Source organism: Pseudomonas sp. LS-2 (assembly GCF_003605735.1).
Classification (GTDB): Bacteria; Pseudomonadota; Gammaproteobacteria; order Pseudomonadales; family Pseudomonadaceae; genus Aquipseudomonas.
This window is the reverse complement of the sequence record NZ_QXTJ01000045.1, coordinates 313,113-425,021: the sequence shown is the minus strand read 5'-3', so window position 1 is coordinate 425,021 and position 111,909 is coordinate 313,113. Positions and strand designations below refer to the sequence as shown.

The window sequence follows — 111,909 nt, the reverse complement described above, 5'->3', positions numbered from 1 at the left end:
GGACTGGCCGCTACGGTTCATGTAGGTGGTGGGGATCAGCAGACGAACGTCTTGGCCCTGATGACTGAATTTAGCCGTCAGGCCGAAATATTTGCGGTCAGCGGTCAGATTGACACGCTGTGCGCTGGCAATGCGCTCAACGAAAAGAGCCCCTGCGTTATGCCGGGTCTGTTCGTATTCGGGGCCGGGGTTTCCCAGGCCGACGATCAGTTGAATGGCGGTCACGTCAGGGGCTCTTCCTTGGGTCGAGTGTGATGGTGCAGGGCACCATCACGGGTTCAACCGGCTAGCGAGTAAAAATTACTCTGCTTCGCCTTCTGCGGTGCCTTCTTCTTCCTGAACGACGCGAGGGGCGTGGACGTTAGCGATGTCCAGGTCCTTGCCGTGCGCCAGAGCGACGAATTCAACACCCTTAGGTGCTTTAACGTCGGACAGGTGAACGTTGTCGCCGATTTCCAGCGCGCCCAGATCAACTTCGATGAACTCAGGCAGATCTTTAGGCAGGCAGCTCACTTCCAGCTCAGTGGTAGTGTGCGAGATCTCGCCGCCTTTCTTGATCGGTGCTTCTTCGTTGATGAAGTGCACAGGAACGGTAGCGGTCAGCTTCTGGCCAGCGACGACGCGGATGAAGTCGGCGTGCATGATGAACTGCTTGGCAGGGTGACGTTGCATCGCTTTAACGATCACGTTCTGCTTGGCGCCATCAACGTTCAGTTCGATAACGTGGCTGAAAGCAGCTTCGTTTTCGAACAGTTTGGCCATTTCCTTGGCTTCGATGGTGATCGAAGCAGCGTCTTTGTTACCACCGTAAACAACGGCTGGAACTTGTTTCGCGTGACGCAGGCGGCGGCTCGCACCTTTCCCCAGGTCAGTACGCGCTTGGGCGTTCAGAGTAAAGTCAGTCATTTTGTATCTCCAAAATAGCCATCACCGAGCGGCGTTTGCGACCAGCGCCAGACACGGTATGGGCAAAAAAGCCCCGCCCCAACATGAGTGTTGGGGCGGGGCGCTTTTCGTCAACGGATGATTCGAGAGGGCAGGGCCCTTAACGGAACATCGCGCTGATCGATTCTTCATTGCTGATGCGACGCATCGCTTCAGCGACTACCGGTGCGATATCCAGTTGACGGATACGGTCACAGGCTTGTGCTGCGGCGGACAACGGAATGGTGTTGGTCACCACCAGTTCGTCCAGAACGGAATTTTCGATGTTTTCGATCGCACGACCCGACAGCACAGGGTGTGTGCAGTAGGCAAAGACCTTGGCAGCGCCATGTTCTTTCAGGGCTTTGGCCGCATGACACAGAGTGCCGGCGGTATCGACCATGTCGTCGACCAGAATACAGGTACGACCTTCGACGTCGCCGATGATATGCATCACTTCGGAGTGATTGGCTTTCTCACGGCGCTTGTCGATGATCCCGAGATCCACACCCAGGGATTTGGCAACGGCACGTGCGCGCACGACGCCACCGATATCCGGGGAAACGATCATCAGGTTTTCGAAGCGTTGGTCTTCGATGTCATCCACCAGAACCGGGGAGCCGTAGATGTTATCTACCGGAATATCGAAGAAGCCTTGAATCTGGTCAGCGTGCAGGTCGACAGTCAGCACACGGTCGATACCAACGACGGTGAGCATGTCCGCAACCACTTTAGCGCTGATAGCCACACGAGCGGAGCGCGGACGGCGATCCTGGCGGGCATAACCAAAGTAAGGAATAACAGCTGTGATACGAGTAGCCGAGGAGCGGCGGAAGGCATCAGCCATCACGACGAGTTCCATCAGGTTATCGTTGGTCGGAGCGCAGGTCGGCTGAATAATAAAGACGTCTTTACCGCGAACGTTTTCATTGATCTCAGCGGTAATCTCGCCGTCGGAGAACTTACCGACAGAGATGTCACCGAGAGGGATATGCAGCTGACGTACGACACGCCGAGCCAGATCGGGGTTGGCGTTCCCCGTAAAGACCATCATCTTGGACACGCGCAGTACCTGGAGGCTTAGGGTATGCCTGGATGACTATAGGAAAATGGCAGGGGCGGCTGGATTCGAACCAACGCATGGCAGGATCAAAACCTGCTGCCTTACCGCTTGGCGACGCCCCTGTATCTGTTGCACGAGTGCCTGGCACTCGGTTCTCTTAGAGCAGTGTCTGTAACTTTCGGTGCAACATCGAGATGTTGCTGCCTTTTGCTACAAACCCTGTAAGGGTCTCTGTAAGAAGGGCCGAGACTTTATCAGCTTCAGCTTTGTTTGGGAAGGCCCCAAACACACAACTTCCAGTTCCGGTTAACTTTGCTTCGGTAAAATTACCTAGCAAATTCAAAGCGTTACGAACATCTGGATAACGCCTTGCTACAACCGGTAAGCAGTCATTTCGACTGTTTCCCTTGGGAACGGGGCGCACTTTAATGGGAGGAGTGTCACGTGTCAACAGTGGATCTGAAAAAATTTCTGCTGTACTTACAGATACTTGCGGCACAAGCACCACATACCACGGTTCTTCGGGGGTTACAGGGGTGAGGATTTCGCCTACGCCCTCGGCAAAAGCGGCGTGTCCACGCACGAAAACCGGGACGTCAGCCCCCAGCTTGAGCCCTAGCGCCGCGAGTCGGTCCTCGTCCCAGTCCAGTTGCCAGAGATGATTGAGACCCAGCAGCGTGGTGGCGGCATCCGAACTTCCTCCGCCGATTCCACCGCCCATGGGCAACACTTTGTTAAGCCAGATATCGACGCCCAGTACACAACCGGATTGTTCCTTGAGTGCACGTGCTGCCTTCACGATCAGATTACTGTCGTGGGGAACATCCGGGATGTGCGTCTGCAGCCGAACTTCGCCGTCTTCGCGAAGGGCGAAACTCAGCTCATCGCCGTAATCGAGAAACTGAAAGATCGTCTGCAGCTCGTGATAACCGTCCGCACGACGACCGAGAATGTGCAGCATCAGGTTGAGCTTGGCCGGAGCGGGGAGGGTCAGGCGTGGCGAGTCTTGATGGGGCAGCGACATGATCATTGCCCCAGCTTGCGCGGTTGCCAGTCCTTGATGACCAGCGTGACGTCCAGATCCTGACCGTGCAGCTTCATGCGCTCGGGCAGCGTGTAGCCGTTCTGTTCGGTGTAGCTCAGGTATTCGATCTGCCAGCCATCCTGTTCGAGATTCGACAGGCGGCTGTCGCCGTCCAGGGTCAGGCTGCTTTTGCTGTCGGGCGCGGGCAGGCCACGAACCCACCAGACCAGATGCGAAACGGGCAGCTTCCAGCCCAACTGATCCTTGAGCAGTGTTTCCGGGTCCGGCGCGTCATAACGCCCCTGATTGGCGACTTCCAGCGACACGGCGCCGGGGCGGCCGGTCAAGCGAGCGGCGCCGCGACCCAGCGGGCCGGACAGGCGAATGTCGTAGTAGTCCTGGCGTTGCAGCCAGAACAATGTACCGCTGCCGGAATCCTTGGGTGCACGGATACCGACCTTGCCGTTGATCTGCCAGCCGTCGAGGCTCGCCAGTTGTTCTTTGTTGACCCGCCATTTGCTGGCGTCACCCTTGCCCTGAACGGCTTCATGGGGCGTGATGCCGGCACAGCCGGCGAGCAGGGCGATGAGGCCGAATGCAAGTACGTGGCGCAATAACATAAATCAGAGAGTCTCGGAGCCGGTCAGGCGTTTCAAGGTGCTGCGCAGGACCGGGCTGTCAGGTTGTTGTTCGAGGGCTTTGCCCCACACTTTGCGTGCTTCACGCTGTTCGCCCTTGGCCCACAGCACTTCGCCCAGGTGCGCGGCGACTTCGTGATCGGGGTAACGCTCCAGCGCTTCGCGCAGCAGGCGTTCGGCCTCGTCAAGATTGCCCAGTCGGTAATTGACCCAGCCCAGGCTGTCGAGCACGGCCGGATCTTCCGGGTTGAGCTGATGCGCGCGTTCGATCAATTCCTTGGCTTCGGCATATCGGGTGGTGCGGTCGGAAAGGGTATAACCCAGCGCATTCAGCGCCATGGCGTTGTCCGGTTCGCGCTTGAGAATCGCCCGCAGGTCGGTCTCCATCTGTTTCAGATCGTCACGCTTTTCGGCCAGCATGGCGCGGGTATAAAGCAGGTTCAGATCGTCCGGGTATTGCTTGAGCGCCTGACTCAACACCTGCCAGCCGCGATCGCTCTGGTTGTTGTTGGTCAGGGTTTCGGCCTCGATCAGGTAGAGCTGAATGGTGTAATCCGGCTGGTCGGCCCGGGCTTGAGCCAGGCGCTTTGAAGCCTCGGCGGTGCTGCCGTTGCTCATCAGGATATCGGCCTGACGCAACTGCGCAGGCAGGTAATCGTTGCCGGGCCCGACCTGGCCATATTCGTTCAGCGCGTTTTGCGGATCGTTGCGCTCTTCGTAGATGCGGCCGAGGTTTACATGGGCCGAATCGACATGGCTGCCACGGGCGACCAGGTCTTCCAGATACCCCTGTGCTTCGTCCCATGCCTTGTTTTCGAGGCAGACCAACGCCAGCGAATAGCGCAACTCATCGTCATCCGGGTACTGCTGAACGAGGCTTGAGAACTGTACCTTCGCGTCTTCCATGCGGTTCTGTTCGACCAGCATGCGTGCATAAGTCAGGCGCAGGCGCTTGTCGTCCGGGTATTTCTTGATGCTTTTTTCAAGGAGCGGCAGCGCTTCGGTGCCCCGATTCATGCTTTGCAGCAAGCGAGCACGCAACAGGATCGGAGCAACTTCGCCCTCGCCCGGCGGATTGTCCTCAAGCAGCTTCAACGAGGCGGCGCTGTCGCCTTCCTGTTGCAGCAGCAAGGCCTTGCCGAAAATCAGCTGGCCGTTTTTCGGGTACTTGGCCAGCAGCCGATCAAAGCTGGCGAGCAGGCCCTTGCGGGTGTTGGAGTCGGTTTCCGCCGCTGACAGCGCGAGGAAGTCGAAATGGGTGTCGCCCTGACCCTGCAGCACCTTTTCCATATAACGCATGGAGTCGTCGTAGCGTCCGGCGCGTGCCAGCTGAATCGCGGCAGCACGCTGCGCTTCGAGATTGGCCGGGTCGTTTTTCGCCCAGATCATCGAGGTATCCAGGGCAGCCTGGTCGGCGCCCAGGTACTCGGCGATGCGGAACGCGCGCTCTGAAATCCCCGGATCCTGGGTCTGGATCGCCTGGGTCACGTAGTTGTCCAGCGCAATGTCGAAGCGGTTGCGTTGCCCGGCAAGCTCGGCGGTCAGCAGGCTGACGACTGTTTCCTGGGTAAACGAACCATATACCTGCGGCTTGGCCTCAGGTGCGGGCGTCGCTTCTTTCGCCGGAGCAGCAGGCTCCGTTGAAACAGGGGCCGTAGACTGACAGCCACCAAGAACGACAAGGGCAAGGAACAACGCGGAGGATTTATTCATATAGAAGAGAGGGCGGCTTACCTGCGGTTTGAAAGCATCATGACACAAGGCAGGGAGCAAACCCACAGCCCGCGAAAATTCTACAGACCCTTAATCTACGGCCCGCGCTTGGACAATTTGTCGCAGGCGCATCGCTGCAAAGCGGATCTCTATAGGGACAATAGACTGTTCAGGTCGTTCTGAATGTATTGCGGTGGTTGTCCTGAATCTATTGAAGTAGGACAATTGCCGGCTTCACGTCACCATCAGCGACCTTGAATGGCCTTTCTTGCTCTGGGTATCAACCATAAGACTGCATCAGTGGATGTCCGCGAACGCGTGGCATTTACGCCTGAGCAGCTGGTTGAAGCGTTACAGCAGCTGTGTCGCCTGACCCAGAGTCGCGAAGCCGCGATTCTTTCGACCTGCAATCGCAGCGAGCTTTATATAGAGCAGGATCAGCTCACCGCCGACGTGGTGCTGACCTGGCTGGCCGAATATCACCATCTCAACATCGAAGAGTTGCGCGCCAGCGCCTATGTGCATGAAGAAGACGCGGCCGTGCGTCACATGATGCGCGTGGCATCGGGGCTGGATTCGCTGGTGCTGGGCGAGCCGCAGATTCTCGGTCAGATGAAGTCAGCTTATGCCGTAGCCCGCGAGGCGGGGACCATCGGCCCTTTGCTCGGGCGTCTGTTTCAGGCCACGTTCAGCGCTGCCAAACAGGTGCGTACCGATACGGCCATCGGTGAAAACCCGGTCTCGGTCGCCTTTGCGGCGGTCAGTCTCGCCAAACAGATTTTCAGCGACCTGCAACGCAGCCAGGCATTACTGATTGGCGCCGGCGAGACCATCACGCTGGTCGCCCGGCACCTGCACGATCTTGGGGTCAAGCGTATCGTTGTCGCCAACCGGACGCTGGAACGCGCGAGCATTCTGGCCGAAGAGTTCGGCGCGCATGCGGTATTGCTGGCCGATATCCCGGCCGAACTGGTCAACAGCGACATCGTCATCAGCTCCACCGCCAGCCAGTTGCCGATTCTGGGCAAGGGCGCGGTGGAGAGTGCGCTGAAGCTGCGCAAGCACAAGCCGATTTTCATGGTGGACATCGCTGTCCCGCGCGACATAGAACCCGAAGTCGGCGAACTCGACGACGTTTATCTGTACACCGTGGACGATCTGCACGAAGTCGTCGCCGAAAACCTCAAGAGTCGTCAGGGCGCAGCCCAGGCTGCAGAGGAGCTGGTCAGTCTGGGCGTCGACGATTTCATGTCGCGTCTGCGCGAACTGGCGGCAGTCGATGTGCTCAAGGCATATCGTCAACAAAGCGAGCGTCTGCGTGACGAGGAGCTGCAAAAGGCTCAACGCATGCTCGCCAACGGCAGCAATGCCGAAGATGTATTGATGGCGCTGGCACGAGGCCTGACCAATAAATTGATGCATGCGCCGAGCGTGCAACTCAAAAAGCTGTCTGCCGAGGGCCGCGTCGATGCGCTGGCCATGGCCCAGGAACTCTTTGCCCTCAACGAGGGCTCCACGGATAAACCCCCGCAATGAAAGCTTCACTGCTCAATAAGCTGGACGTGCTCAGCGACCGTTTCGAGGAATTGACCGCGCTGCTGGGTGATGCCGAGGTCATTTCCGACCAGACCAAATTCCGCGCCTACTCGCGTGAATACGCTGAAGTCGAGCCTGTGATCCAGACCTACAAGCAGCTGCAGAAGGTGCAGAGTGACCTGGAAGGTGCTCAGGCGCTGCTCAAGGACAGCGATCCGGACATGCGCGAAATGGCCGTCGAGGAAGTGCGCGAGGCCAAGGAACAGCTGGAAGTCCTGGAAAGCGATCTGCAGAAAATGCTGCTGCCCAAGGACCCGAATGACGGTCGCAACGTGTTTCTGGAAATCCGTGCCGGTACGGGTGGTGACGAAGCGGCGATTTTCTCCGGCGACCTTTTTCGCATGTATTCGCGTTATGCGGAGCGTCGGGGCTGGCGGGTCGAGATTTTGTCCGAGAATGAGGGCGAGCACGGCGGCTTCAAGGAAGTCATCGCGCGGGTCGAGGGCGAGAATGTCTACGGCAAGCTCAAGTTCGAATCCGGCGCCCATCGGGTGCAGCGTGTGCCCGAGACCGAATCCCAGGGCCGTATTCATACCTCGGCCTGTACGGTTGCGGTATTGCCGGAACCGGACGAGCAGCAGACCATCGAGATCAACCCGGCGGATTTGCGTGTCGACACCTACCGCTCCTCCGGTGCCGGTGGTCAGCACGTCAACAAGACCGATTCGGCGATTCGCATCACGCACTTGCCGACCGGTATCGTCGTCGAGTGCCATGAAGAGCGTTCCCAGCACAAGAACCGCGCCCGGGCCATGGCCTGGCTGTCGGCCAAACTCAACGACCAGCAGACCGCCGCTGCCGCCAACGCGATTGCCAGCGAGCGTAAATTGCTGGTGGGCTCAGGCGATCGTTCCGAGCGTATTCGCACGTACAACTTTCCACAGGGGCGAGTGACGGATCACCGCGTCAACCTGACGCTTTATTCGCTGGATGAAGTTTTGGCGGGTGGGGTCGATGCAGTGATAGAACCGTTGCTTGCCGAGTATCAGGCAGATCAACTTGCGGCACTGGGTGAGTAAATGACCATCATCGCCAGCTTGTTAAGAAACGCTGAACTGCCGGACTCTCCGACAGCCCGTCTGGATGTGGAACTGCTGTTGGCGGCTGCCTTGGGCAAACCGCGCAGCTTTTTGCACACCTGGCCGGAGCGTATCGTCAGTACCGAAGCCGCGCAGACGTTCGAGGGCTATCTGAAACGCCGTCGCACCGGGGAGCCAGTGGCATACATCCTCGGGCAGCAGGGTTTCTGGAACATCGACCTTGAAGTCGCCACGCACACGCTGATCCCGCGTCCGGAAACCGAAATGCTGGTGGAAACGGCATTGGAGTTGCTGCCGGGCGCGATTCCTCATCGTCTGCTTGATCTGGGCACCGGGACCGGGGCCATTGCCTTGTCTCTGGCCAAGGATCGTCCACAGTGGGCGGTGACCGCGGTGGATCGCGTGGAGGAGGCGGTCGATCTGGCAGAGCGCAACCGCCTGCGTCTGCACCTGGACAACGCTCAAGTGCTGCGCAGCCACTGGTTCAGCGCCGTCCAGGATAAGCGTTTCGACCTGATCCTGAGCAACCCTCCTTATATCGCCTCCAACGATCCGCATCTGGCCGAAGGCGACGTGCGATTCGAGCCGAGCAGTGCGCTGGTTTCGGGTTCGGACGGTCTGGACGATCTGCGCCTTATCGTTTCACAAGCCCCCGAGCATCTGGAAGCCGGTGGCTGGCTGCTGTTGGAGCATGGCTACGATCAAGGTCCGGCGGTGCGTGAATTGCTCAACCTTCACGGCTTCGAGCAAATCCAGACTCGCCGCGATCTGGGCGATCACGAGCGCATCACCTTCGGACGCGTGCCGTGCTGACTGACGGAGAGCTGCTGCGTTACAGCCGGCAGATTCTTCTCCAGCAAGTCGATATCGACGGCCAGTTGCGCCTCAAGCAGAGTCGCGCGCTGATCGTCGGCGTCGGCGGGCTCGGATCTCCAGTGGCGCTCTACCTGGCTGCCGCTGGCATTGGCGAGTTACATCTGGCGGACTTCGACACCGTCGACCTGACCAACCTGCAACGCCAGATCATTCATGACACTCAAAGTGTTGGCCAGAGCAAAGTCGACTCGGCCCTCTCGCGGCTGACAGCGATCAATCCCGAAATCAAGCTGGTTCCTCATCGGGCTGCGCTGGATGAGGATTCGCTGGCAGCCGCCGTCGAGGCAGTGGATCTGGTGCTCGATTGTTCCGACAATTTCACGACCCGCGAGGCGGTCAACGCGGCCTGCGTGGCGGCTGGAAAACCCTTGGTCAGCGGCGCCGCAATTCGTCTTGAAGGGCAGTTGTCGGTATTCGATCCGCGCCGCGCCGAGAGTCCTTGCTACCACTGCTTATACGGGCATGGCAGCGAGACCGAGCTGACGTGCAGTGAAGCCGGTGTCATCGGTCCGCTGGTCGGGCTGGTGGGAAGTCTGCAAGCGCTGGAAGCGCTGAAGGTGTTGGCCGGATTCGGTGAGCCAATGGTGGGGCGTCTGTTGCTGATCGATGCGTTGGGCACGCGATTCCGCGAACTGAAAGTCAAACGTGATCCGGGGTGCACGGTGTGCGGCGCGGGGCATGCATAAAGTCATGAACAAAACGGTCAAGCATGGCTAGAGACAACGACGCGCCAGTTGGGGTGTTCGATTCCGGCGTCGGCGGATTGTCGGTGCTGGGCGAAATCAGCCAGTTGCTGCCGCGCGAATCTCTGCTTTACGTAGCCGACTGCGGCAACATCCCCTACGGCGAAAAGACCCCAGAGTTCATTCGCCAGCGTTGCGCGGCCATTGCCGAATTTTTCCATGAAAGAGGCGCCAAGGCTCTGGTTCTGGCGTGCAATACCGCCACTGTCGCGGGCGTTGCGGACCTGCGCGAGCGTTATCCGGATTGGCCCATCGTCGGCATGGAGCCTGCCGTGAAACCGGCTGCGGCAGCGACTCAAAGTGGGGTGGTCGGGGTGCTGGCAACCACGGGCACCTTGCAGAGCGCCAAGTTCGCCGCATTGCTTGATCGCTTTGCCGCCGATGTCCAGGTGGTGACACAACCCTGCCCGGGGCTGGTCGAACTGATCGAAACGGGCGATCTGATCAGCCCGGCCATTCGCCAGTTGCTTCGGGGGTATGTCGAACCTCTTCTGGCAGCGGGATGCGACACGATCATCCTCGGTTGCACCCACTATCCCTTCCTCAAACCGCTGCTCAAGGAAATGCTTCCTGCGTCGATCTCGCTGATCGACACCGGTGCTGCGGTCGCGCGACAACTGCAGCGTTTACTCAGCCAGCGCGATCTTCTCGCAAGCGGTCATCCCCAGGCTGCGCAATTCTGGACCAGCGGCGATCCGGAAAATTTCAGAAACATCCTACCTTTGCTCTGGAAAAAATCTGACAGTGTGCGAAGCTTCCGTTCGTGAAAAAAACGTGAATAGCGCCGCTTTTTGACTGAACTATTGTTCGCTAACAGATTTCTACAGGACGTCTGTTGATATAAAAAATTTTCTAACTGCATTCGAAAATGGGAAGTTTCAGATGAAGCGACTGTTTTGTTTGGCTGCGATTGCGGCCGCGTTAACGGGGCAAAGTGCAATTGCGCAGGCGGATGGCGTCGAGTTCTCAGTGGGGCACACTGGTGAATCGACGATGACCTATCGTCTGGGCGCGCAATTTGATTGGGATAAAAGCTGGTGGCAAACCAGCGTAGGTCGCCTGACCGGCTACTGGAGCGGCGCTTACACCTACTGGGAAGGTGACAAGAATTCCAGCAACAACAGCCTTTCGTTCTCTCCGGTCTTCGTTTACGAGTTCTCCGGCGACAGCGTCAAGCCTTACATTGAAGCCGGCATCGGTGCCGCTGTATTCCAGCGCACGGAAGTCGAAGGCAACAAACTGGGCAGTGCATTCCAGTTCGAAGACCGCCTGGGCTTCGGTCTGCGTTTTGCCGGTGGACATGAAGTCGGTCTGCGCGCCACGCATTACTCGAACGGCGGCATGACCACCAACAACGACGGTATCGAAAGCTACGCCATTCATTACACGATGCCGTTCTAAGCGATCATCCGCTATCAGCATCTGTAGCAGGCCGGCTTGGCGGTGGTGGCAATCTGGAGAATGTCACCGCCGGCGAGCCGTGCTGCTACAGCGCGGCGTGTCAGGCCTACAGATAAGCCGTCGCAATCCCTTCCCGCTCGGTGATGCACTCAGGTGCACCCATCTCGAACTCACGGCAGATCAACGGTCGCTTCTCGTAGATCGTGCACATCATCGTGTCGCGATCCAGTGCCGCGCACCAGCCATCATCCAGGCGCAGCATCACCTCCCCGCCCCAGTCGTCGGTATCGATGAAACGTTCAGGTACACCTGTGTCGGTGATCAGCATCACTTCCAGTTGGCAGCAGCACGCTGCGCAAGTGGAGCAGGTGACGGCAGGTTCATCGGGAAGTTGGAGCAAGGGGATGACAGTCATGGGCGGCAGTGTAAAGCAGTGGGGGGAAGGCAGGTGGCCGTTCTGACGGACGCCGCTTCATACGGAGACCTGGTCAGTGCGGCCTTCGCGGAAGTAATGGGTCAGCCAATGCAGTAATGGGAAGACCGCAGCCCATATCGCACCGAGAATCAACACGCTGGGCCACAGGCCCAAAGGCAGCTGGACATAGGTCATATGCGATCCTGCGATGTAGGAAGCGGGCCCGCCGATGGCCCCTAGTATGCTGGCCAGCCACCAGGGTTTGGCTGACCATGCCAGGCAATGACCCAGCGTGGTCGCCAGTAGCGGCCAGAGTAACGCCAGCCACAACGGGATCACGCGCCCGACTTCGCCGAAGTCGAACACGCCAAGCTTGATCAGCGCGCTGTCGAGCACACAGCCCAAGGCAAAGACGGTCATCAAGAGCTTGCCTTCGGCACGCCAGGATCCGATCAGGCGAAGGTGCACAGCAAAAATCGCGAACGTGACCAGTAACCAGCCGCTGTTGCCCCCCAGCACACAGGTGAACCAGCCGATCTGGAACAGCACGGCGTTCGCCAGATTTTTAAGCATCGAACCGCCCGAGCAGTGGCTGAGGCAGCGCCTTGGGTTTTGCCAGCAACAACTGCGCCGTACCGATCGTGCGCTCCAGAAAGCCGCCCTCGCAGTAGCACAGATAGAACTCCCACAACCGCAGGAAATAGTCGTCATAACCCAGTTCGGTCAGATAGCCGGCAGCATGGCGGAAGTTGTCGTGCCACAGCCGCAACGTCTTTGCGTAATGCAGCCCGAAGTCTTCCATGTGCAGCAGGTTCATGTCGGTGTTGTCGCTCACGATCTCCAGCATGCGAGTGACCGAAGGCAATGCCCCCCCTGGAAAGATATAACGCTGAATGAAATCGACGCTGCGACGCGCCTGTTCGTAGCGCTGCTCGCGAATGGTGATTGCCTGCAGCAGCATCAGCCCGTCGTCCTTGAGCAAGCGCGTGCACTGTTTGAAATAGGTCGGCAGGAAGCGATGGCCGACCGCTTCGATCATTTCGATGGAAACGAGTTTGTCGTAATGGCCAGTCAGGTCGCGATAGTCGCTTAGCAACAGCGTGACACGGTCTTGCAGACCCAGCTGGGCGATACGCTTCTCGGTGTAAGCGTACTGTTCTCTGGAAAGCGTTGTGGTGGTGACCTTGCAGCCGTAATGCTGCGCGGCATAGATCGCCATGCTGCCCCAGCCGGTACCGATCTCCAGCAAGTGGTCGGTGGGTTTGAGCGACAGCTTCTGACAGATCCGCTCCAGCTTGTTCAGCTGTGCCTGTTCCAGGGTGTCCTCGGGACTCAGAAACTGCGCCGCTGAATACATCATGGTCGGATCGAGAAATTGCTCGAACAGATCATTGCCCAGGTCGTAGTGAGCGGCGATGTTTTTCTGCGAACCTTGGCGCGTATTTCGATTGAGCCAGTGCAGTCCTTGCACGAACGGTCGGCCGAGGCGCGCCAGGCCACCTTCAAGCGCGTCGAGCACTTCAAGGTTGCTGACGAAGACACGGATGACCGCCGTCAGGTCCGGGCTGGTCCAGTAGCCATGAATGAACGCTTCGCCTGCGCCAATCGAACCATTGCTGGCGACGAGGCCCCAGACCGACGCGTCCAGGACGTGGATTTCTCCCTGGATCGATGAGCCCGCTGCGCCAAATACATGCCGATCATCACCTTCATAAACCACCAGTTGGCCATGGCGCAGATGTGCTAACTGTCGCAGTACACCGCGTCGCAGCAGATTGGAGGTGAGGCTGTTGGCGCTCAAGCTCACAGTCAGGCTATTGCTTTTCATGGCGTCGATCCTTGGGTTGAACGGCGGCGATGCGCGACGAGCCTTCAGCGGCCTGGTGGGAAAAAATCGGTATGCGTTTGGCGAAAAGGCGCAGCGCCTGCCAGTAAATCGCAAGGCATGTCTTGGCGGTCATCCACGGAAAACTCAGCAGATGGCGATGCAGGGCAGGGCGACTGAGTGGCTGACGTTGCAGGTTCAGGGTGGCATCGAACACTTTGCGTTCGCCCTGCCAATCGGCCATGTGAACGCCGAGCCGGTCGCCGGGCTGGCTGAAACTCATGCGGTATTCCAGATCGCGGGGTAAAAACGGCGAGACGTGAAAAGCCTTGGCGACGGCAAAATGCTGGTGACCTTCGGCGCTGGCGGGCAGCACGTAGTGATAGCGCTCGCGCCACGGGGTGTTGGTCACTTCGCAGACAATGGCGGCCAGAGAGCCATCTCGCTCGAAGCAATAAAAGAAACTCACCGGGTTGAACGATAAACCCCAGCTGCGCGCCTGCGTCAGCAGACAAATCCGGCCCAGCGGTGCGCGTCCCAATGCGTTGCGGACAATCTCGCGCACGGCGCCAATCAGAGAAATCCCGCGTCCTGTGTACTCGCGCAGGTAGTCGCCCTGACGAAACGAAAACGGCGACAGGCGGCTGGCGCCTGCAAAGGGCGAGAGCTTCATCACCGTGTCTTGCTCATCGAGGTCCAGATACAGCATGCCAATGCGATAGGTGAACGCGTGGCCTCGGGGCGAGAACCGCCGATGGCTCACCCAGCCGCTGTACAAGGCGCTGTTCACAGTGACTCCCCAAACGCGGACGCAACGCGCAGCGCGCTGACCACGCCGTCTTCGTGAAAACCGTTGGCCCAGTATGCGCCGCAGTAATAGGTGTGTTGTGCACCGAATACTTCTTGCCAGCGGGCTTGCGCCGCGACGCCTTGAAGGCAGTATTGCGGATGGGAGTAGCGGTAGCGCGCGAGGATTTTGTTCGGGTCAATGGCAGGTGTCTGATTCAGGCTGACGCAGAAGGTGGTATCGCTTTCGATCCCTTGCAAAATGTTCATCGCATAGGTAACGGCCGCCGACTGGTCCCTCCCGCCACCCAGCCGGTAGTTCCAGCTGGCCCAGGCCAAAGGGCGTCTGGGCAGCAGACTCGTGTCGGTATGAAGGACCACGTCATTGTCGGCGTAGGGCAGGGCACCGAGGATTTCCCGCTCGTTGGCGCTGGGCTCGGCCAGCATTGCAAGGGCCTGATCGCTGTGACAGGCAAAAATCACCTTGTCGAAACGCTCGCTGCCAGCGGCGCTGTGAAGGGTTACGCCATCCTTGTCACGCTCGACCCGGCTGACAGGGCACTGCACGCGGATCCTGTCGCGAAACGGGGCGCACAGAGGTTCGATATAGCGGCTCGATCCGCCTTCGATCACGCACCACTGTGGCCGGTTGCTGACCGAGAGCAGGCCATGGTTCTTGAAGAACCGCACGAAAAACTGCAAGGGAAAGCCCAGCATGTCATTCAGCGACATCGACCAGATCGCTGCGCCCATTGGCACGATGTAATGCTCGGTGAAGCGCCGCCCGTAACCCTCGGATTTCAGATAGGCACCCAGGGTCGTGTCGGCGGCGATGCGCTGGCTTTGCAGGTCGATCAGCGCCTGTTTGTTGAAGCGCAGGATGTCCCGCAGCATCCCCCAGAAGGTCGGTGAAAGCAGGTTGCTGCGCTGGGCGAACAGGCTGTTGAGGTTGTTGCCGTTGTACTCGGTGCGGGTTTGCGGGTCACAAACCGAAAAGCTCATTTCAGTGGGTTTGAAGGCGACCCCCAGCTTGCCGAGCAGCTTGATGAAGTTGGGGTAGGTCCAGTCGTTGAAGACGATGAAGCCGGTGTCGATGGCGTGGCTTTTGCCATTCACTTCGACGTTGACGGTGTGGGTGTGGCCGCCGATCCAGCTATCGGCCTCGAACACCGTCACATCGTGCACGCGGTTGAGCATCCAGGCGCTGGTCAGGCCGGAAATGCCGCTGCCGATGATGGCGATTTTCATTGCCCGCCCTCGCTCTGGCTGGCAGAGCGGACCATGCGCTTACCCAGCGCCAGTTGGGCGCGTTCGGGCAGCAGTGCGAGGAGTTTGAGCGTCAAAATGAACGGCCGCGGAAATGAGATTTCCAGAGGGCGACGTGGCGCCTCAAGCCGTTTGGCGATGTAGGCAGCGGCCTTCGGGGCGGGCCAGCGCATCGGCATCGGGAAATCGTTTTTGGCGGTCAGGGGGGTGTCGACAAAACCCGGGCTGACCACCGTGACATCAATGCCCTCTTGTGCCAGATCGATGCGCAAAGACTGGAACAGATAACGCAGGCCTGCTTTCGAGGCACCATAGGCTTCAGATCGGGTCAGCGGTAGAAACGCCACCGAACTGGCAACGCCGACCAGATGCGGACGCTGGCCCAGACGCAGCAGGACCAGCGCTTCCTGTACGCAATAGGACGTGGCGATCAGGTTGGTTTTCACCACGCGTTCCACCAAGCGAGCATCGAACTGCCTGGCGTCGATGTATTCGCAGGTGCCTGCATTGAGGATCACCGTATCGACGGCACCCCAGACCTGCGCGATTCGCTCGCCGATCGCCGTTACTTGGTCCAGGTCCATGACATCGCCGGGCGCTAGCAGTACCTGATGCGGAAAACGCCGATCAAGCGCCTCCAGCGGTTCGAGGCTGCGGGCTGTCAGCGCGACCTGATGCCCGGCGCCGAGCAACTCTTCAGCCAGCGCCAGGCCGATCCCGCTGCTGGCGCCGGTCAGCCAGATACGTCGCTTCATGTCAGTCGCCTCTTGAGCCAGCCAATCATCCTGCCCATGACCGGCAGGTGTTCGTACAGCAGGGCTCCGGCGTCGAAGAAGTCGCGGTGCTGGAACACCTTGTTTTCCGTCCACAGCAGATGCGAGCACCCTTGCACTGCGATCGGTTCGCCCTGGTTCAGACGTGGGTGCCGGTAGGTCATGGTCCAGCGCAGGTAGCCCTTGCCCTCGCGAACCTGATCGAAGGCATGAAACTCGAATTGCAGATCCGTGACGTTGGCGTACAGGTCTGCGAAGTATTTACGCAGGTCGGGCAGGCCATGGACTTCATTCAGCGGATCGGCGAAGGCGATGTCGTCGCTGTAAAGCCCGCCGAGCAGGTGCAGGTTGTCCTTGTCGAGTTCGGCGAAGCGTCGGGCGTAGTCGCGCAGGAATTCACTCATGGTCTTGAGTCTCTGCTTGTCGATGGGGCAAAGACTTGAAGGCAGTCAGCGCGCGTTCGCGGCTGGACTTCAAATCGACGATGGGCGCTGGATAACCCTGAACGCCGAACAGACCGCCAAGCGCCGACGGGTTATGGATGTCGCGCTTGTTCAGGTCGGCAAGCTCGGGAATCCAGGTCTTGATGAAGCGACCGTCGGGATCGAAGCGCTCTGACTGGCTATGAGGATTGAAAATACGGAAGTAGGGCGACGAGTCGGTGCCGGTGGACGAGCTCCACTGCCAGCCGCCATTGTTCGCCGATAGATCGCCGTCGATCAGGTGCTGCATGAAAAAGCGTTCGCCCTCGCGCCAGTCCAGCAGCAGGTTTTTGCTGAAGTACATCGCCACGACCATGCGCAGGCGGTTGTGCATCCAGCCGGTCTCCAACAGTTGGCGCATGGCAGCGTCTACGATAGGCACGCCCGTTTTACCCTGCTGCCAGGCTTCGAGGTCCTTGGGGGCATGCCGCCATTTCAGTGCTTCGGTTTCCGGGCGGAAGGCACGGTGACGGGAAACCCGTGGGAAGCCCACCAGCACATGCTTGTAGAACTCGCGCCAGAGCAGCTCGTTGATCCAGGTCACTGAGCCGGCGTTCCCCGTTTCGAACTCGCCGTGATTGCTGCGCAAGGCCGCATGCAGGCATTGGCGGGGAGAAATCACGCCACAGGCCAGGTAGGCCGAAAGCTGGCTGGTGCCGGGTTTGGCCGGAAAATCGCGCTCATCCAGATAATAATGAACCTGCTCGTCGGTGAACGCTTCCAGACGCCGACGTGCTTCGTCTTCGCCCGCCGGCCACAGCTTGCGCAGGTCCTCGGAAGGCGTCGCAAAACCCTTCACATGCGCTGGTACATCGTCACTGTTGATGTGCAACGGCGATTGCTTCTTCGGCGGACGTACCAGGGCGGGCACCGAGTGGTGCAGTCGGGCATAACATACCTTGCGAAACTGGGTGTAGACCTTGAAATAGCCTCCGCTTTTGGTCAGCACACTGCCTGGTCGAAAGAACAACTGGTCCAGATGACGGCAGAAACCCATGCCCTGTTTGTCCAGCGCTGCCGCCACCTCTGTGTCGCGATTGTCCTCGTTGACGCCGTATTCCTCGTTGACATGCACCTGCTCGACGCCATGGGTCTTGCACAGGTTCAGCAACGCCTTGGGCGCTTGGTCCCAGGTATCGGCGTGCACGATCAACAGCGGCACGTTCAGTGCTTCCAGTTCGGTTTTCAATGCGCACAGGTTGCGCAGCCAGAAATCGACTTTGCACGGTGCGTCGTCATGGCTGTGCCACTGCTCGGGGCTGATCATGTACACCGCCAGCGTCGGTCCCTGCTCCATGGCAGCGCTCAACGCGGTGTTGTCGTGTACGCGCAGATCGCTGCGCAGCCAGACTAATTGCATGTTCATTCCTTAGATGAGGCCCAGGCGTTGCAGCTCGGCGTGGGCAGTCAAAGGGTCTTCGGCCAGCGAGAGTCCGGCGACCTCACCTACAGATACGGATAACTCGGCCGAATGGATGCGCACCGTGGGACCAATAATCAGTTTCGGGCAGTCGATGTTGTGCAGCAGGCGTGGCAACTGACTCAGGTTCAGTGCCTTGCTGGAATACAACAGCACCGCTCGCGGTTTGAGGTACTCGCAGGCGAGCGACAGTTCACCGGGCGGCAATGGCCAGTCGAACACCTCTACCGGGCAGTCGGCGCTGCTGACCAGCCAGGCGGTGAGCCACACATGCGGCTCAAGCGGCACATCGGACTGATTGACCAACAACAGCGGGGCGCCGCTGACCTGACGATTGTTGTGATACAGCCGCGCGCCGAACTTGCTACGCAGCCACGAATAGAAAAACACCCGCTCCAGCTGTGCACCGAACTGGCCTTGCCAGCGCTGTTCGAGGGCCGCGAGCAATGGCATCAATAACTGCTCGCACAGGGTGCGTGGGGGGTACAGCGACATGGCTTGATTGAGGGTGTCGTCCAGCCGACGCTCGGCCAGCGTGGCGAGCGCCTCCATCAGGTTCTGACGCAGTCGATCCCAATCGCTTTCGACGCTGGGGGGCGCAGGCTGTTGGTCGTCGATCAGCTGTTTGACCTGGCTGACCGATACTCCGCGATTGAGCCAGGTGAGAATCGTCAGCACTCGATCCACGTGGGCGGTGCTGTACAAGCGATGTCCCTTGGGCGTGCGATGGGGAACGATCAGGCCGTAGCGCCGTTCCCAGGCGCGCAAGGTCACTGCGTTGACGCCCGTCAGGCGGGCAACTTCGCGAATCGGCAGCCAGCCTTCTTCAAGGGCTTCGGCGTAGGCCTGCGGATCGTCGTCGAGGGCGTCGGAATTCGTGGTCTTTTTCATGGTTCAAATCGCATTGCGCAGGCTCAGGTTTTCCGGATGCGGTTGCAGGTAAACCTGAAGCGCGATGTAGGGGTCCGGGTGTTGGCGAAAATGGTGTTTGAGCAGGGTCAGCGGCACGACCAGCGGCACGATGCCTCGGTGGTACTGGTTGATCACAGCCTGGATTTCCTGCTTGTCAGACGCGCTGATGGTCTCGCGCAGATAACCGCACAAGTGCTGCAGGACGTTGGTATGGGTGCGTCGGGTCGCGGGTTTTTTCAGGGCGTTCATCAGCGCGCCGAAATAACGCGGGGCAATTTCGGCCGGGTCGCTGCGGCCCATGTTCCCGAGCAGATTGCCCAATGCCTTGTATTGGCTCGGGTCATTGGCCATCAACTGATACTTGTAGCGCGAGTGAAATTCCGTGAGGGCGCGTCGGGTGATGCCGCTCTTGAGCAGTTCTTGCCAGGCGGCGTAGGCGAATACGCGTGTGATGAAGTTTTCGCGCAGGACCGGGTCGTTCAATCGGCCATCTTCCTCGACCGGCAGATTGGGGTGCTGAGCACAGAACGCCTGGGCGTAGATACCGCGTCCGCCCGCATCGAACGGGGCGCCATTGTCACGATAGACCTTGACCCGCTCCAGCCCGCAGGAAGGAGATTTCTGCATGAAGATGTAGCCACAGATATCGTCCATTTCCCGGGCCATGTGTTCACCGTACTCGGCCAGTGGACGGGTGACGTTCATGTCCTCGTGGACGGTTCCGACGGCTTGTGGATGTTCGGGGTCGCCGACCAGACGAATCGCTTCGCGGGGGATTCCCATGCCTATCGCGACTTCCGGACAGGCCGGCACGAAATCGAAATACTCGTTGAGCGCGCGGGTCAGCAGGTGTGATTCCTTGTGCCCGCCGTTGAAGCGAACTTCCACCCCCATCAAGCAGGCGCTGACGCCCAGCCTGGGTTTGGATTTCTGTTCCGATGGCGTAGACATGGCAAAAACCTCGATGAACAACTTGTACAGCATTGGAAAGCTGTACAACATTTGTTCATCATAGGTTTTGGCTTATACAAGTCAAATCATTTGTACAAGGTTTGAGGTGAACGCTGAGCAATTGTAGGAGCGCGCTTGCCCGCGATTGCCATATGCCTGGCGGGGCCTGGTCGCTGACACACCGCCATGGCGGGCAAGCGCGCTCCTACAATGGGGAACGAGACAGTAATAAGGCATGGGTCTTCACTTCCAACCCATCACCCAGGCCTGTTCGTCTTGTAACGTTTGCCAGGCAAACCGTTCGCTGCGTTTGGTGAGCACAGCCTGCAGTTCGATCTCCAGCACAACACCTTCTTCATCACAAAACAGTTCGGTGACCAGAAAGTGTTTTTCCCGATTCCGGGGATGAGCTGCTGTCCATTTCGACAGCAGCAATTTGCGCGGATTTAGACGATTCACTTCAGGTGTTCAAGCAAGCGACGTGCTGCCTCTTGGCCGCTGAGCCATGCGCCTTCCACGCGACCCGACAGACACCAGTCGCCACACACGTAGAGACCCAGATCAGGATCCGACAACGCCCCGACTTCACGACCTCCGGCCGGTCGAGCGTAAAGCCAGCGATGGGCGAGCGTGAAGGCCGGCGCCGGCATCGCACAGCTGATCAGTTCAGCGAACGCGCCGTGCAGATGATCGATCACCTGCTCCTTGGGCATGTCCAGATGCTGTCGGCTCCAGGCGCTGGTGGCATGCAGAATCCAGGTGTCCATCTTGTCGTCGCGCCCGGGTTTACTGCGGTTGCGGGCCAGCCAGTCGATGGGGCTGTCTTGCACGAAGCAGCCTTCGAGCGGAGTATCGAGCGGGGTGTCGAACGCCAGCGCGACGGCCCAGGTGGGTTCCATCTTCACGCCCGCCACGACGCTGGCCAGTTTCGGCGCTGCTGCCAACAATGTCGTCGCTTGAGGTGCTGGAATGGCGATCACCACCTGGCTGAACGGACCATGGCTGCGGCCATCGGCGTCCAGCAGGTTCCAGTGCTCTTCGCCATGGAAGACTTCAGTGATGCGGCAGGAGAACGTGACCGGCATGTCGCCGAGCATCGCCCGAGTGATGGCGCTCATGCGCGGCTTGCCGACCCAGCGCACTTGCTCGTCGGGTGACAGGCTCAATTGGCCGCCATGAAAGTTGTAGAGCAGCGGCGTCCATTCAGCGACGTGCCCGTCGGCCTGCCATTGCTGTACGGCGGCGGCGAAACGGCGATCGCGTGCAGTGAAGTACTGCGCGCCCATGTCCAGCGCACCCGCATCGCTGCGCTTGCTGGACATTCTTCCGCCGCTGCCACGGCTCTTGTCGAAAAGGTGGATGCTATGCCCGGCGGCTTGCAACGCTCGGGCGGCAGAGAGTCCGGCGATACCGGTACCGATGATTGCGATAGGTACAGTCATAGGGGCCTCGTAACCTTGTCTGCACAGACTACGCCGTAGTTAAAACCTGTACAATGCTGTTTTTCGGTATAACTTATCGTCCCTCGACGCGTAGGACGCTGACCTTTCTCAAGGCTCATTCTTGAGTCTGACGCTTCACCGAAATCGTTCAACTCTTCGAACGGATCAATCGAACGGATGGGATCGGCGTCGTTCTCTATAGCGTGGCCTATGGTTCAACTATTCGCTTCGTTTACGAACACATTGTTTGTGAAGAAATAGACTACTGATTTGCGATGAACGCCACGCGAGGAACTCAGTCATGCACATCTTGCTGACAGGCGGTACGGGTCTGATAGGTCGTCGTCTTTGCCGGTACTGGCACGATCAAGGACATCAACTGACGGTATTGAGCCGCAAGCCCGAAGAGGTGCCACGTCTATGTGGCCCCAGTGTGCGCGGCATCGCCCATCCAGACGACATCGGCGCTCAGCATGTCGATGCCGTGATCAATCTCGCCGGGGCGCCTATCGCCGACCGGCCCTGGACCCGCAAACGCAAAATGTTGCTGTGGGACAGCCGTATCACCCTTACCGAACAACTGATCACCTGGCTGGAAAGGCGCGATCAGAAACCGAACGTATTTATCTCTGGCTCTGCGGTCGGCTGGTATGGCGACGGCGGCGAGCGTGAACTCGACGAGGAGTCGGCCCCCGTGAGCGAGGACTTCGCAAGCCAACTGTGTATCGCCTGGGAAGAAACCGCGCAACGGGCGCAGGCCTTGGGCATTCGCGTGGTATTGCTGCGTACCGGGTTGGTACTCGCGAACGAAGGCGGCATGATGCAGCGCCTGTTGCCGCCTTTCAAAATGGGAATGGGCGGCCCGATTGGCAATGGTCGCCAGTGGATGCCGTGGGTCCATATCGAGGACCAAATCGCCGCGATTGATTTTCTGTTGAACCAGCAAGACGCTCAAGGTCCTTATAATGCCTGCGCGCCATCACCGGTGCGTAACCGGGATTTCGCCAAGACGCTCGCCGCAATCCTGCATCGCCCCGCATTCATGCCCATGCCGGCGGTTGCGTTGCGGCTGTTGCTGGGCGAACTGTCCATTTTGCTGTTGGGCGGCCAGCGCGCTCGCCCCAGTCGACTGCAGGCCGCTGGTTTCACTTTCCGATTTACCGATCTGCACGCGGCCCTGGAAAACCTATTGGGCCGCCACTGACATCAAGGTGTTGCATGACCGATCACGCATTGCTGCTGGTTAACCTGGGTTCGCCAGCCTCCACCGAAGTTGCGGACGTTCGCCGCTACCTCAATCAGTTTCTGATGGACCCTTACGTTATCGATCTGCCTTGGCCGATCCGTCGGCTGCTGGTGTCGCTGATCCTGATCAAGCGTCCCGAACAGTCCGCTCACGCGTATGCGTCGATCTGGTGGGAGGAGGGTTCGCCGCTGGTGGTGCTGAGCAAGCGCCTGCAACAGGCCATGACCAAGGAGTGGACGCAGGGGCCCGTGGAGCTGGCAATGCGTTACGGCGAACCATCGATTGAAACGGTGCTCACGCGTCTTGCCTCTCAGGGCATCAAAAAGGTCACACTGGCGCCGCTTTATCCACAGTTCGCCGACAGCACGGTGACCACGGTCATCGAAGAAGCAAAGCGTGTCATACGCGATAGGAGTCTGAAGTTCGAGCTGGCGCTGCTGCCGCCGTTTTTCAATCAGCCGGAATACCTGGATGCATTGGTGGAAAGCGTCAGACCCCATCTGGCTCAGGATCATGACCATCTGCTGCTGAGTTTTCATGGGCTGCCCGAACGGCACATCACCAAACTTGACCCGACCGGGAGTCATTGCTTCAAGGACGGCGCTTGCTGTGCAAAAGCTTCGCCGGAGGTCCTCGCCGTCTGCTATCGCGCACAATGCATGCGATCCTCGGCAGAATTCGCCAGGCGTATGGGGATTCCCGACGGCAAATGGTCGGTGTCGTTCCAGTCGCGGCTGGGGCGTAATAAATGGATCGAGCCGTACACCGAGGCGCATCTTGCCGAGTTGGCAGGGCAGGGCGTGAAGAAGTTGCTGGTGATGTGCCCGGCGTTCGTGGCCGACTGCATCGAGACCCTGGAAGAGATCGGTGATCGCGGGGCTGAGCAGTTCAAGGAGGCGGGCGGGGAGGAGCTGGTGTTGATTCCGTGTCTCAATGACGATCCGAACTGGGCGAAGGCGTTGAATGCCTTGTGCGAGCGGGCGCCAGCGATGGTCGTCTAGTCTCCAGATACCTGTAGGTGTGCGCTTGCCCGCGATGGCGTGGTGTCAGGCACGGTTGAAGTCGGGTGCCGACGTTGTCGCGGGCAAGCGCGCTCCTACAAAGCGCTGTTGCAATTAGGGCAACTGATCATCCAGATGCTTGTTCTTCCAGGCATCGTTACCCGGCAGAATCAGGTTCAGCAGAATCGCGGTCACCGCACACAGCGCGATGCCTTTCATGCCGAAATCGTCAGGGCCGTTACCGGTGCCGATCAATACGCCACCGATGCCAAATACCAGGGTCACTGAAACGATCACCAGATTGCGCGCCTCGGCCAGATCGACCTTATGGCGTATCAGGGTGTTCATGCCTACCGCCGCAATCGAACCGAACAACAGGCAAAGGATCCCGCCCATCACAGGCACGGGAATACTCTGCAACAGCGCACCGAACTTGCCGATGAACGCCAGAGTGATCGCAAAGATCGCAGCCCAGGTCATGATCTTGGGGTTGTAGTTCTTGGTCAGCATCACCGCGCCGGTCACTTCGGCATAGGTGGTGTTGGGCGGGCCGCCGAAGGCGCCAGCCACCGTGGTTGCGATACCGTCGCCGAGCAGGGTGCGATGCAGGCCCGGTTTCTTAAGATAGTCACGCCCCGTCACGCTGCCGACCGCGATCACCCCGCCAATGTGCTCGATGGCCGGAGCCAGCGCCACCGGAACGATGAACAGGATGGCCTGCCAGTTGAATTCAGGCGCAGTGAAGTGTGGAATGTCGAGCCAGGGCGCTGCGGCGATTTTCGCCACGTCCACCACGCCGAAGTAGAACGACAGCGCGAACCCCACCAGTACGCCGGAAATGATCGGCACCAGACGGAAGATGCCTTTGCCGAATACCGCCACGATCAACGTCGTCAGCAACGCGGCCATCGAGATGGCGATGGCTGTGTGATATGGAATCAGTTCGGCGGCGCCGTCTCCGGTCCTGCCCATCGCCATGTTGGCGGCAATGGGAGCCATCGCCAGACCAATGGAAATGATCACCGGACCGATTACCACCGGCGGCAGCAGCCGGTCAATGAAACCGGTGCCTTTAATCTTCACTGCAAGGCCCAGAAAGGTGTAGACGAAGCCTGCCGCCATCACGCCGCCCATGGTCGCGGCCAGTCCGAACTGACCCTTGGCGAGAATGATCGGGGTAATGAAGGCGAAGCTTGAGGCCAGGAAAACCGGGACCTGACGGCCGGTTACCACCTGAAAGCACAAAGTGCCAAGACCTGCGGTAAACAGCGCAACGTTGGGGTCAAGGCCGGTGATCAGTGGCATCAGCACCAGGGCGCCAAACGCCACGAACAGCATCTGAGCGCCCGACAGCACGGTGCGCCACAGTGGATCATTGAACTCATCCTGCTTCATCAGGCGTCCTTTTGCTTGGTGCCGAAGATCTTGTCACCGGCATCGCCCAGGCCCGGAATGATGTAGCCATGTTCGTTCAGGCGCTGATCGATGGACGCGGTGTAGATATTCACGTCCGGGTGAGCTTTCTCGACGATGGCGATGCCTTCCGGTGCGGCCACCAGGACCATGGCGCGAATGTCGCGGCAACCGGCTTTTTTCAGCAGGTCGATCGTGGCGACCAGGGACCCGCCAGTGGCCAGCATCGGATCGATGATCAGCGCCAGGCGCTGGTCGATCTCAGGCGCGAGTTTTTCCAGATAGGTGTGCGCTTCGAGGGTTTCCTCATTACGCGCAACGCCCACCGCACTCACTTTTGCACCCGGAATCAGGCTGAGGACGCCTTCGAGCATGCCGATGCCCGCGCGCAGAATCGGCACGACAGTAATCTTCTTGCCCGCAATCTTTTCGACCTGTACGGTCCCGGCCCAACCCTGGATATCGTAGGTTTCCAACGGCAGGTCTTTGGTCGCTTCATAGGTCAGCAGCGCGCCGACTTCCTGAGCCAGTTCACGAAAATTCTTGGTGCTGATATCGGCTCGGCGCATGAGACCGAGTTTGTGACGGATCAGCGGGTGGCGGATCTCACGAATGGGCATAAGGGGACGGCTCCAGCAGGCGGGCAAAAAAAACGGCTTAGATTAATCTATTCAGCTGTAACTTGTCTTACCGGTTAGGTTCGCGTTTCTTACATTAATGGGACGCTTGTGCAACGTTAGTCCAGAAAAGCTTGCCCTGGACTTTGCTCATGCGTACCTTTGCCCGCTTTTCCTCAAACAGCCCCCCTTGGAGAGCGTCATGTCCGCTGATCTCGAGCATATCCGTCAAATCATGCGCGAGGCTGACTGCCTGTACACAGAAGCCGAAGTCGAGGCGTCCATCGCGCGTGTCGGTCAGCAAATCAACAGCGTGCTGGCCGATCGCAACCCGGTTGTCTTTTGCGTGATGAACGGCGGTCTGATTTTCGCAGGCAAGCTGCTGACGCATCTGAACTTCCCGCTGGAAGCGTCTTACCTGCACGCGACTCGTTATCGCAACCAAACCAGCGGCGGCGAGCTGTTCTGGAAGGCCAAGCCGGAAGTCTCGTTCATTGATCGCGACGTATTGATCATCGATGACATCCTCGATGAAGGTCACACCCTTGGCGCGATCATCGATTTCTGCAAACACGCGGGCGCCAGCGCTGTGCACACCGCCGTGTTGATCGACAAGGACCATGACCGCAAGGCGCGTCCGGATCTGAAGGCTGACTTCGTCGGTCTGCCATGCATCGACCGCTACATCTTCGGTTACGGCATGGATTACAAGGGTTACTGGCGCAATGCGGCGGGGATCTATGCCGTGAAGGGTATGTAAAGGCGGTAATGTCCTCTTTTGTAGGAGCGCGCTTGCCCGCGATTGCGGCTTGTCAGGCGCCAAATTGCTGCCCGCAGAATTGCGATCGCGGGCAAGCGCGCTCCTACACATCATCTGATCCCTGCTAGAGTGCTCCCCACTTTTTTCGGGAGGCACCCATGACGTTATCGTTTCGTAGTAAAGCTGCGCTGATGGTGCTGTTGACCCTGCCATTCCCTGTTCTCGCTGAACCGATGCACGCCCAATACCTCCCGCCTGACGAACTGTCCGTGCGCGAAGGTGAGCCCGAGCAGCAGCAATTGCTGCAGATCACCGACTATTCGGTGGTGGTCGGCAGTCAGCGTCAATCGAACCAGCAGCCCATCCCCGTGACCTCGCCGTTGACCCTGCGCCTGAAGGGCAAGCCTATGAACAAAGGGGCGACGATTTCCGAAGTGCTGATTCACTTCGACGGCGAGAGCAAAAGCCTGAAAAAGCCGACGTATGATGATTCGACTCGCACCTTGACGCTGTTCTACCCCGCCACTCAATACCGGGTGCTGGTTGACCTGCTGCGCAACGAGAAGGTTTATTGCCAGTTCCTCAGCTACGCCAATGGCCACGTCTGGGCCGATCTGCACACCGGCACCGTACGCGCGCGTTGAGCCTGTGGTCGGGCGAGGGGTAAACTGCCCGCCCGTGAAATGTCCCGCAAGTCAGTTGGAGTCAGCAATGCGTAAAGATAAGAAGCAGGTGATTGGCGATGAAATCGGCGACGCCCAGATCAAACTGTTCCTGGATTTCGAGCCAGTCGACGCGACGTCGCCTTCGCTGCATAAGCTGATCAAGGCCTATCGCGGTCTGCGGGTCGATGACTTCGAACGTTTTCTGGGGTTTTTCAAGGAAGCCGGCTACGACCTCGATGGTAAAGACGCCCACGGCAATGACTTCGTCGCACTGATCAAGGATCAGCGTAACGCCGAGGATTACATCGAGTTGATCGCAAAGGCCCGAGGCTGATTGCAGGCAGGCTGCACAGTGAGCTGATGAAACTTGAATAAAACTGAAAACCCCGCTGCGTGGGCGGGGCCTTCAGTAATCCCACCGATTCAGAGCAAGCTCTGAATCAGGCGAAGCTTGCCGCCTGGCTGCTTGGGACCAGGTCCAGGCTCTCGTCGCTCTGGGCGCTGACACGCTGATACAGCTGCGCGTCGGTTTCCAGGGCTTTTTCCCGAGCCGGGAAGATCTCATTCAGCTTGGCGGCCCATTCGGTGCGAGCCTTCTCAGGGAAGCAGCGTTCGATCAGGTCGAGCATGATCGAAACGGTCACCGAAGCGCCTGGCGAGGCACCCAGCAGCGCTGCAAGGGAACCGTCCTTGGCCGAGACCAGTTCAGTGCCGAATTGCAGAATGCCGCCTTTCTTTGGATCTTTCTTGATGATTTGCACGCGCTGACCGGCCACTTCCAGACGCCAGTCTTCGGCCTTGGCTTGCGGATAGAAGCGCCGCAGGGCATCCAGGCGCTGTTCCATGGATTGACGCACTTCGCTGATCAGGTACTTGGTCAGGTCCATGTTGTCGCGGGCCACGGCCAGCATCGGCGCGATGTTGGCGGCGCGGATCGACAGCGGCAGGTCCATCAGCGAGCCATGTTTGAGGAATTTGGTGGTGAAGCCGGCGTACGGGCCGAACAGCAGGGAAGTCTTGCCGTCCACGACACGGGTGTCCAGGTGTGGAACCGACATCGGTGGCGAGCCGACCGCCGCCTGGCTGTAGACCTTGGCCTGGTGATGCTTGACCACTTCAGGGTTATCGCAACGCAGCCACTGGCCGCTCACCGGGAAGCCGCCGAAACCCTTGCCCTCTTCGATGCCCGACATCTGCAACAGCGGCAATGCCGCGCCGCCAGCGCCGAGGAACACGAACTTGGCGTCGATATCGCGGGTGCCACCGCTGTTGACGTCCTTGATGGTCACGCTCCAGCCATCGCCCTTGCGGGTCAGGCCGGTCACGCGCTTGCAGTACTTGACCTGCGCATCGGGTGCGGCGGACAGGTGCTTGAGCAACTGGTTGGTCAGGTTGCCGAAGTTGACGTCGGTGCCGTGCATGACGCGCGTAGCGGCGATCGGCTCATCGGCCGGGCGACCCGGCATCATCAGCGGCATCCACTCGGCCAGCCTGGCTTTGTCTTCGGTGTATTCCATCGAGGAAAATGCGTGGTGCTTGTGCAGCGCCTCATAGCGTTTTTTCAGATACGCCATGCCTTTCTCGCCCTGCACGAAGCTCAGATGCGGAACCGGTGTGATGAACGAACGCGAAGAGCCGAAGGTGCCTTTGCGGGCCAGATAGGCCCAGAACTGCTTCGAGACTTCGAACTGCGTGTTGATATGAACCGCTTTCTTGATGTCGATGGAGCCATCCGCCGCCTGCGGCGTGTAGTTCAGCTCGCAGAGGCCTGCATGGCCAGTACCGGCGTTGTTCCAGGGGTTGGAACTCTCGGCGGCTCCGGAATCCATCAGTTCGACGACCTCAACCTTCAGGTTCGGGTCCAGTTCCTTGAGCAGTACCGCCAGGGTGGCACTCATGATGCCTGCCCCAACCAGTACCACATCGACTGCTTCGTTATGCGCCATTAACGCGTCTCCAAAATCTGCAGCACCAAATTGACGGCATGGTCCCGTGGTCAGTTGCCAGGTGCGGGCGGCGCGGATGTCGCGCAGTGCCTCATGCCACCTGGCCGGGAAAGCCATGTCCGATTCTTCGCAATTTTTTGCATCTTCAGCGGACGCTACTGAAAGGGCCAGGTTGATGCTCTTGTAGCCAGCATGAACGCATTTTTTGGCCCGAACAGCCATTCGACTATCGTCAAGACGTCCGGTTTTATGCAACCAAATCCGTAGTGGACAGGCTTCAGGCTCCGGTTATGGAAACTGCGCTGCGGTCGGTCCTTTGCAAGGGGGCTGGGTCAGACGCTAATGGTGCATTTACAAACGCGTAACTATTCATTTGCTCGCCACACTCTTGTGAAGTTGTGAAAACCCGTTTTTTTCACGCTCTTTTGGAGACGCGAACCTCAAAAAGGGCTGCGCGATGGCAGCTCTGGCAGATCAGGTTCAAACACAGTGTGGGCATTGGCTGGAGCAAAAGGTTCGAGCGAGTCGAGGTTTTTCGCGCCTGCAAAGAGGTCACACCGGCTGCACATGTCTGTGTGGAAGGCTCTCTGTGGGCGATACGGAGGAGTCGACATTGAGTATCGACGATACTGCGAGGCCCGATCAGGAGACGTCCTTATAATCGGGGGGAGATTATAGCGATGAAACGCGCAGAATTGATCCAGAAAAAATGACTTTTATTCGCCGTTCGGTCAGATACTGAGCAATTGCCGGGCGGTAATCGCACGTGGCCGCGAACTGATGCGTGCGTGGGCTGGCAGCGGCTGATGAAGCCAGGACAGCTTCGGCTCGTAGATTTCGATCCAGCCGCTGCCATCGGGCTGCGCGCTGCAGTGCCTGAAACACACACAGATTCCCTGCTGGTTCACGCGAGCGTAGTGACGATGACGGCTTTGCGGTGAAAACAGAGACCAGAGAAAGTCCATGGCAAGACTCCTTGTTTGGCGCAGTAGCTGGGTAGTTGTGAAAAGTATGTCGGTTGGCGATGACACCTCTGTGACGAGGATATTGCGCATTCGTGTACCGGCCTTGTTTGTTGATCACCGTCGTGAGCGGCAATCTGGAACCGGTGCGATGGCACTTTGTCGTATCTTTACGCTAGTGAGCGACCTTGGGAGGTCGTTATACTGCGGCACAATTTGTGCCTTGGCCCATGGAGAAATAAGCATGTTGCGTCGCGTTTTGTTCGGTTTGCTTGCTGTAGGCAGTCTGACGCTGGTGGGATGTGCCCACAGTCCGCAATCACTGAGCCCGCAACCCAAGCTGAACAGCCAGCTGGCAGCGGTCGGGCACGGTCAGCAAGTCGTGGTTCGCGTGGTGGACGGCCGTCAGTCGCAGACCCTCGGGACCCGTGGTGGTCTGTACCCTGAAACCAGTTCGATCACCGTGAGTGGCCAGCAACTGGTGCCTCAGCTTCAGGCTCAGTCCGAAGCCGCTGTGCGTCTGCTGGGGTTTACGCCGGTCCAGGGTGGCAATGGTCCACAGCTGACCGTGACGTTGGCTGACCTCAAGTACCAGTCACCCAAAGAAGGCATGTACGTCACTGAAGCCAATATCAGCTCCACGTTTCGCGCCGATGTACAGAATAACGGCCGTAGCTACAGTGGCCGCTACGCCGCTTCGCTTGATCAACGTTTCGGGATGGCGCCGAACGAAGAGACCAACACCAAGCTGATCAGCGACGTCCTGAGCGATGCGCTGACGCGTCTGTTCCAGGATCAGACAATCGGCCGCCTTCTGGGTCAGTAACCCGGCGTCTGCAACGTAAAAGCCCCCGGTTTCCTGGAAAGCCGGGGGCTTTTTGTTTTCCGGGTCGGTTGGGCGTCAACCCGCCCGGCACAACAAGTGCAGCCCCGCACGTGATGATTGTTCGATCAGGCGATCTGGTAGAAGTCCAGAAAGCTGTAGCCCGTTTCAAAGTCCGCCTCTGGCAGGTCGTGATGCTGATGCCCGCCGAGTGCGCAATACACCAGCCAGTGTCGGTCCTGAACGTTGAATGCCAGCGAGTCGATCAGCGCTTCCTGCTCGTCGCTCTGGGCGATGAGGTACAGGCGGTCCTGGTTGTGGGCGTGCAGCATGACGCTCTCCATGTCCGATGGGGTCATTTGGGGTGCTACACAGTGACCGGTTCAGGTGACGTTAAGGTGACAGGGAATACCGTGTTCAGCAGATCTCACAGAATCTGCGACGCCCACGATCTGGCGTCATCGAGGCCTCATGTCGCTCCTCCAGCAATCCCCCGGGATGATCCTCAATCTGTTTGCACTTCTGACCGCAGGCCCTGGCATCTGGCTGCTGCACACCACGCGCAGTCGCGAGCAGCGGGAAACCACGCACCTGCATGACCTTACCGAGCAGGCTCCGATCGACGAGCCGATGCATTTGATGGACGTGCCGACGCTGCGCCTTATCCTGCTCAGTTACCGCGTCGGCGCGGGTTGCCTGGCGTTTGCGCTGCTGTTGTCGTGGGTGAGCACCAAGCTCTGACTGCTGACTGCGTGCTATTTGCTGAGGCCATCGTTGTAGTGGTCCGGCTTGCCGGCGGCAGCGATCTGAAGGGCGCCACCGCCAGCGAGCCGTGCTACAAATACAACCGCGCTTTCACCGTGTTCAGTCTCAGAGCGGCAAGCCTGCCTTCACGCGGTATTGATTGCGCACCGGCGTCGCGTATTGCAACACCAGATAAGGACGGTGCTCTTCAGGGCAGCCATCGAGACGGCGCTGCCATTCTTCCTGCGCGCGCGCCAGCTCGTCGGCCGGAAAGACCTTTGCGGCGCTCGGCACGCTCAGTGCCGGATCGGCATCGGCCCACTGGGCGTAAGCCAGGTAATGCACCGGGAACAAGCGATAGCCGCCGAGGATCTGCTTGTCCATCTCGATGGCCAGCTGTTTGGTGTCTTCGAACGCCTCGGTGATCGGCGGCGCGAAGTTGACGTGTACGCGGCCCTTGTAGCCGGTGATACCCAGCGCGATGCTGACGTCGTCTTCGCCCGGTGCCTTGGCGTAGCCGCCCGTGGTGGCGCGGATGTACAGCTCGCGGGCCTTGGCGTGATCGCACGGGTCGTATTCGTAGCTGATCGACACTGGGGTCAGGTTCAGCGACTGAATGACTTCGCCGAACGGCTCGTCCTTGCGGCTCATGTGGAACATTTTGAGGATTGCCGATTCGGTGCGATCGTCGCCGTCTTTGGCGCGTCCCTCGGCTTGAGCGATCCAGATCGACTGGCAGTCATTGCGAATCGAATGATTGATATAGGCCGACAGCAGCTGGTACGCCGCCATCTTTTCCCGACGTCCGGCAATGGAACGGTGCACGATGAAGCTCTTGTTGAGCCGCATCAGGTCGCTGACGAAAGGCTTCTGCAGCAGGTTGTCGCCAATCGCGATGCGTGGCGTCGGCAGGCCCGCGTGATACACGGCATAGTTGACGAACGCCGGGTCCATCACGATGTCGCGGTGGTTGGCCAGAAACAGGTACGCCACGCCGGACTTGAACTGCTCGACGCCGGTGTAGGTCACACCATCGGTAGCACGTTCGATAGTGTGGTCGACGTAGTGCTCGACCTTGTCCTGCAAGGCGGCCACCGAGTCGATGCCTGCGAACTGGCGACGCAGCTTGCGTGCGATGGCAGGCTGCAGGATCCATCCCAGCGAACCCGCCAGACGTGGAAAACGGAAATGCGTGAGGATCGCGAGGAACGCCTTGTCACCCAGCAGCCGGTTGAGTACGGCTTTTACTTCGGTGTCGTCGTACGGTCGGATGGCATCGAATTCGCCCATCATGCTCTCTTGTTGAAAACGGCTAGGGTAGAGGTAGGCCAAGTCCGGATTACACCCGGATGCTGAGAAAGAAAGCTCGGCCCGCAAACAAGTCGGCGATTATACGCAAAACTGCTCTCGGAGACTGTGATGCACGAAATACAACCCGCAGCGCCTTACGAGTGCCCTTATTGCGGCGAACCGGGGGAAACGGTCCTGGATCTGTCGGAAGGCGATAACAATTTCATCGAAGATTGCCATGTGTGCTGTCGTCCCATCGAATTTCATCTCGAGACCGATGGTGAGCGATGGGATCTGGAAGTCCGGGCCGAGAACGAATGAATGCGAAAAATCTATGAGCCGGAAAACATGATGGAAGGCGAGTTATTACAGTCGATGCTCGCCAGCGAAGGCATCGAGTCGCACATCACCGGCCGCCATCTGCTGGGCGGGATCGGCGAGCTGCCGGTTTTCGGCTTGCTGGGTCTGGCGGTCGAAGACGAACAGGCCGAGCGCGCGCGGCACCTGATCACTGAGTACAATGGCGCCTTCGTGCTGCCGGGCGAAGAACCGGACAGCTACCCCGATGTGTTGTTGTGCTGAACCCGGTACGGCCCGCTTCATTCGCTTTTAAAGATGAGTTGCCCCAAACCCATGTGTGGACGTTATGCGCTGTTTCGTTGGACGCCCGCTTTCGCGGCCTTGCCCGGATTTCCGGCGGACCAGCAGGCGCAGTGGAACATTTCCCCGGCCGACTCCGTGCTGATGGTGCGCGCCGGTCAAGCCGAGGAGGGCGGTCGTGAGGTGGCGCGAGCCCGTTGGGGGCTCACCCCGCCATGGCTGACCGACATGTCACGCACCCCGGCTCATGCGCGTGCAGAGACTGTGGCCGAACAGCCGATGTTTCGTCAGGCGTTTCGTGAGCGCCGCTGCCTGTTGCCCGCCAATGGCTTTTACGAGTGGCGAGGCACTGTGCGCAAACGACCATTCTGGCTGACGCCGGGAGAGGGGTCGGCGCTATATTTTGCGGCGATCTGGGAGGCTTACCCGGTTGAAGAACACGTCTACCTCAGTGTGGCCGTGGTGACGCAGTCGGCGATGAATCAACGCAGACCGTTGATTCTCGATGCAGAAGGGCAGGCCGCCTGGCTTGACCCCCGCAGTTCGCTGGTGACGCTGCAATCGCTGCTTGCCGCCCCGCAGATGCAACTGCGCGAACGCCCCTTGGCCAATCTGGTGAACGATCCGAAGCTCAATGCACCGGAATGCCTGACGCCGTTGTGACTCCAGAGGCGGATCAGTCGCAGGAGGGCGCTTGCTCTCGATGGCTTATCCGCGATGCCGCGACCGACGAACCAGACAGTCACCTGGCCCAGTATGGCGATCAGCAAGCCGACGCCCCCGTATTTAAAAGGCCTTGAAAGCTCTAAAGGGGGAGGGTTCGTGTCTCATGTCTGTTACCAAAGTGCGTATCTTCGGCGTCTTTTTAAATGGCAATCGGCTGCTATCTGGCACTTGAGTAGCGTACGGCCTAGGATGAGCACCTTGTTTCCAGGGAGATACAAAATGCGCAAGACCTTTGCTCTATGTGCCATGAGCGCCGCGTTGCTGATGGCGGGATGTCAGGCCGTCAACACCACCAGCGGAGACTCGGTAGGCGTCGAACGCAAGCAGTACATGTTCAGCATGCTGTCGACCGATCAGGTCAATCAGATGTATGCCCAGTCCTATCAACAGACCGTTACCGAGGCCACGACCAAGGGCGTGCTGGATAAAGACAGCGCTGAGGCCAAGCGCGTACAGAATGTCGCCAACCGATTGATCGCTCAGGCGCCAAAGCTGCGTCCCGATGCTGCTCAATGGCAGTGGGAAGTGAATCTGATCAAGAGCGATGAGCTGAATGCCAACTGCGGTCCCGGCGGCAAGATCATCGTTTACAGCGGGCTGATCGACACCCTGAAACTCAGCGACGATGAGCTGGCGGCCGTCATGGGTCACGAAATCGCACACGCCTTGCGCGAGCACGGTCGTGAAGCCATGTCCAAGGCCTACGGCATCCAGATGGCCAAGAGCGGCGCGGGAACTCTGTTGGGGCTTGGGCAGGATAGCCTGGCGCTGGCTGATACCGTGGTCAATTACAGCCTGACCTTGCCGAACAGTCGGGCCAACGAAAACGAAGCGGATTTGTTGGGGCTGGAGTTGTCGGCGCGTGCCGGTTACAACCCCAATGCCGCGATCACCCTGTGGCAGAAGATGCAGGCCCAAGCGGGGGCTTCACAGCCTGAATTCATGAGCACGCACCCGGCGTCGGCGAATCGTATTGCGTCGTTGCAGGCGGCGATTCCCAAGGTGATGCCGCTGTATGAGCAGGCGCCGAAGTCCTGATGCCGAGCCCGGTTGCCATGGGCTTGCGCTGAACCCTGTAGCAGTCCGGCTTGCCGGCGGTGACGTTTTCGTGATCGCTGCCGCCGGCAAGCCGGACCGTTACAGTGGCGTTTTTCAACGGCTGGTCATACCCAGCCGCTGACCTGCATTGCCTTGTACACCGCAACCACTGCCAGGATGAAGAACGCGCCCGCTGCCAGGCGACGAATCAGCGTCAACGGCAGTTTTTCCGCCGCGAAGTTACCCGCCAGCACGACCGGCACGTTAGCCAGCAACATACCCAGCGTGGTCCCCAGAATCACCAGCCACAGGTAGGAATACTGCGCTGCAAGCATCACCGTCGCGATCTGCGTCTTGTCGCCGATTTCAGCGATGAAGAACGCGATCAGCGTGGTCATGAACGGCCCGAACTTGCGTGCGGTATTGGCTTCGTCATCGTCCATCTTGTCCGGAACCAGTGTCCACAGCGCGGTGGCCGTGAAGCTCGCGGCCAGGATCCAGTGCAGCACGGCGTCGGAGAGGAAACTGCTGAACCATGCCCCCACCGCACCGGCCGCAGCATGGTTTGCCAGCGTGGCTGCGACAATACCGGCGATGATCGGCCAGGGCTTGCGAAAGCGAGCAGCGAGGATGAGCGCGAGGAGTTGGGTCTTGTCACCGATTTCGGCCAGTGCGACGACCGCGGTAGGGACCAACAGGGATTCCAGCATCAGGATTTTCCTAAGGGGCGGGTCGACACGGCTATGACACGTACAACCTCCCCGCCCCGGGTCAGGATGTTCGTGTCATAGGTCTTGTCAAACCACCGATCCGTCTATGCGGATCTGGGGTCGCACGCACCATGGTCTGTGGACCAAGTATGTTGATGCGTGCCGGACGAGCATGGCGCTCGTGGGAGACTACTCCCCTAGGACGGAGCGGATTCTGCCTACACGAATCGTGTTCGGCAAGCGCTAATTATCACCCACGTTTTGCACGGTAAATCCGAAAGCCATTCCCTTCAGCCATGACGGCACATACGCCTAGATGCTGTTCGATGATCGGCTGATAGCGCAGAAAACTATTGGCAACCAGGCGCAGTTCGCCACCCTTTTTCAGATGTTCGCGGGCTTTTCGAAGCAGGTTTTCCGTAGCGGCGTAGTCCGTATGGACGCCGGTATGAAAGGGCGGATTGGTCAGAATCACGTCCAGATGCTCAGGTGCGGCATCGATTCCGTCACCGGTCAGTACATCGGCTTCAAGGCCGTTGGCCGTTAGCGTCAAACGGCTGCTGGCGGTGGCGAACGCGTCGACGTCAAGCATGGTGACTTTCATGTCGGGGTTGCGACGCTTGACCGCAGCCCCGAGCACGCCCGCGCCACAGCCGAAGTCGAGCAGGTGACCTGTAGGCAGTCGGTCGAGATTGTCCAGAAGCAGGGCAGAGCCACGGTCCAGACGGCCATGGCTGAAAACCCCCGGAAGGCTGACGATCTTCAGTGCGCCACCTTGAAGATCGATCTCGAAGTGTTTGGCCAGGCTGTTCAACTCGACCGTTTGCGGAGCGCTTTGCACCGTGACTTGCCAGAGCTGGCAGTGGCGGGCGCTGTCGAGTTTGCGAGCGCGACCGAACGGGCTCAACTGTCGCGCGGCGGCTTCGATTCCGGCGCGCTTTTCGCCCACCAGAAACAGTTCACGGCCTTGAAGGCGAGAAGCCAGCGCGTTGAGCAGATAGTCGGTGAGGTCTTTGGCTTTTGGCAGGAACAGCACGGCGGCTTCGAAGTCTTCTTTCGGCGCTTCGGTGCCGAAGTGCGTGCGACCGCTGAAGCGGGTGTCGAGCGCGGCAAAATCCCCCGCGTGCCAGCTCCAGCCGCGGGCATTGGGCAGTGTGCCCAGCAAGTCGTCAGCGGGCAGGCCGGTCAGCAACAACGAGCCCTGAAACAACTCGGCCTGACGGAGTAACACTTCACTGCGCGGGTCCATCTTCGGCTCCTGACAAAAGGGCGAAGTTTAACAGGGGAAAGGCTTCGTATCTCGATATGGAATGTACGTCTTTAGCCGTCCGGCTCGCTGGCGGTAGCGATTCTGTGATCGCTACCGTCGGCAAGCTGGACGGCTACAGGTACGTTCTGAATGTGATCACTCAGCTCACTACCCGAATCGGCGCTCCGGCATAGAACGCCTGCGCATTTTCGTTGACCTGCCCGACAATCCGCTGCCGGGCTTCCTGGCTGCCCCATGCGCTGTGCGGGGTGACGATCAGGCGCGGGATATCGCCGGAGAGCAGCGGGTTGCCGTTGACCGGCGGTTCGACCGTGAGCACGTCAGTGGCAGCGCCTCCGAGGTGGCCGTTGCGCAGGGCATCGGCCAAGGCCTGCTCGTTGATCAGGCCGCCACGGGCGGTGTTGACGATGAATGCCTTGGGCTTCATCAGGCTCAACTCGTTGGCGCCGAGCATGTCGCGGGTGTGCTCGTTCAGCGGGCAGTGCAGGGTCAATGCGTCGACTTGCGGCAGCAGCTCGAGCAACGGAACGCGATCCGGCCGAGCGGGGCGGCCAGGAATCTGCCCGAGTATGACTTTCATGCCGAAGGCCTCGGCCAGTCGTGCGACCGCGCCACCGAGTTCGCCGTGACCGAGCAAACCCAATGTCTTGCCTTCCAGTTCCACAATCGGGAAATCCAGCAGGCAAAACTGTTTGGACTTTTGCCATTGGCCCTGATGGATGGCTTGCTGGTAATCGGGAAGACGCGTGGCCATTGCCAGCAGCAGCATCAGGGCGTGTTGCGCAACCGACGGCGTGCCGTAACCCTGGCAGTTGCTGACCACCACGCCATGTTTGCGCGCGGCTTCCAGATCCACGTTGTTCACGCCAGTGGCGGTCACCAATACCAGTTTGAGTTCAGGACACGCAGCGAACGCGGCAGCATCAATCATGATCTTGTTGGAAATCACCACTTGCGCACCGTGCAGTCGTTCAATGACCTGGTCAGCGCTCGTGCTCGAATGCAGCACCAGTTCGCCGAAGGTTTCACGCCATGGGGTGAGGTCCAGATCGCCGAGATCCAAAGAGGTGTGATCCAGGAAAACTGCTCTGCGTTGACTCGACATCAGCTGTACCTTTTGCTCGGTGATCGGGAGGCGTAAGGTAGCGAGCCTACCAGAGCACCTGCCGCTCATCAAAACGCCTGGAGCCCCCCCGATGTACTGGACAGAATTTCTCACTGTTGCCTTGATTCACCTGCTGGCCGTAGCCAGCCCCGGTCCGGATTTCGCCGTGGTGGTGCGCGAAAGCGTGACCCACGGTCGCAAGGCCGGGACTTACACCGCCATGGGTGTCGGCACCGCAATTTTCCTGCATGTCGGCTATTCACTGCTGGGGATCGGGCTGATCGTTTCGCAGTCCATCGTGCTGTTCAACGCCTTGAAGTGGGCAGCGGCGGCCTATCTGCTGTACATCGGCTTCAAGGCCTTGCGCGCCAAGCCTGCCAGCGCTTCCGATGCCCCCGTGGACATCGCCACGGGCGAGCGAACGGCTCGCGGTGCCTTTACCGCAGGCTTCGTTACCAACGGTCTGAACCCCAAAGCCACACTGTTTTTTCTGTCGTTGTTCACGGTTGTGATCAACCCGCACACGCCAATGCTCATCCAGGCCGGTTACGGGGTCTATCTGGCATTGGCGACCGGGCTGTGGTTCTGCATGATTGCACGCCTGTTCAGCCAGCCGCGGGTTCGCGCCGGTTTTGCGCGCATGGGGCATTGGTTCGATCGCGCCATGGGCGGGGTTCTGGTGGCGTTGGGTGTGAAGCTGGCGTTCACCCAGGCAAATTGATTGAGTGAAGGCTGGGCCGTTAGCGGCACGGCTTGCCGTCGGTGGCGTCATCGAAATCGTCACCGTCGGCAAGCCGGACTGCTACAGACAGCTCACCGCTTAAGCTGGCTCAATTGCTTCCAAGCCCCCAGATACTCCCGGGGGCTTTCTCCCCGCAGACGGCTGAACATCGCGCTGAACGCCCGAGCGCTGCCGTATCCCAGATCGTTCGCCACCCGCTGCACGCTCTCACCGGCCAGTAATCTTGGCAAAGCCTCCATCAAACGCACCTGCTGGCGCCAGGCGTTGAAACTCAAGCCTAACTCCTGATTGAACAGTCGCGTCAGTGTGCGTGAGCTGGCGCCGACTTCCTGCGCCCAGTCTTCCAGCGTGTTGCTGTGATCCGGTGTCTTGAGCAATGCCGAGCAGATATTGTGCAAGCGGCGATCACGAGGCATCGGTATGTGCAGGGGCAGGTTTTCCAGGCCCGCGACTTCTTCGAGCATCAACTGTTGAATCAGCGGATTGGCGGCATGCTCTCTGCTCTGGGTCGCTCGCACGATCAATTCTCGCAGCAGCGGGGTAACGGCCAAGACGCAGCAATTGTTCAGGCCTGGAGGGCAATGCTCCGCAGCGATGAACAGCGATCGCATAAGCACTTCGCCAGACATGAAAATTTCGTGCTCGACCATTGGCGGGATCCACACCGCTCGCGTCGGGGGAATCACCCAGGCGCCGCTGTCGGTAATCAAACGCATGACGCCACTGACCGCATACAGCAGTTGCGCCTCGACGTGGACATGACGCGGCTGATGCGCGCCATCGGGGTAATCCCTTGGGTGGGCGGTTACCGGGCTGTGACTGAGCAGGCTGATCAACATGGCGGATTCGATGATTTTGTTGTCTGAAATGCGATTTGTCGCCAACTTAGCATGAGCATCCACAATCACTGCAAGCCCAGGTTGCGCTGCCATGAGTCAAGTCATACGCCCAAACCCACCTCGAACGGTGATCCATTTCATCAACGCCGCTCACGTGATCGATCACATGTTCATGCTGATCTTCCCCGCTGCCGTACTAGGCATGACCCAGGCCTTCGCAATGGATTACGCGCAACTGATCGGTCTGTCGCTGGGAGGCTTCATCGCGTTTGGGGCCTGTTCGTTACCCGCCGGTTGGCTGGGGGATCGCTGGAGCCGGCGCCACATGATGCTGCTGTTCTTTTTCGGCATCGGTGCAGCGTCGATCATCACGGGGCTTAGCACCAGCACCTCAATGCTGGCAGTGGGCATGACGCTGGTTGGCGTCTTCGCAGCGATCTATCACCCGGTGGGCACCGCAATGCTGGTGGCCTACGCGCAGAATCGAGGCCGTGAAATCGGCGTCAACGGCATGTGGGGCAACCTCGGTGTGGCGTTCTCTGCACTGCTGACCGGGTTTCTGGTGGCGCAGTTCGGCTGGCGTTCGGCGTTCATTCTGCCGGGTTGCGCTTCGATCCTGATTGGCCTGATGTTCGCGTTGAAGGTCAAGGATGAGCCGATTCCGGCCCGCGCTCACACGAAACCAGAAAGTCAGTCCGGTCAGCGTATTTCCATGGTCATGGTGTTCAGCGTGCTGGCGATCGCCACGGCCGCCGGCGGCGTGGTGTTCAACGCCACCACAATGACGTATCCGAAGCTGTTTCAGGATCGCCTGCATGACCTGTTCGCTTCGCCGCAGACGCTGGGCCTGATCGTGAGCCTGGCGTACGCCTTCGGCGCCGTCGCACAACTCACCATCGGCCGCTTCCTCGACCGCTTCAGCCTGAAATGGCCGTTCGTGATTCTCACTGTCTGCCAAGCGCCGTTTCTGTTCGCGCTCGCGTATGTCGACAGTTGGCCGGTAATGTTGCTGGGGGCGGGTTTTATGTTCGTGGTGTTCGGTCAGGTAACCGTCAACGACGCGATGGTCGCAAACTTCGTCGCCCCGCAATGGCAGTCCCGGGTGTTCGCGCTGCGTTACTTCCTGTCCTTCGGCGCCAGTGCCACAGCGATTCCGCTGATTGCCTATGTCGAGCCCCACCAAGGGCTTGCGGGGTTGTACGTCATCCTTGCAGGGTTCGCCGCACTGACCTTCGCAGCTGCGTTGGCTTTCCCTCGCACACCGGCTGAAAACCCCGAGATACAGCCGGCGTAGGACCGTTTTGCCCTCTCAAATGGCGCAATGCCTGCATGGTCACTCGTCATTCGAATCATCCCTTTGGCTGATTTGAGTGGCGGGTGAAGGCTCTAGAGTGCATATTTTCAGCACCGCACATGCATCTTGAAAAGGGATTCCTATGCTGCAGACACGCGTGATTGCGCCAGCCGATGGCGCGTACCAGTACCCCCTGTTGATCAAACGCTTGCTGATGTCGGGCAGCCGTTATGAAAAAACGCGGGAAATTGTCTACCGGGATCAATCACGCTATTCGTATCTGACGCTCAACGAGCGGATCTGCAGACTTGCGAATGTGTTGACCGAGGCGGGCGTAAAAGCGGGCGATACCGTGGCAGTCATGGATTGGGACAGCCATCGTTATCTGGAATGCATGTTTGCGATTCCCATGATTGGCGCGGTGATTCACACCATCAACGTGCGCCTGTCTCCTGATCAGATTCTCTTCACCATGAACCACGCCGAAGACAAGTTCGTGCTGGTCAACAGTGAATTCCTGGCCCTCTACAAATGCTTCGAAAGCAAGCTGACTACGGTCGAGAAGACCATCCTGATCACCGATACGGCAGACAAATCCGCCGACCTGCCTAATCTGGTCGGCGAGTACGAAACCCTGCTGGCGGCGGCGAGCCCTCAGTACGCGTTCGAGGATTTCGACGAGAACTCTGTCGCGACCACCTTCTACACCACTGGCACGACCGGTAATCCCAAAGGCGTTTACTTCACCCACCGCCAACTGGTCCTGCACACCATGGCGGTGGCAACGATCATGGGCAGCGTCGAAGGGCTGCTTGGCACCGACAAGGTCTACATGCCGATCACGCCGATGTTCCACGTTCATGCCTGGGGCGTCCCGTATGCCGCGACCATGCTCGGTGTGAAACAGGTTTATCCTGGCCGCTACGACCCTGAATTGCTGGTCGAGCTGTGGCGCAAGGAGAAGGTCAACTTCTCTCACTGCGTGCCGACCATCATGCAAATGGTGCTCAACGCCAAGGCCGCGAAAGATGTCGATTTCACCGGCTGGAACATCATCATTGGCGGCAGCTCGCTCAACCGTTCGCTGTATGACGCCGCCAAGGCTAAAGGCATTCAACTGACCGCTGCCTATGGCATGTCCGAGACCGGCCCGTTGGTTTCTGTTGCGCATCTGAATGATGAATTGATGGCCGGCAGCGAAGACGAGCGCACCACCTACCGCATCAAGGCAGGCGCACCGGGTGTGCTGGTCGAAGCGGCGATCGTCGACAGCGAAGGCAATTTCCTGCCCTCGGACGGCGAAACCCAGGGGGAGTTGGTACTGCGTGCGCCGTGGCTGACCGAAGGCTATTACCGCGAACCGGAGAAAGGCGCCGAGCTTTGGGCCGGTGGCTGGCTGCACACCGGCGATGTGGCGACGCTGGACAGCATGGGTGGTATCGACATTCGCGACCGCATCAAGGATGTGATCAAGACCGGCGGCGAGTGGGTGTCGTCGCTGGAGCTTGAAGATCTGTGCAGTCGCCATCCCGGCGTGCGTGAAGTGGCGGTAGTCGGTATCGCCGATCCACAGTGGGGCGAGCGTCCGTTTGCGTTGCTGGTGGCGCATGAGGGGCATGTGCTCGACGCCAAGGCATTGAAGGAACATCTCAAGCCTTTCGTAGAGCAGGGGCACATTAACAAGTGGGCGATTCCGAGCCAGATTGCCCTTGTTACCGAAATTCCCAAGACCAGTGTCGGCAAGCTGGACAAGAAGCGAATTCGCCTGGACATCGTCGAATGGCAGAGCACTAACAGCGCTTTTCTCTCCACCCTCTGATTGATCTTTTGCCTCGCGCGTTGCCATGTTTTTTGTCATGGCAATGTGCCGCGAGGCGTCTCCCCCGGCGTCTCCCTTGCCAAATCCCGAAATTCAGCCATTCTCCCTTTGCTGCGCCGACCGCCGCGCCGAAATCGGCGTGCCAGAGGCTTTGACGCTGCAAATCACACTTTAGAGGGATCAAGCAGTAGCACCTGCTGGCTATAGTCGGCAGTAGGTTGGAACCGGAGAAAAACGCCGTTTCGTTTCGCAGCTTCACATGGGCTGCCCGATGCGCGTTGACACCCAGGCACTGCGGATCAGTCCACCTGAGTCGTTTCTGGAAGCATCCACTGCCATAAAAATAAAAGCACATGGAGTAGCGTCGATGACATCAGCAAACCAGTTCTGGCGCCGGGCAAAACTGCCTCTGGCTGTCAGCCTCGCTTCTACGCTCGCCGGTCCTGCATTCGGCGTCAGCTTCAACATCGGTGAAATCGAAGGTAATTTCGACTCGTCGCTCTCCATAGGCGCCAGTTGGTCTACCGAGAACGCCAACAAAAACCTGATCGGTTCGAACAACGGCGGACACGGGCTTTCGCAAACTTCCGATGACGGCCACCTGAACTTCAAAAGTGGGGAAACCTTTTCGAAGATCTTCAAGGGCATTCACGATCTTGAGTTGAAATACGGTGACACCGGCGTATTCATGCGGGGCAAGTACTGGTACGACTTCGAGCTCAAGGATGAAGGCCGCGAGTTCAAGGACATCAGTGATTCGGGCCGCAAAGAGGGCGCCAAATCCTCCGGCTTCCAGTTGCTCGATGCGTTCGTCTATCACAACTATTCCATCGCCGACGAGCCGGGTTCGGTGCGTCTTGGCAAGCAGGTGGTCAACTGGGGCGAGAGCACGTTCATTGGCGGGGGTATCAACAGTATCAACCCGATCGACGTATCGGCGTTCCGCCGTCCTGGCTCGGAAATCAAGGAAGGCCTGATTCCGGTCAACATGTTCTACCTGTCCCAGAGCATCACCGAAAATCTCTCGGCAGAAGGTTTCTATCAGCTGGAATGGGATCAGACAGTCGTCGACAACTGCGGCACGTTCTTCTCTCAGCCTGACGTCATCGCCGATGGTTGCCAGAACAACCTGGCGGTATTGCGTACTCAAAACAGCCTCAATGCCGCATTGCCTGCGGCGCTGCGCGGCCCGGTGCAGGCAACGCTGGCGGCACGCGGTGTGAATTTCGGCAATCCTGACGAAGGCGCCATCGTGGCCCGTGGTCCGGACCGTGACGCTCGTGACAGCGGCCAATACGGTCTGGCGATGCACTATAACTTCGAACCTTTGGACACAGAGTTCGGCGCCTACTACATGAACTATCACAGCCGTTTGCCGATTTTCAGCGGCAAGGGCGGCCCGGCCAGTGCCTATAGCGCGGCCGGTCTGGTCGGTGGTCTGGTGGGCAGGGGCGTGCCTCTGGGCGTCGCCACAAGTCTTGCGCCGACCTTGCTGCCAGTGGTGGTTGCCGCCAACTCCAGTTACTACGTCGAATACCCTGAAGACATTCACCTGTTTGGCCTGAGCTTCTCCACCACGCTGCCTACCGGTACGGCGTGGAGCGGCGAAATCAGTTATCGCCCGAACGCACCTGTTCAACTCAACACCACCGACATTCTGTATTCCGGGCTCACACCGCTGAACCCGAGCGTTGCCTTGCTGCAAGGCTCTCCGGGTGCCGATCAGAAAGGCTATCGCCGCAAGGAAATCAGTCAGGCGCAGACCACCTTCACCCACTTCTTCGATCAGGTGATGGGCGCCGAACGTCTGACCGTGGTGGGCGAGGTGGGCTGGACTCACGTCGGTGGTCTGGAAAGTACCTCGAAACTGCGCTACGGCCGTGACCCGAGCTATGGCCCAGGTCCGCTGCCCAATGGCCAGTGCACGACGCTCAACGCCAGCACTCTGGCCGGCGCGCCGCTCAATAACCTCAGCCGCTACTGCGAGAACGACGGCTTCACCACCACTGATTCGTGGGGCTACCGCGCTCGCGCCATCTGGGATTACAACAACGTGTTCGCCGGCGTGAACCTCAAGCCGAGCGTGGCCTGGTCCCATGACGTCGACGGTTATTCGCCAGGTCCTGGCGGCAACTTCGAAGAAGGTCGCAAGGCCGTAAGCCTGGGTGTGGAAGCGGAGTATCAGAACACCTACACCGCCAACCTTTCCTACACCAACTTCTTCGACGGCAAGTACACCACTGTGGATGACCGCGACTTCGTAGCCCTCAGCTTCGGTATGAACTTCTAAGGAACGACCATGAACATGAAAATAACCAAGGGTCTGTTGCACGTCGGAGTGTTGGGCCTGTCACTGCTGGCTACCGGGGTAATGGCTGCGGTCTCTGCCGATGAGGCCGCCAAGCTGGGCACCACACTGACCCCGATGGGCGCGGAAAAGGCCGGCAATGCCGCCAACACCATCCCCGCCTGGACACCCATGGCGACCAATGCGGGCGCCGTGGACGAGAAGGGCTTCCTGGCCAACCCGTACGCCAGCGAAAAGCCGCTGTTCACCATCACCGCGCAGAACGTAGAGCAGTACAAGAACAACCTGGCCCCCGGCCAATACGCGATGTTCAAGCGCTACCCGGACACCTTCAAAATGCCGGTCTACCCGTCGCACCGTGGCGCTACCGTGCCCGCTGATGTGTTCGCGGCCATCAAGAAAAACGCCACCAATACCAAGCTGGTCGGTGGCGGTAACGGTCTGGAAAACTTCGAGACCGCCGTGCCGTTCCCGATTCCCAAAGACGGCCTGGAGGTGATCTGGAACCACATCACCCGCTATCGCGGCGGCAGCGTGAAACGCCTGGTCGTGCAAGTGACGCCGCAAACCAACGGTTCTTTCAGCCCGGTGTACTTTGAAGACCAGTTCGTCTTTCGCGACAAGATGAAAGACTTCAACCCCCAGAACCCTGGCAACATCCTGTTCTATTTCAAACAGGAAGTGACCGCACCGGCGCGTCTGGCAGGCTCGGTGCTGCTGGTTCACGAAACCCTCGATCAGGTCAAAGAGCCTCGCGCAGCGTGGGTCTACAACGCCGGTCAACGTCGCGTGCGTCGTGCGCCGCAAGTGTCTTATGACGGTCCGGGTACTGCCGCTGACGGCCTGCGTACTTCCGACAACCTGGACATGTACAACGGCGCGCCTGATCGCTACGACTGGAAACTGATCGGCAAGCAGGAGATGTACATCGCTTCCGACAGCTACAAGCTCGACGATCCGAAACTCAAGTACGCCGATATCGTTCGCCCTGGCCACATCAATCAGGACCTGGCGCGTTATGAACTGCGCCGTGTCTGGCACGTGACCGCGACCTTGAAGGAAGGTCAACGGCACATTTATGCCAAGCGTGATTTCTTCATTGACGAAGACACCTGGCAAGCCGCGGTGATCGATCACTATGACGGTCGTGGTCAATTGTGGCGTGTGGCCGAGGCCCATGCCGAGAACTACTACGACAAACAAGTGCCGTGGTACGCCGTGGAAACCCTGTATGACCTGCAATCGGGCCGTTATCTGGCGCTGGGCATGAAGAACGAAGAGAAGCGTGCCTACGACTTCGGCTTTACGGCCTCCACCAGCGACTTCCAGCCAAACGCCCTGCGTCAGGAAGGCGTGCGTTGATCGTCTGACCGAATTGGCGCAGAGCCGTGCACCGTTGATCACAGCTACAGCGCACCGTTGTCCTGCGTCGCTTTACCCTATGGTTGAACCCCGTAGTGCAAAAAGGAAACGCCCCGATTCGTCGGGGTGTTTTTTGAACGGCATATGATTCTATCCTCGAGGTCCTCAGATGATTTTACTTCTGATTCTGGCCACAGGCCGTGGGAGCTTGGCTTGCCAGCGATTTGCCGGGAACCGGCAATAAAATCAGACAACAACATTTCTTCAGGCCCTGTAAGGCGGCCGGGTTTACTGCCGGTTAACGGCAGATCGTCGGCAAACCGGCCTCCCACGCCCTCCCGGGCAGACGCTTGATCTCACACTACCCCCCTCCCCAAAACATATGGCCCAACATTCGCCTTGTTGATTGGATATGTTTTCTTACAGACTTTCGTCGAACATTCTTCTAAAGCGCTGACATAGCCGCTAGTCTCCCGACATCTGAACGCCGAATAACAAGCATCTCTAACAAGAGCCGGCCATGACTGATCTGTCGCGTTTGCAAGGATTCGCAAATCACGCAGTCACTGCGTTGGAAGGACGTTTCTTCCGCCCACCACTGCCTGACGGGTACGTGTCCAGACCCCGTCTGTGCGAGCGGCTGAGTTCAGGTTTGTCAGGTCGATTGCTGCTGGTCAGCGCCCCGGCCGGGTTCGGCAAAAGCTCGCTGGCGGTGGAGTTCTGTCAGAACCTGCCAGAGCAATGGCAAAGCCTGTGGCTTGGCCTGAGTCAGCGCGACAGCGATCCCGGCCGTTTCCTCGAGCGTCTGCTTGCCGGTCTTCAACAGTTCTTCCCCCAGCTTGGCGGTCAGGCCCTTGGCCTGCTGAAAATGCGGCAGCGTCACCAGCCCTTTGCGTTCGAAGAGTGGCTCGACAGCCTCCTCGATGAACTGGCCATGCACCTGATGTTGAGCAAGCCGCTCTTACTGGTGCTCGACGACTACCACCTTGTGCAAGGTCCGGTCCTGGACCGCTGCCTGCAATTCCTGCTCAACCACCTGCCTGCGGGCATGATCGTCATGGTCACTAGCCGGCAGCGTCCGGACTGGCATCTGGCGCGACTGCGGCTGTCGCGGCAATTACTGGAACTCTCCGAGCAGGACCTGCGGCTGACTGATGGTGAATCCCTTGCCGTTCTCGATCAGCACAGCAACTCGCTGACTGATGAAGCGCTGCACAATTTATTGCAACGCAGCGAGGGCTGGGTCGCCGGGCTGCGCTTCTGGTTGCTGGCGGCCACCGAGGCGGGGAGCAACACCCTTACTCAAGAACTCAACGGCGGCGAAGGACTGATCCGTGATTACCTTCTGGAGGAGGTCATCGATTGTCTGCCTGCCGATGTTCAAGCCTTCCTTTATGAAACCGCGTGCCTGGAGCGCTTCTGCAGCTCGTTATGCAATGCGGCCCGCGACAGCCATGACAGCGCCGAAATGCTGAGTTTCCTGCAAGCCCATCAGGTGTTTCTCGTGCCACTGGATGAGCACGGGCGCTGGTTCCGCTATCACCATTTATTTTCCGATCTGCTGCGTGCACGCGCCGGAAGCAGCGTCGCGCCACAACAGAGAAGGCTGCACCTGAATGCCTGTCGCTGGTTCAGCGAACAGGGCCTGCTCGACGAGGCCATTGAGCAGGCGTTGCGCGCGGGCCACCTGGATGTCGCTGCCAATCTGGTACAGAACCTTTCCGAGGAGCAGCTGCTGGCCGAGCAGAATGTCGGCATGCTGTTGCGCTGGAAAATGGACCTTCCCGACAGCCTGCTGATCAGCACGCCGCGTTTGATCGTGCTGTACGCCTGGGCCTTGGGTCTGGCCTGCCAGCTCGACGCTGCCGAAGAGCTCGGCAATCACCTGAGCCGTTTTCTGCCCGCGCCGTCGGCGACCGCCCAGAAATCGATGCTGGCGCAATGGCTGGCGCTCAGCGGCATCATCGCCAGAGGTCGTGGCGACAGCGAAACCGCGCACCGCTACTGCAACGAGGCGCTGGCAAGTCTTCCACAGAAACGTTATGGGCAGCGGCTGCTTTGCCTGTCGACGTTGGCGAATCTGGCGATTGCCGAAGGCGATCTGTGGCGTGCCCGGGCATTGAACAGAGAGGCACTGGAGCTGGCGCAGCGTGTTGCCAATCCGTTGTTCGAAGCCCTGGCCCATTACGACCGCGCCCGCACCCTGCAGGCCAGGGGCGAAGCCTTGCGTTCGCTGGATGAAGTCCGTCAAGGATTGCGTCGCTTGAACGGGCTATCCTCTCAGCGTCTGTATGCGGTACGCGCACGGCTGACGCTATATGAGGGGTATCTGCTCGTTCAATGCCTGCAAGCGGATGCCGGTCGGGCGCGATTGAACGCCGGTCTGGCAGAGGCACGCGCCTGCCGCGACATCAGCGTACTGATCGGCCATTGCGTCATTGCAGGGCTTGAGGGCAGGGAGGGGCGCTTCGCTGAAGCCTTCGCCGAACTCGCCGAGGCCGAGCGGCTGATGCATATCTGGGACGTACCACCGGTTTATTACCTGGCGATGATCACGCTCGCCAAGTGCGAACTGTGGTTGGCGCAGGGGCGCATTGATCTTGCCGACGCCTGGCTGTTGCGTCTGGGCCAGACCTACGGTGGCGAGCATCCCGCCGCTGCCCCTGAATGCCTGCCGCAGATGCCGCAACAGATCGAGTTGCTGCGCGCGATGCTCGACAAGATTCAGGGGCGTCCCGATGAATGTGCTGAGCGTCTCATGCACCTGCAAGCCTACGCGCAACAGGTCGGGGCCGGTTTGTCAGGTCTGAACGCGATGAGCCAGCACATCCTGCTGGCCCTTGATCGGTCGGATCGAGTCACGGCCCAGAATCTGTTGGAGTGCAGCCTTCAAGCGGCAGCCGGCGGGGCTGTGCTGCCGTTGCTCGGCGTCATTTGCCAGCATCCGGACTGGCTGCGCGAGCAATTGCTCAAGCGCCCCTCCTGTCGACTCGTCGAATACCTGCTAGGCCAACTCCCGCCCGGCACTGGGAAAGACATGCCTTGTGCGAGAGAGCTCAGCGAGCCTTCGACCTGTCATGGCAACGACTCGCTCAGCGCCCGGGAACTGGGCGTTCTGCAACTCATCGCGCAAGGCTGTTCCAACCAGGAAATCAGCGACCGGCTGTTCATCTCGTTGCATACCGTCAAGACCCACGCCAGTCACATCAACAGCAAACTGGGGGTCGAGCGCAGGACTCAGGCGGTGGCCCGGGCGCAGGAGTTAGGCCTGCTAGGGTAGGGGCGTCGGGTCGGTTTTAACGTGCCGATTTAATGAAAGGCCTCGTCAGCCCCCCAACAGCGGGTCAGATCGGGATGTAAAAAAGCCGCTCGAAGATAAACGAAGAGTAAATGACCGGCAGCATCACTTACCGTTGTTCTCGACGCGCAGAGTCGCTTGAGTAGTGCGTGGGCGGGCAACCGATCAAGCGGCGAAACATGGTAGAAAACGCTGCCGGACTTTCGTACCCCAGATCCAGCGCAATGCGGGTAATCGAGTGCCCGGACGACAGTCGCGACAGCGCAAGCATCACACATGCACGTTGCCGCCATTGGCCGAAACTCATCTGTGTCTGCTCGCGAAACAGGCGGCTGAAAGAGCGCTCGCTGACGAACAGATCCCGCGCCCAGTCCTGCGGCGACTGGTGGATGTCCGGGGATTGCAGAAACGCCTGACAGCGCGCCAGCAATCGCGGGTTGTCGGGAAGCGGAATCTGCAAAGGCAATGCGCGAGCCTGACCTATTTCCAGCAGCGCCAAGGTCATCAGCGCGCCATCGCGGCCGTGCTCGTCATAGGCCAGCGGCGTGTCCACGGCCTCGATCAGCAATTGGCGCAGCAGCGGCGAGATGCTGATCACCTCGCACCTGGACCGTGCGGCAGGCGCGGCAGCAGGCTCGATATAGAGGCTACGAGTGGTCACGCCGAGCATCAATACCTCATGCTCAAATCCCGGTGGAATCCATACCGCTTGCTGCGCAGGGACCACCCAGTCGCCTTGTCCGGTCGAAACTTTCATCACTCCGGTTGAGCCATACAGCAGTTGCGCGCGGCGATGTCGGTGACGGCGCAACAGATAGCCTTCGGGGTAGTCGGTCCCGATGGCAATCACCGGGCGAGGGGTACTGTCGAGGGCGTCGATGGAGGTGTTGCGCATGGTGGAGGGCTTCCAGAGTCTGGCTGAAACGCGAACATGATTGACCTGAACACTCAAGCGCGTCGAGAGGCGGTTGCTTATCGTCTTCGCATCTTCGTTCAAGGAACCGATGTGATGACTTACTTGCTCCTGGCGCTGTTCGGTGGCCTCTCCGGCATCACCACCGTGCTCTTCGGATTTGGCGGTGGCTTTGTGGTCGTACCGGTGCTGTACGGCGTCCTGACCAGCGGCGCGGGCGGGTCGTTGGCCGAGGCGGCGGCCATGCATGTGGCGGTCGCTACGTCCACCTGTGTGATGATCGTCAACGCTTCGCTCAGCACGCGCCGGTCCGCTCGGGCCGGTACGTTGCTCAGCGCCTGGTTATGGCCCCTGGCCGGGTTCATCGCAGTCGGTTCATGTGTCGGTGCGCTGGCAGCGGGGTTCGTCACGGGTTCTGCGTTGCGAGTGGCGTTCATCGTTTATCTGGCCATCACCATCATCGACTGCCTCGGCCGCCGAGGCTTCGTTTCCCGAACCGTCGAAGGCGAGCCTCGGCGTCCGGGTCGCTGGGCAACCGGCCCCGGCGGGATCGTGATTGGCGCCATTGCAACGTTTCTGGGCGTCGGCGGCAGCGTCATGACCGTCCCCCTACTGCGTCGCTGCGGATTGAGCATGACCCAAGCGACCGCCATGGCCAATCCGCTTAGCCTGCCCGTGGCGCTGATCGGCACACTCACTTACATGCTGGCCGGCACGATGAGCGTCAGCAAACTGGGCGTCGGATACATCGGCTACGTCAACCTCATCGCGTTCGCCGTGCTGACTTGCGGCGCATGGTTTGGCATGCGCCTTGCGGCCCGCTGGGTGGGGCGTATCCCCGACCAGTTGCATGCAAGGGTATATGTCGGGCTGTTGGTGGTGGTGATGTTGAGTATGGTGGTGGCGTGAGGCGGATATTGCTGGCGACCATGGACGGTTCAATCGGGGACGCGGGTTGAATGACGACGTCTTTCGCGGGAACCTTGGCATACCGATTCGCCGAATACCGTGCGTGCATCTCAATCATCTGGTCCAGGTCGCCATGCAAACCTCAAAACCCAGCCTCATCCGCGAAACCTTCCCCGTCGGCCCGTTGCAGTGCAACTGCACTATTATCGGCGACCCGGTCACCAGGCAGGCTATCGTGGTAGATCCGGGGGGCAATCACGAGTTGATCCTGGCAAAGCTCGAGGCCCACGGTCTGAAGGTGGTCAGCATCATTCACACTCACGCGCATCTGGATCATTTTCTGGCGTCCGGGCAATTGAAAGAGAAGACCGGGGCCACATTGCATCTGCACAAGGAAGACCAGTTCCTGTGGGACAACCTAGAAACTCAGTGTCAGGTATTTCGTGTGCCTTACGTGCCGGTGCCCTCTCCGGATCGTTGGTTGGCGGACGATGAAGAGCTGGCCTGTGGGTGTGGGGTGGCGCTGCACACGCCGGGGCATACGCCGGGCTCGATGAGCTTCTGGTTCGAGGACGCAAAGCTGTTGATCGCGGGTGACACGTTGTTCAAGCGCGGGGTGGGGCGTACGGATCTGTGGGGCGGCGATCAGGCGACCATCGTTCGTTCGATCAAGGAACGCCTGTACACGCTGGACGAAGACGCAACGGTGGTCACCGGGCACGGGCCAGACACGCGACTGGGTGATGAAATGCGTGAAAACCCTTTCGTCAGAGCGTAGGCCTGTTCAGGCGGGGTTAAGGAATTTTTGACAGAGGCCGTGCTCTAATCGCGCACATGGCCAGGCCTTTTTTTGCCCCGCCACAGAAAAGCAAAACAGGAGCTCTCCTTGATGTTCACCTTTCGCCGTTTGATCCTCGCCACCACCGCACTCGCCGTACTGTCGGGTTGCGCGTCGCAGAATCCTTATGACAGTCAGGGGCAGGCACAGAATTCCGGCGGCATTAGCAAGACCGCCAAATACGGTGGTCTGGGTGCGCTGGCCGGTGCCGTCGCCGGTGCAGCCATCGACCACAACAACCGTGGCAAGGGCGCACTGATCGGCGCCGCAGTCGTTGGCGCCGGTGCCGCAGGTTACGGCTACTACGCGGACAAACAGGAAGCCGCACTGCGCGCCAGCATGGCCAACACCGGTGTCGAAGTTCAGCGTCAGGGCGACACCATCAAGCTGGTGATGCCAGGCAACATCACATTCGCCACCGACTCGTCCGCGATTGCCAGCAGCTTCTACTCGCCGCTGAACAATTTGGCGGGCTCGTTGAAGCAGTACAACCAGAACATGATCGAAATCGTCGGCTACACCGACAGCACCGGCAGCCGTCAGCACAACATGGACCTGTCGCAACAGCGCGCACAGAGCGTAGCGACTTATCTGACGTCGCAGGGCGTCGATGCCTCTCACCTGTCGGTACGTGGTGCCGGTCCTGATTCGCCGATCGCCAGCAACGCCGATGTCAATGGCCGTGCCCAGAACCGTCGTGTCGAGGTCAACCTCAAGCCGATTCCAGGTCAACAGTATCAGCAGCAGTAAGTTGCTCGCGTAACACCTAAAACCCCGGCCATTGCGCCGGGGTTTTTCGTTTGCAGGGTCAATACACGACGGGGTATGGGCATGCCATCCATGGGGCACGCGCCAATGACGACCGTCACACGGCGGCATTCACATCCGATCAGTTATTCAACGTCCCGGACATGATTTCTTTAACCGTATTTCGGAACCAGATGGACCGACCATCCATTTGATCGGTACGCCGATACAACATCGAGATGGGCTCCGTGGGGAGTTCGAAAGGCGCATCGGCGATCTCCAGACCATAAAGCGGCGCCAGGCAAAGCGCTGTGATCTCGGGAACCGTCGCAATTGCCGGAACCGACAGCAACAGCGGCGCTATTGATGCATGCCTTGAGACGCTAGCGACAACCGTGCGCGTGACCCCGGCAGCACGGAGCGAGTGCTCGAGTTCTGTTGCGTCATCGCCTAGCGATGACACGATGATGTGTTGAGCTTGCGCATACGCTTCAATACTCAATGGCGATGGCAGATCCAGTTCACGGCCGTCGTAGAGGCAGACGAAACGCTGGTCAAACAGCGTCTCGCACAGGTGCCACGAGGCGGGATTTTCGTGAACTGCGACGCTGAGATCGTAGGCGCCTTGCTCCAGCAACTGAACCGAATCGCGCTTTGTCGAGGCGATGGCCACCACCCGGGCATGCGGCGCCAGTTCGCGAATTCTGGCCGTCAATGCGCCAAAAAATGCCACTTCGAAGTTGTCGCACATGCCTATGCGAAATTCACCTCGCCATTTGGAGGGATCGAATGCGTCAGGTGTACGTACGGCACGTTCGATAGACGAAAGCGCTTCGGCGATTTCAGGTGCGATGGCAAGGGCCCTCGCCGTGGGTTGCAGGCCGCGTCCTGCCCGGACAAACAATTCATCGCCCAGTGCATTGCGCAGGCGCCGCAGAGCGCCGGAAAGACCAGGCTGACCTATGAACAGTCGTTCAGCTGCCTTGCTGACACTTTGTTCTTCCATGAGCACGGAAAAAACATGCAGCAGGTTCAGGTCGAGATTTCGAAGCGTCGTCGTTTTCATCGCTGACAGAGATAGATGGCATGGCAAACAGCAATTTGTCAGATATGTATCGTTCGGTCAATATCTCGAGCGTCGACCTCAGGCCCTTGTGTTGACCCTCTGATCGGGTGTGCCTGCGACGCGCCGGAGCTGACCTGGGCCTTGATTCTGGACTCTGCGCGGCATTTGACTTGAGGGCAGGCGAGCTCCCCTCGACACCCTGTCTGCAGCTTTGGCGCTGAGCGATAAGACCCTATCCCCATGAACATCTTTGCCTGAGGTTTTTCAGCAGGCAATGGTCCCCGGCTGTCTGGAGAATCACCTTATGAACGCCCCATCCACCGAGTTCAAACATCAGATCGAGGTTGCAGGCATGAGTCGGGGGCTGATCATGCTGCTTGCAGCGGCCACCGGCTTGTCGGTCGGTACGCAGTATTACAACCAGCCTCTACTTGGGTTGATCGCCGATAGTCTGGGCATCGGCACCGATGTCAGTCTCGTCGCGATCGCGACACAGGTTGGGTATGCCTTGGGCTTGATTCTGCTGGTGCCGCTTGGCGACAGGATTGATCGACGTCGGCTCATCCTCATTCAATGCCTGGGGCTGACGGTCGCGACCCTTTGCGCGAGCGCGGCTCCTGAGCTGTATAGCCTTTCACTGGCATCCATCATGATCGGGGTGTTCGCCACTATCGCCCAGCAGGTCATCCCGCTCGCCTCCGAACTGTCCCCGGCAAGCAGCCGTGAACGGGTTCTGGCATCCATTACCAGTGCACTGCTTGTCGGCGTACTGCTCGCTCGGGTGATCAGCGGCTTCGTGGGTGCCTACCTTGGCTGGCGCGCGATGTTCATCGTGGGCACTGTCCTTTCCCTGATGATGCTGGCAGGGCTGGCGGCGAAACTTCCGCACAGCCAACCACAATCGCGGGCCTCCTACATCGAGTTGCTTGTTTCATTGTATGGGGTCGTGCGCGATGGGGCCGAACTTCGCCGGGCCACACTGGTGCAGAGCCTGGTGTTCTTCGGATTCAGTGCCTTCTGGACGATTCTCACCCTCTTGCTGCAAGGCCCTGAGTTTGGCATGAGCAGCGGTACAGCCGGACTGTTCGGCGTGGTTGCACTGGGCGGCGTGATGCTTGCCCCGACGGGGTTGCGGGTCGCTGGCCAGTACGCAGGTCATGTCGGTATCGGCCTGGTCGTGACGAGCTTCGTCGTCATGGCCGCGTTCGTGAATCTGATCGGGCTTTGCATCGGAGCCGTTCTGATGACGACGGGTTTGCAGATGTCACTGATCTACAACCAGTCACGAATTCTCGCGCTCGCCGGCACCGCTCGGGGCCGCTTCAACACCATCTTCATGGCTTCCCAGTTCGCTTTCGGCGCCATCGGCTCGGCTGTGGGCAGCTTCGCCTGGCAGTCCGGTGGCTGGACCGCAGTGATGACCCTGGCCGCGATCGCCTCAGCGGCAGCATTGCTTTTGCAGTTTACCCATCACTCAAAGGCCCGGACGCGAGCGTAACGACGATCGTGACGAACGTTATCGGGCCAATCCGGAGAAACAAATGATTGAAGAACACACTGTCGGCGAGTTCACGCTGGTGACTCTGCTGGATGGGATTTTCCTGTGCAGTACCGACATGATCAAAGCAGCGGCCTCTGAGGAGGGGGCGGCATTATTCAAAAGCGCTGGTCTGCCCGCTTCTGGACCGGTACCCGAGCCGATCAACACATTTCTTTTGAAGAAAAACGGCGAGTTGTGGCTTATCGATGCCGGTTGTGGTCGCGAGATGGGGCCACGTTTCGGTAGCGCCCCAGCGGCATTGGTGTCGGCCGGCTATGCGCTTGAGCAGATCCGCGGTGTGATGATTTCCCACATGCATGAGGACCATATCGGGGGCCTTGTCAGGGAGGACGGCAGTGCGTTGTATCCCAACGCGACGCTGTTTCTTTCACAGGAAGAGTTGGCCTTCTGGACGGACCCGGCTGCCCCTGAAAAATACCCTCACATGGCGCAGGCGGGCGCGTTCACCTTGGCGAAGTCGGCGTTGAATGCCTATGCGCCACGTATCGAGGCGGTCCAGGCCAATGCACAGGTCATTCCTGGTGTCAGCTTCATCCCGCTTCCCGGCCATTCGCCGGGTCACAGTGGTATTCAGATCGAGGATGGNACGCTCTTGCAGTTGCGTTATCCCCATTGGAGCATCGGTTTTGACATGGACCCGGCCCAAGCGCTCGACACCAGACTCAGGTTGCTGGAGCGGCTTGCGAATGAGGATCTTTCGGTGACGGGGCCGCATGTAACAGGGGTCGGGCAGATTCATACCTGTTGCGCAGGCGGTTATGAACTGAGGCTGAGCAGTGAAATCTGAATGCTCATTCGTGCTCTAGGTCGCTCATCCTGACAGCTATTACCCGATGGACAGAACCCCCAGCGCCTGCACCCAGACTCGCTATCTGGTTTTGCCGATGCTTGAGGGCAGGTATCGGCAGAATGAGGGGCGAGCCTTCCACGGTGCAGGGCACGGCAGGGGAGTCAGTTGCATGGGGGGACTTGCATCAGCGATTGCGCGCAAACCGCTCATGCATTTCCCCCAGCAGCGCGTCCTTCTCTTCCCACAGTCGGTTGATCCACTGCTGAAACTCCAGGCGGTAGGCGTCATCCTGGTCGTAACTCTTGCCGATGAACTGCGGTGGAATTTTCACTTCCTCGAAATGCGCGGCCACCTCCCGAACTCTTCCGCAAAGCAGGTCCCAGTAACCTGGCTGACCGGCCGGGTAATGAATGGTCACGTTGACGATGGATTCCAGTTGTTCACCCATGGCATCCAGCACGAACGCGATGCCTCCGGCCTTGGGTTTGAGCAAATAGCGAAACGGCGAGTTCTGTTGGGCGTGTTTGCCTTTGGTAAAGCGGGTGCCTTCGACGAAATTGAAGATTGCGACCGGGTTGTTGCGAAACTTCGCGCAGGTGCGGCGCGTGGTTTCCAGGTCCTTGCCTTTCTTTTCCGGGTGTTTGGCCAGATAGGCCTTGGTGTAGCGCTTCATGAACGGGAAGCCCAGCGCCCACCACGCCAGACCAATCACCGGGACCCAGATCAATTCCTGCTTGAGGAAGAACTTCAGCGGGCGAATGCGTCGGTTGAGTACATATTGCAGCACCATGATGTCGACCCAGCTCTGGTGGTTGCTGGTCACCAGATACGAGTGCTGATAATCGAGACCTTCCAGGCCACTCAGGTGCCAGCGGGTGTGTCCGAGCAGGTTCATCCAGGCGTTGTTGTTGCTGATCCACGCCTCGTGAATATGGCTCATCAGCCAGTCGGTCACTTTCTGCGCGGCGGGGAAGGGCAGACACAGTTTGAAGATTGCAACGATGAACAGCGGCGTGCAGCAGACAATCGTGTTGAGCGCCAACAGCAGCGAGGCGATGACGCCACGCAATGGGGCGGGCAGGAAATCCATGGGGGATCGAACTCCGAGGTAAGACAGCCGCCGGTGGGTTCCCGGCGGCATTATTGTGAGTGGACGATGTTTCAGACCGACGTCTATTGCGGCAGCGTCGCCGCTTGAATGGCAGTCAGTGCAATGGTGTAGACGATGTCGTCGACCTGAGCACCGCGCGGCAGATCGTTGACCGGTTTGCGCAGACCTTGCAGCATCGGGCCCAGGCTCACGCAGTCCGCACTGCGCTGCACCGCTTTGTAGGTCGTGTTGCCGGTGTTCAGATCCGGGAACACGAACACGTTGGCGCGGCCTGCAACCGGGCTGTCCGGCGCCAGTTGCCGGGCGACGTTCTCGTTGGCCGCGGCGTCGTATTGCAGCGGGCCGTCGATCAACAGATTGCGCTGGGTCTCTTGGGCCAATTGCGTGGCTTCACGGACCTTCTCGACTTCCTCGCCACTGGCCGAATTGCCGCTGGAGTAGCTGATCATCGCCACACGCGGCGACAGGCCGAACGCGACAGCGGAGTCGGCGCTCTGCACTGCGATTTCCGCCAGCTCCTGAGCGGTCGGGTGCGGATTCATGATGCAGTCGCCATAAACCAGCACCTGCTCGGGGAACAGCATGAAAAACACCGACGACACCAGCGTGCAGCCTGGCGCGGTCTTGATCAGTTGCAGCGCCGGGCGGATCGTATTGGCGGTCGAGTGAATGACCCCGGACACAAGCCCGTCGACTTCATCGAGGGCGAGCATCATGGTGCCGATCACCACCGGGTCTTCCAGTTGCTGCTCGGCCATTGGCGCGTTGAGCGCTTTGTTCTTGCGCAAATCCACCATCGGCGCGACGTAGCGCTCGCGAATGGCTTCCGGATCGAGAATTTCGAGCCCCGGCGGCAGTTCGATGCCCTGCGCGCGGGCAACGGCGTGAACCTCTTCGGGCTTGGCGAGCAGCACGCAGCGAGCGATTCCGCGAGCCTGACAGATTGCGGCCGCTTGCACGGTCAGTGGTTCGGCACCTTCGGGCAGAACGATGCGCTTGTTCGCCGCTTGAGCCCGCTGAATCAGTTGATAGCGGAAGACGGCGGGTGACAGGCGCATTTCACGCGGTGTACCGCAGCGCTGGTGCAGCCAGTTGGCATCGAGGTGGCTGGCGACGAAATCGGTGATGATTTCTGCACGCTCGCGGTCATCGATGGGGATTTCTTTATTTAACTGGTTGAGCTGGTTGGCCGTCTCATACGAACCGGTGCTCACCGACAGCACCGGCAAACCTGCCTGCAACGCGCCACGGCACAGATCCATGATGCGCGGGTCGGGAAGGGTATCGCTGGTCAGCAGCAGGCCGGCCAGGGGGACGCCGTTAAGGGTCGCCAGACTCACCGCGAGAATGATGTCGTCGCGGTCGCCCGGCGTCACCACCAGCACGCCCGGCTTGAGCAGTTGCAGGGTGTTGAGCACCGTTCGCGCGCAGATGATGATCTTCGACATGCGTCGTTGTTCGTAATCGCCAGCGTTGATCACCTGCGCGCCAAGCAGGTCGGCCACGTCGCGGGTGCGTGGAGCGTTCAGATCCGCTTGGAACGGGATGCAGCCCAACAGCCGGAAATCGCCGCTGCGCAGTAGCGGAGAGTGCTCTTTGAGGCGCGCCGAAAACGCCTCCATGCTTTCGTCAGTGCGGACCTTGTTAAGGATTACGCCCAGGACTTTCGGGTCTTTCGGACCACCGAACATCTGCGCCTGCAATTCGACGCGGCCAGACAGTTCGGTCAGCACTTCGTTTTCCGGCGCCGAGACCAGAATCACATCGGCATCCAGCGCCTTTGCCATGTGCAGGTTGACTCGCGCGGCATAGCTGGCGCTGCGGGTGGGCACCATGCCTTCGACGATCAGCACGTCGCGGCCGACGCATGCCTCCTGATAAAGATTGATGATCTCTTCGAGCAGTTCATCGAGCTGGCCTTCGCCGAGCATCCGTTCGACGTGAGCCAGGCCAAGAGGCTTGGGAGGCTTGAGGCCGTGGGTCCGGGCGACCAGTTCGGTCGAGCGCTCTGGACCCAGATCTCCGGGATGGGGCTGGGCGATGGGTTTGAAAAAGCCGACTTTGAGTCCGGCGCGCTCCAGGGTGCGCACCAGCCCGAGGCTGATGGACGTCAAACCCACACCGAAGTCTGTGGGCGCGATAAAGAAAGTCTGCATGCGGGCTTCTCGAAATTGAGCAGTGCAAAGGCCGTAGTGGACCGGATGAAGCAGGACGCTGTTCAGTCGCAGCGTCTCAACGGGGCACAAGGTTATCGTTATCTGCTCTCTGCGCACACCAGCCGCAGCGAAAGGATTGACCTATTTTTTCCTGACGCTTCTCGGCGTCCAGCACCCAGGCTCGTGATTGCCACGGCGGCTGATGGCGCAGGTGCTGAGTGTGGCCGCAGGACAGCTCGGCAATCCAGTGGCCGTCTTGATCCTGACGAAAGCCGGTAATCGTGGTGTCGCTCTCAGGCAATGTGGGGTCGTCCAATCGGGGCCGTCCGTCTGAGTTGCGTTCGCTTTCGCGCGAGTGCTTGGTTAGACTTGTTCGCTCATATCTCTATTTGCAAAAGGTCTTGCCCCATGCCGATCGCCGCCAACAAGGCTGTCTCCATTGACTATACCCTGACCAACGACGCTGGTGAGGTCATCGACAGTTCTGCCGGCGGCGCGCCGCTGGTCTACCTGCAGGGCGCAGGTAACATCATTCCGGGTCTGGAAAAGGCACTGGAAGGCAAGGACATCGGCGACGAGCTGAAAGTCTCCATCGAGCCTGAAGACGCCTACGGCGAATATTCGGCCGAGCTGGTCAGCACCCTGAACCGCAGCATGTTCGAAGGTGTCGACGAACTTGAAGTCGGCATGCAGTTCCACGCTTCCGCTCCGGACGGCCAAATGCAGATCGTGACCATTCGTGATCTGGACGGCGACGACGTGACGGTCGACGGTAATCACCCGCTGGCCGGTCAGCGCCTGAACTTCCAGGTCAAGATCGTTGCCATCCGTGATGCCAGCGACGAAGAAATGGCCCACGGTCACGTGCATGGCGAAGGTGGCCATCACCATTGATTTGTCCTGCTAAGCTCAGTTAGCTGGCCAGGCGTCCTCGCGGGCTTTGCGAAAAACGGTTTGTTTTTCGCGGCCTGACAGGGCGCCTTTTTCGGCCAATGGTTTTTTGTATGGTGAGCAGGGGAGTTCGTCATGAGTATATTTCACGACCTGAAATTAAAAGCTCTGGATGGCCAGGAACTGCCCCTCGCGCCACTCAAGGGCAAAGTCGTCCTGGTGGTCAACGTGGCGTCCAAGTGCGGACTTACGCCGCAGTATGCAGCACTGGAAAATCTCTATCAGAAGTACAAGGATCGTGGTTTCAGCGTGTTGGGTCTGCCGTGCAACCAATTCGCGGGACAGGAGCCGGGCTCTCAGGAAGAGATCCAGGAATTCTGCTCGTTGAACTATGGCGTGACCTTCCCGCTGGGCGACAAGCTCGAGGTGAATGGGGCTCATCGCCATCGCCTCTATCAGATGCTGGCGGGTGAAGGGGCGGAGTTTCCAGGGGACATCACCTGGAATTTCGAGAAATTTCTCGTCGGTCAGGACGGTCGCGTTCTGGCGCGTTTTTCGCCACGCACCACGCCGGACGATCCAGCAGTGATTCAGGCGATCGAGAAAGCGCTTCACTCATCCTGATCCGATTCCCTGTAGCGGTGAGCTTGCTCGCGATTGCGATTTGCTGTCTGACGCATCCGCTACAGACAATTCACCCTCCCGAGCAAGCTCACGCCTACCGTATTTTGCGTTCTCTTCTAAACCTTAATCACTCCAATCAATAGTGCTGTGCATCGGCAGTCGGTCAGCTCATTCTGTATGACCTTCATAATATTTCCGATGCCGAGGACGCTTGCATGCCAGTCAAAGCCTTGTTCAAACCTTTTCATTTGGGCAGCCTGGAATTACCGACGCGGGTCGTGATGGCGCCGATGACTCGGTCGTTTTCACCGGGCGGCGTGCCGAATTCCAAGGTCATCGAGTACTACCGCCGCCGCGCGGCAGCCGGTGTCGGCCTGATCATCACTGAGGGCACGACCGTTGGCCATAAGGCTTCCAACGGCTACCCGAACGTCCCGAAATTTTTCGGCGAGGCTCCGTTGGCTGGCTGGAAGGAGGTAGTCGACGCGGTTCACGCCGAAGGCGGCAAGATCGTGCCTCAGCTATGGCACGTAGGCGCTGTGCGTCGTCTAGGCACTGAGCCCGATGGCACGGTTCCGGCCTATGGCCCGACCGAGAAGCTCAAGGACGGTAACGTCGTCGTGCATGGCATGACTAAGCAGGATATCGACGACGTCATCGCTGCCTTCGCTCAGGCGGCGAAGGACGCAAAAGAGATCGGTATGGACGGCGTGGAGATTCACGGCGCTCATGGTTATCTCGTCGATCAGTTCTTCTGGGAGGGGACCAATCAACGCACTGATGAATACGGTGGCGATCTGGCCCATCGTTCGCGCTTTGCCATCGAGTTGATCGAGGCCGTGCGTGCGGCAGTCGGTCCTGAATACCCGATCATCTTTCGTTATTCCCAGTGGAAGCAGCAGGATTACACCGCTCGACTGGTGCAGACCCCGCAGGAGTTGGGAGCATTCCTCAAACCGCTGTCCGAAGCCGGCGTGGACATCTTCCATTGCTCGACGCGCCGTTTCTGGGAGCCGGAGTTTGAAGGTTCCGATCTCAATCTGGCGGGCTGGACGCGCAAACTCACCGGCAAACCGACCATCACTGTCGGCAGTGTCGGGCTGGATGGCGAGTTCCTGCAATTCATGGTCAACACCGACAAGGTCGCGCAACCGGCCAGTCTCGAGAATCTGCTCAAGCGTCTGGGCGATGACGAGTTCGATCTGGTGGCCGTAGGCCGTGCGCTGCTGGTCGATCCGGATTGGGCGGTGAAGGTGCGAGATGGTCGCGAAGTAGATATTCTGCCGTTCAGTCGAGATGCGTTGGGCAAGTTGGAGTAAGCCGCCTGAGTCAGGGCTTGTAGCAGCACGGCTTGCCGGCGGTGGCGATTTTGACAAAGTCACGGCCGGCAAGCCGTGCTGCCACGGGGGCTGCATCTGTCAACTAAATCCCCAACACAACCCCATCCCGTGTTTCGCTGGCGATGCGCAAATAGCTCTCGAACGCCTCTATGATTCCCGCCCACCCTTGGCGACTGGCATGTTGCCGGGCATTCAAGCGCACGCGTCGCAGCGTCTCGTCGTCTTCGAGCATCCAGCGCGCGGCGTCGATAAATCCTTCCTCGTCGCCGGGCATGGCAACCGCGCCGTTATGCCCGTGACGAATATGCTGAGCCGCTGCTGCTTCGTCATAGGCCACCACACCCAGTCCAGACGCCAGCGCTTCGAGCACGACATTGCCAAAGGTTTCGGTCAGGCTCGGGAACAGAAACAGATCGCCCGATGCGTAATGCGCGGCCAGGGCCTCGCCACGTTGCGTTCCGCAGAAGATCGCGCCCGGTAGTTGCTGCTGCAGTTCCTGGCGGACCGGGCCGTCACCGACAATGATCAGCCTGAGTTTCTTGTCGGGATAAGCGCTCACCAGGCTGCCAAAGCAGGCTTTGAGCAGCCCCAGATTCTTCTCACGCGCCAGCCGACCGATATGCAGAACGGCCGTGTCGCCGGGCGCCAGTCCCCATGTTTCGCGCAGCAAATCGGAACGCCTGGACGGATGAAACAGCTGACAATCCACACCCCGCGACAGGAGCTCCAGCCGCTCGAAGCCGCGCCTCTCCAGTTCGGTCTTCTGGCTGAAACTGGGCACCAGCGTCGCATTGGAGCGATTGTGAAACCAGCGCAGATAAGAGGTGAGCAGGCGAGTGATGAATCCCAGCCCATATTGACGGGTGTACTGCTGGAAATTGGTGTGAAAGCCGCTGACGATTGCAATTCGCAACCGCCGCGCTGCGCGCAGGGCCGACAACCCCAATGGCCCCTCCGTGGCGATGTACAGCACGTCCGGGCGGTTGCGCTGCCAGCGACGCAACAGCTTGTGCATGGAAGACTGCCCCCACTGCAACCCCGGATACCCCGGAATCGGCCAGCCTCGGCACAACATCAGGTCATCGTCAGCCACGCGCAGCTCATCGTCATTCTGCCGCGGCCGAATCACCTCAACCCGATGCCCCCGAAGCCGCAAGCCATCGCACAACCTGCTCAGCGTGTTGGCGACGCCGTTGATTTCGGGGGCGAAGGTTTCAGTGATCAGGGTGATATGCAGGGATTTACTCATGACAACCAGTTTCAAAGTCTGTCGTTGCGCTTGTGTGGCGGTTGGGTGATGGATTTGTGACTGTTGAGCCGCGGTTGTCGCTGTTGTTCACCGGTTCTGGAAAGCCGACACTAGCCGCCAGCAGTAAACGGCAAGATCCGCGACTTGCCGACCCTTTCCAGCGCAGCAGCCTCAGGTACATAGGTTGTCTGGACGGGGTTGAGGGTCACGAGGTCCAGGTGAGAGCGTGGCCTTAGGTGTCTGGAGATGATCGCGGGCTCGGCGGACACGGTTTTTGAGGTCGCGGCGTCCACTGCTTCAGCAAGTGCCTGCAAGAACTCTGGCGCGTTGGGTTCTATCTTGGGCTTGTGTGGCAGCAGGGTTGAAGTCGGCCTTGAGGTATTGGGGGTCGCTGCATTTATGCGGTTCGTTTCCATGGTATTGACACTCCTGTCGTCGAGCGCGGTGCCGCGCTTGAAATGGAGGCCCATGGTTGAACAGGTGATGTGTGCGATGTTGAGAAGACTTCTGTAGGACTGTTCCTGATTTTTCGAGATGGGGCGTGAACGCAAAAAAGGCCTCAATCGAGGCCTTTTCCACATCTCTTTATCTCACCCGCTCCATCTGCGTTTCCGCACCGCGTTCACGCACCCAGAACAGCGTCGCCCCGGCGACCGCCGCAGGCATCATCAGGATGTTCACCACCGGAATCAGCAGCACCAGGTACACGATGCCGCCAAAGCTCATGCTCTGCCAGCGTTTGGCGCGCAGCCAGGCGAGCATGTCTTGCCAGCTCATTTTGTGGTTGTCTGCCGGGTAGTCTATGTACTGAATGGCCATCATCCAGACGCCGAATAACAGCCACAGCGGCGCAGCGATGATGTTGACCACCGGAATCCAGGACAGGATGAACAGACCGATGGCTCGCGGCAGGAAGTACCCCAGTTTGCGCATCTCGCGACTGAGGGTGCGGGGGATCATTTCGATCAGTTCGCCCCAGCTGAAGGCCGGAAAATCGTCGGTGCCGCGCAGAACCACTTCAACTTTTTCCGAGAGAAAACCGTTGAAAGGCGCGGCGATGATGTTGGCGATCATGGTGAAGGTGAAGAACACCATTAACGCCACCAGCACCACGAAGAGCGGCCAGAGGATGTAATTGAGAAAGCTCAGCCAGCTGGGCAGCGTAGGCATGAACGAGTCCACCCACATGCTGAATTCGTGGCCGGCGAAGTAGATGAGTGCGCTGAACAGCACCAGATTAATAGTCAAAGGTAGCAGGACGAAGAGTCGCAGCCCGGGGCTGAGGACCAGTTTCAGGCCTTCGCGCAGGTATTGCGGGCCGGACAGAGCGGGTGCAGGCATGGGTGCCTCCATACGTTGAAATCGCGCCGACCTTACCGGCTTTGCCAGCACGGCGGAAGCTGGAAGCGGGCCAGGACATTCGCCGAAACAATCTTGTAAGGTTAAAGTCTACCCCCCAGGGCACGCGCAACAGCTTGTCGGAATAGGTGCGGTCTATGAACTGGATTGTGAAACGATATTTCCTTAATCTTCGCCGCCCCGATAAGCTTGCGGGCAACTTTTAGACCTATTCCCATTCACTTTGAACCTCGAAGGAGTCTTAATGAGCGTTCTGGTAAACAAACAAGCCCCTGATTTCACCGCAGCGGCAGTCCTGGGTGACGGTTCGATCGTCGACAGCTTCCAGCTGTCCTCTCTGCGTGGCAAATACGTCGTGCTGTTCTTCTGGCCTCTGGACTTCACGTTCGTGTGCCCGTCGGAAATCATCGCGCACGACAACCGCATCGCTAAATTCCGCGACCTGGGCGTTGAAGTGGTTGGCGTTTCCGTCGACTCGCACTTCACCCACGCCGCATGGCGCAACACCCCGGTTGAAAAGGGCGGTATCGGTCCGGTCCAGTTCACCATGGTTGCCGACATCAAGCACGAGATCACTCGCGCCTACGGTATCGAACACGAAGACGGCGTTGCGCTGCGCGGTTCGTTCCTGATCGACCAGGCTGGCGTGGTTCAGCACCAGGTTGTCAACAACCTGCCACTGGGTCGCGACGTAGACGACATGGTTCGTCTGGTCGAAGCACTGCAGTTCACCGAACAGCACGGCGAAGTCTGCCCGGCTGGCTGGCGTCCAGGCCAGAAAGGCATGAAGGCTGACGCTTCGGGCGTTGCCGATTACCTGGCCGAGAACGCCAAAAGCTTGTAACACCGTCGCTGCGACTTCGGTCGCAGCTTCCAGATTTCGGGATGGGCGTGCGAGCTTCCCTGACGTTCGCCAATCCTCGTTTTGTCCCAACCGGTGCGCCGGTTCGACCACAGTAACTCCGACCACACGTAACGATGGCCGGTCGATAGGAGTGTGTCATGTCTGATGTCCGTCATTCCCGAGTGATTATTCTCGGCTCCGGCCCTGCCGGTTACAGCGCTGCGGTCTATGCGGCACGCGCCAACCTCAAGCCTCTGCTGATCACCGGCATGCAGGCCGGTGGTCAACTGACCACCACCACCGAAGTCGACAACTGGCCGGGCGACCCCCATGGCTTGACCGGTCCGGTGCTGATGGAGCGTATGCGCGAGCACGCCGAACGCTTCGAGACCGAAATCGTTTTCGACCACATCAACTCTGTGGATCTGGCGGGCAAGCCGTTCACCCTCAAGGGCGACAGCGGCACCTACACCTGCGACGCGTTGATCATCGCGACCGGCGCCAGCGCTCGCTACCTGGGTCTGCCGTCCGAAGAGGCGTTCATGGGCAAGGGCGTTTCGGCCTGTGCGACCTGTGATGGTTTCTTCTATCGCAACAAGCCTGTCGCGGTCGTCGGTGGTGGTAACACTGCAGTCGAAGAAGCGCTGTACCTGGCCAACATCGCCAGCAAGGTGACTCTGGTTCACCGTCGCGAGACTTTCCGCGCCGAGAAAATCCTGATCGACAAGCTGCACGCACGTGTCGCCGAAGGCAAGATCGAGCTCAAGCTCAACTCGACGCTGGACGAAGTGCTGGGCGACAACATGGGCGTGACCGGTGCGCGTCTGAAGAACAACGACGGCAGCACATCCGAGCTGAAAGTCGACGGCGTGTTCATCGCCATCGGCCACACGCCGAACACCTCGTTGTTCGACGGTCAACTGGCGCTGAAAGACGGCTACATGGTCGTTCAGGGCGGCCGCGAAGGTAACGCGACGGCCACCAGCGTTGAGGGTGTGTTTGCCGCAGGCGACGTGGCAGACCACGTTTATCGTCAGGCAATCACGTCGGCTGGCGCAGGCTGCATGGCTGCACTGGACGTCGAGCGTTATCTGGACGGCTTGGCGAACGCCTCGTTCTGATCGGGTGTTCAAAACGAAAAAACCGGCTCAAGGGCCGGTTTTTTTGTGGCTGCAAGACGCCATAAACCTGTAGAAGTGAGCTTGCTCGCGATTGCAGAAGAACAGAGATTGCATAGTCGCCTGACTGAAAGCTATCGCGAGCAAGCTCACTCCTACAGTAGGGCTTACGCCTTGAGTTTGAGCGGCTGAGCGCTGAATTTCACCCCGGCAAGGCCATGAGAGATCAACGCACGGATGTTGCCGTGGTCGCTGCCGTCTGGCGTGGCGACAACAGAACGGTAGTGTTCACCGAACGCCAGCAACGCTTCTTCGTCGCTCAAACCTTCCAGCAATGCCAGACCCAAGGTCTTGCATGAACCTTCGTTCTGACCTGCGGCGTTTTCCACCGGGCCATTGGTGAATGCCTGCGGCTGGTAATCGTAGTTCGCGGCGATGAATGCCAGCGTATCGGCGAAGACATGCTCGCCGCTGTTGAGGCTGGCGCGCAGGGTGCTCAGGTCAGTCATGCTTCTTTTCCTTGGCGAACGCGGCTGATTGCTCGGCGCTGGCTTCTTTCTGGTAAAGGGATTTCCACTCGCTGTACGGCATGCCGTAAACCACTTCGCGAGCGTCATCCAAAGTGATGTCGATCTGCTTCTCGTCGGCTGCGGCCTTGTACCACTTGGACAGGCAGTTGCGGCAGAAACCGGACAGGTTCATCAGGTCAATGTTCTGCACATCCTTGCGGCTGTCCAGATGGGCCACCAGGCGACGGAAGGCGGCGGCTTCGAGTTCAAGACGTTGTTGCTCGGTCATGATGGGCTCTGTGCGAATTAAAGATGGGCGGATGATAAGAGTGCAGGGCAGCGCGAGGCAACGATTGTCAGACAGGCACCAAGTCCCTGTAGGAGCGCGCCTGGCCGCAATTGCGGTGTGTCGGCTACAGACGTTTCGTCAGACAGTGTGTATTCGCGGGCAAGCGCGCTTCTACAGAAGAAAGAATCTCCATGAGGATCAGCGCTCGGCGGCCAGGGTGATCGACACCGACTCGGCAAACCGCAACGCGTGGGGTTTGTCGACCTCCACTTCTGCGTACTGCACTGCCGTGTGGCTCATCACCAGGTCGAGCACTTCCTGGGTCAGGCGCTCCAGCAAGGCGAAGCGATTGCTTTCTACATGCTGGATGATTGCCTTGGTGATGGTCCGGTAATTGAGCGCGTGGTCGATGTCGTTGTCGCGTACCGCTTCCTGTGCTTCATACAGAATCGTCAGATTGATCAGTACGTCCTGCTTGTTGAGGATCTCGTCCTCGTTGATGCCGATATACGTGCGCAGGCACAGGTCCTTGACCCGAATGCGTGCGGTGCCTGGTTCAAGTCTTGCCATGGACTACTTGCTCCGTCCGATCAGTTGCAGAAATTCCATCCGGGTGGTGGTCGATTCGCGAAAGGCGCCGAGCATCACTGAGGTGTTCATGGTCGAATTCTGCTTTTCGACGCCCCGCATCATCATGCACATGTGTTTGGCTTCGATGACCACGGCCACACCTGCGGCATTGGTCACGCCCTGGACCGCCTCAGCGATCTGCCGAGTGAGGTTTTCCTGGATCTGCAGGCGGCGGGCGAACATGTCGACGATGCGCGCGATCTTCGACAGACCCAGTACTTTCCCCGTTGGCATATAGGCCACATGGGCCTTGCCAATGAATGGCAGCAAGTGGTGCTCGCACAGCGAGTACAACTCGATGTCCTTGACGATCACCATCTCGTCGTTGTCAGAGGCGAAGAGCGCGCCGTTGACGATTTCTTCCAGTGTCTGCGCATAGCCGTGACACAGATACTGCATCGCCTTGGCGGCGCGTTTGGGGGTATCGAGCAGGCCTTCACGCTCGGGGTCTTCGCCCAGACCGACAAGGATTTCGCGATAGTGCTGTGGCAGTGACAAAGTCATCAATGGATTCCTCGGGGCGGCTTACTTGACGTGCCGTCCACCGTTTACGGTCAGGGTGGTGCCGGTGACGTAGGGGTTGTCCAGCAGATAGCGCAGGCTCTGGTAGATCACTTCTGCACCGGGCTCGATTCCCAACGCGGATTTGGCCAGGGTTCGGACGCGGTACTCAGCGTCGTCGTCGGATTGAAACATCAGCATGGCAGGCGCAATGCTGTTGACCTTGATGGCCGGTGCGAACTTGGCCGCAAACGACAACGTCAGGCTTTCCATGCCCGCTTTGCTGGCGCAGTAGGCGATGTGCTTGCTGCTGCCCTTGCGCGTGACGTCGTCGCTGATATGAATAATGTCTGCCGTCTTCGAATGCCGCAGAAGTTCGGCGCAGTGCAGGTTGATGAGGTACGGCGCAAGCATATGGACGTTGTACATGCGCATGAAGGCGTCACCTTCCTCGCCCTCGGTTTCTGCCACCCACTGTGAAGCGTTGTGGACGATGGCGCGCAAGCTGTCGGTTTCATCTTTCAACTGCGCGATGAAAGCCATCACGCTTTCCTGAGACGAAAACTCAGCTTGAATCGTGACTGCGCCCAGATCCTTGAGACGTTGCACGCCGGGACGCTCGCTGCGGTAAGTCACAATCACCGGCTGGCCTTCACCCAATAGCCGCTCGGCGCAATGCAGGCCGACTCGCTGGCTGGCGCCAGTGATCAGGACAGGAGCGAGGGAAGACGCCATGGGCTGCTCACGCGTTATCAGGGAAAAGGAGGTCGGGGTGTCGCCGGTGGGCTGAGCGTCTGGCGACAACTGCTTTCATTGCGCCATCAGAAACGACGGGCCGTGGGCAAAGTTAACCCAATGGTCAGTGAGGTACAACTGTAGGGGGATGGGAGCGGCGTGTAGGAGGCCGGCTGCTCCGTAGTTGTATTGTTGAAATACCCTACAGAGTTGAGCCGATCTCCTACAGAGGTGTTCAGGGTCAGCGGCTGGGGGCCGACTCGGTGGGGGTGGCGGGCAGTTGCGCGTTGCTGTGCAACCAGCCCGACAACAGATGCGTCGACAGCGGGATGAACCAGAACACCATCAGCGGGGTGAGAATCAGCGTGCTGATCATGATGCGCGGCAGCAGGTCGAACTGAGCGAGCAGCGGGCCGAGCACATAATTGAAGATCAGAGAAACAGGGAAGAAGGCCAGCCAGATCGCGATGGCTTGCTTCCAGCGAGGAGGGCGCTGACCGATAGTGCCGAACCAGCCGTCCATGCCGCGCGCGCGATGTACGGAATTCTTGGCAAACAGCCCGCTGCCACGCACCAACCAGGAGCGTCGGGATGCAGAATGCTCCCACGCGTGCATGGTGGCTTCATTGGCGAAGCGGAAAATGATCTGGAACTCGTCGTCTCCCGGAGGCGGAGCGAGCACGCCGGAACCCAGGTAGCCGGGAAAATCTGTAGCGAGTTGTTCGCCTTCATGCAGCCAGGCAATCAGTTCCTGATAGCGGCCATGGGCGACGCGACGGGCAACCATCAGCGTGACGGGTGAGGTAGACATTGTGTATCTCCGATGGACGAGTGAGGTTCCCGGGTAGGGAAATCACAGGGCGTAACGCCGGGGTGGTGGCGTTGCGTCAGCTTCGTTGAAAAGCAAGCAAGGATTATTCCTGAATCCGCGCCTGAAGCGAAGGGGGTCCTGCTTTCTGGTGGGGTGGTCGGCGACCTGGCAGCAGCGGCTGCACGACGATCCCGGCCTTAGAGGTGCATCGAGGGGTGGATCTTGCGATGTTCCTGGAGAATGTACTGACGCAGGCGCTCAGTGTCTTCCTTGCTGTTCTGGCTCAAACGATACGCTGCCAGACCTTGCTCGGTAAGGCGTTCGAACGTGCCACGCAAAGCAATGGGTGCCAGACCCACGGGGGTGAACCAGGCTGAGAAGTATTTGGGCGGTTTGGTTTGCTTGCGGATTTCCAGCAGGATCCCTTTGAACGAGATCTCATGAACCCATAATGCGGTCAGCGAACCCTTTTCTGTTTCGAGCGCCACAGGTTCAGGCAAAATCAACCGCCAGGGTCGGATGCGTGGGCCTTCTTCGAAGATGCTGGGTGCACCAAGCTCCAGATGCAGTGCATGGAATTCGTCTTCAACCAGATGCAGCGGAAACGTCATTTGCTGATTGTCGAATTGCGCCTGGATCGTCACTTGTTCATGCGCAGCCAGTCGCGTCAGCAGATCCTGGATCTGAACGCCACCGTTAACCACCAGGCTGCGAGATTTGTCACGCAGATTCAGCTTGGGGTTGTGCTGCATGTTCTGGATGAAGTCCAGCTCATCCTGCGTGAGGATATTGTCGCGCTGCATGGTCGAGCTCGATTAACCGGTTATTGAAAAAGCAGACAATAAATTCGCTTTTTGGTTGCTGCCGTTCGTCAGTTGCAAAATGTTGCGCGTCAGCACCTTTCAGTACGAGCTTGCGCCAGTTCTGCGTGCACTTCGACAGTTATTTGTTGCGCCCACACCTGTGCGATGAGGTCTTTCTGGATACCGATGAAATGCGGCAATGGGTGCATTCTAAGACATTGCGCCGGTCTGGGGCATAATGTCGCACGATTTTACTCAGTCACAGGATCAGAGAATGAAAGTCGCCATTGTTTCGGGCTCGGTATACGGTTCGGCCGAAGAAGTCGCCCGACACGCGCAGCAGATCATCAAGGATGCAGGTCACGAGGTCTTGTTCAACCCCCGGGTGAGCCTGGCCGAGCTGCAAGCTTTTGCGCCAGAGGCCCTGCTGGCCGTAACCTCGACCACCGGGCTTGGCGAGCTGCCGGATAATCTTCAGCCGCTCTACTCACAGATTCGCGACGTATTGCCAGCTGCCTGGCGCGGCTTGCCGGGTGCAGTCATTGCTCTGGGTGACGCCAGTTATGGCGACACCTTCTGCGGCGGCGGGGAGCAGATGCGCGAATTGTTCATGGAGCTGGGCATACGCGAAGTGCAAGACATGCTGCGCCTGGATGCCAGCGAAACGGTGACCCCTGAAACCGACGCCGAACCCTGGCTCGCTCAATTCGTCAGCAAACTGAGCGCCTGATCGCGCGAACCGTTGCGTTCTGCGCTGGCACGTGGCGCCCTGTTTCGTGTCGGTGCCCACGGCGATGGCGTCCGTCGGGCCCGGGAAGTGGGCGGCGAAGAAGGTTCGGTGGCCGGGCTGGTCATGGTGCTGACGGGGCTACTCAATTTGTTTGCCGCGCCATTATGGGTCTGGATACTCTGAAAATACCGTTCCAGAGCATTGCGACAGGTGCTGACTCGCCGGGTCATTAAGGTGGCTGCGAAGGCAAGTACCGCTTTTATCTCGTCTGACTAGACTGCTGATCCATTAGAGCAGGATAACCGCCGAGGAAAGCCGATCGTGAAAGTCGCACAGGTCCATGCCGATACCGTCAGCCACATCAATTCAAGCGTGAAGGATCACGTCAGCGCCTCAGAGTGGCAGGCGCGGATCGATCTCGCCGCGTGTTATCGACTGGTCGCCATGCACGGCTGGGATGATCTGATTTTCACGCACATATCGGCCAAGGTCCCGGGCACCGATGACTTCCTGATCAACCCCTACGGCCTGATGTTTCATGAGATCACCGCTTCGAGCCTGGTAAAGGTCGATCAGGCCGGCAACAAGCTCATGGACAGCCCCTACGATATAAACCCCGCCGGTTACACCATCCACAGCGCGGTGCATGAAGTGCGTCATGACGTGATGTGTGTCATGCACACTCACACCGCGGCTGGCGTTGCGGTTTCCGCCCAGAAGCAGGGCGTGCTGCCGATCAGTCAGCAGTCACTGTTTGTGGTGGCCAGTCTTGCGTATCACGCGTACGAAGGCGTGGCACTGAATCATGAAGAAAAGGCGCGCCTGCAAGCGGACTTGGGCAATTGCAATTTTCTGATGCTCAACAACCACGGCCTTTTGACCTGCGGTTCGAGCATCGCCGACACTTTCCTGATGATGTTCACCTTCCAGCGCGCCTGCGAAATCCAGGTGCTGGCTCAGGGTGGCGGGGCTGAATTGATTGCCATCGACGGCCAGATTCTGGCGGGCGCCAAGGCCATGATCGCCGGCGTGACGCGCAGCGCTGAAGGCATGGGCGGACAGTTGGCATGGCCTGGGTTGCTACGCAAACTCGATCAGTTTTCACCGGGATACGCTCAGTAATGAGGCCTGCCGAAATCCCTCTCAGCGTCTGGCGCACCCGCGGGCACGATTTCGTATTTCGCGGCCACCGGATTCGTTATTGGGCTGCCGGTCAGGGTGAACCGTTGCTGTTGCTTCATGGCTTCCCGACAGCCAGCTGGGACTGGAATTACCTTTGGCAGCCGTTATCCCGCCAGTACCGGGTGATCGCCTGCGACATGCTTGGCTTCGGCGATTCGGACAAGCCGCGCGATCACGCTTACAGCCTTGTTGAGCAGGCGGATTTGCAGCAGGCCTTACTTGAGCATCTGGACATTCAACAGCCCGTGCATGTGCTGGCGCACGACTACGGGGACAGCGTTGCGCAGGAGTTACTGGCGCGGGACGCTGAAGGCCGTTTCGCGATGGCTAGCTGCGTGTTTCTAAACGGCGGGCTGTTCCCGGAGGCGCATCGCCCGCTGCTGGTCCAGAAACTGCTGCTCAGTCCCTTCGGCTGGCTGATCGGCCGGATGTTCGACCGTGACAGCCTGGATCGGGATTTCAGCCGGATCTTCGGCCCCAATACCCGCCCTACGGAAAGTGAACTGGACGACTTCTGGAGCTTGATCGCTGCGAATCGTGGCCATCATATTCTCTATCGTTTAATCGGTTATATCCCCGAACGGCTGATTCAGCGTGAGCGCTGGGTCACGGCCATGCAACTGGGCCGTGTGCCGCTGCGGTTCATCGATGGTGCCGCCGATCCGGTCTCTGGCCGGCACATGGTCGAACGTTATCGCGAACTGGTGCCCAATCCCGATACCGTTCTGATTCCTGCGGTCGGCCGCTATCCACACACGGAGGCGCCAGAGTTGGTGCTGCGCTTCTACGAAGAGTTTCGAGCTGCCGTGAGCGCTTTTCGGCCAACCGTGGCACCCGTTCGCGTTCTTCAGAACACGACCGTCCCTGATCATCCCTTTACGTTATCAAGCACTATTCAGAGCGCTTCGTGTTGATTGTGACCAACCTGCGACTGGTTGACACTCGATGACTGTTTAGCCGTTCTTGTCCTTTCTGCCCCGTCGGACTGCACTCGTAAACCGGGCACGAGAACGCGCGCCATCATCGGGGGAAATCGACATGAGTGAATCCATACGTTTCGACGACAAAGTGGTGATCGTCACGGGCGCTGGCGGCGGCTTGGGACGTGCGCACGCGCTGCTGTTCGCCCGGCATGGCGCCCGGGTGGTCGTGAACGATCTAGGGGGATCGGCCCACGGCGAAGGGGCCAATGCTTCGGCGGCTGATCGGGTGGTCGCTGAAATTCTCGAGTCGGGCGGTCAGGCGATTGCCAACCACGACTCGGTGACCGAGGGCGATAAGATCGTGCAGAACGCGCTGGATGCATTCGGTCGCGTCGATGTCGTCGTCAATAACGCCGGGATCCTGCGAGACAAGAGTTTCGCCAAGATGGAAGACGCCGACTGGGATCTGGTTTATCGGGTGCATGTCGAAGGCGCCTACAAAGTGACCCACGCCGCCTGGCCGCATCTTCGTGAACAGAACTATGGTCGCGTGATCTTCACATCCTCGACTTCCGGTATTTACGGCAACTTCGGGCAGTCCAATTACGGCATGGCCAAACTCGGTCTTTACGGTTTGACCCGCACGCTGGCGCTGGAGGGCCGCAAGAACAACATTCTGGTCAACGCCATTGCGCCAACCGGTGGCACGCGTATGACCGAAGGCCTGATCCCCGCCAGCGTTTTCGAGCTTCTCAAACCGGAATTGGTGAGCCCGTTGGTGGTGTACCTGGGTAGCGAGCAGTGTCAGGACAGTGCTGGCCTGTATGAAGTCGGCGGTGGTTGGGTCGGCAAAGTGCGCTGGGAACGCAGCCTGGGTGCCGGCTTCGATCCGCGCGAAGGCTTCAGCCCGGAGGACGTGGCCGCTCAATGGGGGGCTATAGCAAACTTTGAAGGCGCGGCGCATCCGGCGGATAACGTCGAGGCCTTGAAGGAGATGATGGCGAATCTGCAGAGATTTGCCGGCTGAGTCTATTGGGTCAGCCAGAAGCGGCCAGTTCGCGGCATCGGATTGGCCGTTTTCGTAGGAGCATTATTTGAGCGCCTGTAGGATTATTCTCTAAATAAAACAATGATTCCGTCTTCGCTTTTTTTGGTTCAATTACTTCCCTGTGCTTCCGACAGCTCCTGAAGGTCAATTTGATCTTCGGAGGATTTATGATCGGGAATTTGAGCAAAGTTCAGGAGCGGTTGAGGGTGTATGCCCCGGCGCCCGACAAACGATTCAATGTCAAATCAGGGCTCAGTCCGAATGAAGAAGCAGTGAAGCAAAAGGTTCGGCAGTATTGGGCGGACAAGGATATTCCGAATGTTAAAAAGCTGCAGGGGTTGAATATCAGTCTCGCGGGGTTTGATCCCAGGAAGACCAGTAACAGACAGCTAATGGAGATAGGCGTGATTCTGGCCGAGCGTGGAATCATCGACGGAGATCTTATCGGGGCAATTTCAAGTGTCGATGTTCAGTTTGATGCTCAAGGAATAGAAATAAACATGGACGCTCAGGTCGACGCTTATGCTTATTTTGAAAAGCAGTTGGGCATGCTGAACGATTTTATCAAGGAAGGCAATGAGATGGCCAAGGGCGCGTTGGTGGAGTTGAAGACGTCAATTTCTATAGTGATGGCACTCGAAGAGTATGCAAAAACGCCTCGCCAGCGAGGACTGGTGAGTATCCGCGCTTAACCTTATTGAAAGCGGGGACCTGGGCCGTGAGCCTCACGACCCAGGTCAACAGCGTCTACATTGGTACCGAGTAACTACCGGTGTAACTGATCGGGGTCTCACTTTGTCGATTGTCGGCCACTACCCTGAAGGTTCCACTCCCGAAGCGGCCGGATGGATCGTAGACTCGTCCGGTCACTGCGGACCAACTACCGTTCTGCAATCGCTGAACAACCACTGGAATTTGGCCTGACGCACCTCTGATGTTGAAGTGGTGTGATGTGGTACCGCAGGTGACAGTGTAAGGCCCATAGATAACTTTTTCCTGTCGTGCTCCGACTGTCCCTGAGGAGATAGACCCCGAGCGTTTGGTGCAAAAATTCAAGTTGTTCGCCACAGGCTCGGCTGCAGCGCTGCCCACCAATGCCCCCAAACTCATCGCCAGCATGAGTGCCATGATTTTTTTCTTGTCCATGATAAAACTCCATTAGTCATTTTTTGTTGTTTATCGTCGCGTGGAATGCAAACTCCGTTTCGCTTCGATGACTAACGTTTAAACATATGAACGCATAAAAAAGCCGTAGGGCTCAGGCTCGAAAACGCGTGGGACGTTTCTGAGAAAATCTCGAAGTCATGCAAAAAAACGACAACGCCCTTTCAGTATCAATGCGCTACTGTAGATGCAATAAAAGAAGCAAAAAAAAGCCGCTGCAGCGGCAGCGGCTAAACAAAGACGTCAGATCCAGGAGCTTGAAAATCTACGTCCGGGGAAATCGCTCAGAGGCCTGGCGCATGTTCATGACCAGACGAAAGAAAACGAACTTCCAGTTCGCGGCGAGGGCGGCCGCGAAGTGAGTAAATGGTAAGTTGTTTCGACGTGACTAAACATAGCTGTTTACGACATGCAGTATTACTTGGGCGGCAACAATGGACGCGAGTGGAGCTTTCGTCTGGCTTCGAATCATTGTCGGGCTGGCGGGCACCTCTTAATGCACAGCTCGCCCCGATGGCAATTGCACCAGGCGCTGGGTCAACCTGATCCGCTGCACCGGATCGTCACTCAGCAACAGCGCATGCTCCAGGTCGAAACGTTCCGCCTGCGGGCATTCCAGCGTCTGATACAGGCTGGCGCGAGCAAGGTAGTCGCTGGTGTTGGCTTGCCCGATTTCCAGCACTCGATTGGCGTCTTTGAGTGAGGCCAGCAGGTCGTCGTTGATCTGATGCAAATGGCGAAGATTGCGCGATAACCGTTGAATCATCGCCTGCGGTGTGGCCGTGCGCATGTGTTCGGCCTTGAGCGGCATGTCGGGGCCGAACTGACGCAGCAGCAGCTCACGACAATCCTTGGGGTAGAGCCTTCGTCCCCCGAAAGGGTCAAGCGTATGGTCAGCCCCCGGCACCCGAAGCAGGAAATGACCGGGGAAGTTCACTCCTTCAAGCGGAATTTCCAGACGGCGGGCGAGTTCCAGCGCGATCAGTGCCAACCCCAGCGGCTGCCCCCGACGGCGCTCGACAACTTTATTGAGCAACGCAACCTGAGGTTTGGGTTGAGCCACGTCATCCTGTTGAAAACCTATCGTCGCCATCTGTCGCAATAGCGGTTGGGCGAGCTCGGCAGCGGGCAGGAGAGGAAGCGCTGCGCTGATCCGACGCTGGAGTTGAGCGATCAATTCGAGGGTTTCATCGGGCTTGACTTGGGCATCGTGCTCAACGGATATCCACAGCGCCGCCTCGAATACCGAGGGTGGCGTACGTTGCAGGCTGTCCATGCAGTGCTGGCGTGGATTCATCGACGTCTCCAGGTCGGGGATGATCCGTTTTAGCCCTGGCGATGGCGTTCGTCCAGTGGCGATTACCGACCTGCGCGATATGCCCCGTAAACGGCCACGTTAAGCATGTATATATCGGACTGGTCCGCCGTTTTTTCTGCCAGCGCCTATACTCGCAATACAAAAAAACGGGAGCACCGCCTATGTTCGCTCTCATGCAAAGTTCACGCGTTCAATCGCTGCACATGATCGTCGATCCTCAAACCTGCCTTAAAGCAGTGATCGCGATTCACAGCAGTCAGAGGGGCCCTGCTCTGGGCGGCTGTCGCTATCTGTCCTATCCAAATGAAGGGAGCGCCGTCGAAGACGCTATTCAGTTGGCGAGGAACATGAGCTACAAAGCCGTGCTGGCTGGCTTGTCATTGGGCGGGGGAACGGCCGTGATTCTGCGGCCTGCGCATGTTCCGGATCGCGCTGCGCTGTTCGAGGCGTTCGGACGCTTCATTCAGACCCTCGATGGCCGCTACATCACGGCCATGGACAGCGGCACGTCCAGCGAAGACATGGACTGCATCGCTCAATACACCCAGCACGTCACCAGCACCACCGAATCGGGCGATCCTTCGGCGTATACCGCCATGGGCTTGTACGCCGGTATTCGCACGACCGCCATGGCGCGTCTGGGCAGTGACAATCTGGAAGGGCTGCGCGTGGCGATCCAGGGATTGGGCCATGTGGGCTGGGCATTGGCCGAACAACTGCACGCCGCAGGCGCCGAGTTGCTGGTCGCGGACTTGGACAGTGGCAAGGTGCAGCTGGCGATGGAGCAAATGAGCGCCAAGCCGGTCTCCAGCGAATCGTTACTCAGCACGCCCTGCGACATCCTCGCGCCCTGCGGGCTGGGGGGCGTTCTCAACAGCCACAGCGTGACCAAATTGCGCTGCGCCGCCGTGGCCGGTGGCGCCAACAATCAGCTGAGTTGCCCGGCCATCGCCGACCAGCTCGAATCTCGCGGCATCCTCTACGCACCCGACTACGTGATCAACTCCGGCGGGTTGATCTATGTCGCACTGCAACATCAGGGAGAGAACCAGAACACCATCACCGCGCATCTGTCCCAGATAGGAATACGGCTGACTGAAGTATTTGCCCATGCACAGGCCGAAAAGCGCTCACCCGCGCGGGTTGCCGATGCATTGGCAGAACGCCTGCTCAATATCGAGTAAGTGCCTTACCGGTGCTTCTCGAAACGGACTCGCGACCACAAGTGGCGAGTTGTGACCATCACGCGTGCTTCGCACTGGGCAGCCGCGTGTCCAGGAGTGTGCAATGTCCAATAACAAGATCGATCTTGCGTACACCCGTTATCTGTCCCCCGACGGTCGCCTGACCGGAGAACTCCCCCCTTGGGCAGATGACTTCAATCTTCTGACTCGTCTTTATCGGCATATGGTTCTGACCCGACTCTTCGATCAGAAGGCTGTCGCGTTGCAGCGTACCGGTCGCATCGGTACCTATGCGCCGACACTGGGTCAGGAAGCCATCGGGGTTGCCATCGGCAGCCTGATGCACGCTGAAGATGTGCTGATTCCTTATTACCGTGACACCGCCGTGCAATTGATGCGGGGCGTGCGCATGGAAGAAATCCTGCTGTATTGGGGCGGCGACGAGCGGGGCAGCGATTACGCCGAACCTGCCGTGGCGCAGGACTTTCCGCTCTGTGTCCCCATCGCGACTCAGGCGCTGCATGCCTGCGGTGTGGCCAGCGCCTTCAAGATTCGCGGCGAGCACCGGGTGGCCGTGACCACATGCGGTGATGGGGCGACCAGCAAGGGAGACTTCCTTGAAGCATTGAATGTGGCGGGCGCCTGGCAACTGCCGGTGGTGTTCGTGATCAACAACAACCAGTGGGCGATTTCAGTGCCCCGGCGGATCCAGTGCGGCGCGCCGACCCTGGCGCAGAAAGCCATTGGCGCCGGGTTCCACGGCGAGCAGGTCGATGGTAATGACATCCTCGCGGTGTACGACCGCATGAAGGTGGCACTCGAACGGGCAAGAAAGGGCAAAGGCCCGGTGCTCCTGGAATGCCTGAGTTACCGTTTGGGCGACCACACCACCGCGGACGACGCCACCCGCTATCGTGCTGCCGAAGAAGTGAAACAGGCGTGGCAGGAAGAGCCGATCAAGCGCTTGCAATCATTCATGGCCAGTCAAGGCGTGTGGGACGAGGGTCGCGAACAGGCATTGATCAGCGAATGTCAGGGACTGGTTCAGCAGTCTGTGGATAACTTCGAAAACGCGGGCAATCAAATTCCCGAATCGGTGATCGACCACGTTTATGCGAAGTGGCCGGCCCCGTTGGCCGACCAGCGCGAATGGTTTCTTGAGCGTGTGGCGCGTCGTCATGGAGGTGCCGACCATGGCGAATGATCTTTCCACAGACAAAAAGCTGAGCCTGCTCGAAGCGGTCAATCTGGCGATGCACCGAGCCATGAGTGAGGACGAAAACGTTGTGGTGCTCGGCGAAGACGTGGGCGTCAACGGTGGAGTTTTTCGGGCGACTCAGGGGTTGCGCGATACCTTTGGCTTCAAACGGGTAATCGATTCCCCATTGGCGGAAACCATGCTTGGCGGTCTGGTCGTCGGGATGGCGGCGCAGGGACTCAGGCCAGTGGTCGAGATTCAGTTCATGGGCTTTATTTATGCCGCCATGGAGCACTTGGTATCCCACGCCGCTCGCATGCGCAATCGCACGCGTGGAAGGCTGAGCTGCCCGATGGTCATGCGCTCGCCAATGGGCGCCGGCATTCGTGCACCGGAGCATCACAGCGAAAGCACCGAAGCGATGTTCGCCCATGTTCCAGGGCTGCGGGTGGTCATTCCTTCGTCGCCCGCCCGCGCCTATGGCCTGTTGCTCGCTGCCATCGACGATCCCGATCCAGTGATCTTCCTCGAGCCCACTCGACTCTATCGCATGAACCCGCAAACCTTGATCGACGATGGCAAACGCCTCCCTCTGGACACCTGCTTCACCTTGCGTGAAGGCAGCGACATCACGCTGATCAGCTGGGGCGCCAGTGTTCATGAAACCCTGCAGGCCGCGAATGCCTTGGCCGAGCGGGGCGTGTCCGCGGAGGTGATCGACGTCGCCTGCGTCAAACCGCTGGACCTCGACACACTCGAGGCGTCGGTGCGCAAAACCGGCCGTTGCGTCATCGTGCATGAGGCGCCGCGCTCAGGCGGGCTCGGTGGGGAAATCGCCGCCAGTCTCTACGAGCGAGTGTTGCTGGATCTTCAGGCGCCCATTCAACGGGTCACCGCGCCGGACATCCCGCCGCCGCTGTACCGGCTTGAGCAGCTGTATATCCCCAGCGTCGAAGACATTCTTCACGCCTGCGACAGTGCCCTGAATTTCGCCTGAAGGCCGAGGAGGCTTGCGATGAAATATTTCAAACTGCCTGACCTGGGCGAAGGCTTACAGGAAGCGGAAATCGTCCAGTGGCACGTCAAGGCTGGGGATACGGTCAAGGCCGATCAGCTTGTGGTGTCGGTCGAGACCGCCAAGGCGATCGTCGATATCCCCGCGCCATACGATGGTGTAGTGGCAAAAGTGTACGGCGGCGATGGCGACATTCTGCACGTCGGAGAGCCGTTGATGGCGTTCGAAGGGGAGGGCGATGCGGGCACGGTGGTCGGGCGTCTTGAAGGAGGCGGCAACAGCCAGGACGATCAGTTCTTCGTTGGCGCTGCGCCTTCGACCCGCGAGCACATGTCCACGCGGGCGACCCCGGCCGTTCGACAATTGGCGAGCCAGTTGGGTGTCGACCTCAATGCCCTGACGGGGTCTGGCAGTGATGGCCTGATTACCCGCTCCGATGTGGAGAATGCCTCTCAGGCAGAGCGCGACAAGTTCGGTGGCGAGAAGCTGCGGGGCGTGCGCCGCAGCATGGCGCTGAACATGGCCAAGTCCCACGCAGAGGTGGTGCCGGTGACGATCTTCGGTGATGCCGATCTGCACCGCTGGGGGGCGGCGCGCGATCCGCTCATTCGAATCGGCAAGGCCATGGCAGCCGCGTGCAAGGTGGAGCCGGTGCTCAACAGTTGGTTCGACGGCAAGTCGCTGTCGATCAGGCATCACGACAATCTTGATCTGGGGATCGCGGTCGACACGCCGGATGGCTTGTTCGTACCGGTGCTGCGCGACGTCGGTAATCGTCAGTCAGCAGATCTGAAAGAGGGCATGAACCGTCTGCGCACCGACGTGAAAGCGCGTTCGATCCCGCCCAGAGAAATGATGGGCGCGACCATCACCCTGTCCAATTTCGGCACCCTCTTTGGTCGCTACGCCAACCCGGTTGTGGTTCCGCCACAAGTGGCGATCATCGGTGCGGGTGGCATTCGCGAAGAACCGGTGGCGATGGACGGGCAAGTGGTGGTTCACCCGATCCTGCCGTTGTCGCTGACGTTCGATCATCGTGCTGTCACCGGCGGTGAGGCAGCGCGGTTCTTCAGGGCCTTGGTGCAAGAGCTGGAAAAACCGGAGTAGCTGCCAGCGACGCATGTTCCTGTCGCAACACGGCCTGCCGGCGGTGGCTTTCCCCAGACCGCTACCGCCGGCAAGCCGGACTGCTATGGGGGACTGAGTTACTCGTCAGCCGCATCACTCAGCAATTCATTCAACGCGTCCGGCTGATTCTTGAACGCACGGGCGAAGACGTCGCGGTTTTTCGCCATGTAGATGCCAGCCTCTTCAACCTGTGCTTCGGACAGGGAAGGCACGGCCTTGCTCAATACGCTGGACAGCAACTCGGCGAGTTCGAGCATTTTGTCATGACGGTCAGCTTCGGCTTTATCCATGAACAAACGCTCCAGATCTCGGCTGCTGCGGTATACCACTTCGACGGCCATTTACCACCTCATATGCCTTCACGATAAATATCTTTAGCGGGTACTGTGTTTTTATACAGTGCGCAGCATAAGGGAATCGATGCTGCTTGGGTAGTGGCAATTCATACGCATTTTTAGCGCCAGACCGGCTTGCGACATCCGGTCACGTTCTCAAGGGTAGTCAATGGCCCCTTTAATGCTTGGCAAAATCCGCAAGCAAAAGCTTCATGCGCGCGCGGCATTATCCGTTCTGGGTTACTCAAGGAAGTTCAATCGTGAAAATCAACTGGGCCGAATCACTGCGTCAGCACGTACACAGTTGCGCCGAGTCGCTCGGCAACCTGTTCGTCGAGACCTTCCACTACTTGGCGCTGTTCGCCATCGGCGCGGTCACTGCATGGGCTGCGGTCATGGCCTTTCTGGGGATGCTGGAGAAGGGGCACATCACGGTCGATGACATCCTGCTGCTGTTCATCTACCTGGAGCTGGGCGCGATGGTGGGGATCTACTTCAAGACCAATCACATGCCCGTGCGTTTCCTGATCTATGTCGCGATCANCGTCGTGTACCTTAGCGGTGCAATTCTGCTGCTGGCCTTCGCGATTCTAGTGGTGCGCTATGCATCGTCGCAGTTTCCATCGGTCAAGGTTTCGGACCCGCATGGCAAGACCAAAGGGGCAGTGATCGAAGAAAAGGGGGAGAGCTGATCGACGTCGGCGGTGCGAAAGGGGAGGCGATTCAGCGAGTCGCCTCCGTCAGGTTCGCATCATGCTGTCAGATGCCTACGTTCAATTGGGGACGGTTGAGGAACGGCGTGTTGGCCGGTGGTGGTGCCAGTTGCTTGAGGTCGCCATCGGTCATGGCAGCGAGGATTTTGATCGCGCTGTGGCCCTGTTCGATGGCGATGCCGAATTGCACGCTCTCGATCAAGCGACGCAGCCGCTTGGGGGAATTACGTTGCTCGGGGCTGATCAAGCGTTTAGCGACCACACCTGACTCGTTAGAGAGCGTCAGCATGATGGTTCCGTCGAGGCCCTGGATACTCAAATTGACCCGGTAGTCTGGGTGAAAAGCATCGGTGATCTGTTGAAAAGGATTGTCCATGGCCTATTACCTGATTATCGATCTGCATGAGTTGACTGAGGGTTTGCCTCTTAGTTCTCGACGCTTGATCAACGGTAGGCGTTAAACAGCGTCCGGGGTGGAAGTCAGCTGCCCGTCGAGCCACGAAGGGCGGGATTGCAGAGGTTGGAGGCTCGACGAAGTGACACTTGCAGGGTTCGGGCCATGCTGGACGAAACGCGATTTTAGAGAGACCGTGAATCCTTTCAGCGACTAAAACGTGAACGGCTTACCGTTTTGAATGAATACTTCTGTAATAGCTAAATGCCGCTTTGATTGTATGCAAGCACCAATAAGGCTCGACCTGCATGTTTTGTGTGCGCATTCGTCGATGGCAATAAAAAAGGGCGGGCCTGTCTCCACAGGCCCGCCCTCATTCATCTGATTTTGATTGAATCAAACCGTTAGGGTTTGCTTCTTCGTGGCACTGCCTTAGCCGTGCAGGGCGTCGTCTTTTTCCAGAAATTCTTCCTGTANGCGTCGTGACGTTGCCGCGTTTACTACGCAGTTTGCCGAACAGGTGTTCCAGCGCGTGATCGAGCTTCACGGCGGCCCCGTCCACGGCCTGATCCAGCGAATCGGCCTTGTGGGTCACGGAAATAGGTTGGTGTCCTTTCGGCCGGGCTTCCATCTGGCAGCGGATGTCGTGCGGGCCGGGTTTGTCGCCGTTCTCGTCGCGGATATGCACTTCAACGCGGGTGAGATCTTCTTCGTAGCGTTCGAGCGTGCTTTCAACGGTGGTTCGTACCCACTCCTCCAGTCGGATGCTGCTTTCGATGTGGTTATCGCTATTGACCTGGATTTGCATAGTTCTTCCCTTACTTTGGCTTGCTCGGGAGAGTCTCGACGACACTGAAGTTTTCGTCTGCCCTCACTCACAGTGTTGGCGCCGATGAAGAAACAATTCAACCCCTGGACCAGAGAAATATTTCTAAACAGAAATATCGTCGAAGGCGACTGCGCAAATGTGTACGAGCCAGGCCGCTGCAAAAGCGGAGTGTCAGTCACCCATTTCGTGACAGACAAACCGCTTTCGCCAGCAAGCCGGCTCCACGGCCTTCGGCCAGAATCAAAAGCTCGAATCACACCGTAATCCCGCTTCTGCCGAAATCCATGCGTCAGGGATCAGAACGAAACTGACGTCTGCACATACACCGTGCGCGGCTCGCCCACGTACTTGCCCTTGTTGTTGTCGTCGTAGGACCGGGTGAAATACTCGTGATTGAGCATGTTCTTCACGCCTACCGCGACGCTGAGATCCGACATTTGCGGGCCGAAATCGTAAGCCGCGCGGCTGCTGAACAGCATGTAGCCAGGGATGCGCCCCGTGCTGCCATCGGCGCTTTCGGTGGAGGTGTTGGCGTTGTCGGCGAACTGGCTGCTCTGATACGAGCTGTCCAGGTTCAGCTTCCAGGGCCCCTCGGTATAAGCGAAGCCCAGCGTACCCTTATGTTTAGACGAGAACGGCACACGATTGCCCTTGTTCGGTCCATCTTCGCGGATAGTCGCGTCAACATAGGCGTAGGTTGCGTAGACGTCGAAACCTGTCAGCAACGGGCTCAGACCGTCCAGCGCGTAATTGAGGCTCGTCTCGATCCCCTGATGGCGCGTCTCGCCGCGGGCGATCACCGTATCGTTGGTCTGATTACTCTCGTACTGGTTGTCGAAGTTGATCAGAAACGCGCCGATCTCCGCCCGCAGATTGCCATTGTCATAACGTGTGCCGAGTTCCCATGTGCGCGCCTTTTCGGGTTTCACTTCACCACCGGCAACGCGATTGGGCATCTGGCTGTACTGCACCGAACCGAACGATCCTTCGGTATTGGCGTAGAGGTTCCAGCTGTCAGTCAGGTGATAGAGGACATTCAACGCCGGCAGGGCGGTGTTGTAATCACCCTGATATTTGACATGGGTCAGGTTGTTGTTCTGCGCAGAATCGATCATCTCGTAACGAATGCCGGGGGTGAGGGTCCACTTGCCGATGTCGATACGGTCGTCGATGAAGAACGCATGGGCTTGGGTCGCGCCACGGGTGTCGCGGTCGTTGCGACTGTCGGTGCTGGGCAGCAGATTCAACGAAGTATTTTCGCGGTAGCGCAGCTCATGGCCGGCTTCGTTGATGTATCGATAGCCGACCCCGATTTCATGCCAGGTGTCCCCCAGCCCGAAGCCTTGGGAGAAACGCGTTTCCAGACCACGCACCCAGTATTCGCGTGGCGACAGGGAAACGAACGACCCCTGGTCGAGATAACCACTGCGCAGGGTCTTGGTGAAGAAGCTATTGACCGTGAACTCCCGGGCGTCTTCCTGATAGCGATAGCCGAAGTTGAACATCGTGCGACGGCCCCAGAATTTATCCTTCAAGCGCGTCGATTGATAAGGGTCTGCGTCGTAGTCGGCCACGTTCAGGCCGCCAGGCATATCGGCTTCGCCCTCGTAATACTGGGCTTCGGCATTGAGGCTGTTGGCTTCATCAATCTGGTATTTGCCCTTCAGGATCAGGTCGTCGATCTGGGTATCGCTGTGCTCGCGCCAGTCGCCGCCGCGCACGCCGGAGTACAGGATCGCGCCGCCCAGGCCGTTATCGGCCGTGCCGCCCGCAAGCAGGTTGCCGCTGGTCTTGAAGCCGTCGTGGCTGGACGACGGGCTGGTTTCGGTCAGGACACCGCCCTTGACGGTCGGCGCGTCCGGAATGGCGCGGGTGACGAAGTTGACGATGCCGCCCACGTTCTGCGGGCCATAACGCACTGCGCCGCCGCCACGCACCACGTCCACTGCATCCATGTTGCCCATGCTGATCGGCGCGAAGGACAACTGCGGCTGACCGTACGGTGCGAAGGGGACAGGGATACCGTCCATCAACACGGTCGAGCGCGCAGCCAGGCGTGGGTTGAGGCCGCGAATGCCGAAGTTCAGGGCCATGTCGTGGCTGCCGGTGCCGTTGTTTTCCGGAGCGTTGACCCCCGGAATTCGGTTGAGCACTTCACGCGCTGAGGTGGCGCCGGCGCGTTCGAACTCATCGCGACGAACCACATCCCGCGCCCCGGGATGTTCAAAGACGTTGGTCTGCTGTGCTTCGCCGAGCCAGTCACCCACCACCGCCGAGGCGCCCAGCTCGATAGGGCCGCCGGTCGAGCCGGCATTGGCAGGCTGCAAGGTAAAGCCGCCCTGGTCATCGCTCCTGGCCTGCAGCCCGGTTCCTTCCAGCAAGCGGGCCAAAGCCTGCTCGGTGGTGAAGTTGCCATCCAGCCCTTTGGTTTTCAAACCGCTGGTCACGCTTGAACCATAGGAAATCAGCACGCCGGCTTCACGTCCGAACTGGTTCAGCGCGGTTTCGAGTTCACTCGGTGCAATGTGGTACGCCTTCGCCGCAACGCCGTCGGCATAAGCCAGAGAACCGGCGCTTATCGAGAGGCTGGCACCAAACAAAACCTGGCGCAGCGTGCGCCTCAGCGGGGAAAGAGCGGTCGATCGGGATGACATGCAGGAGTCCTTTGGAAAGACGAATAAAGAGGGCTTTTCCTGTCTGTCACGCGAGGGTGTGAAAACAGCTCACCGGATTTCAAAAAAATGTCGTTGGCATGAATTGAGCGGTGGCGACGGGCGTCAAACGCGTTTTTCCACCGTCACCCAGTACCGAGTGAAGCGCTGCACTTTCACCGGCAGCGACACTTCGAGCATGTCCAGAATCCGTTCGCTGTCATTGAGCGGGTAACTCCCGGAAATCAGCAGGTCGGCCACTTTCGGGTCGCAGTTCAGCCGCCCTCGACGGTAGCGGCTCAGCTCGGCAAGGAAATCGGCCAGGCGCATGTGAGCGGCAACGAGCATCCCGTCTGCCCAGGCGCCACTGGCGCTGTCCACTGGCCGCACTGCGTCCCACGCGTCGCGGCTGAACGTCACTTGCTGCGCCGATTTGACCATCAACATCGCTCCATGCCGGTCATAGGGGCTTAATTCGACGGCACCGGCGAATACCGCCAGTTGCGTGCGTCCGGCCAGTTGTCTCAGGTTGAAGCGGGCGCCACCGCCGATGGCACGCAGGCTACCCTCGGCCGTCATCAGCGCGAGCGGACGTGGATCGTCGGCGACCGTCATCAGGATTTCGCCTTCCAGCAGCTTGATCAGTCGCTGCTGGCTGTCGTACTGCACATCCAGCGCCGTCGCGGTGTTCATCTGCAACTGACTGCCGTCAGCCAGTGCTTCTTTGCGCCGTTCGCCCACGCGGCTGCGGTAATCGGCCAGCAAGGGCGGCAAGTCGATTCGGTCGCGAACACCCCATGCGGCCACGGATCCTGCACCGAGCAACAGCAGCAATTTAAGGGCCTGACGACGGCTGCTTGAAGTGGGGGCGTTGATCGCCGCATGGGCCAGAGGAGAGGAGAGGCCGTTGAGCCGTTGGTTGACGCGTTGAATGTGCGCCCACGCTCGCTGATGGTCGCTGTGACTGTTCAGCCACAACTGCCACGCCTGCTGACGGGCGGAATCGAGGCCGCCGCCTTGCATTTCGATCAGCCAGTTGACGGCCTGCTCTGCGACCTGAGGGGAGATGTCCGGGCGGTTCAGCGAGTCCGCTCCGAGGCCGTTGGTCCGGGCGTTCACAGGGCGAAATAGCAGCGCATGGCCGCCTTGGTCAGATGACGTTTGACGGTGGCGACGGAAATGCTCAGGCGCGTCGCGATCTCGTTGTGGGTCAGCCCATCCACCTGAGCCAACAGGAATGCGCGCTTGACCAGAACGGGCAGCCCGTCGAGCAATTGGTCCAGTTCCAGCAGTGTTTCCAGAATGATCGCCCGCTCTTCTTCGGAGGGCGCCAAGGCTTGCGGCAGTTCAGCCAGCGCCAGACAGTACGCACGCTCCAGTTCCTGGCGGCGGTAATGGTTGCACAGCACCCGCTTGGCGATGGTCGTCAGAAAGGCGCGAGGCTCCAGCAATTGCGGCGTTTCTCTGGCCAGCATGACTTTGATAAAGGTGTCCTGAGCCAGATCCGCTGCGTTGTGAGGACACCCCAGACGCCGGCGCAACCATCCCGTCAGCCAGTTGTGATGGGCGTTGTAGAGGCCTTCGACGGTGTGATTCAGAGCGCAAGGGGCTGTGGACATCTGCTGCTGCAATCCGGAAAGAGCCAGTGATTACGGGGGATTCTGTCAGACTCTTTTGCATATGAGAATATTTATCATTAATATTGCGCTCTTTTGTACAGACGCTGCGATCAACGTTGTTGCGCCTGATTGATTTCAGGAATCCCCTCAATGTCCATTCACTCCACGAGCCGCCAGAGCGCCTGCGCGTTCATTCGAGTGCGTGTTCGATCGAGCGCTCTGTTCAGCGGCTCGCGGTAACGCCTTCAACCATTGGCCCGAGCCTGCCCATGATCGACCTCACCCCGCCGACGCAAAATGTGACCCCTGCCGATGATGATCAGGACGCACCCAAGGCGGCGCGCGCCCATTTTCTGAAGGTGTTTCTGTCGCAGCGGTCCCAGATGGAAGCGTTGGTCAGCCGTCGCGTTGGCTGTCGTGCGACGGCTGCGGATCTGGTTCAGGACCTGTTCGTCAGGTTCTGGCGGCGCCCGTTGCTGCAGGTCGAAGAACTCAACACCTACCTGCTGCGTTGCGCAGGCAATATCGCCATCGATCATCTGCGCAACGAAGGCACACGCGCGCGACTCAACGAAGGGTTGATGCCGGACGAGCGGGAGTTGCGCAGCGATGAGCCTCAAGCGGCGCTGGAGGCCAGCAACGATCTGCGACATATCGAGGCCGCGTTGCGCGGCCTGCCGGAAAAAACGCGGCAGATCTTCCTGCTCAATCGCATTCACGGGCGAAAGTACGGCGAGATCGCCAAGGCCATGGAGCTTTCGCAAAGCGCTGTGGAAAAACATATGATGCGCGCCTTGCAAGCCTGCAAGGCGAGCCTCGACCAGGACGCCGCGCGGGTCAGTCCCCTTCGTGCGAAGTTCGAGGACGCTCGTCGATGAAAGCGCCTTCGGACTTCACCGTGATGATTACCCCACAACAACGCGATGCCGCCCTGAGCTGGCTGAGTGTGCTGCATGATCGGCCGAGTATTGCCGATCAGGCACGTTTCAGTCGTTGGCTGCAGGCCGATCCCGCGCACGCCGAGGCTTACGCACAGGCCCAGGTCATGTGGGAGTTGAGCGAAGAGCCCGCCGCGAGACTGGCTCAAGAGGATGCAACCGCGCTCGACGCCTTACTTAAGGCAATGGATGCACCGGCTGCGTTTTCCACGAAGCGCCGTGCGCTGCCACGCTGGAGTGCTGCGCTGGCGATGGCGGCCTGTCTGGTTCTGATGATCGGCGTCGGCCTGGGTTGGCAACCGCAGCGCTGGGTCGATGATTTCGGTGCCGATTACGTGTCCGCGTCGGGGCAGGTGCGAACCGTGACGCTGGCCGATCAATCGCAAGTGACGCTGGACGCCGACAGCGCCATCGCTGTGCGTTTTGCCGACGGTGAGCGCCATGTCCAGCTACGTCGCGGTGCGGCGTTTTTTCAGGTCAGTCACACCGGCGAGCCGTTCGTGGTCGACGGTGGGCGTGGTGAAACGCGTGTGCTCGGCACCCAGTTCGAAGTTCGTCTGCAGCCGAGCGGGGCGCAAGTCACGGTGCTGTCGGGGCGTGTTGGCGTCAAAGCAGCCGCCGATTTACCCCAGCAGATTCTTACGGCGGGGCAGCGGGTCAGTTATGACCAGACCCGCACCACGGCCCCTGCAACGGTCGACAGCGAAAACCAGCTGGCCTGGCGCCAAGGCTGGCTCAACTACTACCGCACCCCGCTGGCCGATGTGATCAGTGACCTGAGTCGCTACTACCCGGGGCGCATCGTCGTACTCAACGACCAACTGGCCGCAAAGCGTGTCAGCGGCAGCTTCCCCAGCAAAGATCCACAGGCGGTGTTGGCGGCGTTGAAATCGGTGGTGGGATTCGAGCAGTACCAAGCGTTGGGGCGGGTGATTGTGATCCGTTGAGGGTTCGACGAATGCCAATCCAAGCAACGTTTGTAGCAGTACGGCTTGCCAGCGGTGGCGCCTTTGAAATCGCATACCGCCGGTATGCCGTTCTGCGACAGGGCGTTCGCCTGCATGCTGTTCCCACGATTTTCCGGGTTTGAGATTTTACGAGGTTTGGTTCAGGTGAAAGTCTGGCTCGGCATTTCCATGCTAACCGTCTGGAGCGCTCACGCTCTGGCGGCAGAGCCTGCCTACGACTTTTCGATTCCCGCCAAACCCTTGCCGCAGGCGCTCACTGATTTCAGTCGCGTCACCGGCCAGAGCGTGATTTACACCCAGGACGCGCCATACAGCTTACAAGCGCCTGCGGTTACCGGCTCGCTCACTGCCGAGCAGGCATTGAAAAGGTTGCTAGGGGCATCCGGCCTCGGCTTTCGACGCGCAACCCAAAACACTTTCACTCTCGAGCCCACCCCGCACAACGGTGGTATTACCCTGGGCCTCACTCAGATCGATTCGCAGCGCCACACCCTGGAAAGCTACCAGCCGCCCGACGTCACGTCGGTGATGCGCAGCGCTACGCCGCGCCGGGAAAACCCGCAAGCGGTCAGTGTCGTTCCAGCCCAGGTGCTGCGCGATCAAGCACCGCGAAACCTCGACGATGCCTTGAGCAATGTCAGTGGCGTGACCCAGGGCAATACGCTGGGCAGCACGCAGGACACGTTGATGAAGCGCGGTTTTGGGGACAACCGCGACGGCTCGATCATGCGCGACGGCATGCCGGTGGTGCAGGGGCGCAGCCTCAACGCCAGCGCAGAGCGGATCGAAGTGCTCAAGGGGCCGGCTTCGGTGCTCTACGGCATTCAGGATCCGGGCGGCGTGATTAACGTTGTCAGCAAGCGCCCCGAGTTGCAGTCCTGGCATGCGCTGACCGCCCGAGGGTCAAGTTACGGATCAGGCAAGAACGGCAGTGGAGGGACGCTGGACAGCACCGCAGCGTTGGGCGATTCGAAGCTCGCGTATCGTCTGGTGCTCGACCACGAAGACGAAGATTACTGGCGCAATTATGGAGTGCATCGCGAAACGCTCGTGGCGCCCTCACTGGCCTGGAATGGCAACGACACACAATGGCTGGCGGCCTACGAGCATCGCGAATTTCTCTCGCCATTCGATCGCGGAACGGCCGTCGATCCGCGCACCAATCGGCCTCTGAACATTCCCGCGACTCGTCGGCTGGACGAGCCGTTCAACAACATGGAGGGGCGCTCGGACCTGTATCGCTTCGAGGCCGATCATCAATTCGATGACGACTGGAAAGGCCATCTGGGCTACAGCTATAACCGTGAAACCTATGACGCCAGCCAGGTGCGTATCACTGCGGTAAATCCGGTCAACGGCACGCTGACGCGCTCCATGGACGGCACCGGCAATGCGCTGAGCACCGACCGGTTCACTACCCTGACCCTCAGCGCAAGCGTCGACGCCGCCGCGATGCAGCATGACCTGCTGTTCGGTTTCGATGACGAATACCGCAAGATCTATCGCGGCGAGTTGATCCGACAAAAGAGTCGTACCACGTTCAGTTACGTCGACCCGGTCTACGGCCAGGAAGTCGAAGGTACGCAGGTCAGTGCGCCCGACAGCCAGCAGCTGGACATCCTGCGCACCGATTCGCTGTTCTTTCAGGATTCGGTACACCTGACCGATCACTGGATTTTCGTCGCCGGTGCGCGCTATCAGTTGTTCGATCAGCAGGCGGGAAAAGGCATCCCTTACACCCGCAACACCGACCTGAACGGTCAGAAATGGATTCCTCGCGCGGGGCTGGTTTACCGCTATACCGATGAGCTGTCGTTCTATGGCAGCTACACCGAATCCTTCAAACCCAACTCCAGCATCGCGGCGCTGGCAGGTGGCTCGGTGCTGGATTCGGGGACCTTGCCTGAAGAGTCGAAAGCCTGGGAGCTTGGGGCGAAATGGGATGTGGATGAAGGCGTCAGCGGCACCGTGGCGATGTTCGACATAAAAAAACGCAACGTGCTGGTCGCCAATTTCGATTCGCTGACGGCCAATACGGTCTACACCACGGCAGGGGAAGTGCGGTCGCGGGGTGTCGAGCTGGACCTGAGCGGGCAGTTGTCGGAGCGCTGGAGCCTGATCGGTGGCTATGCGTTCACCGATGCATGGGTGGTGGAAGATCCGACGCTCAAGGGCCATCGGCTGCAGAACGTGCCGAAACACAGCGGCTCGTTGTCCGCGGTGTATGACTTCGGCGCGGTAATGGGCTCGGACCGGCTGCGGGCTGGGGCGGGCGCGCACTACGTCGGCGAGCGGGCAGGTAATCCGGATAATGATTTCGACCTGCCCGGCTACACCGTCGCTGACGCGTTCGCTACCTACGAGACAAAGCTGGATGGTCGGAAAGTGAAGGTCCAGCTCAACGTGAAAAACCTGTTCGACCGTACTTACTACAGCTCGGCGGTGAGCCGCTACTTCGTGTCGATGGGTGATTCGCGGCAGGTGATCGTGGCGACGACGCTGGAGTTTTGAGAGTCTGCCGACGCTTTTTTGCTTCTGGCCGAAGGCCGTGGGAGCTTGGCTTGCCAGCGATCTATCGCGCGGCGATAGCGAATCATTCATTTGAGCTGTATCTGAAAAAACGAGTGCAGAGTTTGTGCTACCGCTGCGCGGCAGATCGCTGGCAAGCCAGGCTCCCACGCCCTCCGGGCAGAGTCAGAAGCCGGCTGCGTTGAGTCAGTCAAGACTGAAACACCAACCGATACGCCCCAGCCGTCGCGCCGGTCGCCTGTTTGAAGCGATTGCTGAAATGGCTGGCGCTGGTAAATCCGCATTCCAGCGCGATGTCGCCGAACGGCATGCGGGTGCGACGCAGCAAATTCCGCGCTCGGTTGATGCGCCGCGCCAGCAGGTATTGATGGGGCGGCAGGCCAAAGCTTTCCCGGAACATGCGTGCGAAATGGTATTCAGACAACGCACACATCCCCGCCAATTGGCCCAGGCTCAACGGCTCGGCCAGATTCTGCTCGATGAACTCGACCAGTTGCCGACGCAAATGCGGCGCCAGTCCACCCTTCAAGCGCAGGCCATCACGCTGCCCGACCTGGCTCAGGATCATGTGATCGAGCAGCTCATGGGCCAGGCTGCTGGTCAGCAGACGTTCGCCGGGCTCGCTCCAGTTCATGCGAATCAGTCGGTGAAAGCGCTCGGCTTGCAGCGGGTCATCAATGAAGGTGTTTTCCCGCAGCATCATTTCCCGGGGCTCGCGGTCGAGGAGGGTGACGCAGTTCAGGGCAAACTGTTCCGGGCTGATGTAGAGATGCGCAAGGCGGATGTCGCCATTGATCACCCATGACGACTGATGCCCGGCAGGCAGCACGCAAAGCTTGTCCGGCGCGCCTTTTTTTTCGGGCTGATCGCGACGATAGGTTCCGGTGCCGCCCGAAATGTAGCAGGACAGCGTGTGATGGCTCGGGCCGTGATAGTCCTGCGAGTCGTGTCGGTTGTTCCACAACGCCGCGACCACACCGTCCCCAAGGGATGCACTCTGCTCCAGCTGCGCGTGGGGCGAGCTGTTCAGCGACTGGAAGACTTGGAGGGTGTCCAGTGACGACATTTCGGTTCTCGTGAAACAACGATCATTGGTTCTGTAGCAGCACGGCTTGCCGACGGCAGCGGTCTTGCAGACGTCACCGTCGGCAAGCCGGACTGCTACAGGGGCTGTGCGTGTTCGGATTCTGTGCCTCGCATCCTACTCGGTAGACGCTGTGCTGCCATCGGGCCACCGATCAAATGCGCAAGTTTTTGCAAGTGACGGCGGTCAACGATGCTCAGACTGAGGCTTCAATGAGGAGCCTGACATGAACATCTCGCTGTATCTGCTGACCGTCCTGATCTGGGGCACCACCTGGATCGCCCTGAAATTGCAGCTGGGCGAGGTGGCGATTCCGGTATCCATCGTTTACCGGTTCGGCCTGGCAGCCTTGATTCTGTTCGCCATGCTGTTGATCAGCGGCAAGCTGCAGAAGGTCAATCGTCGCGGGCAATTGATCTGTCTGGCGCAGGGCTTGTGCCTGTTCTGCGTCAACTTCATGTGCTTCCTGCACGCCAGTCAATGGATTCCCAGCGGCTTGGTTGCGGTGGTGTTTTCGACCTCGACATTATGGAACGCGCTCAATGCTCGGGTGTTCTTCAAGCAGAAAATCGCACGCAATGTGCTGGCCGGGGGAGCTTTGGGTCTGGTCGGGCTCGCCTGCCTGTTCTGGCCAGAACTGTCCGGGCACAGCGCGAGCCACGAAACGCTGATCGGCCTCGGGTTGGCATTGCTCGGCACGCTTTGCTTCTCGGCGGGCAACATGCTCTCCAGCCTGCAACAGAAAGCCGGGTTGCGGCCGCTGACCACCAACGCCTACGGGATGCTGTATGGCGCAGCGATGCTTTGCGTCTACTGCCTGGTCAGTGGCACGCCGTTCGGCTTCGAGTGGAATACGCGCTACATCGGCTCGTTGCTGTATCTGGTAATTCCGGGTTCGGTGATCGGCTTCACCGCTTACCTGACGCTGGTCGGGCGCATGGGCCCGGAGCGCGCCGCGTATTGCACCGTATTGTTCCCGGTGGTGGCGCTGAACGTGTCGGCGTTCGCAGAAGGCTATCAGTGGACCGCACCCGCGCTGATGGGGCTGGTGCTGGTGATGGCGGGGAATGTGCTGGTATTCAGAAAGCCGAAGGCGGTAGTGCCGGTGGCGGCGAAGCTGGCTTAAAGCGTTGATGATCGTGCCTACGCTCTGTGTGGGCATGCATGCACTGACGCTCCGCGTCAGCCTGACCGCAGCTGGGCGCAGAGCGTCCCGGGCGGCATTCCCACGGGGACCGTGGGAACGATCATCATCACCTGTAGCAGCACGGCTTGCCGGCGGTTCGGGTTGTCAGACGCTGAAAATCTTCAGCCCTTCCACACCTGCTGATTCACCAGATCCTGGGGCTTCTCACCCAGCAGCGCAGCACGCAGGTTGTCGTAGGCGCGATCAGCCATCGCCTGACGGGTTTCGTGGGTCGCCGAACCGATGTGCGGCAAAGTGACGGCGTTGCTCAGCTTGAACAGCGGCGACTCAGGCAGCGGCTCTTTCTCGTACACGTCCAGACCTGCACCGCGGATGGTGCCGTTTTGCAACGCTTCGATCAATGCCGGTTCATCGACGATCGGACCGCGAGCGATGTTCACCAGAATCGCGCTCTTCTTCATAAGCCCCAGTTCGCGGGTGCTGATCAGGTGCTTGGTCTTCTCGCTGAGCGGCACGACCAGGCAGACGAAATCCGACTCGGCCAACAGTTGATCCAGCGTGCGGAATTGCGCGCCCAGTTCCTGCTCGATGGCGGTCTTGCGGCTGTTGCCGCTGTACAGAATCGGCATGTTGAAGCCCAGACGACCACGACGGGCCACCGCCGCGCCGATGTTGCCCATACCGACGATGCCCAGCGTCTTGCCGTACACGTCGGTGCCGAAATGCGGCGCTTCAATGCTGCGCTTCCAGTTGCCGGCCTTGGTGTAGGCATCCAGCTCGGCGACACGACGGGCGCTGCTCATGATCAATGAGAACCCCAGGTCGGCGGTGCTTTCGGTCAGCACGTCCGGGGTGTTGGTCAGCATGATCCCGCGTTCGGTGAGGTAGGAAACGTCGTAGTTGTCGTAACCGACCGAGATGCTTGACACCACTTCCAGCAGTTTGGCGCTGTCCAGCTGCTCGCGACCCAGTTTGCGACCGGCACCGATCATGCCGTGGCTGTGAGGCAGGGCTTCGTTGAACTGCTCGTTCAGATCACCCTTTTTCGGGTCCGGAATGATCACGTTGAAGTCTTGCTGCAGGCGCTCGGCCATTTCCGGGGACACGCGGCTGAAGGCAAGGACGGTCTTTTTCATCGGATAGCTTCTCTCGGGCGGTTCAAATGGGAAGTGCGTAGCACGCTAACATTCTTGTTGTTTGATTGGCGAGGCGGCAGCGGGAGACCCGTTTCTGTAGGAGCGCGCTTGCCCGCGAAAACTGTGTGCAGTCACCATTGACGCATCTGATCCAGCGCAATCGCGGGCAAGCGCGCTCCTACAAGTGCGCGGCGCTTATTTCTAGACCGTCTCCGGCAACACGTGAGTCTGCAAATCCGCTTCATGCGCTGCCATGATCTCCGGCAGCGAGCCGCGCAGGTATTCGACCCAGGTCTTGATCTTGGCATCCAGATACTGGCGCGAGGGGTAGATCGCGTACAGGTTCAGCTCGTGAGAGCGATATTGCGGCAGCACGCGGACAAGCGACCCGTTGCGCAAACCTTCGATGGCCGAATAGATCGGCAGAATCCCGATGCCCATCCCGCTGCTGATCGCCGCTTTCATCGCGTCGGCCGAGTTCACTAGGAACGGCGAGCTGGCGATGGTCACGGTTTCCTGGCCTTCAGGGCCGTCAAATGCCCATTTTTCCAGCGGAAACACCGGGCTGACCAGGCGCAGACACGCATGATTGAGCAGGTCTGCCGGTTTGTAGGCCATGCCGAATGCCTTGATGTAGGCGGGCGAGGCACAGACGATGCTGTAGGTGATCCCCAGACGCTGCGAAACGAACCCCGAATCCGGCAGTTCGCTGGCCAGCACGATGGACACGTCGTAACCCTCTTCAAGCAGATCCGGCACGCGGTTGGTCATGGTCAGGTCGAACGACACGTCCGGGTGATTGCGACGATAGCGGGCAATGGCATCGATCACATAATGCTGGCCGACGCCCGTCATCGAATGCACTTTCAACTGACCGGCCGGACGCGCATGGGCATCGCTGGCCTCGGCTTCGGCTTCTTCGACATAACCCAGGATCTGCTCGCAGCGCAGCAGGTAGCGCTTGCCGGCCTCGGTCAGGGCAATGCGGCGGGTCGTGCGATTGAGGAGACGGGTTTGCAGATGCGCTTCCAGATTGGAGACGGCGCGCGAAACGTTGGCGGTGGTGGTGTCCAGCTGAGCCGCGGCAGCGGTGAAGCTGCCCGCTTGTGCGACGCAACTGAAGGCGCGCATGTTTTGCAGAGTGTCCATTGGCCGTTCTCTGGTGAGATAGCAAATTGTGACATGAAGTTACTGATCCATGTCAGCCATACCAAAGCATTATCTTCCGTTCTGTAACAAAGATTCACAGAAGTCCCGGCTTATCGCCGTATCAGGCGCATCCTAGAATCGCGGCTCGTTCCATTTCCTCCTCATTCAGGTAATCGCAGCTGTGTCGCGTAGCATCGTCAGAGGGCTCAAGCCCCTCAGTGTCTGGGCTTTAACGTTACTCATCAGCGGCTGCATCGGAACGGGCGGCATAGCGCCTCAAGGCACGTCTTTGTCCCCAGAGAGCCTGGCGACCGACGACGCCATCAAAGAAGCGGCCGAAGACGCCCACTGGCCAGACGGCCAATGGTGGCGCGCCTATGGCGACGACCAACTCAATCACTGGATCGAACTTGCCGCGCTGGGCAGCCCGAGTCTGGCCATCGCCGCCGCCCGCGTGCGTCAGGCCAAGGCCATGGCCGGCATCGCCGAGTCGGCTGAATCGGTACAAATCACCGGTGACAGCACCCTCAAACGCCACAACTGGCCGACCGATCAGTTCTACGGTCCGGGCGAGCTGTCAAACACCAGCACCTGGGACAACAACGCCTCCATGGGCCTGAGCTATTCCCTGGACCTGTGGGGTCGTGAAAGCAACAACACCGAACAGGCGCTGGACATGGCGCACATGAGCGCTGCCCAAGAGCGTCAGGCGCAGCTGGAATTGCAGGACAACATCGTCCGCGCCTACATCCAGTTGTCATTGAACTATGCGCAACGCGATATCGCCGAAGCGACGTTGGCCCAGCAACAGCAAATTCTCGATCTCGCCCAGCGCCGCCTGAAAGGCGGCATCGGCACTCATTTCGAAGTCAGCCAGGCCGAAACCCCGCTGCCCGAATCCCATCGTCAGATCGATGCCCTCGACGAAGCCATTGCCCTGAGCCGCAACCAGATTGCCGCGTTGGCAGGCAAAGGGCCGGGTGAGGGCGCCAGCCTCAAGCGTCCGACGCTGTCGCTGAACAATGCCTTGAAGCTGCCGTCGGCGTTGCCGGCTCAATTGCTCGGTCAACGCCCCGACGTGGTCGCCAGTCGCTGGCGCGTGGCCGCGCAGGCCCGTGGCATCGATGTCGCGCACGCCGGTTTCTATCCCAACGTCGATTTGATGGGCAGCCTGGGCTACATGGCGACCGGTGGCGGCATGCTGGAATTCCTCACCGGCAAGAAATTCAACTACAGCGTGGGTCCGGCGATCAGTCTGCCGATTTTCGACGGCGGTCGGCTGCGCTCGGAACTGGGCGTGGCTTCCGCGGGTTACGACGCCGCCGTAGCGCAGTACAACCAGACTTTGGTGACCGCACTCAAGAGCATTTCCGATCAGTTGATTCGTCGTGAATCGATGAACAAGCAGCAGGTATTCGCCGATCAATCGGTGGCCGCTGCGCAGAAAACCTACGACATCGCGATGATCGCCTTTCAACGCGGCCTGACCGACTACCTCAACGTGCTGAACGCACAAACCCTGTTGTTCCATCAGCAGCAGGTTCAGCAGCAGGTTCAGGCAGCGCGACTGACCGTGCATGCCGAGTTGGTGGTCGCGTTGGGCGGTGGCCTGATGGCGGGTAACGATTCGCCTGCGGCCGACAAGACCGCCGCGCCGAAGACCCCGGCCTCCCTTGCAGTGTTCGACAGCAAATGAACACAGCCCTGCACTGGTTCAAATCCCTGGAGTGGCGCCGCGAGTTCAATGGCTGGGCGCGCAGCGATGGGGTGACCTGGATCTACATCTTCAAGGTGTTGATCGCCGCATTCCTGACCTACTGGGTGGCAATGCGACTGGAACTGCCGCAGCCGCGCACGGCAATGATCACCGTGTTCATCGTCATGCAGCCGCAGAGCGGGCATGTGTTCGCCAAGAGTTTCTATCGCTTGCTCGGTACGCTGGCCGGCTCGGTGGTGATGGTCACGCTGATGGCCCTGTTCGCACAGAACAGCGAACTGTTTCTCGGCAGTCTGGCGATCTGGGTAGGCATTTGCTGTGCCGGCGCGGCGCGTTATCGCAATTTCCGCGCCTACGGTTTCGTGCTCGCCGGGTACACCGCTGCGATGACTGGCCTGCCTGCCCTGGCTCACCCGGAAACGTCGTTTCTGGCTGCGATGTGGCGAGTGCTTGAAATCTCGCTCGGTATCGTCTGTTCGACATTGGTCACCGCCGCCATCCTGCCTCAAAGCTCGGGCGCAGCCATGCGCAACGCCTTGTATCAGCGCTTTGGGGTGTTTGCGCAGTTCGTGATCAACGGCCTGCGTGGGGAGACTAATCCGGCCGCGTTCGAAGCCAGCAACGTGCGTTTCATCGCTGATGCGGTCGGGCTGGAAGGCTTGCGCGCCGTAACCGTGTTCGAAGATCCGCACATGCGTCGTCGCAATGGTCGCCTGAACCGCCTCAACAGCGAATTCATGACCATCACCACGCGCTTCAATGCCTTGCACCAATTGCTGGAGCGGCTTCGCAGTCGCGGCGTTACGCACGCCGTTCAGGCGATCGAACCCGGCCTTCAGGCCCTGGCCGGGTTGCTCGATCACTTCGCTGGCCGTGCTCTGACGAACGCTGATGCTGCGTTGTTGGCCAGCCGCTTGAGCGTGTACAAGGCCGAACTGCCGGAGTGCGTGCGCAGCTTGCGTGCCGAGTTCATCAAGACCGAACCCAGTGATGACGAGTTACTGGATTTCCACACCGCCTACGAACTGCTCTATCGCTTTGTCGACGACATGCACGATTACGCGCAGACCCACGCATCATTGGCTGATCACAGTCATGCGCGAGAAAAATGGGTCGAACCCTTCGTCAACACCACCAACTGGATGCTGTCGCTGGCCTCGGGTCTGCGCGCCACGGTGATTCTCGGCGTGATGTCGGCCTATTGGGTCGCCACCGCATGGCCCAGCGGCGCCACGATGACCCTGGTGTCGGCTGCAACCGTCGCGCTCTCGGCCACCACGCCGAACCCGCGCCGCATGTCTTTTCAGATGGCTTGCGGCACGGCCCTCGGCGCGGTACTTGGCTTCTTCGAAACGTTCTTCGTGTTCCCGCAGATCGACGGTTTCCCGCTCCTGTGCGTGGTGCTGGCCCCTGTGTTCGCCTTGGGTGCGTTTCTGACGACACGCCCGCAGTGGGTAGGTTATGGACTGGGCCTGCTTATTTTCTTCAGCATCGGCTCAGCACCCGACAACCTCACGGTCTACAACCCGTACACCTTCATCAACGACTACATCGCCATGGTCATTGGCATGCTGCTGTGCGCGGCGGCGGGGGCGATCATTCTGCCGCCCAACAGTCGCTGGCTGTGGAGGCGTCTGGAAGGGGACTTGCGGCAGCAGGTCAGTTTCGCGATCGGTGCGCCGCTCAAAGGCATTCGCTCGAATTTTGAAAGCCGCACCCGCGACCTGATGCATCAGGCTTATGGACTTGCAGCGGGTCAACCGGTGGTGCAACGCAATCTGCTGCGCTGGATGTTCGTGGTACTGGAAGTCGGCCACGCCATCATCGAATTGCGCCGCGAGCAGGACGTTCTTCCCGTGCATCCGAGCTATGCCGAGTCGCAGCCCTGGCGCCAGGCGATACGGGCCATGGGGCGCTCGCTGGTGCGCCTGTTCATTCAGCCGGATCGTCACAACCTGGCGCGCAGCCTGTACGCGGTGGACCATGCGATTTTCTGCGTACAGAACACCGATGAGCCGTTTGCCCCGCACTTCGATACCTCGGCATTGCGGCGTGTGAAAAGCTACCTGCACTTCATCCGTACCTGCCTGCTCGACCCGCAATCGCCACTGGCGACCTACGCTCCAGCGCAAGCCCCGGCGGCACTGTCACAAGGAATCCCGCATGCCACGTGAAATGGCTTTCCATGGCGTTTACATGCCGACCGTGACCGTCATGTTTCTGGTCGCGATGGTTATCGCCTGGGCGCTGGACCGCTTCATGTCCGGCCTGGACCTGTACCGTTTTTTCTGGCATCCGGCGCTGCTGCGTCTGTGCCTGTTCAGCTGCATCTTTGGCGCGATGGCGCTCACTGTTTACCGTTGAGGCGCCCGCTGTGAAACATGGCTTCGAGAAGAGTTCGATATGAAAAAACTGATGAGTCTGATCGCCACGTTACTGATCCTCGCACTGGCCATCTGGATCGGCCGACTGCTGTGGATTCATTACATGGACACCCCCTGGACCCGTGACGGACGAGTGCGCGCTGATGTGATCAACGTTGCCGCCGATGTCAGCGGAGTGGTGGTCGATGTGCCGGTCAAGGACAACCAGCCGGTCAAGAAGGGTGACCTGCTGATGCAGATCGACCCCGAGCACTATCAGTTGGCGGTCAAACAAGCCGAGGCGATGGTGGCTTCGCGCAAGGCGACCTGGGAGATGCGCAAGGTCAACGCCAGCCGTCGCAAGGACATGGACGCGCTGGTGATTTCCGCGGAAAACCGCGAAGACGCCTCCAACGTCGCGAACTCCGCGCAAGCCGATTACCAGCTCGCTCTGGCACAACTGGAAGCGGCGCAACTCAACCTGCAACGTACTAAAGTCCTTGCAGCCGTGGATGGGTACGTCACCAACCTCAACGTCCATCGTGGCGATTACGCACGCATCGGCGAGGCGAAAATGGCGGTCGTCGACAAAAACTCGTTCTGGGTTTACGGCTTCTTCGAAGAAACCAAATTGCCCCACGTGAAGATCGGCGATCCGGCTGACATGCAGTTGATGAGCGGCGAAGTGATGAAAGGCCACGTCGAAAGCATCGCCCGCGCCATCTACGACCGCGACAACCCGGAAAGCCGCGAACTGATCGCCGATGTCAACCCGACCTTCAACTGGGTCCGATTGGCCCAACGCGTTCCGGTACGCATCCATCTGGATAATGTGCCGGACGGCGTAGTGCTGGCGGCGGGGATTACTTGCACCGTGATCGTGAATCCTGAGAAGGCGGAGTAAAACGCGACGTGCCTCATTAGCAGTCAGGCTTACCGGCGGTGGCGCTCATGACATCGCGACCGCCGGCAAGCCTGACTGCTACGAAACGGACCAAGCGCTACAACGTTTGATTCAGCTTGAATCTGTTGCTGAGGATTTTCTCCAGCAGTCCTTTGGACAGCAGCAGCTCCATCAAAGGCAATACTCGGCTGCCATTTCCGGAGCGCAGAAGTCGCGGTGGCTTCGCGCTTTGCACGGCGTTCAGCACATCGCGTGCAAAATCACTGGCTGGTGTGGGGTTTGTCTGTGAAGCATTGGCTCGAGCCCGGATGCCCTCGCGCAAAGGCCACCACGCAGAGCCCTCGTGAATGATCTGTTCTGCTTCATGGCTGGCGTTTTTCGCGAAGTGCGTGTCGATGGCGCCCGGCTGGACTTCCATGACATGCATGCCAAAGGGCGCGAGTTCCATGCGCAGGGCGTCGCTCATTGCATGCACGGCGGCCTTGGACGCGCAGTAAGCGCCAGCGAATGGTGTGACCAGCACTCCGGAAACGCTGCCGATATTCACCACCATGCCCTTGTTTTGGCGCAGCAATGGAAACAGCGCCCCGGTGACCCCAACGATGGAAAACACGTTGGTCTCGAACTGCCTGCGCATGCCATCCACGCCGCCATCGAGCAGCGGACCGATGCCACCGTAACCCGCGTTGTTGATCAGTACGTCCAGTCCCTTGTCATGTTGCTCAAGTTCGGCGCGGAGCCGTTCCAGGGCAGCACTGTCGTTCACATCCAGCTCCACGGCTCGAAACCCGGCTGCCGCCAACGCCTTAACATCTGGCGTTTTACGGGCGGTTGCCCAAACCTCATGACCCGCAGCCTTGAAGGCATCCGCCATGGCACGGCCAATGCCGCTGGAGCAACCGGTGATCAACACGACAGCCATAGTGTTCGTTCCTTGAAGGATTGTTATGCGTCAGTCAGAAAAGGTGCCTTGCAGACGTTCGGCGCGAAATTCCAGGGTCTGCGGCCGGTAACCGGGGCGCAGCGGTGGTAGAGGCAGGCAGTCCTGCCATTGGCTATTGGGTAGCAGCTCGCCGGGGCCGCGATAACGCGGGGCGGTGTAAGTGTCATCGGCGAGATTGACGGTGTCGCCCGGCGCGAAAGCGGCAACTTTCCAGCGAAGTTCCTGAAGCGGGACATCGTTGCCATTGTCGATCAGCACCAACAGAGGCCTGCCAGTCGGGCACTGTTGCGGGGCGTAGTCCAGACGCAGTTGCAAACGGTCCAGTCGTTGCGCGTCACGCTTGTCCTCCCAGACCACAATGCCTGCTACGATGGCCAACCCTGCAGCGGCCGCCAGCGAAACCGGCAGGGCTTTGGCGGGATAGCGCAGAAGGAGCACCAGCCAGGTGAGGATCAGTATGGCACCGATGATCATGTGTTCGGTCTCGCGATTGCAGATGGGGGCATCGTACCGAAAGGAAGTCCACCCTGACCAATCCTATACAGACAGACTGGGTTCGCGCCTGTGACAGGACGCTGAGCTGAGCGGCGAGTGTTATGAGTTCGATACCGCAGGACGTCAGATGATCGAGTGCAATGCGTTGCTGCGGCCTGAGCGCGATGCAGCTTGATATGGGCGTGTGCTAGAAGCACTCACGGACGAATCGCGATTAACAGAGATTCTCGGCACGGCGCTTTACTGGATTGTTCAAATAAAAAACCCCACCCGCCCCCTGCGGATGGGATACGCAGAAAGCGGGCGGGGTACTGCAACGGTTTTACTGAAGCCGTATTACCGATCCATCAACGCGCGATGGTCTGGGTTCTCACACCGGCTTCGATACCTGGCGTCGAGCGACCGTAGACGTCTTCGAAACGCTCGATGTCGTCTTCGCCCAGGTAGCTGCCCGATTGCACTTCGATGATTTCCAGCGGGATCTTGCCTGGGTTTCGCAGGCGGTGGACCGAGGCGATCGGGATGTAGGTGGACTGGTTTTCAGTGAGCAGGAAGACGTTCTCGTCACAGGTGACCTGAGCGGTGCCCGATACGACGATCCAGTGTTCGGCGCGATGGTGGTGCATCTGCAGCGACAGGCTGGCGCCCGGCTTGACCGAGATGCGCTTGACCTGGAAGCGGCCGCCCATGTCCACGGAGTCGTACGAGCCCCATGGGCGATAGACTTCCAGGTGGTTCTGAGTTTCGCTGCGGCCCTGATCGTTGAGCGTGGCAACCATCTGCTTGACGCCCTGAACCTTGTCCTTGTGAGCAATCATCATGGCGTCCTTGGTTTCGACGACCACGATGTTGTCCAGACCAATGACCGAGACCAGTTTGCCGTTGCCATGGATCATGCAGTTGCGGCTGTCCTGAATCACCACATCGCCTTTGGTAACGTTGCCGTTCTCGTCTTTGGCGTGCACGTCCCACAACGACGACCAGCAACCCACATCGCTCCAGCCAGCGTCCAGCGGGACCACACAGGCGCGCTGGGTTTTTTCCATGACCGAGTAGTCGATGGAGTTATCCGGGCAGCAGGCGAAGCTGGCCTGGTCCAGTTCGATGTTATCGCCGTCGTGCTTGCTGCGCTCAAGGGTCAGCAGGCAGTTGTCGTAGATGTCCGGATCGTGCTTTTTCAGCTCTTCCAGATAACGGCTGGCGCGGAACAGGAACATGCCGCTGTTCCAGTAGTAGCCGCCCGCTTCGACGAACTCGTTCGCGCGTTTTTCGTCAGGCTTTTCGACGAATTGCGCAACGCGGTTCACGCCTTCCGGCAGCAGTGCGTCAGCGGTGGATTTGATGTAGCCGTAGCCGGTTTCAGGCTTGGTCGCCGGCACGCCGAACAGCACCATTTCGCCACGCTCGGCGGCAACGGTTGCCAGCGCGAGTGCACGTTGCAGCGCTTTTTGGTCGTCGATCACGTGGTCGGCCGGCAGTACCAGCATCAACTCGTCGCGACCTTCATTGGCCAGCATCATTGCGGTGATGGCGACCGCAGGCGCGGTGTTGCGGCCGAACGGTTCCATGATGATGCCTTGAGTGTCCAGCCCCAGCGCCGCCAGCTGCTCGCCGACGATGAAGCGGTGGTCCTTGTTGCACACCACGATCGGGTGTTGCATGCCGTCGAACACCAAACGCTCGAGGGTCTGCTGGAAGAGGGTGTGTTCGCCGGTCAGTGCCAGGAACTGTTTTGGAAACTGTTTACGCGAAAGAGGCCAGAGTCGGGAACCGCTGCCACCTGACAAGATCACTGGAATCATTTTGTTTCTCCAAAATTTCGATAGCGTTTGTTTGGGCTATACGTCGGTTGTTCTGTCGTTTCGTCTGTCTTGTTCTTGTACCGCTGCGGTCGGCGCCCTCGTGGTGTGCTTGCTCCGCATCACCCGACACCATCCGCGAAATCNGGTCGCCTGACACACCCTGTTCGCGGGCAAGCGCGCTCCTACGGCCTTCGGCCAGAATCAAAGGCCGGAAGGCAATACTGCGAAGTTACTGAGTCGAAGTCGGGCGCTTGACCCAGACTGGCGACAGGTTGCTGCCGTTGCCGGTGATGTAGAGAACGGCGGCTTCGCCACGCTCCAGCGCGACCGGCTTCAGGTCGCTGACTTTCTTGTCGCCGTCGAACAGCGCGAAGCTGACTTTGACCGGGTTGATCTCACGCTCGCCGGTGCCCTTGGCGGAGACGGCTTTCACCACGTCGGTCTTGCCGTCGGCAGTCTTNCTGCTTGTTCTTGAACGGCGGCTCTTCAACCAGCTGCGGCGCGCCGGAAGTGTTGTTGACGATGGTGTAGTAGTGATCGCTGGCCAGTTTCACCGGCAGTGTGTTGCTGCCGATCTTGGCGCTGTAGTCGCCCTGCGGCATGAAGCTGAAATCACTGCTGGCCAGAGGGCCGATTTCGTTCAGGCTGGTGTTGCCGACGCTGGCGCTGATTTCGGCGTTGCTGGCGTTGTATACCCGCACGAAGGTCGAGCCTTTCGGTGCGGTCGGGCCATACAGGGCGGCGTCGCCACCGGCGAAGGCCGAGAGGGATACGAAGCCCAGGCTCGCGGCCAGGACGCAGGTTTTCAGCAGGCCGGATTTGGTCGAACGGGTTGGCATGCGAGTTGGGTTCTGCAAGGTCATTTTGTGTAGTCCTCTCAGTTTTGCGCCCGTGTGGGCGACTCGGAGTTATTGGCGTTCTGAGCCAGATTTTGTTGAGGGTCACGAGCCTTTTTGAGTTCGGCGATCCACTGTGGGTCGAACTCGGTCAGGTCGTTGTGAGCCGGCAGGTAGCGTTCCGGGAACTCCCAGATCAGCACCTGCGGCGGGCTGCTCTTGAAGGCATCGGTCTGCAGATACTTGAGCATCGGCAGAATCGGGCCGTGGCCGTCTTCGGCGTAATTCACGACATCGCTGTGCAGGGCCTGTTTCAGAGCACCGGCGAAGTTCCAGTTGGGGTTGGCGCTGTAGCTGGTGCCGACCAGACCGACTGCGACGGAGTTGTCTGCGAACAGTGCATCGTCACTGTTACCCGCGGCTTGCGCCGGGTTGGTGCTGCGCTGTTGCAGGTCATCCGGCTTCGGCAGCAAGTTGCTGAACAACGGATCGAGCGGCAGGAAGTTGGTCAGGTCGCCTTTGTACGGCGCGCTGGACTTGGCTTCGGTGACGAAGGTCTGCGGATCGCCGCTCAGCGGGGTCTCTTTGGAGATCGCATCGCCCAGCTGTTGCGCGACCACTTCGGCGCCCATCGGCGTCCAGTGGGTGTCGGTGCGCAGGAATACCTGGCCCTTGTCTTTGGCGCTTTGCAGTGGGCCCAGCAGATCAGGAGCCAGGATGCCGGCCTGATTGACCTGTGCGTGGAACTGTTGATACAGATCGGTGTGCAGCGCGGACGGTTTGTTGTCCCCGACGTGCTCCGGGTACAGGCGGGTCTTGGCCGGAACGATCGCCAATACCAGCTGCGTGCCCTGTTTCTTCAGGGTTTCCTGGACGCCCTTGATGATCGCCAGGTTGTCGGCTTCGTTTTGTTCGCCATTGGCGACCGCATCGAATTCCTCATCGGTGTACAGCCACTGGTCCTTGCCCAGAACCACGCCTGGACGGCCTTCGTTGAACACCTTGTAATCCAGCGCAGCCCAGAGGTTGGTGCCCAGACGCTTGATCGGAAACTCGTCGTCGTAATGGGTTTCCACCGCCTTGGTCCAGTGACCGTTGAGGACAGTGGTTTCCTTCGACGTCGAGAAGCCGATGAAGCTGCGCAGCGACCATAGGCCCAGCACCAGCAGGATCGCCAGGAACAGGAAGATGTAGAGGATACGCAACGAACGGGTCATGTCAGGCTCCTCAGAACTGGAAGTAAAGGAACGGCGAGAAGCTGGCCGCCGAGAGTTTGAGAATCGAGGCCACGAACATCAGCAGGATCAGGGCGCGCATGACGTAGCGCGACCAGTCGGCGGTCCAGTACGCAGGCTGAACCTGCGCCTCGGTGCCGACGATGTAACCCGGTTGATGAATGCTGCCCGGCTTGTCGCCCGGAACCGCTTTGATCATTCCTGGCTGCGCGGTGGCAGGGCCATCGGCTTGCACAGGATTTTCGTTGCTGGTCGGTTTGGCAGGCGTGCGGTTGCGGTAGAAATCGCGCAGACCGAAGAACGCCAGCGTGATGTACGCCACGATCAGGGTCGCGACCTGCAGCCCGGTGAGGCTTGCGCGATTGAGGTCCGACAGCTGCCATTCGCCAAAGCTGAACATTGCGCCGTACATGCGAGCGGCGACGTGCAGGTTTTCGGCGCGGAAGATCACCCAGCCCATGACCACCAGCAGGAAGGTGAAGGCCCAGCGCACGACGTTGAAGGTACGGGGCGCAGTGTTGATGCCCAGTGCTTTCTCGATGGCCAGCCAGACGCCGTGCCAGGCACCCCAGACGATGTAGGTGATGTTGGCGCCGTGCCACAGGCCACCTAGCAGCATGGTCAGGAACAGGTTGCGGTAGGTCGCGACTTTGCCGCCACGGTTGCCGCCGAGCGTGATGTACAGGTAGTCGCGCAGCCAAGTGGAAAGGCTGATGTGCCAGCGACGCCAGAACTCGGTGATCGACTGACTGACATAAGGCTGTTTGAAGTTTTCCATGAACCGGAAACCCATCATCAGGCCAAGGCCGATAGCCATGTCGCTGTAGCCGGAGAAATCGAAGTACAGCTGCGCGGTGTAGGCCAGCGCGCCGAGCCAGGCATCGCCCGTGGTCGGGTTCTGCAGGGCGAAGCAGTGATCGGCGACCACCGCCAGCGTGTCAGCGATGAAGACCTTCTTGATGAAGCCTTGCATGAACCGCGTACAGCCTTCGGAAAACTTGTCCAGCGTGTGGGTGCGGTTGTTGAACTGATCCACCAGATCGCGAAAGCGCAATACGGGACCAGCGATCAGGTGCGGGAAGATAGCCACGAACGCCGCGAAGTCGATCAGGTTGCGGGTCGCAGGCGTATCGCCGCGGTAGACGTCGATGATGTAGCTGATGGACTCGAAGATGTAGAACGAGATCCCGATCGGCAATAGCACGTGGGTCAGAATGAACGGCTCGAGACCGACCGAGGTCATCATTGCGTTGATGCTGTCCACGCCGAAATTGGCGTATTTGAAGTAGCCCAGGATACACAGGTCGACCGCGACACCCAGCAGCAGCCAGCGCTGCGCGGGTTTGGTCCTGACCCCGGCGGCGCCTACGCGCAGGCCGATCCAGTAGTTCCACAGCGTCACACCTGCGAACAGTGCCAGGAAGTCCACTCGCCACCACGCATAGAATACGTAGCTGGCGATCAGCAGCAGCAGGTTGCGATAGCGTTGCCCGCTCAGATAGTACAAGCCGAGAAACACCGGCAAGAACAGGAACAGGAACACGTTGGATGAGAAAACCATCCTTATCTCTCCATTTGTCCAACATCAAGGGCCAAAGCCCCCCCAAACCCCCCATGAAAAATCGGGGGGGTACAACATGAATCTCACTGCTTGCGCTCTGATCGTTCCCACGCGGAGCGTGGGTACGATCAGGTCTTCAAATCAAGAACCGCCTTTCTCGCCCTTCTCATGGCTCGGGTCATACGTGCGGGTCATGTCGCCGCCGAGACGGAAGTTCTTGAACGGCTGCATTTTGTGCTTCTTGTCCAGCGTGTCGGGCGCGCAGTCGTAGAGCGAGCAGTACGGTTCGAGCCAAGCGAATTTCATGTCGGTTTTCAAGTCCGTCATGTCCTGTTTCTGGCCGTCTTTCGCCTCGAACTCGTCACCCGAATCCTTGACCCCGGCCAGCACCCGATCACCTAGACGCTTCAGCGCGCCGTTGTTTTCAGGACGCAGATCGACACCGTTGGCCTGGGCGAAACTGGCGATCATCGCCAGCGGCGGAAGGGCGTAGTTGTGGTACGCCAGCGCGCGCTGCTTGCGCTTGAGTTCGTTCGGCAAAAAGCCTTGCGGGTCGACCTGATTGGCAGCGATCTTGAATTCCTTCACCGACCAGTCGAAAAGATCCTTGCGGTTGGTCGCCACGGCGGTAGACATCACCGACCAGGCTGCCCAGTAAGAGTGGTTGTTGGTCTTGTCGAGCGGCAGGTCGTTCCAGTCGCTGACCACCTGGTCCGCCAGCTTGCTGAACCAGGCTTCGATCACTTTCGCATCCTGCTGACGAGTGGCCAGTGGATGCGACTCGGAGAACTTCAGGCGCAGGTACGACGACGACATGCTCCCCAGCGCCCATTTGCGCATCGATTTGCCGGTGTGGTTGAAGTCCCTGGATTCGAGCGCATCGGCCTTGGCCCACGTGGTCAGCATGTTCAGTGCGCAGTCGAGCTGTTCCGGCCGACCGTCGCGCATGTACTGCATCACCACTTTGCTGGTGTTGCGTTCCATGGTCGTGATGTCCTTGGTGGCATCACGGAAGGCTTGTTCCGAATCCTTGTTCAACGTGGCGCGGGCCTTGTCCGATCCCTCGTACTTGCTACGAAATTGCAGCGGGCCGGTGTAAGGCTGCGGTGTTGAATCGCAGCTGAATTTACTTTCGCCGCTTTTGAATTTTTCGACACCCTCGTAGTAGCCCTGCGGCGGCACGAGTGTCGACGCAGCGCTGGCGCTGGTGGCGAAGGCTGTCGACGACAGCACGGCCAGCGAGAGAAGGGTAGGGAGCATCAGTTTTGGAGTGTGCATAAGAGCCTCATAACCCGGCTTGCGCGGTTTGATGCGCGACATTCGGGAACACGTTGCGTTTGCATACTTTCGCTTCGACTTGCTGTGGCGCAGCGCCCGCTTCCGGACCCTGCACTTCCAGTGCGAGCAATTGCTGGTCGGCCCAGTCTTTGTCATCGCGCAGTTCGAAGGAGAAGCGCCCGTCGGTTTCAGATGTTTCAGGTTTTTCGATCTTCAGGTCTTCGTGGCGGCCGTTCATGTACCAGAGGCGCGCCTGAAGGGTTTTCACCGAGGTGTCGGCGAACTTGATGTCGATCTGATTACTGCCGTTGCGCACATCCTTGATGCCGTTTTTGCCGTTGACCAACAGCTCGTTGGTGCCTGGCTTGAGAGTGGTGCTGGTAGCCATCAGCGCCGGTTTGCCCTCACAGCCGTTATCCAGCAGCGACATCATCTGGCGATAGATGGTCTCCTGGTCGAGGCGGTACAGAGGCGAGAATTCCCAGATGAGAATCTTCGGTGGGTGTTGCTGGAAGTCGTCGCTGCCCAGGTACTGCAGCATCGAGCCCTCAAAGCCACCGCCCGGGAAGGCGACGTTCAGCACGTCGGCCCCGATGTATTCCTGCAGAAAGCCTGCGAAGTTGTAGTTCTTGCCGCTGTGACTGGTACCGACCAGGGTGATTTCCGGGTTGCCGGAGTCACCGAACAGGTCGCCGTCGGCCGCTTCGCCTTTGGGTTCGGTCTCGAACTGA

Annotated in this window: 110 protein-coding genes, 1 tRNA gene, 7 pseudogenes and 1 riboswitch (2 of these 119 running past the window's edge); of the genes and pseudogenes, 54 read left to right on the top strand and 64 right to left on the bottom strand. The window is 59.4% G+C overall.

All coding sequences use genetic code 11. The annotated features are described in order from the left end of the window. The 7 genes from pth to D3M70_RS30525 form a co-directional block, all read right to left on the bottom strand. Positions 1–225 carry the 5' end (the start) of an aminoacyl-tRNA hydrolase gene (pth, locus tag D3M70_RS30555; protein WP_074753530.1) on the bottom strand. It extends 360 nt beyond the left edge of the window, so 225 of the gene's 585 nt are visible here — the first part of the coding sequence; it begins with the start codon at positions 223–225; its stop codon lies off the left edge, out of view. A 75-nt stretch (positions 226–300) separates the two neighbouring features. Next, positions 301–906: a 50S ribosomal protein L25/general stress protein Ctc gene (locus D3M70_RS30550; RefSeq protein ID WP_074753531.1), complete on the bottom strand. Its 606-nt coding sequence runs from the start codon at positions 904–906 to the stop codon at positions 301–303. 139 nt (positions 907–1,045) lie between these two features. Then, on the bottom strand, positions 1,046–1,987 hold the full coding sequence (locus tag D3M70_RS30545) for a ribose-phosphate pyrophosphokinase (RefSeq protein WP_037018241.1): 942 nt from the start codon (positions 1,985–1,987) through the stop codon (positions 1,046–1,048). A gap of 47 nt (positions 1,988–2,034) precedes the next feature. Next, a tRNA-Gln gene (locus D3M70_RS30540) sits at positions 2,035–2,109 on the bottom strand. A gap of 35 nt (positions 2,110–2,144) precedes the next feature. Next, positions 2,145–3,011: a 4-(cytidine 5'-diphospho)-2-C-methyl-D-erythritol kinase gene (ispE, locus tag D3M70_RS30535; protein WP_120129926.1), complete on the bottom strand. Its 867-nt coding sequence runs from the start codon at positions 3,009–3,011 to the stop codon at positions 2,145–2,147. A gap of 2 nt (positions 3,012–3,013) precedes the next feature. Then, the gene (gene lolB / locus D3M70_RS30530; RefSeq protein ID WP_120129844.1) at positions 3,014–3,631 is read right to left on the bottom strand and encodes a lipoprotein insertase outer membrane protein LolB; all 618 of its coding nucleotides are present in this window, start codon (positions 3,629–3,631) and stop codon (positions 3,014–3,016) included. Positions 3,632–3,634: 3 nt separating this feature from the next. Next, positions 3,635–5,362, bottom strand: a complete 1,728-nt coding sequence (locus D3M70_RS30525) for a tetratricopeptide repeat protein (protein WP_120129843.1) — start codon at positions 5,360–5,362, stop codon at positions 3,635–3,637. A 258-nt stretch (positions 5,363–5,620) separates the two neighbouring features. On the opposite strand from D3M70_RS30525, the gene hemA reads away from it, so the two are divergent. From hemA to D3M70_RS30495, 6 genes are all read left to right on the top strand, one after another. Further along, complete coding sequence (hemA, locus tag D3M70_RS30520) at positions 5,621–6,898, top strand: glutamyl-tRNA reductase (RefSeq protein ID WP_120129841.1); 1,278 nt, start codon at positions 5,621–5,623, stop codon at positions 6,896–6,898. Then, a complete protein-coding gene (gene prfA / locus D3M70_RS30515; RefSeq protein ID WP_120129839.1) occupies positions 6,895–7,977 on the top strand; it encodes a peptide chain release factor 1 in 1,083 nt (360 codons plus the stop codon). The genes hemA and prfA overlap by 4 nt, the downstream gene beginning before the upstream one ends. Next, a complete protein-coding gene (gene prmC / locus D3M70_RS30510; protein ID WP_120129838.1) occupies positions 7,978–8,811 on the top strand; it encodes a peptide chain release factor N(5)-glutamine methyltransferase in 834 nt (277 codons plus the stop codon). It begins immediately after the preceding gene. After that, entirely contained in the window at positions 8,805–9,560 is a 756-nt protein-coding gene (locus D3M70_RS30505) for a molybdopterin-synthase adenylyltransferase MoeB (RefSeq protein WP_120129836.1), read from the top strand. Before prmC ends, D3M70_RS30505 begins: the two co-directional genes overlap by 7 nt. Positions 9,561–9,583: 23 nt before the next feature. Continuing rightward, entirely contained in the window at positions 9,584–10,384 is an 801-nt protein-coding gene (gene murI, locus D3M70_RS30500; RefSeq protein WP_120129835.1) for a glutamate racemase, read from the top strand. Positions 10,385–10,499: 115 nt separating this feature from the next. After that, on the top strand, positions 10,500–11,018 hold the full coding sequence (locus D3M70_RS30495) for an acyloxyacyl hydrolase (RefSeq protein WP_120129833.1): 519 nt from the start codon (positions 10,500–10,502) through the stop codon (positions 11,016–11,018). A gap of 106 nt (positions 11,019–11,124) precedes the next feature. On the opposite strand, the gene D3M70_RS30490 is transcribed toward D3M70_RS30495, so the two are convergent. The 12 genes from D3M70_RS30490 to D3M70_RS30435 form a co-directional block, all read right to left on the bottom strand. Beyond that, a complete protein-coding gene (locus D3M70_RS30490; protein WP_120129831.1) occupies positions 11,125–11,433 on the bottom strand; it encodes a YkgJ family cysteine cluster protein in 309 nt (102 codons plus the stop codon). Positions 11,434–11,490: 57 nt separating this feature from the next. Further along, on the bottom strand, positions 11,491–12,006 hold the full coding sequence (locus D3M70_RS30485) for a DUF2878 domain-containing protein (protein WP_120129830.1): 516 nt from the start codon (positions 12,004–12,006) through the stop codon (positions 11,491–11,493). Beyond that, positions 11,999–13,261, bottom strand: coding sequence for a cyclopropane-fatty-acyl-phospholipid synthase family protein (locus tag D3M70_RS30480; RefSeq protein WP_120129828.1), 1,263 nt, complete (start codon positions 13,259–13,261; stop codon positions 11,999–12,001). Before D3M70_RS30480 ends, D3M70_RS30485 begins: the two co-directional genes overlap by 8 nt. Beyond that, on the bottom strand, positions 13,248–14,048 hold the full coding sequence (locus D3M70_RS30475; RefSeq protein WP_120129827.1) for a DUF1365 domain-containing protein: 801 nt from the start codon (positions 14,046–14,048) through the stop codon (positions 13,248–13,250). The genes D3M70_RS30480 and D3M70_RS30475 overlap by 14 nt, the downstream gene beginning before the upstream one ends. Continuing rightward, positions 14,045–15,292 carry an NAD(P)/FAD-dependent oxidoreductase gene (locus D3M70_RS30470; RefSeq protein ID WP_120129825.1) on the bottom strand — a complete coding sequence of 416 codons (1,248 nt, stop codon included), beginning with the start codon at positions 15,290–15,292 and terminating at the stop codon, positions 14,045–14,047. Before D3M70_RS30470 ends, D3M70_RS30475 begins: the two co-directional genes overlap by 4 nt. After that, positions 15,289–16,065: an SDR family oxidoreductase gene (locus tag D3M70_RS30465; RefSeq protein WP_120129824.1), complete on the bottom strand. Its 777-nt coding sequence runs from the start codon at positions 16,063–16,065 to the stop codon at positions 15,289–15,291. The genes D3M70_RS30470 and D3M70_RS30465 overlap by 4 nt, the downstream gene beginning before the upstream one ends. Continuing rightward, positions 16,062–16,487, bottom strand: a complete 426-nt coding sequence (locus D3M70_RS30460; protein ID WP_120129822.1) for a nuclear transport factor 2 family protein — start codon at positions 16,485–16,487, stop codon at positions 16,062–16,064. Before D3M70_RS30460 ends, D3M70_RS30465 begins: the two co-directional genes overlap by 4 nt. After that, positions 16,480–17,925 carry a deoxyribodipyrimidine photo-lyase gene (phrB, locus tag D3M70_RS30455; RefSeq protein WP_120129820.1) on the bottom strand — a complete coding sequence of 482 codons (1,446 nt, stop codon included), beginning with the start codon at positions 17,923–17,925 and terminating at the stop codon, positions 16,480–16,482. Before phrB ends, D3M70_RS30460 begins: the two co-directional genes overlap by 8 nt. A gap of 9 nt (positions 17,926–17,934) precedes the next feature. Then, positions 17,935–18,876, bottom strand: coding sequence for a MerR family transcriptional regulator (locus D3M70_RS30450; RefSeq protein ID WP_120129819.1), 942 nt, complete (start codon positions 18,874–18,876; stop codon positions 17,935–17,937). 3 nt (positions 18,877–18,879) lie between these two features. Then, positions 18,880–19,848, bottom strand: coding sequence for a DUF523 and DUF1722 domain-containing protein (locus tag D3M70_RS30445; protein WP_120129925.1), 969 nt, complete (start codon positions 19,846–19,848; stop codon positions 18,880–18,882). Between the two features lie 243 nt (positions 19,849–20,091). Next, positions 20,092–20,307 (bottom strand): TIGR02450 family Trp-rich protein, encoded by a 216-nt coding sequence (locus D3M70_RS30440; protein WP_120129817.1) that lies wholly within the window; start codon positions 20,305–20,307, stop codon positions 20,092–20,094. After that, on the bottom strand, positions 20,304–21,290 hold the full coding sequence (locus D3M70_RS30435; RefSeq protein WP_120129816.1) for an NAD(P)/FAD-dependent oxidoreductase: 987 nt from the start codon (positions 21,288–21,290) through the stop codon (positions 20,304–20,306). The genes D3M70_RS30440 and D3M70_RS30435 overlap by 4 nt, the downstream gene beginning before the upstream one ends. Before the next feature lie 301 nt (positions 21,291–21,591). Here D3M70_RS30435 and D3M70_RS30430 point away from each other — a divergent pair, with 301 nt between their 5' ends. Continuing rightward, positions 21,592–22,494, top strand: a complete 903-nt coding sequence (locus D3M70_RS30430) for a TIGR01777 family oxidoreductase (protein WP_120129814.1) — start codon at positions 21,592–21,594, stop codon at positions 22,492–22,494. Positions 22,495–22,508: 14 nt separating this feature from the next. Then, entirely contained in the window at positions 22,509–23,537 is a 1,029-nt protein-coding gene (gene hemH, locus D3M70_RS30425) for a ferrochelatase (RefSeq protein WP_120129813.1), read from the top strand. 114 nt (positions 23,538–23,651) lie between these two features. Here the strand turns inward: hemH and D3M70_RS30420 are convergent, their stop codons facing one another. Together D3M70_RS30420 and upp are read right to left on the bottom strand one after the other, a co-directional pair. Next, the gene (locus tag D3M70_RS30420) at positions 23,652–24,932 is read right to left on the bottom strand and encodes a uracil-xanthine permease family protein (protein WP_120129811.1); all 1,281 of its coding nucleotides are present in this window, start codon (positions 24,930–24,932) and stop codon (positions 23,652–23,654) included. Next, positions 24,932–25,570, bottom strand: a complete 639-nt coding sequence (gene upp / locus D3M70_RS30415) for a uracil phosphoribosyltransferase (RefSeq protein ID WP_120129810.1) — start codon at positions 25,568–25,570, stop codon at positions 24,932–24,934. Before upp ends, D3M70_RS30420 begins: the two co-directional genes overlap by 1 nt. A 199-nt stretch (positions 25,571–25,769) precedes the next feature. Between upp and D3M70_RS30410 the strand changes: the two genes are divergently transcribed. The 3 genes from D3M70_RS30410 (at position 25,770) to D3M70_RS30400 (ending at position 27,326) form a co-directional block, all read left to right on the top strand. Then, entirely contained in the window at positions 25,770–26,327 is a 558-nt protein-coding gene (locus D3M70_RS30410; RefSeq protein ID WP_120129808.1) for a hypoxanthine-guanine phosphoribosyltransferase, read from the top strand. A 158-nt stretch (positions 26,328–26,485) separates the two neighbouring features. After that, a complete protein-coding gene (locus tag D3M70_RS30405; protein ID WP_120129806.1) occupies positions 26,486–26,971 on the top strand; it encodes a hypothetical protein in 486 nt (161 codons plus the stop codon). A 67-nt stretch (positions 26,972–27,038) separates the two neighbouring features. Further along, the gene (locus tag D3M70_RS30400; protein WP_120129805.1) at positions 27,039–27,326 is read left to right on the top strand and encodes a PA4642 family protein; all 288 of its coding nucleotides are present in this window, start codon (positions 27,039–27,041) and stop codon (positions 27,324–27,326) included. Positions 27,327–27,432: 106 nt separating this feature from the next. Here D3M70_RS30400 and mqo read toward each other — a convergent pair whose 3' ends face one another. Continuing rightward, positions 27,433–28,938 (bottom strand): malate dehydrogenase (quinone), encoded by a 1,506-nt coding sequence (gene mqo / locus D3M70_RS30395; protein WP_120129923.1) that lies wholly within the window; start codon positions 28,936–28,938, stop codon positions 27,433–27,435. Between the two features lie 731 nt (positions 28,939–29,669). Continuing rightward, positions 29,670–29,903 carry a hypothetical protein gene (locus D3M70_RS30390; protein WP_120129803.1) on the bottom strand — a complete coding sequence of 78 codons (234 nt, stop codon included), beginning with the start codon at positions 29,901–29,903 and terminating at the stop codon, positions 29,670–29,672. A 241-nt stretch (positions 29,904–30,144) separates the two neighbouring features. On the opposite strand from D3M70_RS30390, the gene D3M70_RS30385 reads away from it, so the two are divergent. Further along, complete coding sequence (locus tag D3M70_RS30385; RefSeq protein ID WP_120129802.1) at positions 30,145–30,726, top strand: YajG family lipoprotein; 582 nt, start codon at positions 30,145–30,147, stop codon at positions 30,724–30,726. A gap of 125 nt (positions 30,727–30,851) precedes the next feature. Here D3M70_RS30385 and D3M70_RS30380 read toward each other — a convergent pair whose 3' ends face one another. Continuing rightward, on the bottom strand, positions 30,852–31,055 hold the full coding sequence (locus tag D3M70_RS30380; protein WP_120129800.1) for a hypothetical protein: 204 nt from the start codon (positions 31,053–31,055) through the stop codon (positions 30,852–30,854). Between the two features lie 139 nt (positions 31,056–31,194). Here D3M70_RS30380 and D3M70_RS30375 point away from each other — a divergent pair, with 139 nt between their 5' ends. After that, a complete protein-coding gene (locus D3M70_RS30375; RefSeq protein WP_120129798.1) occupies positions 31,195–31,464 on the top strand; it encodes a hypothetical protein in 270 nt (89 codons plus the stop codon). Between the two features lie 129 nt (positions 31,465–31,593). On the opposite strand, the gene D3M70_RS30370 is transcribed toward D3M70_RS30375, so the two are convergent. Then, positions 31,594–32,757: a 1-acyl-sn-glycerol-3-phosphate acyltransferase gene (locus D3M70_RS30370; RefSeq protein ID WP_177418489.1), complete on the bottom strand. Its 1,164-nt coding sequence runs from the start codon at positions 32,755–32,757 to the stop codon at positions 31,594–31,596. Positions 32,758–32,886: 129 nt separating this feature from the next. Between D3M70_RS30370 and D3M70_RS30365 the strand changes: the two genes are divergently transcribed. From D3M70_RS30365 to D3M70_RS30350, 4 genes are all read left to right on the top strand, one after another. Next, positions 32,887–33,078 (top strand): CPXCG motif-containing cysteine-rich protein, encoded by a 192-nt coding sequence (locus D3M70_RS30365; protein ID WP_120129795.1) that lies wholly within the window; start codon positions 32,887–32,889, stop codon positions 33,076–33,078. Further along, a complete protein-coding gene (locus D3M70_RS30360; RefSeq protein WP_120129793.1) occupies positions 33,079–33,339 on the top strand; it encodes a DUF2007 domain-containing protein in 261 nt (86 codons plus the stop codon). A 51-nt stretch (positions 33,340–33,390) separates the two neighbouring features. Continuing rightward, positions 33,391–34,020 (top strand): SOS response-associated peptidase, encoded by a 630-nt coding sequence (locus tag D3M70_RS30355; RefSeq protein ID WP_120129792.1) that lies wholly within the window; start codon positions 33,391–33,393, stop codon positions 34,018–34,020. Positions 34,021–34,302: 282 nt separating this feature from the next. After that, the gene (locus tag D3M70_RS30350; protein WP_120129790.1) at positions 34,303–35,121 is read left to right on the top strand and encodes a M48 family metallopeptidase; all 819 of its coding nucleotides are present in this window, start codon (positions 34,303–34,305) and stop codon (positions 35,119–35,121) included. Positions 35,122–35,246: 125 nt separating this feature from the next. Here D3M70_RS30350 and D3M70_RS30345 read toward each other — a convergent pair whose 3' ends face one another. The 3 genes from D3M70_RS30345 to D3M70_RS30335 all read right to left on the bottom strand — a co-directional run bounded on the left by D3M70_RS30345 (position 35,247) and on the right by D3M70_RS30335 (position 38,206). Next, positions 35,247–35,831 carry a TMEM165/GDT1 family protein gene (locus D3M70_RS30345; protein ID WP_120129789.1) on the bottom strand — a complete coding sequence of 195 codons (585 nt, stop codon included), beginning with the start codon at positions 35,829–35,831 and terminating at the stop codon, positions 35,247–35,249. A gap of 90 nt (positions 35,832–35,921) precedes the next feature. Further along, positions 35,922–36,041: riboswitch (yybP-ykoY riboswitch) on the bottom strand. 40 nt (positions 36,042–36,081) lie between these two features. Then, positions 36,082–37,080, bottom strand: a complete 999-nt coding sequence (locus D3M70_RS30340; RefSeq protein ID WP_120129787.1) for a class I SAM-dependent methyltransferase — start codon at positions 37,078–37,080, stop codon at positions 36,082–36,084. Between the two features lie 160 nt (positions 37,081–37,240). Next, on the bottom strand, positions 37,241–38,206 hold the full coding sequence (locus D3M70_RS30335; RefSeq protein ID WP_120129785.1) for a 2-hydroxyacid dehydrogenase: 966 nt from the start codon (positions 38,204–38,206) through the stop codon (positions 37,241–37,243). Between the two features lie 91 nt (positions 38,207–38,297). On the opposite strand from D3M70_RS30335, the gene D3M70_RS30330 reads away from it, so the two are divergent. Further along, positions 38,298–38,927 (top strand): LysE family translocator, encoded by a 630-nt coding sequence (locus D3M70_RS30330; protein WP_120129784.1) that lies wholly within the window; start codon positions 38,298–38,300, stop codon positions 38,925–38,927. A gap of 92 nt (positions 38,928–39,019) precedes the next feature. On the opposite strand, the gene D3M70_RS30325 is transcribed toward D3M70_RS30330, so the two are convergent. Continuing rightward, entirely contained in the window at positions 39,020–39,787 is a 768-nt protein-coding gene (locus D3M70_RS30325; protein ID WP_120129922.1) for a helix-turn-helix domain-containing protein, read from the bottom strand. Between the two features lie 91 nt (positions 39,788–39,878). On the opposite strand from D3M70_RS30325, the gene D3M70_RS30320 reads away from it, so the two are divergent. From D3M70_RS30320 to D3M70_RS30300, 5 genes are all read left to right on the top strand, one after another. Then, entirely contained in the window at positions 39,879–41,081 is a 1,203-nt protein-coding gene (locus D3M70_RS30320; protein WP_120129782.1) for an MFS transporter, read from the top strand. A gap of 142 nt (positions 41,082–41,223) precedes the next feature. After that, a complete protein-coding gene (locus D3M70_RS30315; RefSeq protein WP_120129780.1) occupies positions 41,224–42,900 on the top strand; it encodes a fatty acid--CoA ligase in 1,677 nt (558 codons plus the stop codon). 367 nt (positions 42,901–43,267) lie between these two features. Next, positions 43,268–45,190 (top strand): DUF1302 domain-containing protein, encoded by a 1,923-nt coding sequence (locus D3M70_RS30310; protein WP_120129779.1) that lies wholly within the window; start codon positions 43,268–43,270, stop codon positions 45,188–45,190. A gap of 15 nt (positions 45,191–45,205) precedes the next feature. After that, positions 45,206–46,570 (top strand): DUF1329 domain-containing protein, encoded by a 1,365-nt coding sequence (locus tag D3M70_RS30305; RefSeq protein ID WP_165869934.1) that lies wholly within the window; start codon positions 45,206–45,208, stop codon positions 46,568–46,570. A gap of 520 nt (positions 46,571–47,090) precedes the next feature. Next, on the top strand, positions 47,091–49,850 hold the full coding sequence (locus tag D3M70_RS30300; RefSeq protein ID WP_120129776.1) for a LuxR C-terminal-related transcriptional regulator: 2,760 nt from the start codon (positions 47,091–47,093) through the stop codon (positions 49,848–49,850). A 127-nt stretch (positions 49,851–49,977) separates the two neighbouring features. On the opposite strand, the gene D3M70_RS30295 is transcribed toward D3M70_RS30300, so the two are convergent. After that, positions 49,978–50,763: a helix-turn-helix domain-containing protein gene (locus D3M70_RS30295; RefSeq protein WP_120129774.1), complete on the bottom strand. Its 786-nt coding sequence runs from the start codon at positions 50,761–50,763 to the stop codon at positions 49,978–49,980. A 114-nt stretch (positions 50,764–50,877) separates the two neighbouring features. On the opposite strand from D3M70_RS30295, the gene D3M70_RS30290 reads away from it, so the two are divergent. The 3 genes from D3M70_RS30290 to D3M70_RS30280 all read left to right on the top strand — a co-directional run bounded on the left by D3M70_RS30290 (position 50,878) and on the right by D3M70_RS30280 (position 53,278). Then, complete coding sequence (locus tag D3M70_RS30290; RefSeq protein WP_120129920.1) at positions 50,878–51,690, top strand: sulfite exporter TauE/SafE family protein; 813 nt, start codon at positions 50,878–50,880, stop codon at positions 51,688–51,690. 133 nt (positions 51,691–51,823) lie between these two features. Next, entirely contained in the window at positions 51,824–52,468 is a 645-nt protein-coding gene (locus D3M70_RS30285) for an MBL fold metallo-hydrolase (protein ID WP_120129919.1), read from the top strand. Positions 52,469–52,579: 111 nt separating this feature from the next. Further along, positions 52,580–53,278 carry an OmpA family protein gene (locus D3M70_RS30280; RefSeq protein WP_120129772.1) on the top strand — a complete coding sequence of 233 codons (699 nt, stop codon included), beginning with the start codon at positions 52,580–52,582 and terminating at the stop codon, positions 53,276–53,278. 139 nt (positions 53,279–53,417) lie between these two features. Here D3M70_RS30280 and D3M70_RS30275 read toward each other — a convergent pair whose 3' ends face one another. Then, positions 53,418–54,341: a LysR family transcriptional regulator gene (locus D3M70_RS30275; RefSeq protein ID WP_120129771.1), complete on the bottom strand. Its 924-nt coding sequence runs from the start codon at positions 54,339–54,341 to the stop codon at positions 53,418–53,420. A 304-nt stretch (positions 54,342–54,645) separates the two neighbouring features. On the opposite strand from D3M70_RS30275, the gene D3M70_RS30270 reads away from it, so the two are divergent. The 3 genes and pseudogenes from D3M70_RS30270 to D3M70_RS33845 form a co-directional block, all read left to right on the top strand. After that, positions 54,646–55,839 (top strand): MFS transporter, encoded by a 1,194-nt coding sequence (locus tag D3M70_RS30270; RefSeq protein ID WP_256660039.1) that lies wholly within the window; start codon positions 54,646–54,648, stop codon positions 55,837–55,839. A gap of 43 nt (positions 55,840–55,882) precedes the next feature. Beyond that, a pseudogene (locus D3M70_RS30265) lies at positions 55,883–56,487 on the top strand (MBL fold metallo-hydrolase); the annotation flags it as partial. Between the two features lies 1 nt (position 56,488). Continuing rightward, positions 56,489–56,689: pseudogene (locus D3M70_RS33845) on the top strand (MBL fold metallo-hydrolase); the annotation flags it as partial. A gap of 187 nt (positions 56,690–56,876) precedes the next feature. Here D3M70_RS33845 and D3M70_RS30260 read toward each other — a convergent pair. The 3 genes from D3M70_RS30260 to D3M70_RS30250 form a co-directional block, all read right to left on the bottom strand. Then, on the bottom strand, positions 56,877–57,782 hold the full coding sequence (locus tag D3M70_RS30260; RefSeq protein ID WP_120129766.1) for an acyltransferase: 906 nt from the start codon (positions 57,780–57,782) through the stop codon (positions 56,877–56,879). Between the two features lie 83 nt (positions 57,783–57,865). Further along, positions 57,866–59,959 carry a phosphate acetyltransferase gene (gene pta, locus D3M70_RS30255; RefSeq protein WP_120129765.1) on the bottom strand — a complete coding sequence of 698 codons (2,094 nt, stop codon included), beginning with the start codon at positions 59,957–59,959 and terminating at the stop codon, positions 57,866–57,868. A gap of 76 nt (positions 59,960–60,035) precedes the next feature. After that, entirely contained in the window at positions 60,036–60,275 is a 240-nt protein-coding gene (locus tag D3M70_RS30250) for a DUF3565 domain-containing protein (protein WP_120129763.1), read from the bottom strand. Positions 60,276–60,367: 92 nt separating this feature from the next. Here D3M70_RS30250 and D3M70_RS30245 point away from each other — a divergent pair, with 92 nt between their 5' ends. From D3M70_RS30245 to D3M70_RS30235, 3 genes are all read left to right on the top strand, one after another. Next, positions 60,368–60,853, top strand: coding sequence for a peptidylprolyl isomerase (locus D3M70_RS30245; RefSeq protein WP_081565493.1), 486 nt, complete (start codon positions 60,368–60,370; stop codon positions 60,851–60,853). Positions 60,854–60,985: 132 nt separating this feature from the next. Then, positions 60,986–61,474: a glutathione peroxidase gene (locus D3M70_RS30240; RefSeq protein WP_120129762.1), complete on the top strand. Its 489-nt coding sequence runs from the start codon at positions 60,986–60,988 to the stop codon at positions 61,472–61,474. 215 nt (positions 61,475–61,689) lie between these two features. Then, positions 61,690–62,793 carry an NADH:flavin oxidoreductase gene (locus D3M70_RS30235; protein WP_120129760.1) on the top strand — a complete coding sequence of 368 codons (1,104 nt, stop codon included), beginning with the start codon at positions 61,690–61,692 and terminating at the stop codon, positions 62,791–62,793. A 103-nt stretch (positions 62,794–62,896) separates the two neighbouring features. Here D3M70_RS30235 and D3M70_RS30230 read toward each other — a convergent pair whose 3' ends face one another. The 3 genes from D3M70_RS30230 to cysZ form a co-directional block, all read right to left on the bottom strand. Continuing rightward, entirely contained in the window at positions 62,897–64,063 is a 1,167-nt protein-coding gene (locus D3M70_RS30230) for a glycosyltransferase family 1 protein (protein ID WP_120129758.1), read from the bottom strand. Positions 64,064–64,173: 110 nt separating this feature from the next. Continuing rightward, a complete protein-coding gene (locus D3M70_RS31810; RefSeq protein WP_165869928.1) occupies positions 64,174–64,614 on the bottom strand; it encodes a hypothetical protein in 441 nt (146 codons plus the stop codon). Between the two features lie 34 nt (positions 64,615–64,648). Beyond that, positions 64,649–65,404, bottom strand: coding sequence for a sulfate transporter CysZ (gene cysZ, locus D3M70_RS30220; protein WP_120129755.1), 756 nt, complete (start codon positions 65,402–65,404; stop codon positions 64,649–64,651). A gap of 262 nt (positions 65,405–65,666) precedes the next feature. Between cysZ and D3M70_RS30215 the strand changes: the two genes are divergently transcribed. Beyond that, the gene (locus tag D3M70_RS30215) at positions 65,667–66,266 is read left to right on the top strand and encodes a peroxiredoxin (RefSeq protein WP_074753598.1); all 600 of its coding nucleotides are present in this window, start codon (positions 65,667–65,669) and stop codon (positions 66,264–66,266) included. 158 nt (positions 66,267–66,424) lie between these two features. Next, positions 66,425–67,387: a thioredoxin-disulfide reductase gene (trxB, locus tag D3M70_RS30210; RefSeq protein ID WP_120129754.1), complete on the top strand. Its 963-nt coding sequence runs from the start codon at positions 66,425–66,427 to the stop codon at positions 67,385–67,387. 164 nt (positions 67,388–67,551) lie between these two features. Here the strand turns inward: trxB and D3M70_RS30205 are convergent, their stop codons facing one another. The 7 genes from D3M70_RS30205 to D3M70_RS30175 form a co-directional block, all read right to left on the bottom strand. Next, positions 67,552–67,893 carry a HopJ type III effector protein gene (locus D3M70_RS30205; RefSeq protein ID WP_120129752.1) on the bottom strand — a complete coding sequence of 114 codons (342 nt, stop codon included), beginning with the start codon at positions 67,891–67,893 and terminating at the stop codon, positions 67,552–67,554. Next, complete coding sequence (locus tag D3M70_RS30200) at positions 67,886–68,182, bottom strand: DUF1244 domain-containing protein (protein ID WP_120129751.1); 297 nt, start codon at positions 68,180–68,182, stop codon at positions 67,886–67,888. The genes D3M70_RS30205 and D3M70_RS30200 overlap by 8 nt, the downstream gene beginning before the upstream one ends. Positions 68,183–68,380: 198 nt before the next feature. After that, entirely contained in the window at positions 68,381–68,752 is a 372-nt protein-coding gene (gene folX / locus D3M70_RS30195; RefSeq protein ID WP_120129749.1) for a dihydroneopterin triphosphate 2'-epimerase, read from the bottom strand. 3 nt (positions 68,753–68,755) lie between these two features. Beyond that, complete coding sequence (gene folE / locus D3M70_RS30190) at positions 68,756–69,316, bottom strand: GTP cyclohydrolase I FolE (protein WP_120129748.1); 561 nt, start codon at positions 69,314–69,316, stop codon at positions 68,756–68,758. Between the two features lie 21 nt (positions 69,317–69,337). Continuing rightward, a complete protein-coding gene (gene folM / locus D3M70_RS30185; RefSeq protein WP_120129746.1) occupies positions 69,338–70,048 on the bottom strand; it encodes a dihydromonapterin reductase in 711 nt (236 codons plus the stop codon). A 241-nt stretch (positions 70,049–70,289) separates the two neighbouring features. Further along, positions 70,290–70,859, bottom strand: coding sequence for an antibiotic biosynthesis monooxygenase (locus tag D3M70_RS30180; RefSeq protein ID WP_120129745.1), 570 nt, complete (start codon positions 70,857–70,859; stop codon positions 70,290–70,292). A gap of 197 nt (positions 70,860–71,056) precedes the next feature. After that, entirely contained in the window at positions 71,057–71,662 is a 606-nt protein-coding gene (locus D3M70_RS30175; RefSeq protein ID WP_120129743.1) for a hypothetical protein, read from the bottom strand. 274 nt (positions 71,663–71,936) lie between these two features. On the opposite strand from D3M70_RS30175, the gene D3M70_RS30170 reads away from it, so the two are divergent. The 6 genes and pseudogenes from D3M70_RS30170 to D3M70_RS30145 all read left to right on the top strand — a co-directional run bounded on the left by D3M70_RS30170 (position 71,937) and on the right by D3M70_RS30145 (position 76,237). Next, positions 71,937–72,392 carry a flavodoxin gene (locus tag D3M70_RS30170; RefSeq protein ID WP_120129742.1) on the top strand — a complete coding sequence of 152 codons (456 nt, stop codon included), beginning with the start codon at positions 71,937–71,939 and terminating at the stop codon, positions 72,390–72,392. Positions 72,393–72,401: 9 nt separating this feature from the next. Next, positions 72,402–72,575: pseudogene (locus D3M70_RS30165) on the top strand (LrgB family protein); the annotation flags it as partial. A 177-nt stretch (positions 72,576–72,752) separates the two neighbouring features. After that, on the top strand, positions 72,753–73,514 hold the full coding sequence (locus D3M70_RS30160) for a class II aldolase/adducin family protein (RefSeq protein WP_165869933.1): 762 nt from the start codon (positions 72,753–72,755) through the stop codon (positions 73,512–73,514). Further along, positions 73,514–74,488: an alpha/beta fold hydrolase gene (locus D3M70_RS30155; protein WP_120129740.1), complete on the top strand. Its 975-nt coding sequence runs from the start codon at positions 73,514–73,516 to the stop codon at positions 74,486–74,488. The genes D3M70_RS30160 and D3M70_RS30155 overlap by 1 nt, the downstream gene beginning before the upstream one ends. A gap of 124 nt (positions 74,489–74,612) precedes the next feature. Next, positions 74,613–75,524 (top strand): SDR family oxidoreductase, encoded by a 912-nt coding sequence (locus tag D3M70_RS30150; protein ID WP_120129739.1) that lies wholly within the window; start codon positions 74,613–74,615, stop codon positions 75,522–75,524. 188 nt (positions 75,525–75,712) lie between these two features. After that, positions 75,713–76,237, top strand: coding sequence for a hypothetical protein (locus D3M70_RS30145; RefSeq protein WP_120129737.1), 525 nt, complete (start codon positions 75,713–75,715; stop codon positions 76,235–76,237). Between the two features lie 55 nt (positions 76,238–76,292). On the opposite strand, the gene D3M70_RS31805 is transcribed toward D3M70_RS30145, so the two are convergent. Both D3M70_RS31805 and D3M70_RS30140 read right to left on the bottom strand, forming a co-directional pair. Beyond that, complete coding sequence (locus D3M70_RS31805) at positions 76,293–76,691, bottom strand: hypothetical protein (RefSeq protein ID WP_133306541.1); 399 nt, start codon at positions 76,689–76,691, stop codon at positions 76,293–76,295. 511 nt (positions 76,692–77,202) lie between these two features. Then, positions 77,203–78,006 carry a SirB1 family protein gene (locus tag D3M70_RS30140; protein ID WP_120129736.1) on the bottom strand — a complete coding sequence of 268 codons (804 nt, stop codon included), beginning with the start codon at positions 78,004–78,006 and terminating at the stop codon, positions 77,203–77,205. A 182-nt stretch (positions 78,007–78,188) separates the two neighbouring features. On the opposite strand from D3M70_RS30140, the gene D3M70_RS30135 reads away from it, so the two are divergent. The 4 genes from D3M70_RS30135 to D3M70_RS30120 all read left to right on the top strand — a co-directional run bounded on the left by D3M70_RS30135 (position 78,189) and on the right by D3M70_RS30120 (position 82,531). Beyond that, positions 78,189–79,211, top strand: coding sequence for a Glu/Leu/Phe/Val dehydrogenase dimerization domain-containing protein (locus tag D3M70_RS30135; RefSeq protein ID WP_120129734.1), 1,023 nt, complete (start codon positions 78,189–78,191; stop codon positions 79,209–79,211). Between the two features lie 103 nt (positions 79,212–79,314). Continuing rightward, positions 79,315–80,415, top strand: a complete 1,101-nt coding sequence (gene pdhA / locus D3M70_RS30130; protein WP_120129733.1) for a pyruvate dehydrogenase (acetyl-transferring) E1 component subunit alpha — start codon at positions 79,315–79,317, stop codon at positions 80,413–80,415. Continuing rightward, on the top strand, positions 80,405–81,406 hold the full coding sequence (locus tag D3M70_RS30125; protein ID WP_120129731.1) for an alpha-ketoacid dehydrogenase subunit beta: 1,002 nt from the start codon (positions 80,405–80,407) through the stop codon (positions 81,404–81,406). The genes pdhA and D3M70_RS30125 overlap by 11 nt, the downstream gene beginning before the upstream one ends. Positions 81,407–81,424: 18 nt before the next feature. Further along, on the top strand, positions 81,425–82,531 hold the full coding sequence (locus D3M70_RS30120; protein ID WP_120129730.1) for a dihydrolipoamide acetyltransferase family protein: 1,107 nt from the start codon (positions 81,425–81,427) through the stop codon (positions 82,529–82,531). A gap of 98 nt (positions 82,532–82,629) precedes the next feature. On the opposite strand, the gene D3M70_RS30115 is transcribed toward D3M70_RS30120, so the two are convergent. After that, entirely contained in the window at positions 82,630–82,893 is a 264-nt protein-coding gene (locus D3M70_RS30115) for a YebG family protein (protein WP_081565456.1), read from the bottom strand. A gap of 254 nt (positions 82,894–83,147) precedes the next feature. On the opposite strand from D3M70_RS30115, the pseudogene D3M70_RS30110 reads away from it, so the two are divergent. Together D3M70_RS30110 and D3M70_RS33840 are read left to right on the top strand one after the other, a co-directional pair. After that, a pseudogene (locus D3M70_RS30110) lies at positions 83,148–83,430 on the top strand (phosphate-starvation-inducible protein PsiE); the annotation flags it as partial. A gap of 1 nt (position 83,431) precedes the next feature. Then, a pseudogene (locus tag D3M70_RS33840) lies at positions 83,432–83,579 on the top strand (phosphate-starvation-inducible protein PsiE); the annotation flags it as partial. A gap of 67 nt (positions 83,580–83,646) precedes the next feature. On the opposite strand, the gene D3M70_RS30105 reads toward D3M70_RS33840, so the two are convergent. The 5 genes from D3M70_RS30105 to D3M70_RS30085 form a co-directional block, all read right to left on the bottom strand. Then, positions 83,647–83,976: a DUF3509 domain-containing protein gene (locus D3M70_RS30105; protein WP_120129727.1), complete on the bottom strand. Its 330-nt coding sequence runs from the start codon at positions 83,974–83,976 to the stop codon at positions 83,647–83,649. A gap of 495 nt (positions 83,977–84,471) precedes the next feature. Further along, a partial coding sequence (locus tag D3M70_RS30100; RefSeq protein ID WP_133306543.1) for an HPF/RaiA family ribosome-associated protein occupies positions 84,472–84,802 on the bottom strand: 331 nt, incomplete at its 3' end. A 317-nt stretch (positions 84,803–85,119) separates the two neighbouring features. Beyond that, complete coding sequence (fecA, locus tag D3M70_RS30095; RefSeq protein WP_120129725.1) at positions 85,120–87,477, bottom strand: TonB-dependent Fe(3+) dicitrate receptor FecA; 2,358 nt, start codon at positions 87,475–87,477, stop codon at positions 85,120–85,122. Positions 87,478–87,600: 123 nt separating this feature from the next. After that, a complete protein-coding gene (locus D3M70_RS30090) occupies positions 87,601–88,593 on the bottom strand; it encodes a FecR domain-containing protein (protein ID WP_256660038.1) in 993 nt (330 codons plus the stop codon). Continuing rightward, positions 88,590–89,093, bottom strand: a complete 504-nt coding sequence (locus tag D3M70_RS30085) for a sigma-70 family RNA polymerase sigma factor (protein WP_120129724.1) — start codon at positions 89,091–89,093, stop codon at positions 88,590–88,592. Before D3M70_RS30085 ends, D3M70_RS30090 begins: the two co-directional genes overlap by 4 nt. A gap of 269 nt (positions 89,094–89,362) precedes the next feature. On the opposite strand from D3M70_RS30085, the gene D3M70_RS30080 reads away from it, so the two are divergent. The 3 genes from D3M70_RS30080 (at position 89,363) to D3M70_RS30070 (ending at position 93,510) form a co-directional block, all read left to right on the top strand. Continuing rightward, complete coding sequence (locus tag D3M70_RS30080; RefSeq protein ID WP_120129722.1) at positions 89,363–89,971, top strand: RNA polymerase sigma factor; 609 nt, start codon at positions 89,363–89,365, stop codon at positions 89,969–89,971. Beyond that, positions 89,968–90,978 carry a FecR family protein gene (locus tag D3M70_RS30075; RefSeq protein WP_120129721.1) on the top strand — a complete coding sequence of 337 codons (1,011 nt, stop codon included), beginning with the start codon at positions 89,968–89,970 and terminating at the stop codon, positions 90,976–90,978. Before D3M70_RS30080 ends, D3M70_RS30075 begins: the two co-directional genes overlap by 4 nt. Before the next feature lie 189 nt (positions 90,979–91,167). Beyond that, the gene (locus D3M70_RS30070; protein ID WP_256660045.1) at positions 91,168–93,510 is read left to right on the top strand and encodes a TonB-dependent receptor; all 2,343 of its coding nucleotides are present in this window, start codon (positions 91,168–91,170) and stop codon (positions 93,508–93,510) included. A 208-nt stretch (positions 93,511–93,718) separates the two neighbouring features. Here the strand turns inward: D3M70_RS30070 and D3M70_RS30065 are convergent, their stop codons facing one another. Then, on the bottom strand, positions 93,719–94,594 hold the full coding sequence (locus D3M70_RS30065; RefSeq protein WP_120129719.1) for a helix-turn-helix domain-containing protein: 876 nt from the start codon (positions 94,592–94,594) through the stop codon (positions 93,719–93,721). A 244-nt stretch (positions 94,595–94,838) separates the two neighbouring features. On the opposite strand from D3M70_RS30065, the gene D3M70_RS30060 reads away from it, so the two are divergent. Beyond that, a complete protein-coding gene (locus D3M70_RS30060; RefSeq protein WP_120129718.1) occupies positions 94,839–95,738 on the top strand; it encodes a DMT family transporter in 900 nt (299 codons plus the stop codon). A 182-nt stretch (positions 95,739–95,920) separates the two neighbouring features. Here the strand turns inward: D3M70_RS30060 and D3M70_RS30055 are convergent, their stop codons facing one another. Together D3M70_RS30055 and D3M70_RS30050 are read right to left on the bottom strand one after the other, a co-directional pair. Beyond that, positions 95,921–96,895 (bottom strand): D-glycerate dehydrogenase, encoded by a 975-nt coding sequence (locus tag D3M70_RS30055; protein WP_120129716.1) that lies wholly within the window; start codon positions 96,893–96,895, stop codon positions 95,921–95,923. 201 nt (positions 96,896–97,096) lie between these two features. Continuing rightward, on the bottom strand, positions 97,097–98,044 hold the full coding sequence (locus D3M70_RS30050) for a LysR family transcriptional regulator (protein ID WP_074753667.1): 948 nt from the start codon (positions 98,042–98,044) through the stop codon (positions 97,097–97,099). 181 nt (positions 98,045–98,225) lie between these two features. Between D3M70_RS30050 and D3M70_RS30045 the strand changes: the two genes are divergently transcribed. From D3M70_RS30045 to D3M70_RS30030, 4 genes are read left to right on the top strand one after another with little or no spacing between them, the layout of a single operon-like run. After that, on the top strand, positions 98,226–99,740 hold the full coding sequence (locus tag D3M70_RS30045; RefSeq protein WP_120129715.1) for an efflux transporter outer membrane subunit: 1,515 nt from the start codon (positions 98,226–98,228) through the stop codon (positions 99,738–99,740). Beyond that, positions 99,737–101,935, top strand: coding sequence for an FUSC family protein (locus D3M70_RS30040; RefSeq protein WP_120129713.1), 2,199 nt, complete (start codon positions 99,737–99,739; stop codon positions 101,933–101,935). The genes D3M70_RS30045 and D3M70_RS30040 overlap by 4 nt, the downstream gene beginning before the upstream one ends. Continuing rightward, a complete protein-coding gene (locus D3M70_RS30035) occupies positions 101,925–102,125 on the top strand; it encodes a DUF1656 domain-containing protein (protein ID WP_120129712.1) in 201 nt (66 codons plus the stop codon). The genes D3M70_RS30040 and D3M70_RS30035 overlap by 11 nt, the downstream gene beginning before the upstream one ends. A gap of 39 nt (positions 102,126–102,164) precedes the next feature. Continuing rightward, the gene (locus tag D3M70_RS30030; protein WP_120129710.1) at positions 102,165–103,028 is read left to right on the top strand and encodes an HlyD family secretion protein; all 864 of its coding nucleotides are present in this window, start codon (positions 102,165–102,167) and stop codon (positions 103,026–103,028) included. A 97-nt stretch (positions 103,029–103,125) separates the two neighbouring features. Here D3M70_RS30030 and D3M70_RS30025 read toward each other — a convergent pair whose 3' ends face one another. The 9 genes and pseudogenes from D3M70_RS30025 to D3M70_RS29990 form a co-directional block, all read right to left on the bottom strand. Next, entirely contained in the window at positions 103,126–103,950 is an 825-nt protein-coding gene (locus D3M70_RS30025) for an SDR family oxidoreductase (RefSeq protein WP_120129709.1), read from the bottom strand. 30 nt (positions 103,951–103,980) lie between these two features. Continuing rightward, positions 103,981–104,445, bottom strand: coding sequence for a multidrug transporter (locus D3M70_RS30020; RefSeq protein WP_120129707.1), 465 nt, complete (start codon positions 104,443–104,445; stop codon positions 103,981–103,983). Positions 104,446–104,813: 368 nt separating this feature from the next. Continuing rightward, the gene (locus D3M70_RS30015) at positions 104,814–106,268 is read right to left on the bottom strand and encodes a mannose-1-phosphate guanylyltransferase/mannose-6-phosphate isomerase (protein WP_120129706.1); all 1,455 of its coding nucleotides are present in this window, start codon (positions 106,266–106,268) and stop codon (positions 104,814–104,816) included. A 229-nt stretch (positions 106,269–106,497) separates the two neighbouring features. Beyond that, positions 106,498–106,728: pseudogene (locus tag D3M70_RS33835) on the bottom strand (alginate O-acetyltransferase AlgF); the annotation flags it as partial. A gap of 1 nt (position 106,729) precedes the next feature. After that, positions 106,730–107,107: pseudogene (locus tag D3M70_RS33830) on the bottom strand (alginate O-acetyltransferase AlgF); the annotation flags it as partial. A 38-nt stretch (positions 107,108–107,145) separates the two neighbouring features. Further along, complete coding sequence (locus tag D3M70_RS30005) at positions 107,146–108,321, bottom strand: alginate O-acetyltransferase (RefSeq protein WP_120129704.1); 1,176 nt, start codon at positions 108,319–108,321, stop codon at positions 107,146–107,148. A 10-nt stretch (positions 108,322–108,331) separates the two neighbouring features. After that, positions 108,332–109,900, bottom strand: a complete 1,569-nt coding sequence (locus D3M70_RS30000; RefSeq protein WP_120129703.1) for an MBOAT family protein — start codon at positions 109,898–109,900, stop codon at positions 108,332–108,334. 141 nt (positions 109,901–110,041) lie between these two features. Then, positions 110,042–111,178 (bottom strand): mannuronate-specific alginate lyase, encoded by a 1,137-nt coding sequence (locus tag D3M70_RS29995; RefSeq protein ID WP_120129701.1) that lies wholly within the window; start codon positions 111,176–111,178, stop codon positions 110,042–110,044. A 7-nt stretch (positions 111,179–111,185) separates the two neighbouring features. Next, positions 111,186–111,909 carry the 3' portion of an alginate O-acetyltransferase gene (locus tag D3M70_RS29990; RefSeq protein WP_120129700.1) on the bottom strand. It continues 716 nt past the right edge of the window, so the window shows 724 of its 1,440 coding nt (coding positions 717–1,440); the start codon falls outside the window, past its right edge — the gene reads right to left on this strand; the stop codon is at positions 111,186–111,188.

Bases quoted from the DNA above. Each gene is read 5' to 3' on its own strand.
- D3M70_RS30550 (WP_074753531.1), bottom strand. From the start codon at position 906: ATGACTGACTTTACTCTGAACGCCCAAGCGCGTACTGACCTGGGGAAA.
- ispE (WP_120129926.1), bottom strand. From the start codon at position 3,011: ATGTCGCTGCCCCATCAAGACTCGCCACGCCTGACCCTCCCCGCTCCG.
- lolB (WP_120129844.1), bottom strand. From the start codon at position 3,631: ATGTTATTGCGCCACGTACTTGCATTCGGCCTCATCGCCCTGCTCGCC.
- D3M70_RS30525 (WP_120129843.1), bottom strand. From the start codon at position 5,362: ATGAATAAATCCTCCGCGTTGTTCCTTGCCCTTGTCGTTCTTGGTGGC.
- hemA (WP_120129841.1), top strand. From the start codon at position 5,621: ATGGCCTTTCTTGCTCTGGGTATCAACCATAAGACTGCATCAGTGGAT.
- prfA (WP_120129839.1), top strand. From the start codon at position 6,895: ATGAAAGCTTCACTGCTCAATAAGCTGGACGTGCTCAGCGACCGTTTC.
- prmC (WP_120129838.1), top strand. From the start codon at position 7,978: ATGACCATCATCGCCAGCTTGTTAAGAAACGCTGAACTGCCGGACTCT.
- murI (WP_120129835.1), top strand. From the start codon at position 9,584: ATGGCTAGAGACAACGACGCGCCAGTTGGGGTGTTCGATTCCGGCGTC.
- D3M70_RS30495 (WP_120129833.1), top strand. From the start codon at position 10,500: ATGAAGCGACTGTTTTGTTTGGCTGCGATTGCGGCCGCGTTAACGGGG.
- D3M70_RS30490 (WP_120129831.1), bottom strand. From the start codon at position 11,433: ATGACTGTCATCCCCTTGCTCCAACTTCCCGATGAACCTGCCGTCACC.
- D3M70_RS30485 (WP_120129830.1), bottom strand. From the start codon at position 12,006: ATGCTTAAAAATCTGGCGAACGCCGTGCTGTTCCAGATCGGCTGGTTC.
- D3M70_RS30480 (WP_120129828.1), bottom strand. From the start codon at position 13,261: ATGAAAAGCAATAGCCTGACTGTGAGCTTGAGCGCCAACAGCCTCACC.
- D3M70_RS30470 (WP_120129825.1), bottom strand. From the start codon at position 15,292: ATGAAAATCGCCATCATCGGCAGCGGCATTTCCGGCCTGACCAGCGCC.
- D3M70_RS30465 (WP_120129824.1), bottom strand. From the start codon at position 16,065: ATGAAGCGACGTATCTGGCTGACCGGCGCCAGCAGCGGGATCGGCCTG.
- D3M70_RS30460 (WP_120129822.1), bottom strand. From the start codon at position 16,487: ATGAGTGAATTCCTGCGCGACTACGCCCGACGCTTCGCCGAACTCGAC.
- phrB (WP_120129820.1), bottom strand. From the start codon at position 17,925: ATGCAATTAGTCTGGCTGCGCAGCGATCTGCGCGTACACGACAACACC.
- D3M70_RS30450 (WP_120129819.1), bottom strand. From the start codon at position 18,876: ATGAAAAAGACCACGAATTCCGACGCCCTCGACGACGATCCGCAGGCC.
- D3M70_RS30445 (WP_120129925.1), bottom strand. From the start codon at position 19,848: ATGTCTACGCCATCGGAACAGAAATCCAAACCCAGGCTGGGCGTCAGC.
- D3M70_RS30435 (WP_120129816.1), bottom strand. From the start codon at position 21,290: ATGACTGTACCTATCGCAATCATCGGTACCGGTATCGCCGGACTCTCT.
- D3M70_RS30430 (WP_120129814.1), top strand. From the start codon at position 21,592: ATGCACATCTTGCTGACAGGCGGTACGGGTCTGATAGGTCGTCGTCTT.
- hemH (WP_120129813.1), top strand. From the start codon at position 22,509: ATGACCGATCACGCATTGCTGCTGGTTAACCTGGGTTCGCCAGCCTCC.
- D3M70_RS30420 (WP_120129811.1), bottom strand. From the start codon at position 24,932: ATGAAGCAGGATGAGTTCAATGATCCACTGTGGCGCACCGTGCTGTCG.
- upp (WP_120129810.1), bottom strand. From the start codon at position 25,570: ATGCCCATTCGTGAGATCCGCCACCCGCTGATCCGTCACAAACTCGGT.
- D3M70_RS30410 (WP_120129808.1), top strand. From the start codon at position 25,770: ATGTCCGCTGATCTCGAGCATATCCGTCAAATCATGCGCGAGGCTGAC.
- D3M70_RS30405 (WP_120129806.1), top strand. From the start codon at position 26,486: ATGACGTTATCGTTTCGTAGTAAAGCTGCGCTGATGGTGCTGTTGACC.
- D3M70_RS30400 (WP_120129805.1), top strand. From the start codon at position 27,039: ATGCGTAAAGATAAGAAGCAGGTGATTGGCGATGAAATCGGCGACGCC.
- mqo (WP_120129923.1), bottom strand. From the start codon at position 28,938: ATGGCGCATAACGAAGCAGTCGATGTGGTACTGGTTGGGGCAGGCATC.
- D3M70_RS30390 (WP_120129803.1), bottom strand. From the start codon at position 29,903: ATGGACTTTCTCTGGTCTCTGTTTTCACCGCAAAGCCGTCATCGTCAC.
- D3M70_RS30385 (WP_120129802.1), top strand. From the start codon at position 30,145: ATGTTGCGTCGCGTTTTGTTCGGTTTGCTTGCTGTAGGCAGTCTGACG.
- D3M70_RS30380 (WP_120129800.1), bottom strand. From the start codon at position 31,055: ATGCTGCACGCCCACAACCAGGACCGCCTGTACCTCATCGCCCAGAGC.
- D3M70_RS30375 (WP_120129798.1), top strand. From the start codon at position 31,195: ATGTCGCTCCTCCAGCAATCCCCCGGGATGATCCTCAATCTGTTTGCA.
- D3M70_RS30370 (WP_177418489.1), bottom strand. From the start codon at position 32,757: ATGGGCGAATTCGATGCCATCCGACCGTACGACGACACCGAAGTAAAA.
- D3M70_RS30365 (WP_120129795.1), top strand. From the start codon at position 32,887: ATGCACGAAATACAACCCGCAGCGCCTTACGAGTGCCCTTATTGCGGC.
- D3M70_RS30360 (WP_120129793.1), top strand. From the start codon at position 33,079: ATGCGAAAAATCTATGAGCCGGAAAACATGATGGAAGGCGAGTTATTA.
- D3M70_RS30355 (WP_120129792.1), top strand. From the start codon at position 33,391: ATGTGTGGACGTTATGCGCTGTTTCGTTGGACGCCCGCTTTCGCGGCC.
- D3M70_RS30350 (WP_120129790.1), top strand. From the start codon at position 34,303: ATGCGCAAGACCTTTGCTCTATGTGCCATGAGCGCCGCGTTGCTGATG.
- D3M70_RS30345 (WP_120129789.1), bottom strand. From the start codon at position 35,831: ATGCTGGAATCCCTGTTGGTCCCTACCGCGGTCGTCGCACTGGCCGAA.
- D3M70_RS30340 (WP_120129787.1), bottom strand. From the start codon at position 37,080: ATGGACCCGCGCAGTGAAGTGTTACTCCGTCAGGCCGAGTTGTTTCAG.
- D3M70_RS30335 (WP_120129785.1), bottom strand. From the start codon at position 38,206: ATGTCGAGTCAACGCAGAGCAGTTTTCCTGGATCACACCTCTTTGGAT.
- D3M70_RS30330 (WP_120129784.1), top strand. From the start codon at position 38,298: ATGTACTGGACAGAATTTCTCACTGTTGCCTTGATTCACCTGCTGGCC.
- D3M70_RS30325 (WP_120129922.1), bottom strand. From the start codon at position 39,787: ATGTTGATCAGCCTGCTCAGTCACAGCCCGGTAACCGCCCACCCAAGG.
- D3M70_RS30320 (WP_120129782.1), top strand. From the start codon at position 39,879: ATGAGTCAAGTCATACGCCCAAACCCACCTCGAACGGTGATCCATTTC.
- D3M70_RS30315 (WP_120129780.1), top strand. From the start codon at position 41,224: ATGCTGCAGACACGCGTGATTGCGCCAGCCGATGGCGCGTACCAGTAC.
- D3M70_RS30310 (WP_120129779.1), top strand. From the start codon at position 43,268: ATGACATCAGCAAACCAGTTCTGGCGCCGGGCAAAACTGCCTCTGGCT.
- D3M70_RS30305 (WP_165869934.1), top strand. From the start codon at position 45,206: ATGAAAATAACCAAGGGTCTGTTGCACGTCGGAGTGTTGGGCCTGTCA.
- D3M70_RS30300 (WP_120129776.1), top strand. From the start codon at position 47,091: ATGACTGATCTGTCGCGTTTGCAAGGATTCGCAAATCACGCAGTCACT.
- D3M70_RS30295 (WP_120129774.1), bottom strand. From the start codon at position 50,763: ATGCGCAACACCTCCATCGACGCCCTCGACAGTACCCCTCGCCCGGTG.
- D3M70_RS30290 (WP_120129920.1), top strand. From the start codon at position 50,878: ATGACTTACTTGCTCCTGGCGCTGTTCGGTGGCCTCTCCGGCATCACC.
- D3M70_RS30285 (WP_120129919.1), top strand. From the start codon at position 51,824: ATGCAAACCTCAAAACCCAGCCTCATCCGCGAAACCTTCCCCGTCGGC.
- D3M70_RS30280 (WP_120129772.1), top strand. From the start codon at position 52,580: ATGTTCACCTTTCGCCGTTTGATCCTCGCCACCACCGCACTCGCCGTA.
- D3M70_RS30275 (WP_120129771.1), bottom strand. From the start codon at position 54,341: ATGAAAACGACGACGCTTCGAAATCTCGACCTGAACCTGCTGCATGTT.
- D3M70_RS30270 (WP_256660039.1), top strand. From the start codon at position 54,646: ATGAACGCCCCATCCACCGAGTTCAAACATCAGATCGAGGTTGCAGGC.
- D3M70_RS30260 (WP_120129766.1), bottom strand. From the start codon at position 57,782: ATGGATTTCCTGCCCGCCCCATTGCGTGGCGTCATCGCCTCGCTGCTG.
- pta (WP_120129765.1), bottom strand. From the start codon at position 59,959: ATGCAGACTTTCTTTATCGCGCCCACAGACTTCGGTGTGGGTTTGACG.
- D3M70_RS30245 (WP_081565493.1), top strand. From the start codon at position 60,368: ATGCCGATCGCCGCCAACAAGGCTGTCTCCATTGACTATACCCTGACC.
- D3M70_RS30240 (WP_120129762.1), top strand. From the start codon at position 60,986: ATGAGTATATTTCACGACCTGAAATTAAAAGCTCTGGATGGCCAGGAA.
- D3M70_RS30235 (WP_120129760.1), top strand. From the start codon at position 61,690: ATGCCAGTCAAAGCCTTGTTCAAACCTTTTCATTTGGGCAGCCTGGAA.
- D3M70_RS30230 (WP_120129758.1), bottom strand. From the start codon at position 64,063: ATGAGTAAATCCCTGCATATCACCCTGATCACTGAAACCTTCGCCCCC.
- cysZ (WP_120129755.1), bottom strand. From the start codon at position 65,404: ATGCCTGCACCCGCTCTGTCCGGCCCGCAATACCTGCGCGAAGGCCTG.
- D3M70_RS30215 (WP_074753598.1), top strand. From the start codon at position 65,667: ATGAGCGTTCTGGTAAACAAACAAGCCCCTGATTTCACCGCAGCGGCA.
- trxB (WP_120129754.1), top strand. From the start codon at position 66,425: ATGTCTGATGTCCGTCATTCCCGAGTGATTATTCTCGGCTCCGGCCCT.
- D3M70_RS30205 (WP_120129752.1), bottom strand. From the start codon at position 67,893: ATGACTGACCTGAGCACCCTGCGCGCCAGCCTCAACAGCGGCGAGCAT.
- D3M70_RS30200 (WP_120129751.1), bottom strand. From the start codon at position 68,182: ATGACCGAGCAACAACGTCTTGAACTCGAAGCCGCCGCCTTCCGTCGC.
- folX (WP_120129749.1), bottom strand. From the start codon at position 68,752: ATGGCAAGACTTGAACCAGGCACCGCACGCATTCGGGTCAAGGACCTG.
- folE (WP_120129748.1), bottom strand. From the start codon at position 69,316: ATGACTTTGTCACTGCCACAGCACTATCGCGAAATCCTTGTCGGTCTG.
- folM (WP_120129746.1), bottom strand. From the start codon at position 70,048: ATGGCGTCTTCCCTCGCTCCTGTCCTGATCACTGGCGCCAGCCAGCGA.
- D3M70_RS30180 (WP_120129745.1), bottom strand. From the start codon at position 70,859: ATGTCTACCTCACCCGTCACGCTGATGGTTGCCCGTCGCGTCGCCCAT.
- D3M70_RS30175 (WP_120129743.1), bottom strand. From the start codon at position 71,662: ATGCAGCGCGACAATATCCTCACGCAGGATGAGCTGGACTTCATCCAG.
- D3M70_RS30170 (WP_120129742.1), top strand. From the start codon at position 71,937: ATGAAAGTCGCCATTGTTTCGGGCTCGGTATACGGTTCGGCCGAAGAA.
- D3M70_RS30155 (WP_120129740.1), top strand. From the start codon at position 73,514: ATGAGGCCTGCCGAAATCCCTCTCAGCGTCTGGCGCACCCGCGGGCAC.
- D3M70_RS30150 (WP_120129739.1), top strand. From the start codon at position 74,613: ATGAGTGAATCCATACGTTTCGACGACAAAGTGGTGATCGTCACGGGC.
- D3M70_RS30145 (WP_120129737.1), top strand. From the start codon at position 75,713: ATGATCGGGAATTTGAGCAAAGTTCAGGAGCGGTTGAGGGTGTATGCC.
- D3M70_RS31805 (WP_133306541.1), bottom strand. From the start codon at position 76,691: ATGGACAAGAAAAAAATCATGGCACTCATGCTGGCGATGAGTTTGGGG.
- D3M70_RS30140 (WP_120129736.1), bottom strand. From the start codon at position 78,006: ATGAATCCACGCCAGCACTGCATGGACAGCCTGCAACGTACGCCACCC.
- D3M70_RS30135 (WP_120129734.1), top strand. From the start codon at position 78,189: ATGTTCGCTCTCATGCAAAGTTCACGCGTTCAATCGCTGCACATGATC.
- pdhA (WP_120129733.1), top strand. From the start codon at position 79,315: ATGTCCAATAACAAGATCGATCTTGCGTACACCCGTTATCTGTCCCCC.
- D3M70_RS30125 (WP_120129731.1), top strand. From the start codon at position 80,405: ATGGCGAATGATCTTTCCACAGACAAAAAGCTGAGCCTGCTCGAAGCG.
- D3M70_RS30120 (WP_120129730.1), top strand. From the start codon at position 81,425: ATGAAATATTTCAAACTGCCTGACCTGGGCGAAGGCTTACAGGAAGCG.
- D3M70_RS30115 (WP_081565456.1), bottom strand. From the start codon at position 82,893: ATGGCCGTCGAAGTGGTATACCGCAGCAGCCGAGATCTGGAGCGTTTG.
- D3M70_RS30105 (WP_120129727.1), bottom strand. From the start codon at position 83,976: ATGGACAATCCTTTTCAACAGATCACCGATGCTTTTCACCCAGACTAC.
- fecA (WP_120129725.1), bottom strand. From the start codon at position 87,477: ATGTCATCCCGATCGACCGCTCTTTCCCCGCTGAGGCGCACGCTGCGC.
- D3M70_RS30085 (WP_120129724.1), bottom strand. From the start codon at position 89,093: ATGTCCACAGCCCCTTGCGCTCTGAATCACACCGTCGAAGGCCTCTAC.
- D3M70_RS30080 (WP_120129722.1), top strand. From the start codon at position 89,363: ATGATCGACCTCACCCCGCCGACGCAAAATGTGACCCCTGCCGATGAT.
- D3M70_RS30075 (WP_120129721.1), top strand. From the start codon at position 89,968: ATGAAAGCGCCTTCGGACTTCACCGTGATGATTACCCCACAACAACGC.
- D3M70_RS30070 (WP_256660045.1), top strand. From the start codon at position 91,168: ATGCTAACCGTCTGGAGCGCTCACGCTCTGGCGGCAGAGCCTGCCTAC.
- D3M70_RS30065 (WP_120129719.1), bottom strand. From the start codon at position 94,594: ATGTCGTCACTGGACACCCTCCAAGTCTTCCAGTCGCTGAACAGCTCG.
- D3M70_RS30060 (WP_120129718.1), top strand. From the start codon at position 94,839: ATGAACATCTCGCTGTATCTGCTGACCGTCCTGATCTGGGGCACCACC.
- D3M70_RS30055 (WP_120129716.1), bottom strand. From the start codon at position 96,895: ATGAAAAAGACCGTCCTTGCCTTCAGCCGCGTGTCCCCGGAAATGGCC.
- D3M70_RS30050 (WP_074753667.1), bottom strand. From the start codon at position 98,044: ATGGACACTCTGCAAAACATGCGCGCCTTCAGTTGCGTCGCACAAGCG.
- D3M70_RS30040 (WP_120129713.1), top strand. From the start codon at position 99,737: ATGAACACAGCCCTGCACTGGTTCAAATCCCTGGAGTGGCGCCGCGAG.
- D3M70_RS30035 (WP_120129712.1), top strand. From the start codon at position 101,925: ATGCCACGTGAAATGGCTTTCCATGGCGTTTACATGCCGACCGTGACC.
- D3M70_RS30030 (WP_120129710.1), top strand. From the start codon at position 102,165: ATGAAAAAACTGATGAGTCTGATCGCCACGTTACTGATCCTCGCACTG.
- D3M70_RS30025 (WP_120129709.1), bottom strand. From the start codon at position 103,950: ATGGCTGTCGTGTTGATCACCGGTTGCTCCAGCGGCATTGGCCGTGCC.
- D3M70_RS30020 (WP_120129707.1), bottom strand. From the start codon at position 104,445: ATGATCATCGGTGCCATACTGATCCTCACCTGGCTGGTGCTCCTTCTG.
- D3M70_RS30015 (WP_120129706.1), bottom strand. From the start codon at position 106,268: ATGATTCCAGTGATCTTGTCAGGTGGCAGCGGTTCCCGACTCTGGCCT.
- D3M70_RS30005 (WP_120129704.1), bottom strand. From the start codon at position 108,321: ATGACCCGTTCGTTGCGTATCCTCTACATCTTCCTGTTCCTGGCGATC.
- D3M70_RS30000 (WP_120129703.1), bottom strand. From the start codon at position 109,900: ATGGTTTTCTCATCCAACGTGTTCCTGTTCCTGTTCTTGCCGGTGTTT.
- D3M70_RS29995 (WP_120129701.1), bottom strand. From the start codon at position 111,178: ATGCACACTCCAAAACTGATGCTCCCTACCCTTCTCTCGCTGGCCGTG.